The organism is Kitasatospora cystarginea (assembly GCF_039533515.1).
Classification (GTDB): domain Bacteria; phylum Actinomycetota; class Actinomycetes; order Streptomycetales; family Streptomycetaceae; genus Kitasatospora; species Kitasatospora cystarginea.
Genome location: NZ_BAAATR010000013.1, coordinates 28062 through 141676 on the forward strand (window position 1 = coordinate 28062; position 113615 = coordinate 141676).

Below are 113615 nucleotides of genomic sequence, written 5' to 3' on the forward strand. Positions count from 1 at the left end.
CAGACCCCGAGGGATCCGAGTGCGCGATACTGGGATTGAACCAGTGACCCCCACCGTGTCAAGGTGGTGCTCTCCCGCTGAGCTAATCGCGCCCGGTAAGGCGATGCTACGCCAGGCCCCAAAAAGGGAAGCCGAAGGTGCGCGATACTGGGATTGAACCAGTGACCCCCACCGTGTCAAGGTGGTGCTCTCCCGCTGAGCTAATCGCGCGGGGAGGTCCCCTGGCGAACCAGGGGGACCTCTTGGAGGTGGAGACGGGATTTGAACCCGTGTACACGGCTTTGCAGGCCGTTGCCTCGCCTCTCGGCCACTCCACCAGGCAACTGAGGAGAACGATCCTACCTGTTCTCCATCGAGCGGACGACGAGATTCGAACTCGCGACCCTCACCTTGGCAAGGTGATGCTCTACCAACTGAGCCACGTCCGCCTGTCTCCCGGGCCCTTCACCGCTTTCCTGCGGCTCCGTGTCCCGGCGACGTGTTGAACTTTAGCGGAAACCTCGGCCAGCTCAAATTCCGCCTCCGGAAGCGTGCCGTCGGGGCGGAGGCAGATGGTGTTCCGTCAGCCCGGCGAGGCCCCGCCAGGGCGGAGCGTGCCGCGCTCGCCGACCACCTCCGGGATGACCTGCGGCGGAACGGAGGCCGGCGGTCGGCCGGACCTCCCGCGGACCGCGCCGACCGCCCCCGCCGACCTACACTTCAGCCACCGACCCAAAACCCGCCCCCGTGCCCGCACCCGGGCAGCACAGCATCCGATCCGCGCAGGAGAACCGTGTCCGGCCGCACCAGCTCCCTCGATCCCGCCGCCCCGATGGCCCGCTTCGGCGGCCGCCTGGCGACGGGACTGCGCGAGGTCACCTCGGACCCGGCCGCGCTCGACTCCAGCGGGTTCTGGGCCGTCGCGTACGACTTCGAGGGCCGGCTGACCTGCGCCCGCTTCGACGACGTCCGCCCCGACCCGGCTCCACCGCGCACCGAGGGCTGGCTCGGCCCGGGGGCCGACGGCTGGCACAGCTCCCTCGATCGGGACGCCTACACGGCCGGGGTGCGCCGCATCCGCGAACACATCGCGGCGGGCGAGGTGTACCAGGCCAACCTCTGCCGCGTGCTGTCCGCGCCGCTGCCCGACCCGGCCCGCAGCGACATCGACGCCCTCACCGGCCTGCTCGCCCACGGCAACCCCGCCCCGTACGCGGGGACGATCCGGCTCCCCGAACACGGCGTCGAGATCGCCACCGCCTCGCCGGAGCTCTATCTGCGCCGCACCGGCCACACGGTCTCCTCCGGGCCGATCAAGGGCACCGGCCGCACCGAGCACGATCTGCTGGAAAAGGACCACGCCGAGAACGTGATGATCGTGGACCTGGTCCGCAACGACCTCGGCCGGGTCTGCGCCACGGGCACCGTCACCGTCCCCGACCTCTGCGTGGTCGAGAAGCACCCGGGGCTGGTGCACCTGGTCTCCACCGTGGAAGGCACCCTCCGCGAGGACGCCGGCTGGCCCGAGCTGTTCGCCGCCACCTTCCCGCCCGGCTCGGTCACCGGCGCCCCCAAGTCCAGCGCACTGCGGATCATCGACGCCCTGGAGACCGCCCCCCGCGGCCCGTACTGCGGTGCGGTCGGCTGGGTCGACGCGGACCGGGACGAAGCCGAACTCGCCGTCGGCATCCGGACGTTCTGGCTCGACCGGAGCAGCGGCCACCCCGTCCTCAGGTTCGGTACCGGCGCCGGGATCACCTGGGGCTCCGACCCCGAGCGTGAATGGGACGAGACCGAACTCAAGGCGGCCCGCCTGGTCGGGATAGCGTCGGGCACCGGTACCTGCTGACCCCGCCGGCCCCGAGGAGCTGCCGTCATGCCGAGTCCGACCAGAATCTGGGTGAACGGCTCCCTGACCGAGAGCGGCGATGCCGTGATCTCCGTCCTGGACCACGGACTCACCGTCGGCGACGGCGTGTTCGAGACCGTCAAGGCGGTGGACGGCAGCCCCTTCGCACTCACCCGCCACCTGGAACGGCTCACCCGTTCCGCCCGCGGCCTCGGCCTGCCCGACCCCGATCATGACCAGGTCCGCGAGGCCGTGGCACAGGTCCTGCACGCCGACCCCGTGCCGTTCGCCCGGATCCGGATCACCTACACCGGCGGGATCTCCCCGCTCGGCTCCGAACGCGGCACCGGCCCCACCAGCCTGGTCGTCGCCCTCGGCGGCGCCACCCGGCGGCCCGACACCACGGCGGTCCGGACCGTGCCGTGGCGCCGCAACGAACACAGCGCCGTCGCAGGCCTGAAGACCACCTCCTACGCCGAGAACGTGGTCGCCCTCGCCGCCGCACACCGGGACGACGCCTCCGAGGCGGTCTTCGCCAACACCGCCGGAAACCTCTGCGAGGGCACCGGCTCCAACATCTTCGTCGTCCTGGACGGCCGGCTGCTCACCCCCGCGCTGAGCTCCGGCTGCCTCGCCGGGATCACCCGCCGACTGGTCATCGACTGGACCGGCGCCCAAGAGGCCGACCTCCCCTTCGACGTCCTCCGGCAGGCCGAGGAGGTCTTCCTCACCTCGACCACCCGCGACGTCCAGGCCGTCACCCGCGTCGACGACCGCCACCTCGCCCCCACCCCGGGCCCGATCACCCTCAAGGCCATGACGCAGTTCGCCGAACGCAGCGCCGACGACCTCGACCCGTGACCGGGCAGCGCCCCCGCCCCCGGTCAACGACGACACGGCAGGACCGTCGGCACCGCAGAACCCGGCGAGCGACCGCGCACTCCACACCGGGCCCGCCACGCAGCTCCACACGCCCCTCGGCGATTCCACCGCACACCCGGGGCAGGCCGGGCCGGCAGACGCCCGGGTAGAGAGCCACGGCAACGGGGAAGGGAGCCCCCATGACCACCACGCTGCGCCCCGAGCGCCCCGAGGAGCCCGTACCGGGCGGCGGCCGCAGCCGCCGCTGGCAGATCTGCGTCAACGGCCGCCCCGTCGGAGGCCTTCGCACCACCGCCCTGCCCTGGGGCACCCAGTGGTGGGGCGAGATCTCCGAGCTCGAGGTGACCGACGGCCGCGGGCGCGGGCGGGGTACCGTCGGCGCGCTCGCCGCCGAGGAGGTGCTGCGCGGCTGGGACTGCAGCAGGGTGGACGTGCGGATCCCCACCGAGGCGACCGCCGCGATCCGCCTCGCCCAAGCCCTCGGCTACACCGAGCGGATGCGCAACATGGCCAAACACCTCGACCGGGCCCCGGACCTGCCGGCCGCCGGCCTGACCACCCGGCCCATCGGCGAGGCCGAGTTCGACGACTGGCTCGCCCGGGCCAAGGCCGGCTATCTGCACGACCTCGGCGCCTCGGGCCTCACCGAGCAACAGGCGCGGGCCAAGTCGGACACCGACCACCAGCACCTGCTGCCGCAGGGACCGGCCACCCCGGACGTCGCCCTGCGCCGCCTGTACGACCCGGAGGGCACCCCGCTCGGAAGCCTCTGGGTGGCCCTGCGCCAGAGCGTCCTTGCGAACGGCGCCCCGCTGGCCTGGGTGATGACCGTCGAGGTGGACAGGGAGCAGCGCGGCCGGGGTTACGGCCGGGCCCTGATGCTGCTGGCCGAGCGCGAGTGCCTCGCCGCCGGAGTCCGCGATCTGGGCCTCAACGTTTTCAGCAGCAACACTGTCGCGACCGGTCTGTACGATTCGCTCGGTTACCGGGTGACCCACCGCGTCCTCGGCAAGTCACTGCTCTGACGGCCGGAGGGCCGCGAAAGGCGGCGGGCCCGGTCACCGAAGACGTGACCGGGCCCGGGGCGACGACGAAGCGGCGGGACTCAGGCCCGGCCGCGCTGCTCCTCGATGATGGCGACGATCCGCTCGAGCAGCCCGTCCTGGCTCTTCCCGCCGTCCAGACGCTGTCCGGCGATCACGTACGTCGGCGTGCCGGTGACGCCGATCGCCTTCCCCTCCGCCTGGTCGGCGTCCACGATCAAGGTGTGCCGGCCGTCGACCAGGGCGGTGTCGACCTCCTCGGCATCCAGCCCGACCTCGGCGGCGACCTGCACCAGCAGCTTCTCCCCGCCCTTGTCCAGCTCCTTGACCCGGGCCAGCAGCGCCGTCACGTACTGCCACCCATTGCCCTGGGCGAACGCCTCCTCGGCCGCCTGGGCCGCCGCGTACGCGTGCTTGTGCTTCTCCAGCGGGAAGTGCCGCAGCTCGATGGGCAGCGCGTCGCCGTACCGGTCACGCAGTGCCTGTACGTCGTCCAGGGCGGCGCGGCAGTCCGGGCACTGGAGCTCGCACCAGAACTCGAGGCGGGGGAGAGAACCTTCGATCATGGGCCCAGTCTGTCATCCGGCCCGCCGTCCGCCCGATCCCCGGCAGGCGCCGCCCGACGGGGCTCAGCCGGTCGGTACGGTCTCCGCCGACCGCTGCCGCGCGCGGTACGCCGCCACGTGCAGCCGGTTGCCGCAAGTACGGCTGTCGCAGTAGCGGCGGGAGCGGTTGCGCGAGAGGTCCACGAAGACCCGGGCGCAGTCGGGGGCCTCGCAGCGGCGCAGCCGCTCGCGCTCCCCGGCCATCACGATGAAGGCCAGCGCCATGCCGAGTTCGGCCGCCAGGTGGTCACCGATCGCCGCGTGCGGGGCGAAGTAGTGGATGTGCCAGTCGTGCTGGTCGTGGTTGGTGAGCCGGGGCGTGGTCCCGGCGGCGGCCACCACCGCGTTCACCAGCTCGGCCGCCTCCTCGGTGGAACCGGCGGAGAACACCTCGCGCAGCCGCGACCGCAGGCGGTGCACGGCAGCCAGGTCGGCGGGCGAGAGCGAGTCGACCTCGCTGATGTCCTGGCGCACCACGAAGGCGCTGAGCGCGGCGACATCCGGGAGCTGCTCGCTGCCACACGCCTCGTGCGAGGTGTTGAGCAGCTCCACCAGAACGCTCAGCGAGCACTCGGTGTCATGGGTGATCAGCACGTGAGGACTCCTCGCGCGGCGGGCGGCCCCGGCCTCCCGCGTCGGTCATCACCCGTGACTCTACCGGGCGGGGCTGTCCGAACGGCGTAGGTCCGCGGCTGCCGGGGCGCCGCGGCCGGGTGCGGCGCGCCGCCCGCGAGGCTGCCGGATCGGATAGGGGCGGTGCCGTACGGACGGACCGGGACGGATGGTGTACGGACCGTGCTGGGTCGTGACGAAAGCGCCCGGCCTGGTGAGCGGTCATCCGCGCATGGATGACCGGCACCGGTGGCCGGGCGCCTCCGTCGTCGCCGATACAGGTCGGGCCGGCCGCTCCGTGGAGTGACCGGGACGAGCCCCGAGGCCGCTTGGTGGGCGGCGAACAGTGCGACCGTGCCCCCGAGTAGGACGGACGCTGTCGGGTAACGGCCCCACCGCCGAGGCGGTCAGCTCTCGGCGAGGATGTGGGACAGCTCTCGATCGAGATCGAAATGGCGGTGTTCGGTGCCGGGCGGCACGGCGGCGTCGGTCCGCTTGAGGAAGGACTCAAGCGCCCGGGCCGGGGCCTCCAGCAGGGCCTCTCCCTCCGGAGAACTCAGGGCGATGCAGACCACACCCTGTCCATGGCTGCGCGAGGGCCACACCCGGACGTCGCCGGTCCCGGTGGGTCGATGGAGCCCCTCCGCAAGAAGATCACGGGCGAACACCCACTCCACGGTCTCGTCGGCACCGGTGTGGAAGGTCGCATGCACGGCATAGGGGTCGGCAGTGTCGTAGCGCAGGCCCGCGGGGACGGGCAGTGACGACTCGCTCGACACGATGAGGCGCAGGTGCAGCTCACAGCTGACCGTGGTGTTCATAAGCGCCAGGGCCTTTCGCTCAGTGTGCGCTCGGGGAATCGCACGTCGGCGAACGGACCATCCCACCTGAAAGCCCGGTGTAAACCCGTCTGTCCCGATTCAGCTGCGAGTCGTACCCCTTCCGGCGCATTGCGGAAACGTGGTGGCTCTCCCGGCGGGCCCGGGCGCTTGGCAACGCCTGGTGGTTTTCGCCGGATGGCCGCCGCATGGTTGTGCGAAGCGACAATCCGGTCCGGCCGACGGCTCGGCCCGGCGGGCGGGACGGGGCTGAGTGCGGGGGCGGATCCGGAGGGTCGGGGGAGGGGGCAGAGGGGGCGCCCGGTCGGCTTGCCGCGGTGACCTGCTGATGACCGGGCCCCGGGGGTGACCCGGGCCGGGGCCGCCTCGGTCGGCCGGTCCGGCAGGGGCGGTGCGAGGGGGGTGGTTCGGAGCACCCGTCCGGATGCGGTAATGTTCTTTCTGTGCCCGGGCGATTAGCTCAGCGGGAGAGCACTTCGTTCACACCGAAGGGGTCACTGGTTCGATCCCAGTATCGCCCACCGGAATGCACCACAGATGTCGGGCCCCGACCAGGAAATGGTCGGGGCCCGACATCTTTTTGCATTCCCGCTGGCCTGCTTCTTGTTGAAGGGTGAGCTGATTCACTATCAGCATCCTTGTGGCCGGAGGGAACTGGGGGGCTGTCGGCGCGGGCCGTACGGAGCCGGATTGTGCAGCCGAAGCCAAGTGGTGCTAGAGTTCTTCTCGTTGCCACGGGCGATTAGCTCAGCGGGAGAGCACTTCGTTCACACCGAAGGGGTCACTGGTTCGATCCCAGTATCGCCCACCGTCAACACTCAGGCCCTGACCGGGAGTCCGGTCGGGGCCTGAGTCGTCTCCGGCGAATTCAGGCCGCGGCCTCGCAACGGTGGTTCGACGAGAGGCGGCGGCCGCAGCCGCAGCGGGCCGGGCGCAGCGGCCAGTGGAAGTCCACGCGTTCGGTGCTGCCCGAGCGGTCGAACCAGTTCTGCAGTCCCCGGGCCTGGGCCGCGTACCAGCTCCGTTGGCGCAGATGCAGTTCGGCGGCGGAGAGCGTGCCCAGCGGGCTGGCGTAGCGGGAGCCGAGGGCGCGGACGAGGTCGAGGGCGGCGGCCGCGTCGGCGGCGGCGTCGTGGGCGCCGGTCAGGGTGACGCCGTAGTGGGCGCAGAGATCGCTGAGGGTGCGGCGGCCCTTGCGGTAGCGGTCCACGTAGCGGTCCAGCACCCGGGGGTCGAGCACCAGCAGCTCGGCGTCGCCCAGGGAGTCGGGCAGTGAGATCTCGCGGTGGCGGCGCAGTTCGCGGTCGAGCAGCGTCAGGTCGTACGGGGCGTTCATCACCACCAGGGGGACGCCGGCCCTGGCCTGTTCGCCGAGCGCGCGGGCGATCTCGGCGACGACCGTGCGCGGAGGCCGGCCGTGGGCGCGGACCTGCGCGTCGGTTATCCCGTGTACCGCGCGGGCGCCGTCGGGGATCGGTATGCCCGGATCGGCGAGCCAGGACACCGTCCGGGCGGCTGTGCCGGGGGAGGGCTGGAGCACCAGGGCGGCCGAGACGATGCGGTCGGTCTCGACGTCCACGCCGGTGGTCTCGGTGTCGAAAGAGGCCAGCGGCCCCTCGTACCAGCGCTGAGAATGCTGCATGACTGCCCCTCAGGTGCCACTGGGCGTGGCCCGGCGCGCCACCGAGGACCGGTGGCGCGCCGGGCGCGGCGGCGTTTCTGTCCTGGTGATACCGCAGTTGACGCACCCTCAACCGCCCGGCGGCAAGCCCGCGGGAAGGTTTCTTGGGATCCGTGGCCGAACGGACACGGAACGTGGTCGACCATCGGCGGGTGGACGGGTACGCGGTCGGGTGGCCGGGCTCGGTACCATCGACACGCGCAGCAGAGTGCTGCGGCACAGGGATGTCAGGAGAGACCGGTGACGGAAGTCCGGGTAATCATCAACCGCGAACCCGATCGGGAAGAGCGCGTGGTGACCACGGGCACTACGGCCGCCGATCTGTTCGCCGACGACCGCTCGATCATCGCCGCCCGGGTCGCGGGCCAGCTCAAGGACCTCGCGTACGTCGTCCAGGACGGCGAGGAGGTGGAGCCGGTCGCGATCTCCAGCAAGGACGGCCTCGACATCCTGCGGCACTCCACCGCACACGTGATGGCGCAGGCCGTGCAGGAGATCTTCCCCGAGGCCAAGCTGGGCATCGGCCCGCCGATCAAGGACGGCTTCTACTACGACTTCGACGTCGAGAAGCCCTTCCACCCCGATGACCTCAAGGTCATCGAGAAGAAGATGCAGGAGATCATCAAGCGCGGGCAGAGGTTCTCCCGCCGTGTGGTCACCGACGAGGCCGCCCGCGAGGAGCTGGCCGGTGAGCCGTACAAGCTGGAGCTGATCGGCCTCAAGGGCTCCGCCGCCACCGCCGGCGAGGGTGCCAGCGTCGAGGTCGGCGCCGGCGAGCTGAGCATCTACGACAACCTGGACGCCAAGACCGGAGATCGGTGCTGGGGCGACCTCTGCCGTGGCCCGCACCTGCCCACCACCCGGAACATCCCGGCGTTCAAGCTGATGCGCTCGGCCGCCGCGTACTGGCGCGGCAGCGAGAAGAACAACCAGTTGCAGCGCATCTACGGCACCGCGTGGCCGACGAAGGACGAGCTGAAGGCGCACCTCGACTTCCTCGAGGAGGCCGCCAAGCGCGACCACCGCAAGCTCGGCACCGAGCTCGATCTCTTCTCCATCCCGGAGGAGATCGGTTCGGGCCTGGCCGTCTTCCACCCCAAGGGCGGCATCATGCGCCGGGTCATGGAGGACTACTCGCGCAAGCGGCACGAGGAGGCGGGCTACGAGTTCGTCTACACCCCGCACGCCACCAAGGGCACCCTGTTCGAGCTCTCCGGCCACCTGGACTGGTACGCCGACGGCATGTACCCGCCCATGCAGCTCGACGGCGAGCACGACTACTACCTCAAGCCGATGAACTGCCCGATGCACAACCTGATCTACCGCTCGCGCGGTCGGTCGTACCGCGAACTGCCGCTGCGGCTCTTCGAGTTCGGTACGGTCTACCGGTACGAGAAGTCGGGTGTGGTGCACGGTCTGACCCGCGCCCGGGGCTTCACCCAGGACGACGCGCACATCTACTGCACCCACGAGCAGATGCACGACGAGCTGGACTCGCTGCTCACCTTCGTGCTGGACCTGCTGCGCGACTACGGTCTGACCGACTTCTACCTGGAGCTGTCGACTCGCGACCCGGAGAAGTACATCGGCGCCCTCGAGGACTGGGAGATCGCCACCGAGACCCTGCGGGCCGCGGCCGAGAAGCAGGGCCTCGAGCTGGTGCTCGACCCGGCCGGTGCGGCCTTCTACGGACCGAAGATCTCGGTCCAGGCCCGCGACGCCATCGGCCGCACCTGGCAGATGTCGACCATCCAGGTCGACTTCCAGCTGCCGAACCGCTTCGACCTCGAGTTCCAGGGCGCGGACGGCAACCGCCAGCGTCCGGTCATGATCCACCGTGCGCTGTTCGGCTCGATCGAGCGGTTCTTCGCGGTGCTGCTGGAGCACTACGCGGGTGCCATGCCGCCGTGGCTGGCCCCGGTCACCGTGGTCGGCATCCCGATCACCGACGAGCACGTGCCGTACCTGCGGGAGGTCGCGGCCGAGCTGAAGAAGCACGGCATCCGGGTCGAGGTGGACGCCTCGGACGACCGCATGCAGAAGAAGATCCGCAACGCTCAGAAGGCCAAGATCCCGTTCATGCTGATCGCGGGCAACGACGACGTCGAGGCCGGTGCCGTCTCCTTCCGCTACCGCAACGGTGAGCAGAAGAACGGGGTGCCGGTTGCCGAGGCCGTCGCCGAGATCGTCGACGCGGTGGAGCGCCGTATCCAGGTGTGACGTGGTCCCCGCGTGAGCGGGGGTTAGTACGGGGCAGGCTCTGATGAGTCTGCCCCGTACGGCTTTGCGGGGTTGCCCGGGAGAATATGCTGATCAGCATGACGAGTGAGCCGGAACTGCAGCAGGGCGTGGGTGAGCCGGACGGCTTCCGGCGCCTTTGGACCCCCCATCGGATGGCGTACATCCAGGGTGAGAACAAGCCCACCGGACCGGCTCCCGATGACGGTTGCCCGTTCTGCTCGATCCCGTCGCTGAGCGACGAGGACGGGCTGATCATCGCCCGGGGCAGCGCCGTGTTCGCGGTGCTCAACCTCTACCCGTACAACGGCGGGCACTTGATGGTCGTCCCGTACCGGCACGTGGCCGACTACACGGACCTGGACGAGGCGGAGACGGTCGAGCTCGCCGAGTTCACCAAGCGGGCGATGACGGCGCTGCGCGCGGCCTCCGGGGCGCACGGCTTCAACATCGGGATGAACCAGGGCGCCGCTGCCGGTGCCGGGATCGCCGCGCACCTGCACCAGCACGTGGTGCCGCGCTGGGGCGGGGACACCAACTTCATGCCCGTGGTGGGGCACACCAAGGTGCTGCCGCAGCTGCTGGCGGACACCCGCAAGATGCTCGCCGAGGTCTGGCCGCAGGGCTGAGCGGACCTGACGGGGCAAGGCCGAAGGGCTCGTACCGGGAGGTTCCGGTACGAGCCCTTCGGCGTGCGGCCGTGGTCAGCCGGCGTCGTAGACGTCGGCCTTGAAGGGGCGCACGCCCTGCATCTCGGACTTGAGGATGCCCGTCCGGTTGGTGAAGCGGGCGACGTTGACGTCGTGCTCCTCCAGGAAGTCGACGGTGGCGGCGAGTACCGCGTTGACCACCGGGGTGGCACTGTAGATCACGTCGTCGGACTTGAAGCGGCTGGTCCAGGTGCGGTCGGCCCAGGCGGCCCGGAGCGAGAACGGCTCCGGCAGGGCGATCTTGCCACCCAGCCAGGTGAGCAGGGTGGGCAGCTTCATGAACGGCGCCCGGACGGCCTGCCGGACCACCTCGTCGTTGTCCACCAGGGGCAGGACGACCGTCTTCTCCTCCCAGAACTTGCCGGTCTTGGCGACCGAGATCTCCTTGGGCTTGGGCTTGGCGCCGAAGAGCCCGTTGAGCGGGCCGAGGGCGTAGCCGGCCACCGAGACCCGCAGGGTGTTGCTGAGCACGGTGACGCCGATCACCGTGGTGGTCACCAACTGGCCGTTGTGCAGCACGAGCTGGGTGGCCAGCCGGTGCCGGGTGTCGGTGCCGAGGGTCTGCCGGTTGGCGATGGACTGGATGCCGAAGTCGCGCATCCGGTAGCCGTCCATCTCGGGGCCGCCCGGGCGGCCGATCTCGTCGGCGCCCTCCGGAATGTCCACCACGACCCACTGCTGGATGGCGACGTGCCTCATCCCGCCGTCGGAGATCTCGCTGCGGCCGAGGCCGCCGAGGCGGTCGGCGATGCGGCGGGTGAGATCCCACGGGTGGAAGGTCCGGAAGTCGACCTGGCCCTCGGCCGGACGCAGGTCCTCGACCATCTCCCAGACGCCCCAGCGCATTCCGGCGCCGAGGATGCCCCTGGAGCCGGCGTAGTGCTGGATGTTGGTGTCCTGCTCGGCGGTCAGCCGCTCCAGCTGGGCGCGGAGCGTGCTGGCCTTCTTGTCCAGGTCGTCGCGCGGGACGGCCTTGGGGACGGTCGCGGCTATCGCGCTGCCCTCGACCAGGGCTCCCCAGCGGGAGCGCAGGTCCTCGGTGCTGCGCAGGACGATCCGCTTGGCGACGAACCAGCCGACGACGGGCGCCACCATCATGAGCCGGAAGTACTGGGCGAGCAGCCCGCTCATCGGCGGCCGCAGCACGAAGAGCAGGGCCAGTCCACCGGCGACCAGCAGCGCGACGGTGCCGTAGAAGCCCTCACGGGCCGGGTTCCGCTTCTTCAGCCAGGCCCGGCTCTGGAAGGCGAGCAGCCAGATCAGCGCGCCCGGCAGGAAGAGCAGTCCGCTGACCAGGGTGACCAGGGTGAGCTTGCGGTCCCTGGCGCCTCGGAGATCCTCGGCGGCGAGGCAGTGCTCGACCACCATCCGGGTGTCGGTACCGAAGGACGGGACCAGCGGGTTGCGCTTGGCGGCCAGGGTCCGGTCGATCAGGGCGCGGCTGTAGGCCTCGCCGAGACTTGGCCGGAAAAGGGCGAACTTGCCCTCCTTGATCTTGGCGCCGAGCTTCTCCCCTAGGTCGCGGAAGTCGCTGTCGCGGTAGGCCGCCGAGGAGAGCAGCTGGGTGACTGCGGTCTGTGGTCCGACGTCCGTGCGGGGTATCTGCGCGCCCGGTGTCATGTCCAGCTTGGTCACGGTGGTGCCCCCTCCTCCCCTTGTCAGCCGCAGGGTACCGTGCCGCCGCCGTGCTGCGCGGATCATCGTCTGAACCGCTGTCACATCTCGCCAGGCGTGGCTCCTCTCGCTATGGTGCCCACTTCAGGCCCGCTTTGACCCCGCGGGTCCCGCTGGTCCCGGTGGTGGGAGGATCGGGGCATGGCCGATGCTGAGGTGGTTGCGGTGGATCCGGTGCTCGTCTTCGACGGGGACTGCGCGTTCTGCACGACCTGCAAGAACGCCGCCGAGCGTTATCTGCGGGCGAGCCTGGCGGCCGGGGGGTGGGAGGCGGTGCCGTTCCAGTTCGCGGATCTGGCGGCGTTGGACGAGCGGGCCGGTGGGCGGGGGCTGGTGACCTGGGAGCGGGCCGAGCGGGAGATCCTCTGGGTGACGCCCGGCGGGGAGGTCTACGGCGGGGCCCAGGCGGCCGCGCGGCTGCTGATGCGGTCGGGCGGGGTGTGGGCGTACCTGGGCGGGGCGCTGGCTCTGCCGCCGGTCCGTCCGCTGGCGGGGGTGGTCTATCGGCTGGTCGCGCGGAACCGGCACCGGATGCCCGGTGGGACGCCGGCCTGCGCGCTTCCGCAGCGCGGGTGAGCCTTTCGGGGCGGGAGGTTGACGGATGGGGGCGCGAGGGCGGAAGCGGATGCCGTTCGGCGGGGCCTGCTGCGCCCCGGTGCTTCTGCGGATCAGTGGGGTGCTGTGCCATCCGGTCCGCACGCCGTTGTGCGCCCCCGTCCGTTGATCCCCGCCGCCCCTTTACGCTGACCGCCGCCGGGTTTCACGAGCCGTTCTCGTACCGGGCGGCAAGGGCGGCGGGCATCGGGGCGTGCCGGACGTAGCTGCGCGAGAACTGGCCGGTGCCGTGCGAGATGGACCTCAACTCGACTGGATAGCGGGCGAGTTCGAGTTCGGGGACTTCGGCGCGGACCAGGCTGAGGCCGGGGCCGCCGGGTTCGGTGCCGAGCACGTGGCCGCGGCGGGCGGAGAGGTCGGTGAGGACGGCGCCCTGGTACTCGTCGGGCAGCAGGACCTGGATCTCGTCCACGGGTTCCAGCAGTCGGACGGTGGCGTGGGCGGCGGCCTCGCGCAGTGCGAGGGCGCCGGCGGTCTGGAAGGCGGCGTCAGAGGAGTCGACCGAGTGCGCCTTGCCGTCGGTGAGGGTCACCCGGACGTCGACCATGGGGTAGCCGGCCTTGACGCCGTGGGCGAGTTGGGCGCGTACGCCCTTCTCCACCGAGGGGATGAAGTTGCGCGGCACGGCGCCGCCGACGACCTTGTCGACGAACTCGAAGCCGCTGCCGGGCGCCAGGGGTTCGACGGTGAGGTCGCAGATGGCGAACTGGCCGTGGCCGCCGGACTGTTTGACGTGCCGTCCGTGGCCGCTGGCGGTGGTGGCGAAGGTCTCGCGCAGGGCGACCTGGTACCCGACGGTGTCGAGGTTGACGCCGTAGCGGGTGCGCAGGCGGTCCAGGACGACGGCCTGGTGGGCCTCGCCGGTGCACCAGAGCACGAGTTGGTGGGTTTCGGCGTTCTGCTCCACCCGCAGGGCCGGGTCCTGGGCGGTGAGCCGGGCGAGGCTCTGGGCGAGCCGGTCCTCGTCGCCCTTGCTGTGGGCCCGGATCGCGACAGGGAGCAGCGGTTCGGGCAACGGCCAGCGCTCGAGGACGAGTTGGCCGGCGGAGAGGGTGTCCCCGGTGCGCGCGGTGGCGAGTTTGGCGAGGCAGACCAGGTCGCCGGGGAGGGCGTAGGGGACCGGTCGCTGCTGCTTGCCGAAGGGGGAGGTGAGGGCGGTGACGCGTTCGTCGGGGTGGTCGGCCAGGTGCAGGGTGGTGTCGGGGCGCAGGGTGCCGGAGTAGACCCGGACCAGGCTGAGGCGGCCGACGTACGGGTCCTCGCCGGTGTGGACGACCTGGACGGTGACGGGGGCGTCGGGATCGGAGGACGGCAGGTCGTCCCGGCGTTCCTCGGGGGTGGGGAGGATCTCGGTGATCAGGTCGAGGAGTTCGGCGGCGCCGACGGCGGGGCCGGCCGGGTCGAGCGGGGGTGCGGCGGCGAGTACGGGGTGCACGGTGCCCTGGAGGACTTCGCGGCGCAGCGCCTCGGTGAGCGAGGCGGGGTCGAGGTCCTCGCCGGCCACGTAGCGCTCCAGCAGGGTGTCGTCCTCGCCGGCGATGGCCTCGACCAGGCGGCCGCGGGCCTCGTCGGCGCCGGGTACCTCGCCGCTCTCGCCGTAGCGGCGCCCGGTGAGGAGTTCGAGTGAGCCGTACGGGTGGCCGTCGCGCAGGATCGGCAGGTGGATGGGCAGGACGGTGTCGGGGTGGCCCTCGCCGAAGGCCTCCTGGCAGGCGACCAGGGCCTCCTCGAAGCTGCCCCGGCCCGCGGTGAGGTGGGTGAGGACGATCACGGTGGGCAGCCCGGTGGCGCGGCACTCGCGCCAGAGGGTGAGGGCGGGCAGCGGGATCGGGTCGGCGGCGGAGAGGACCAGGACGGCGGACTCGGCGGCGCGCAGTCCGGCCCGCAGGTCGCCGGCGAAGTCGGCGTAGCCGGGGGTGTCCAGCAGGTTGATCTTGGTGTCGCGCCAGCTGAGCGGGAGCAGCGCGAGCTGGACCGAGCGCTGCTGCTGGTGCTCGATCTCCTCGTAGTCGGCGGCGGTGGTGCCGTCGGGGACGGTGCCCGCCCGGGTGAGGGCGCCCGCGGTGAGGGCGAGGGATTCGGCGAGGGTGGTCTTCCCTGCGCCGCTGGGGCCGATCAGGGCCACGTTGCGCAGTTGCGCGGGCCGCTCGACGGTGGGTGCGGGCGCGTGAGGGGTTCCTCGGTCGGCCATGGCGTGCCTCCTTCGCGGGGGCGGCAGTTACGTCCCGTATGCGGGGAAGTGCCCTGAGTGGCGGCCGGTTTGGGCCGGGACCGGCTCGCGGGGTATGGGGCGGCCAAGCGGTACGAGCGGCCTGGATACCATTGTCGGGCCGGGTGGGTCGTTCCGCTCGGCCGCCGGTCGACCACTGGGGCCGAGGGCGGATAGGTGAGACCAGGGCGGTTTGGAAGGCCATGCTCAACAAGTACGCACGTGCCTTCTTCACACGTGTCCTGACGCCGTTCGCGGCGCTGCTGCTGCGCTGGGGGGTGAGCCCGGACGCGGTGACGCTGATCGGTACGGCCGGCTCGGTCGCCGGTGCGCTGGTGTTCTTCCCCCGGGGCGAGTTCTTCTGGGGCACCATCACGATCACGCTCTTCATCTTCTCCGACCTGGTGGACGGCAACATGGCCCGCCAGGCGGGCAGGTCGAGCAAGTGGGGCGCGTTCCTGGACTCGACGCTGGACCGGGTCGCCGATGCGGCGATCTTCGGCGGGCTGGCGCTCTGGTACGCGGGCAAGGGAGACAACGACCTGCTCTGCGCGATCTCGGTGCTCTGCCTGGCGAGCGGCCAGGTGGTCTCGTACACCAAGGCCCGGGCGGAGAGCCTGGGGCTGCCGTGCAACGTGTCGGGGCTGGTCGAGCGGGCCGAGCGGTTGGTGATAAGCCTGGTCGCGGCGGGTGTGGCCGGCCTGCACACCTTCGGGGTGCCGTATGTGGAGCCGCTGCTGCCGCTGGCGCTGTGGCTGGTCGCGCTGGGCAGCCTGGTGACGGTGCTGCAGCGGATGCTGACCGTGCGCCGGGAGGCGCTGGAGGCCGTCGAGTCGCGGGAGGTGCTGTGAGCGCCCCGGTGCCGAGCGCTCCGGCGCTCAGGGAACGGCTGGTGGACGGTGCCTACGCGCTGGGCTGGTCGGTGCTGAAGCACCTGCCGGAGCCGGTCGCGCGCGGCCTGTTCGACCAGCTGGCGGACTTCACCTGGCGCAAGCGCGGCAAGGGCGTGCGCCAGCTGGAACGCAACCTCTCCCGGGTGCACCCGGGGGCGGGCGAGGAGCGGCTGCGCGAGCTGTCCCGGGCGGGGATGCGCTCCTATCTGCGGTACTGGCTGGAGGCGTTCCGGCTGCCCACCTGGAGCCGGGCGCGGATCTCGGAAGTCGTGCAGGCCAAGGGGCTGGAGAACCTGACCGGTCCGATGGAGGCCGGGCGCGGTGTGGTGGCGGCGCTGCCGCACATGGCCAACTGGGACCTGGCCGGGGCGTGGATCGTCGGCCAGGGGCACCCGTTCACCACGGTCGCCGAGCGGCTCAAGCCGGAGTCGCTGTTCGACCGCTTCGTCGCGTACCGCGAGAGCCTGGGCATGGAGGTGCTGCCGCTGACCGGCGGCGGGGGTTCGGTGATCGGCACGCTGGCCCGCCGGCTGCGGGCGGGAAGGCTGGTCTGCCTGGTCGGCGACCGCGACCTGTCGGACGCCGGCATCCCGGTGGAGTTCTTCGGCGAGCAGACCAAGGTCCCGGCGGGCCCGGCCGCGCTGGCCGTGCGGACGGGGGCGGCGCTGGTCCCGGCCACGCTCTGGTACGACGGTCCGGTGATGCGGGTCGAGATCCACCCCGAGCTGCCGGTGCCCGAGGAGGGCGACCAGCAGTCCAAGGTCCTGGCGATGACCCAGGCACTCGCCGACGTGTGGGCGGACGGGATCCGCGAGCACTCGGAGGACTGGCACATGCTGCAGAAGTTCTGGCTGGCCGACCTGGGCCCACGCCGTACCGCCTGAGGGGGCCGCGATGAAGATCGGAATCGTCTGCCCGTACGACTGGGACGTCCCCGGCGGGGTGCAGTTCCACATCCGCGACCTCGCGGAGCACCTGATCGGCCTCGGCCACCAGGTCTCCGTACTCGCGCCGGCCGAGGACGAGTCGGCGCTGCCGCCGTACGTGGTCTCGGCCGGTCGGGCCGTCGCGGTGCCCTACAACGGCTCGGTGGCCCGGCTCAGCTTCGGCATCCTCTCCGCCGCCCGGGTGAGGCGCTGGCTGAACGAGGGCCGGTTCGACATCCTGCACGTCCACGAGCCCTCCTCGCCCAGCCTGTCGATGCTGGCAGCCTGGTCCGCCTCGGGGCCGATGGTGGGCACCTTCCACACCTCCAACCCGCGGTCCCGCGCGATGATCGCGGCCTCGCCGATCCTCCAGCCGGGCCTGGAGAAGATGAGCGCCCGGATCGCGGTCAGCGAGTACGCCCGGCGCACTCTGGTGGAACACCTCGGTGGCGACGCGGTGGTGATCCCCAACGGCGTGGACGTGCGGTTCTTCGCCGAGGCCGAGCCCGACCCGCGTTGGCAGGGCGGGGCGGCCGACGGCAAGCCCGGCACGATCGGCTTCATCGGCCGGATCAACGAGCCCCGCAAGGGCCTGCCGAGCCTGCTCGCCGCACTGCCCAAGATCCTCGCCGAGCGCCCGGGCGTCCGGCTGCTGGTGGCCGGCAAGGGCGACGAGGAGGAGGCGGTGGCCGGCCTGGCGCCCGAGGTGCGGCGGCAGGTGGAGTTGCTCGGCATGGTCAGCGACCGGGAGAAGGCCCGGTTGCTGCGCAGCGTCGACCTGTACGTGGCGCCGAACACCGGCGGCGAGAGCTTCGGCATCATCCTGGTCGAGGCGATGTCGGCGGGCGCCCCGGTGCTGGCCAGCGACCTGGACGCGTTCCGGCAGGTGCTGGACGGCGGTGACGCCGGCGAGCTGTTCCCGGTCGAGGACCCGGCGGCCCTCGCCGACGCCGCGCTGCGGCTGCTGGGCGACCCGGACCGGCTGGCCCGACTGCGCCGGGCGGCCTCCCGACATGTGCGGCGGTTCGACTGGTCGACCGTCGGCGCGGAGATCCTCTCGGTGTACGAGACGGTCACCGACGGCATGCCGCCGGTGGCCGAGGACGAGCGGACCGGGTGGCGCGGCCGGCTGAAGCTGACCAGGGACTGACCGGCCGGCCGGGGGAACCTGGATTGACGGGCCAACTAGGGTTGGCCTGACGGTGCGTCGACCAACCCCGGGGGCCCGAGATGCCGCAGATATCCATCGACTACTCCGAGGGCGTCGCCTTCGACCGGCCGGCGTTCGTCCGCGATCTGCACTCGCGGGTCGCCGCGCTGATCTCCTCGCCCGTGGACGACTGCAAGACGGTCTTCCGCAAGGCCGAGGACTTCCACGTCGGCCACGGCGGGCTGCCGCGGGCCGCGACGGTGTACCTGGAGATCAAGCTCCTCTCGGGTCGCAGTCGTGAGCTGAGGACCGAGTTGGCCGAGGAACTGCTGAGCCTGCTGGAGCGTTCGGTGCGGCCGGCCTCCGGGGTGCGGGCGCACCTCGCGGTGAACGTGCTGGAGATGGACCGGGACTTCTACCGGAAGAGTGCCCTGTAGCGTTCTGCTCCGTGACTACGTGGATCTGGGCCGCCGCGGCTCTCGTGCTGTTCGCCGTCTACCTGAGCTGGACGGCGGGCCGGCTCGACCGCCTCCACGCCCGGATCGACGCGGCCCGGGCCTCGCTGGACGCGCAGCTCGTCCGGCGGGCCTCCGTCGCGCTTGAGCTGGCCACCTCCTCGCTGCTCGACCCGGCCGCCTCGATCCTGCTGTACGAGGCCTCGCACGCCGCCCGGCAGGCCGAGGACGAGCACCGGGAGGTGGCGGAGAGCGAGCTGAGCCTGGCGCTGCGCGCGGTGTTCGCCGACCCGGAACAGGTGGCGGCGCTACTGGCGGTTCCGGGTGGTGAAGAAGTTGTGAGGGACCTCACAGCGGCGGTGCGCCGGGTGCCGATGGCGCGGCGGTTCCACAACGACGCGGTCCGGGCTGCGCGGGCGGTGCGCGAGCACCGTCTGGTGCGCTATTTCCGGCTGGCCGGTCGGGCGCCCTTCCCGCTCGCCTTCGAGATGGACGACGAACCCCCCGCGGCGCTCACGCCCCAGGGTGCTCCCGCGTGAGCGCGTTACAGCCTGTTTGTCGTATCCCGACTTGCAGGCTTGGACTAGGTGGCGCATGGGCAAGCGGTGGTTCGGGCCTACGATAGGGCGATAGCACTGGTTCATCTTCGAGTGAGGTCTCACGTGTCCACCACCCCCATCACCGCAGACCAGCCGCAGATCGGCACCGCCCGCGTGAAGCGCGGCATGGCCGAGCAGCTCAAGGGCGGTGTGATCATGGATGTGGTCAACGCCGAGCAGGCGAAGATCGCCGAGGACGCCGGTGCGGTCGCCGTCATGGCGCTGGAGCGCGTTCCCGCCGACATCCGCAAGGACGGCGGCGTGGCCCGGATGTCCGACCCGAACATGATCGAGGAGATCATCAACGCGGTCTCCATCCCGGTCATGGCCAAGTCCCGGATCGGCCACTTCGTCGAGGCCCAGGTCCTGCAGTCGCTCGGTGTCGACTACATCGACGAGTCCGAGGTACTGACCCCGGCCGACGAGGTCAACCACTCCGACAAGTGGGCCTTCACCACCCCCTTCGTCTGCGGCGCCACCAACCTGGGCGAGGCTCTGCGCCGCATCGCCGAGGGTGCGGCCATGATCCGCTCCAAGGGTGAGGCCGGCACCGGCAACGTGGTCGAGGCCGTCCGCCACCTGCGCCAGATCAAGAACGAGATCGGCCACCTGCGTGCCCTGGACCACAACGAGCTGTACGCCGCCGCCAAGGAGCTGCGCGCCCCGTACGAGCTGGTCAAGGAGGTCGCCGAGCTCGGCAAGCTCCCGGTCGTGCTGTTCTCCGCCGGCGGCGTGGCCACCCCGGCCGACGCCGCGCTGATGCGCCAGCTGGGCGCCGAGGGCGTCTTCGTCGGCTCGGGCATCTTCAAGTCGGGTGACCCGGCCAAGCGTGCCGCCGCCATCGTCAAGGCCACCACCTTCTTCGACGACCCGAAGATCATCGCCGACGCCTCCCGCAACCTGGGCGAGGCCATGGTCGGCATCAACTGCGACACCCTGCCGGAGACCGAGCGCTACGCCAACCGCGGCTGGTGATTCGGTAGCGCTTCCGGGCCCGCCGCGCAGCAGTGGGGCGCGGCGGGCCGCCGAGCGCGCCCGCAGCACAGACTCCAGCGAACACGATCCAAGAGGTAGCAACCGTGTCCAGCACTCCCGTCATCGGCGTTCTCGCGCTGCAGGGCGACGTCCGTGAGCACCTGGTGGCACTGGCCGCCGCCGACGCGATAGCCCGCCCGGTGCGGCGCGCCGAGGAACTGGCCGAGGTGGACGCGCTGGTGATCCCCGGCGGCGAGTCCACCACCATGTCCAAGCTGGCCCTGCAGTTCGACGTGATGGGCCCGCTGCGCGAGCGGGTGGCCGCCGGGATGCCGGTCTACGGCACCTGCGCGGGCATGATCATGCTCGCCGACAAGATCCTCGACGGCCGGGAGGACCAGGAGACCGTCGGCGGCATCGACATGACCGTCCGCCGCAACGCCTTCGGCCGGCAGAACGAGTCCTTCGAGTCCGGGATCGACTTCAAGGGGCTGGACGGCGGACCGGTGCACGGCGTGTTCATCCGCGCCCCCTGGGTCGAGGCGGTCGGCACGGCCGTCGAGGTGCTGGCGGAGCTGCCGGCTGCCGACGGTCCCGAGAGCCGCATCGTGGCGGTCCGCCAGGGCAACCTGCTCGCCACCTCGTTCCACCCCGAGCTGACCGGCGACCACCGGGTGCACGAGTACTTCGTACGCATGGTCGAGGCCGTCTGAGCGGGCCGCGGCGTAATTCGTCGCTTGATTCCTCGCTCGTCTCCGGGCGCTCTGGTCCGGTGTCGACACTCCTCCCTCCGGCGCTCCTCCGTCGCTTGTCGCTCGTCGCTTTCGACACCGGCGCGCCCTTTGGCTCGCGCGGTGTGCTCCTCGCTCGCCTCCGGGCGCTCTGGTCCGGTGTCGACACTCCTCCCTCCGGCGCTCCTCCGTCGCTTGTCGCCCGTCGCTCCCGATACGGGCGCGCACTTCGGCTCGCGAGGGAGACTGATGCGATGCCAGGTGTCGGTTCGGACACCGGTAAGATCTCCTGTGTTCATTTCCCTTTGGCGACGTAAAGGAGCTGGCGATGTCCGGCCACTCTAAGTGGGCTACCACCAAGCACAAGAAGGCCGTGATCGACGCCAAGCGCGGCAAGCTCTTCGCCAAGATGATCAAGAACATCGAGGTGGCGGCGCGCACCGGCGGTTCCGACCTGGGCGGTAACCCGACGCTGTACGACGCCGTGCAGAAGGCCAAGAAGGCGTCGGTCCCGAACGACAACATCGACCGCGCGATCAAGCGCGGTGGCGGTCTGGAGGCCGGCGGCGCCGACTACCAGACGATCATGTACGAGGGCTACGGCCCGAACGGTGTCGCGGTGCTCATCGAGTGCCTCACCGACAACCGCAACCGCGCCGCCTCGGACGTGCGCGTGGCCATGACGCGCAACGGCGGCTCGATGGCCGACCCGGGCTCGGTCTCGTACATGTTCTCCCGCAAGGGCGTCGTGATCGTCCCCAAGGCCGACGGCGTGGACGAGGACAAGCTCTTCGAGGTCGTCCTCGACCAGGACCCGGAAGAGATCAACGACCTCGGTGAGTCCTTCGAGATCATCTCCGAGGCCTCCAACATGGTTGCCGTCCGCACCGCGCTGGTCGACGCGGGCATCGACTACGACTCGGCCGAGGCCAACTTCGTCCCCAGCGTGCAGGTCCAGCTGGACGCCGACGGCGCCCGCAAGATCTTCAAGCTGATCGACGCCCTCGAGGACAGCGACGACGTGCAGAACGTCTTCGCCAACTTCGACGTCTCCGACGAGGTCATGGCCGAGGTCGACGCCTGATCCCGGATCCGTCCGCTCCGCCCGGCAGCCCGCACGGCTGCCGGGCGGAGGTGTGTTCGGGGCCGGGGTTGTCACAGCCGACCGGTAGCCTTCGCAGGTCGGAACGGAAGGCGGGGCTCGGCGGTGAAGGTACTGGGTGTGGACCCTGGGCTGACCAGGTGCGGTGTCGGCGTGGTCGACGGCGCGCCCGGTCGCCCGCTGCGGATGCTCGGGGTCGGCGTGGTGCGGACCCCGGCCGAGGCGGAGATCGGGCAGCGGCTGCTGCTGATAGAGCAGGGCCTGGAGCGGTGGCTGGACGAGCACCGCCCCGACCTGGTCGCCGTCGAGCGGGTCTTCGCCCAGCACAACGTCCGCACCGTGATGGGCACCGCCCAGGCCAGCGCCGTCGCGATGCTCTGCGCCACCCGGCGCGGCATACCCGTCACCCTGCACACCCCCAGCGAGGTCAAGGCCGCCGTCACCGGCTCGGGCCGGGCCGACAAGGCCCAGGTCACCACCATGGTCACCCGCCTGCTTCGGCTCGACGCCCCGCCCAAGCCCGCCGACGCCGCCGACGCGCTGGCCCTCGCCATCTGCCACATCTGGCGCGGCGGCGCCACCGACCGGATCGCCGCCGCCCTCGCCAAAGCACCGACCGCCCGTAGGGAGCACCTCCGATGATCGCCTTCGTCCAGGGTCCGGTCGCCGCCATCGCGGCCGGCACCGCCGTTGTCGAAGTGGGCGGCGTCGGCATGGCCGTCCAGTGCACCCCCGGCACCCTGGCCGGCCTGCGGCCGGGGGAGCACACCAGGCTCGCCACCTCGCTGGTCGTCCGGGAGGACTCGCTCACCCTCTACGGCTTCGCGGACGACGACGAGCGCGCCACCTTCGAGATCCTGCAGGCCGCCCCGGGCGTCGGGCCGCGCCTGGCCCAGGCCATGCTCGGGGTGCACACCCCCGACGCGCTTCGCCTGGCGGTCGCGAACGGCGACGAGAAGGCCCTGATCGCCGTCCCCGGTATCGGCAAGGCCAAGGCCGCCAAGCTGCTGCTTGAGTACAAGGACAAGCTGGGTGCCCCGCACGGCAGCGTCCCGGCGCAGAAGCCGATCGCCGCCGGTCCCGCTCCGTGGGGCGAGCAGCTGCACGCCGCCCTGGTCGGCCTCGGCTACGCCCCGCGCGAGGCGGACGACGCGGTCGCGGCCGTCACCCCCGAGGCCGAGGCGCAGGCCACCACCGATGTGGGCGCCCTGCTCAAGGCCGCCCTGCGCACCCTCAACCGCGCCCGATGAACGACCGCCCGACCAACCGTCACCAGGCGAACCACCACCCGACGAGCCGGCAGGAGCCCGCCGCGATGAGTCCGTACGACTTCGACCACGCCGACCGCATCGTCACAGCGGCCGCCGACGGCGAGGACCAGGCGGTCGAGGCGGCGCTGCGCCCCAAACTGCTGGACGAGTTCATCGGACAGGAGCGGGTGCGCGAGCAGCTCTCGCTGGTGCTGCAGGCCGCCCGCAAGCGCGGCAGCGCGCCGGACCACGTGCTGCTGAGCGGCCCGCCCGGGCTGGGCAAGACCACCCTGTCCATGATCATCGCGGCCGAGCTGAACGCCCCGATCCGGATCACCTCGGGCCCGGCCATCCAGCACGCCGGCGACCTGGCCGCCATCCTCTCCTCGCTCACCGAGGGCGAGGTGCTCTTCCTCGACGAGATCCACCGGATGTCCCGGCCCGCCGAGGAGATGCTCTACATGGCGATGGAGGACTTCCGGGTCGACGTCATCGTCGGCAAGGGCCCCGGCGCCACCGCCATCCCGCTGGAGCTGCCCCCCTTCACCCTGGTCGGCGCCACCACCCGGGCCGGACTGCTGCCGCCGCCGCTGCGCGACCGCTTCGGCTTCACCGGCCACATGGAGTTCTACGCCCCCGCCGAACTGCAGCGCGTGGTGCACCGCTCCGCGACCCTGCTCGACGTGGAGATAGACCCGGCCGGTGCGGCCGAGATCGCCGGCCGTTCCCGGGGCACCCCGCGCATCGCCAACCGGCTGCTGCGCCGGGTCCGCGACTACGCCCAGGTCAGGCATGACGGCGTGATCACCCAGGAGATCGCCGCGCAGGCCCTCCAGGTGTACGAGGTCGACGCCCGTGGTCTGGACCGGCTCGACCGCGCGGTGCTGGACGCCCTGCTGCGCCTGTTCGGCGGCGGCCCGGTCGGCCTGTCCACCCTGGCGGTCGCGGTGGGGGAGGAGGCCGAGACGGTCGAGGAGGTCGCCGAGCCGTTCCTGGTCCGCGAGGGCCTGCTGGCCCGTACCCCGCGCGGCCGGATCGCCACCGCCGCCGCCTGGACCCACCTCGGGCTCACCCCGCCGCAGACGCAGCCGCGCGGCCCGGTGCCCGCGCAGGGCGAGCTGTTCGACGGGGCGAGGGACGCGGGGTGAGTGACGGCCGCGAGGGGTGCCGACGGTGACAGGGGCCGGGTACCGCTCAGGCAACGGGCCCGGTGGCCGCCCGGCGCGGTGCCCGCGCGAGGCGAACCGTTCGGGGACACGAACGACGCGTGATGAGAACGGCCGGTCGGAGGGTCGCCACTTTCGGCGGCACTCTGCGATGCTTGGCGTTGTCCGATCAGTGCGGGTCGCCTAGACTCCGCCGGACCGCCCCTCTCACCTGACGGGCCGACGACCACCACTGGCCGCCCAGGCGGGCGGCCCGTAAGGATTCTGGCTGCTGTGTCTACACTCCTTCTTCCCCTCGTCATGATCGCCGTGCTGTTCATGCTCTTCCGCTCGAACAAGAAGCGGCAGGAGCAGGCCACGCAGATGCGTTCGGCGATGGAGCCCGGCTCGGGAGTCCGCACCATCGGTGGCATGTACGCCCTGGTGAAGTCGGTCAACGAGGAGACCGTCGAGCTGGAGATCGCGCCCGGTGTGGTGACCCACTTCATCAAGAGCGCCATCGCCGCCGTCCTCGATCCGCAGGAGTACGACGCGATCATCAACGGTCGCCCCGCCGAGGACGAGCCGGCCGACGAGGTGGCCGACGAGGAGGAGGCCGCCGACGCGAAGCCGCTCAGCCTCGAGAAGGACGCGCCCGAGGACGTCAAGGACAAGGGCAGCGCCGACGGCGAGGCTCCCGCAGCCAAGTAACACGACCGGGCGACACCCCCGGCCGTAGCGGCACGAGCCGCGAGCCCACACCAGGACCTCAGGGCCGCCGCCTCCCCGTCCCGGTCCCGCCGCAATCCGGACCGGGCCGGTGGGGGCGGCGGCATGGACAGGGAGAAACGAGCAAGGTGGCAACACCAAAGTCGCGCCCGCGCGACGGCTATCCGGGACGGGCGCTGGCCCTGATCCTGGCGATTGCCGTCGGACTGGTCGCCGTCATGTTCTGGAAGGGTCACACGACCCCGCGACTGGGGATCGACCTCGCCGGTGGCACGAGCATCACGCTGACCGCCAAGTCCGACGACAAGGCCGCGATCAACAAGGCCAACATGGACACCGCGGTCACGATCATCAACAAGCGTGTCAACGGGATGGGCGTCTCCGAGACGGAGGTGCAGACCCAGGGCAATGACACGATCATCGTCAACATCCCCAACGGCGGTGACCGGCAGGCCGCGATCGACCAGGTCGGCACCACGGCCAAGCTCTACTTCCGCCCGGTGCTGGCCTACGCCCCCACCGGTGTGAAGGCCCCGGCCCCCTCGTCCACCCCGAGCGCGAGCGGCAGCCCGTCGCCGTCCGCCAAGCCGTCCGCCGGCGCCTCGGCCGGCACCGGTTCCGCCTCGCCGTCAGCGAGTGCCAGCAAGGCCGGCCGGGCCCTCACCGACGCCCTGAAGGCCGACCCGTCGGCCTCGGCGGGCGCCACCCCGTCGGGTTCCGCGAGCGCCGGTGCGACGGCGAGCCAGAGTGCCGCGCCGTCCGCCGCCCCGAACCCCCCGTCCCCGGCGGACATGACCGCGGCCCTCACCCAGGGCACCGTGCCGCCCGAGCTGCAGCAGCAGTTCACCGCGCTGGACTGCTCGGACCCGACCCAGCAGAAGGACTACCAGACCGACCCGACCAAGTCCGCGGTCGCCTGCAGCTTCGACAAGGAGCAGGGCGTCTGGAACAAGTTCGCGCTCGGCCCGGTGGCGGTGAACGGCCAGGACGTCTCCAAGGCGCAGGCCACCTTCGACACCCAGCAGGGTGCCGGCTGGCAGGTCCAGCTCTCCTTCAACGACAAGGGCTCCAGCGCCTTCGCCGGCACCACCGGCAAGCTGGCCACCCAGCCCTCCCCGGCCAACCAGTTCGCCATCGTGCTGGACGGCAAGGTCGTCTCCCACCCGTACGTCAGCCAGTCGATCACCGGCGGCAACGCGGTGATCTCCGGCAGCTTCACCCAGGACCAGGCCAAGAGCCTGGCCAACGTGCTGAGCTACGGCGCGCTGCCGCTCACCTTCGACAAGAGCGACGTCACCACCGTCTCGCCGCAGCTCGGCGGTGACCAGCTGCAGGCCGGTCTGATCGCCGGTGCGATCGGTATGGCACTGGTGGTCCTCTACTCGCTGGTCTACTACCGGGGCCTGGGCCTGGTCTCGATCGCCGGTCTGGTGGTCTCGGCGGCGCTCACCTACTCGATCATGTCGCTGCTCGGCGCCGGCATCGGCTTCGCGCTGAACCTGCCCGCCGTCTGCGGTGCCATCGTCGCGATCGGTATCACCGCGGACTCGTTCATCGTGTACTTCGAGCGCATCCGCGACGAGGTCCGCGAGGGCGCCCTGCTGCGTCCGGCCGTCCAGCGCGCCTGGCCGCGCGCCCGCCGCACCATCCTGGTCTCGGACTTCGTGTCCTTCCTGTGTGCCGCGGTGCTGTACATCGTCTCGGTCGGCAAGGTGCGGGGCTTCGCCTTCACCCTCGGTCTGACCACCCTGCTCGACGTCGTGGTGATCTTCCTCTTCACCAAGCCGCTGATCACCATCCTGGCCCGCCGCAAGTTCTTCGCGGACGGCCACCCGTGGTCCGGTCTGGACCCGAAGCGCCTGGGTGCCCGCTCGCCGATCCGGGGCAGCCGCCGCCGCTCCGCCGCCACCGCTGCCGTGAAGGAGGCCTGACGCGATGCCACGCTTCGGCAATCTCGGCCACCGTCTCTACCAGGGCGAGGTCAGCTTCGACTTCGTCGGCCGGCGCAAGCTCTGGTACAGCCTCTCCGGCGTGATCGTGGTGCTCGCGGCGATCGGCCTGGCGATGGGTCTGCACCTGGGCATCGAGTTCAAGGGCGGGTCCGTCTACACGGTCACCAAGCCGGGACTGACGGTCGCCCAGGCGCAGGACGCCGCCAACGGGATCACCCATGACTCGACCGCGGTGGTTCAGCACACCGGCACCGGTGAGGTCAGGATCCAGGTGAGCTCCGCGGAGAAGGTGCCCGCGAGCACCTTCATCGAGGGCCTCTCCAAGGACCTGAACGTCCAGACCAAGGACATCAACGCCCAGGTGATCGGCCCGAGTTGGGGCCATGAGATCTCCCAGAAGGCCCTGCTGGGCCTGGTGATCTTCATGGTGCTGGTGACGGTCTACCTGGCCGTCGCCTTCGAGTGGCGGATGGCCGTGGCCGCGCTGGTCGCGCTGATCCACGACCTCCTGATCACCATCGGTGTCTACGCCCTGGTGGGCTTCGAGGTCACCCCGGGCACCGTGATCGGCTTCCTGACCATCCTCGGTTACTCGCTCTACGACACGGTCGTCGTCTTCGACACCGTGAAGGAGAACACCCGGGGCATCACCAAGCAGAACAAGCAGACCTTCAGCGAGGCCGCCAACCACGGCCTCAACCAGACCCTGGTGCGCTCCATCAACACCACCGTGGTCGCCCTGCTGCCGGTCTCCGCACTGCTGTTCATCGGTGGCGGCCTGCTCGGTGCCGGCACCCTGAACGACATCTCGCTCGCCCTGTTCATCGGTCTCGCGGCCGGTGCCTACTCCTCCATCTGCGTGGCCACCCCGCTGTACGCGCAGCTCAAGGAGCAGACCCCCCAGATGCGGGCGCTGGCCAAGAAGGTCCTCGGTCGCCGCGCCGCCGACGCCAAGCTGGCCGCCGAGGCCCCCGTGGACGCTGCGGGGGAGGCTGTCGAGGACGAGATCCCGGCAGGTATGGTCGGACAGCGCAGCGAGCCGGTGAGCCGGTCCCGAAGCAAGGGCCGTCCGTCCGGCAACCGCTGAATCCACGCCGTACCCGCAGTAGAGGAACCCCCGTGACCGTTTCCGATCCCGCCCTCGCCGAGCTGTTGAACAGCAGGATCCGGGACGTCCCCGACTACCCGAAGCCGGGTGTGCTGTTCAAGGACATCGCTCCGCTGCTCGCCGACGCGGAGGCCTTCGCGGCCCTCGTCGACGCGCTGGCGAGCCGGGCGAAGGCACACGGCGCCACCAAGGTGGTCGGTCTGGAGGCACGGGGGTTCGTCCTGGCGGCCCCGGCGGCGTACGCGGCCGGGCTCGGCTTCGTGCCGATCCGCAAGAAGGGCAAGCTGCCCGGCGAGGTGTACGGCCGCTCCTACGAGCTGGAGTACGGCTCGGCGACCCTGGAGGTCCAGTGCGACGCCTTCGAGCCGGGCGAGAAGGTGCTGGTGGTGGACGACGTGCTGGCCACCGGCGGCACGCTGAGCGCCTCGCTGGACCTGGTCCGGCAGGCCGGTGCCGAGCCGGCCGGTGTGGTCGTGCTGATGGAGCTGGGCTTCCTGCCCGGCCGTGACCGGCTCACCGAGCACCTGGGCGGCGCTCCGCTGGAGACGCTGGTCCTGGTCTGAGCAAGACCGCGCGGGGCGGCGACCACACACGTGGTCGCCGCCCCGCGCGTGTTCGCTCGGGCCGCTCGCACGCCGGGCGGTCGAACGCCGCAGTTCCGGGCTGGGTACCATGAAGATTCACCCCTTCCCGGTCGCGCGAAGGGGAAGGCAACGCGCCCCGAGGAGTGCCCTTGCCCGACGAGGCCCAGCCCACGGCCGAGGCCGCCGCCCCCGAGAACCGGCCCGCGCCTTCGGGGGCCACCCCGGTGCGTCCGGCGCCGCCCGCCATCTCGCGGCTCTCGTCCTCCGGTGGCATGCGAGCGCGCCTGGCCCGCCTCGGCGGCCAGCGCGGCACGATGCTGAACCCGGTGCTGGAGCCGCTGTTCCGCACCATCAGGGACAACGACCCGAAGGCCGACCCGGCCCTGCTGCGCGACATCGAGCGCGCCTACGTGGTCGCGGAGAAGTGGCACCGCGGACAGAAGCGCAAGAGCGGCGACCCGTACATCACCCACCCGCTCGCCGTCGCCACCATCCTGGCCGAGCTGGGCATGGACGCCCCCACCCTGATGGCCGGGCTGCTGCACGACACCGTCGAGGACACCGACTACGGCCTGGAGACGCTGCGCCGCGACTTCGGCGACTCGGTCGCACTGCTGGTGGACGGCGTCACCAAGCTGGACCGGGTCAAGTTCGGCGAGGCCGCGCAGGCCGAGACCGTGCGCAAGATGGTCGTGGCGATGGCCAAGGACCCGCGGGTCCTGGTGATCAAGCTGGCCGACCGCCTGCACAACATGCGCACCATGCGCTACCTCAAGCGGGAGAAGCAGGAGAAGAAGGCCCGCGAGACCCTGGAGATCTACGCCCCGCTGGCGCACCGGCTGGGCATGAACACCATCAAGTGGGAGCTGGAGGACCTCGCCTTCGCGATCCTCTACCCCAAGATGTACGACGAGATCGTGCGTCTGGTGGCCGAGCGCGCGCCCAAGCGGGACGAGTACCTGGCCACCGTGATCGACCAGGTCCAGGGCGACCTGAAGGGCGCCCGGATCACCGCTCAGGTGACCGGCCGGCCGAAGCACTACTACTCGGTCTACCAGAAGATGATCGTGCGGGGCCGCGACTTCGCCGAGATCTACGACCTGGTGGGCATCCGGGTCCTGGTCGACACCGTCCGCGACTGCTACGCGGCGCTGGGCACCATCCACGCGCGGTGGAACCCGGTGCCGGGGCGGTTCAAGGACTACATCGCCATGCCGAAGTTCAACATGTACCAGTCGCTGCACACCACGGTGATCGGTCCCGGCGGCAAGCCGGTCGAGCTTCAGATCCGCACCTTCGACATGCACCGCCGCGCCGAGTACGGCATCGCCGCGCACTGGAAGTACAAGCAGCGCGCGGTGGCCGGCGCCTCCAAGATCCGTACCGACACGCCGACCCAGGTCCGCAAGGAGGACAAGGCCGGGGCGGTCAACGAGATGGCCTGGCTGCGGCAGCTGCTGGACTGGCAGAAGGAGACGGAGGACCCGGGCGAGTTCCTGGAGTCGCTGCGCTTCGACCTCTCCAACAACGAGGTCTTCGTCTTCACCCCGAAGGGCGACGTCATAGCGCTGCCCGCGGGCGCCACCCCGGTGGACTTCGCCTTCGCGGTGCACACCGAGGTCGGCTGCCGCTGCATAGGGGCGAGGGTCAACGGCCGGCTGGTGCCGCTCGAGTCGACACTGGAGAACGGCGACACCGTCGAGGTGTTCACCTCCAAGGCGGAGAACGCGGGCCCGTCCCGGGACTGGCTGAGCTTCGTCAAGTCCCCGCGCGCCCGGAACAAGATCAAGGCGTGGTTCTCAAAGGAACGCCGCGAGGAGGCGATCGAGCAGGGCAAGGACGCCATCGCCCGGGCGATGCGCAAGCAGGGCCTGCCGATCCAGCGCATCCTCACCGGCGACTCGCTGGTCACCCTGGCACACGAGATGCGCTACCCCGACATCTCCTCGCTCTACGCGGCGATCGGCGAGGGCCATGTCGCGGCGCAGAACATCGTGCAGAAGCTGGTGCAGGCGCTCGGCGGCGAGGAGGAAGCCACCGACGACCTGGCCGAGACCGCCACCCCGACCCGTCAGGGCCGTGCGGCGCGGCGCCGGGCCAAGGGCGACCCGGGCGTGATCGTCAAGGGTGTCGACGACGTCTGGGTCAAGCTCTCCCGCTGCTGCACCCCGGTGCCGGGCGACCCGATCGTCGGCTTCGTCACCCGCGGCAACGGCGTCTCGGTGCACCGCTCGGACTGCGTCAACGTGGAGTCGCTGGCCCAGCAGCCGGAGCGGATGATCGAGGTCGAGTGGGCCGCCACCCAGTCCTCGGTGTTCCTGGTGGCGATCCAGGTCGAGGCGCTGGACCGCTCCCGGCTGCTCTCGGACGTCACCCGGGTCCTCTCGGACCAGCACGTCAACATCCTCTCGGCGGCGGTGCAGACCTCCCGGGACCGGGTGGCGATGAGCCGCTTCACCTTCGAGATGGGCGACCCCAAGCACCTCGGGCACGTGCTCAAGGCGGTCCGCGGGGTCGAGGGCGTGTACGACGTGTACCGGGTCACCTCCGGACGGAAGTGATCCGGCCGCCGAAGCCGCTCTGATGTGCGCGGGGCCTCCTGCCGGTACAGGCTGGGAAGAGTCAACCCAGTGGTGGGAGGCCCCATGAACCTCAAGCTGACGACTGTGACCGCACTTGCCTGTGCGGCGTTGACGGCAGGCGCGCTGGGAGGCGGTGGCACGGCCCTGGCGGCCGACTCGCCCTCGCCCTCGGCCTCACCGTCCGCCGCCTTAGCGTCCAACGGTGTCGCGAAGCTGTCCGGGCCGAACGTCGTGCTGTCGGCGATCAAGGCGCTCAAGGACGGCCACTCGTCCCACGTCAACGGCCGGATCGACGACGGCGTCAACCTGGTCACCTTCGACCTGTCGATGGACGTCGGCGGCAACTGCAACGGTTCCGTGAGCGAGAGCTTCCTCGGCAACTTCCAGGTCACCAGGGTGGGCAACGACCTCTGGGTCAAGCCCGACCAGGCGTTCTGGCAGAACCACGGCGGACAGGCGGTGGCCAAGCTGGTGGGCGACCGCTACCTGAAGACCACCGCCGACAACGTGCAGTTCCTGGAACTCGCCTCGATCTGCGACCTGTCCCAGCTGGCCGACTCGCTGTCGCCCACCGGGGTCGACCTGACCACGGGCCCCCAGGGCTCCAGCAACGGCGTCCCGGCGGTGTCCGTACTGGGCACCAAGGGCGAGGAGCACGGCACCCTCTGGGTGGCCACCCAGGGCCGGCCCTACCCGCTCCACTTCCAGCGGACCGGCGGCATCGGCAGCGAGATGCTCAACTTCAAGGAGTTCTCCGTGCCGGTGAAGAAGACCACCCCGGCGCCTTCGCAGAGCATCGACCTCAACCGGCTCACCCAGATCTTCGGGTCGACTCCCTCCGGGACGGCGACCACTTGATCCGGCCGGCGCCTACCCGGCCCGGCCCATCTCCCTGAGCAGCCCGACCTGCCTGGCGGCGAGTTCGGTGGTGCGGCGCATGTGACGGGCGAGGAAGGCGAGTTCGGCGTCGCTGTACCCGACCAGCAGCGTCTGCCAACCCTCGCCCAGGCGGGCCCAGAGCTCGCCGAGCCGCCGGGTCGCCTCGGGCACCGGCTCGACCAGTACCCGCCGCCGGTCGGAGCTGTCGCGGCGGCGGGTCACGTACCCCGCCTTCTCCAGGCGGTCGACCAGACGGGTCGCCGAGCCACTGGTGAGTCCGGTGAGCTCGGCGATCCGCCCGGTGGTGAGCGGACCGCTCTCCAGGGTCAGCAGATTGAGGCACTGCACATCGGTGGGGTGCAGGCCGAGATGGTCCGCGATCGCCTGGTTGAACAGGGCGTACGCGGCCATGTAGCGGCGGGACTCCTGCTCCAGTTCGGTCGGCCGCACCGGTCACCTCCGAAAAATATCTGCGCGACGCAGAGATTGCGTCATACAGTTCCTGCATGACGAATGAATCCTATGTCGCCGTCGCGGGTGCGACCGGCGCCCAGGGCGGAGCGGCCGCCCTCGCCCTGTTGGAACGGGGCTTTCGCGTGCGGGCGTTCACCCGTCTGCCGCAGTCGTCCGTCGCCGCGCGGCTGCGCGCCGCCGGGGCGGAGGTGGTGTTCGCCGACTTCGACCGGCGGGAGTCGCTGGACGCGGCGCTGAGCGGGGTGGACGCGCTCTTCGCGATGTCCACGCCCTTCGGCACCGACACCGGGACGGAGGTGCGGCAGGGAACGGCACTGCTGGACGCCGCCGCGGCGGCGGGGGTCGGCCGGATCGTGTTCAGCTCGGCCGCCCACGCGGACCGGGGGACCGGCATCCCGCACTTCGACAGCAAGTACCGGATCGAGCGGCACCTGGCCGGGCTCGGCGTGCCATGGACGGTGCTCGGGCCGGCGGCCTTCATGGAGAACTACACCGGGGAGTGGACGCTGAGCGGCCTGCGGGAGGGGAGGTTCGTGCTGCCGCTGCCCGCGGACCGTCCGCTGGCGCTGATCTCCGCGCGGGACATCGGGGTCTTCGCGGCCGAGGTCCTCGCCAGGCCCGAGGAGTTCGCCGGGCGGCGGGTCGACATCGCCTCCGACCGGCTCACCTGTCCCGGGATCGCAGAGGTGCTCAGCGGGGTGTGTGGGCGGCCGATCGGCTTCGAGACCAAGCCGCTCGCCGAGATCGAGGCGTACTCGGCCGATCTGGCCGCGATGTTCCGCTACTTCACCGAGGTCGGCCTGGACGTCGACGTGGAAGGGCTGCGCCGGGACCATCCCGAGGTGGGCTGGCAGCGCTTCGCGGACTGGGCCGCCGAACAGCAGTGGCGCCTGTAGGCGGGGCGGGGACAGGGGCGCCGGGGGCCGCGTGGACGGCCGCGCGGGCTGCCGGACGAGGACCGGCGCCCCTGTCGCAGCGGTACTCAGCCGCTGAACTCCTGCAGGCTCTTCTGGGCCTGGTCCAGCAGGGCCCGACGGCCGGCCAGCTCGGACTCCAGCTTGGCGACCTTGCTCGCGTTGCCGGCGGCACGGGCCTTGTCCAGGTCGGCCTGGAGCTTGTCCACGGCGGCCTGGAGGAGACCGGTCATACCGGCGGCGCGGGCCTTGGCCTCCGGGTTGGAGCGCTTCCACTCGGCGTCCTCGGCCTCGCGGATGGCCCGCTCGACCGCGTTCAGGCGGCCGTCCAGCTTCGGCCGGGCGTCGCGCGGCACGTGGCCGATAGCCTCCCAGCGCTCGCTGATGTCGCGCAGCGCGGCCTTGGCGGCCTTGAGGTCGGTGACCGGCAGGATCGCCTCGGCCTCGACCAGCAGGGCCTCCTTCAACTTCTGGTTCTCGCCCTGCTCGGCGTCCCGCTCACTGAAGGCGGCGGCACGGGCCTGGAAGAAGACGTCCTGCGCGCCCCGGAACCGGGCCCACAGCTCTTCCTCGGCGTCCCGCTGGGCCCGCCCGGCGGCCTTCCAGCGCGCCATCAGGTCGCGGTAGGCGGCGGCCGTGTCGCCCCAGTCGGTGGAGTCGGACAGCGCCTCGGCCTCGGCGACCAGCCGCTCCTTGGCCGCGCGGGCGCTCTCGCGCTCCGCGTCCAGGGTCGCGAAGTGTGCCTTGCGGTGCTTGGAGAACACCGAGCGGGCGTGCGAGAAGCGGTGCCACAGCTCGTCGTCGCTCTTGCGGTCCAGACGGGGCAGGCTCTTCCAGGTGTCCACCAGGGCGCGCAGCCGGTCGCCGGCCTCCCGCCACTGGGTGGACTCGGCGAGCCGCTCGGCCTCGGCGACCAGGTTCTCCTTGGCCGTACGGGCGTCCTCCTGGGCCTTGGTGCGAGCCGCCTTGCGCTCCGCCTGCCGGGACTCGATCTCGCCGCTGAGCGTGTCGAGCCGCTGGGCGAGCGAGGCCAGGTCGCCGACCGCGTGCGCCTCGACGACCTGCTGGCGCAGGTGCTCCAGCGCGGTCTGGGCGTCCTTGGCGGCCAGGTCGGTCTTGCGGACGCGGTGCTCCAGCAGGCCGATCTCGGCTTCCAGGCCCTGGTACTTGCGCTCGAAGTAGGCGAGGGCCTCCTCGGGGGAGCCCGCCTGCCAGGAGCCGACGAGGTGTTCACCCTCGGCCGTCCTGACGTAGACGTTCCCCTGCTCGTCGACACGGCCCCACGGGTCGCTGCTCACAGCGCCTCCTCCACATGACGTCGCGCCCACCCGAGTGTGGTGCGCGTACGTCGTCCACAGTTGATGTGCGGCGGACCGATGGAGTCCGCCGTCCGAGCCGTCGAGTTGTTCGCGCCGAGGGTGACGGCTGACGGTCAGGGCACCCTATACAACAGCAACATAGGCGACCAGCGCCGGTGCTGTCCGCATCCGGGCCGGGCGATTTCTGGCGGCGCTGCCTCCCGAGCCGCCCGCGCGGGAGCGGGAGGCAGCGCCGCAGAGTATCAACTCTTGGTGGCGGTAACCGAGTTCAGCACCACGTTGGCGTTCGGGGCGCCGTCGCCAGGGCCGTTGGCGTCGTTCTCGCCGCCGCCGGCGATGTTGTTCAGTACGTCCAGGCCGCCGGTGATCTTGCCGAACGGGGTGTAGTTGGGCGGCAGCTGGGTGTCCTTGTAGACCAGGAAGAACTGGCTGCCGTTGGTGCCCGGTCCGGCGTTGGCCATCGCCACGGTGCCCGCCGGGTAGGTCGCGCCGGTCAGGTTCTCGTCCGCGAACTGGTAGCCGGGGCCGCCGGATCCGGTGCCCGTCGGGTCGCCGCACTGCAGCACGTAGATGCCCGAGGTGGTGAGCCGGTGGCACTTGGTGTGGTCGAAGTACTGCTCGCCGGCGAGGAAGACGAAGGAGTTGACCGTGTGCGGCGCCTTCGCGGCGTCCAACTCCAAGGTCACCTTGCCGCAGCTGGTGTCCAGCGTGGCGGTGTACTTGGCGCCGGAGTCGACGGACATGGCCGGCTCGGCCTTCCACTGCTTGCCGTTCGGCTTGCCGGGCGCCGGGGCGGTGCAGCCCTTGACCGGGGTGGGGGCCGCGGTCGGGGTCGGTGCGGCGTGCGGTGCGGCGTTCTTGGACGCGCTCTTGTCGAACATGCCGCCCGCCCAGGCGCCGGCGCCGGCGATCACCACGACGGCCGCGACGGCTGCGCTCACGACGGCGTTGCGGCGCTTGGCCTTGCGCCGGGCCTCGACCCGGCGCTCCATCTGCCGCTCGTACTTCTCGCGGGCGAGCTGCCGCCGCCGCTGTTCGCTGCTGACCACCGGCCGTGTCTCCTGATGTCGTGCCTGCTTGTTGTGCGGGATCATCCCACCCGCTGGCGGCCAAGTGTAAAGACCTCGTGCGTAAGTGCGGGATCAACCGGAGGTTCCGGCGGCCGCGAGTCAGCGGGGCCCGGGGCGGACTCACCGCCATCTGGTTCGCAACCGGTGCCGTACCGCCGGTAGGCTGCGGTGAGACCAGCGGTGACGAATCAGGGAAGGCACCGCCACCCGAGAGCATGAGGACGTCACGTGTTCGTCGCCGGATTTCCAGCCGGAGCCTGGGGTACCAACTGCTACCTGGTCGCCCCGGCCGCCGGTGAGGAGTGCGTGATCGTCGATCCCGGCCACGAGGCGGCCCGGGGCGTCGAGGACCTGATCCGCGAGCACCGGCTGAAGCCGGTGGCCGTGCTGCTCACCCACGGGCACATCGACCACATCGCGTCGGTGGTGCCGGTCTGCGGTGCCCGGAACGTGCCGGCCTGGATCCACCCCGAGGACCGCTACATGATGGCCGACCCGGAACGGGCGCTCGGCCGCTCGCTCGGGCAGCAGCTGATGGGCTCGATCACGGTCGGCGAGCCGGACGACGTACGGGAGTTGAAGGACGGCAGTGTCCTGGAACTGGCGGGCCTGGAGCTCACCGTCGACCACGCGCCCGGCCATACCGGGGGGTCGGTGACCTTCAGGACGCCCGCGGCCGGAGAGGTTCCTCCGGTGCTGTTCTCGGGCGATCTGCTCTTCGCCGGCTCCATCGGGCGCACGGACCTCCCGGGTGGTGACAGCAAGGCGATCATGGAATCGCTGGCCCGGGTGTGCCTGCCCCTCGACGACGCCACCGTGGTCCTCTCCGGCCACGGCTCCCAGACGACCATCGGCCGTGAGCGCGCCACCAACCCCTACCTCAGGCAGGTAGCCGGAGCGGCGGACGCTCCAGCTTTCCCGCGACGAGGAATGTGACGGAAGAGAAGTTGAGTACCTTCACCGCCCCCAAGGGCACCTACGACCTGCTGCCGCCCAGCTCCGCGACCTTCCTGGCGATCCGCGAGCGCCTCTCCGCGCCGCTGCGCCGGGCCGGGTACGGCTACATCGAGACGCCGGTCTTCGAGGACGTCAAGCTCTTCTCGCGCGGTGTCGGCGAGTCCACCGACATCGTCACCAAGGAGATGTTCTCCCTCACCAAGCGCGGCAGCGAGGACCTCGCGCTGCGCCCCGAGGGCACCGCCTCCGTGCTGCGCGCCGCGCTCCAGGCCAACCTGCACAAGCTCGGCAACCTGCCGGTGAAGCTCTGGTACTCGGGCTCGTTCTACCGCTACGAGCGCCCGCAGAAGGGCCGCTACCGCCAGTTCGCCCAGGTCGGCGCAGAGGCGCTCGGGGCCGAGGACCCGGCGCTGGACGCCGAGCTGATCATCCTGGCCGACGACGCCTTCCGCTCGCTGGGCCTGCGCAACTACAAGCTGCTGATCAACAGCCTGGGCGACAAGCAGTGCCGCCCGGTCTACCGCGCCGCGCTGCAGGAGTTCCTGCGCACCCTCGTCCTGGACGAGGAGACCCGCCGCCGCTGCGAGATCAACCCGCTGCGCGTGCTGGACGACAAGCGCGAGAACATCCAGGTGCAGCTGGCCGACGCCCCGCGCCTGCGCGACTACCTGTGCGAGGACTGCAAGGCGTACGACGAGAAGGTCCGCGAGTTGCTGACCGCCGCGGGTGTCGCCTTCGAGGACGCCCCGAGGCTGGTCCGCGGCCTGGACTACTACACCCGGACCACCTTCGAGTTCGTGCACAACGGTCTCGGCGCCCAGTCCGCGATCGGCGGCGGCGGCCGCTACGACGGCCTGTCCGAGATGCTCGGCGGCCCCGCGCTGCCGTCGGTCGGCTGGGGCCTCGGGGTGGACCGCACCTACCTCGCGTTGGAGGCCGAGGGCATCACCCTCGACCTGCCCGGCGCCACCTCGGTCTACGCCGTGGCGCTCGGCGAGGAGGCCAAGAACGTGCTCTTCGCCAAGGTGATCGAGCTGCGCCGGGCCGGCGTCGCCACCGACCTCGCCTTCGGCGTCAAGGGGATCAAGAACGCCATGAAGTCCGCCGACCGTTCCGGCGCCCGCTTCGCCCTGGTCGCCGGGGACCGAGATCTCGCCGAAGGGGTCGTCCAGCTCAAGGACATGACCACCGGCGAGCAGACCCCCGTCGCCCTCGAAGCACTCGTATCCACCCTGAAGGAGAAGCAGCTGTGATCCGCACGCACGACGCGGGCACGCTCCGCGCGGAGCACGCCGGAGAGTCCGTCACCCTGGCCGGCTGGGTCGCCCGCCGCCGGGACCACGGCGGTGTCGCGTTCATCGACCTGCGCGACGCCTCCGGCACCGTGCAGATCGTGGTCCGCGACCTGGAGTCGGTGCACGGCCTGCGCGCCGAGTACTGCGTCAAGGTGGTCGGCGAGGTGCGCGTCCGCCCGGAGGGCAACGAGAACCCGGAGATCCCGACCGGCAAGGTCGAGGTCGTGGTCAGCGAGATCGAGGTGCTCTCCGAGGCGGCCCCGCTGCCGTTCCCGGTCGCCGAGTACGAGCCGGGCACGGTCAACGAGGAGGTCCGGCTGCGCTACCGCTACCTGGACCTGCGCCGGGAGGGTCCGGCCAAGGGCCTGCGACTGCGCTCCAAGGTCAACAACATCATCCGCCGGGTGATGGAGGAGAACGACTTCCTCGACATCGAGACGCCGTACCTCACCCGCTCCACCCCCGAGGGCGCCCGCGACTTCCTGGTCCCGGTCCGCCTGCAGCCCGGTTCCTGGTACGCGCTGCCGCAGTCGCCCCAGCTGTTCAAGCAGCTGCTGATGGTGGCCGGCATGGAGCGCTACTACCAGATCGCCCGCTGCTTCCGCGACGAGGACTTCCGCGCCGACCGGCAGCCGGAGTTCACCCAGCTGGACATCGAGGCCTCCTTCGTCGACCAGGAGGACATCCTGGCCCTCGGCGAGAAGATCATCGGTGCCATCTGGCGCGAGGTGCACGGCTACGAGATCCCGAACCCGCTGCCCCGGATGAGCTACGCGGACGCCATGTCCCGCTACGGCTCCGACAAGCCGGACGTCCGCTTCGGCCAGGAACTCACCGACCTCACCGAGTACTTCAAGGGCACCGGGTTCCGGGTGTTCCAGGCGCCCTACGTCGGTGCGGTGGTCATGCCCGGCGGTGCCTCGCAGCCGCGCAAGCAGCTGGACGCCTGGCAGGACTGGGCCAAGGCGCGCGGCGCCCGGGGCCTGGCGTACGTCCTGGTCGACGCCGAGACCGGTGAGCTGCGCGGCCCGGTCGCCAAGAACCTCTCCGAGGAGCACCTGGCAGGCCTCGCCGCCGCCGCGGGTGCCAAGCCGGGCGACGCGGTCTTCTTCGCGGCCGGCCGGAAGACCGCCTCGCAGGAGCTGCTCGGCGCCGCCCGACTGGAGATCGGCCGCCGCTGCAACCTGATCGACGAGTCGAAGTGGGCCTTCCTCTGGGTGGTCGACTTCCCGATGTTCGAGCCGATCGAGGACGACAAGGGCGAGTTCCAGGGCTGGCACGCGGTGCACCACCCGTTCACCGCACCGACCGCCGAGTCGCTGGCCACCTTCGACACCGACCCGGGCAGTGCGCTCTCCAACGCCTACGACCTGGTGCTCAACGGCTCGGAGCTGGGCGGCGGTTCGATCCGCATCCACCAGCGCGACGTGCAGAAGCGGGCGTTCGACGCGATCGGGCTCTCCGAGGAGGAGGCCACCTCGCAGTTCGGCTTCCTGCTGGACGCCTTCAACTACGGCCCGCCGCCGCACGGTGGCGTCGCCTTCGGCCTGGACCGGATCGTCACCCTGCTCGGCGGGTACGACACCATCCGGGACGTGATCGCCTTCCCGAAGACCTCCACCGGTGGTGACCCGCTGACCGGCGCGCCGACCCCGATCACCGCGGCCCAGCGCCGGGAGGCCGGTGTCGACGCGCAGCCCAAGGCCGCGGCCGAGGCCAAGGCCAAGGCCGAGGTCTCGAACGAGGGCTGACGAACGGTCCGGTCGGATCAGTAGCATCACCTTCACGGCCCCGGTCCGGTGTCCCCGACACCTGGCCGGGGCCGGTCCACAACGTCCCACAACGGGGTGTGACTAGCGGAGGACTAGGCATGACCGTACGTATCAGAGTTGAGCGCCCCTCGGACGCTCCGGCGACCAGACGCGTGCACATGGCCGCCTTCCCCGGGCCGGACGAGGCCGATCTGGTGGACGCGCTGCGCCGGGACCCGTCCTGGCTTGACCAGCTCTCCGTGGTCGCCGTGACCGACCTGGCGGAGCGCGAACTGGTCGTCGCGCACGCGCTGTTGACCCGGCTCCGGATCGGCCAGGACGAGGGGCTGGCGCTCGCCCCGGTGGCGGTCGCGCCCGAGTGGCAGGGCAAGGGCGTGGGCCGGCTGGTGGTGCAGGCCGCCCTGGACGCGGCGGACGCGGCCGGGGAGCGGTTGGTGGTGGTACTCGGCGACCCCAACTACTACCGGCACTTCGGCTTCACCCCGGCCTCCCGGCACGAGGTCACCGGGCCGTTCCCGGTCCGCGACGAGTACTTCCAGGCACTGCCGCTCAGTTCCTACGACGGGCGCCCGCGCGGCCTGTGCCGCTACCCGACGCCGTTCGAGGCGAGCTGAACCACCGCCTCGCGGGCGGGAGGTGCGCCCTCCTGCCGGGCGCGAGCTTCCCGCGTCCTACCGGTTCGCCCCCACCGCGATGGTCTCCCGGCAGCTGCGGATGAAGGCGTCCATCGCGGGGGTCGCCGGCCGGTCGCGCAGCCAGTACAGGCCGACCTGGCTGGGGCTCAGGCCTCGCACCGGGCGGAACGCCACATCCGGGCGCTGGGCGAGGCGCCGCATCGACTCGGGGGTGAAACCGAGGCCCTGCCCGCAGGCTATCGCCGCCAGCCACTCGTCGGCGTTGTGCGCCACGGCGCCGATCGTGACCGGTCTGCCGCCGCGCTCCTCCACGCCGAGCCAGTAGTCCCGCCAGGCACCCGACTCCTGCGGTATCGCCACGAAGGGCTCGTCCAGCAGATCGGCGAGGTCCACCGACTCGCGGGCGGTCAGCGGGTGTTCGACCGAGAGCGCCACCCAGCGCTCCTCGGTGCCCAGCACGGCGGTCGCGAACTCCCGTGCCAGCGACGCCGGACCGTGCCAGAGCACCAGATCCGTCTCGCCGGAGGCCAGCCCCGAGGTGGGGTCCACCCAGTTGTTCTGGCGCATCCGGACCTGCCAACCTGGCATCCGGCGGCCGAACTCCGCGATGGTGGGCAGGCCGACCAGGTTGATGGTGCTGCCCGAGAAGCCCACCCGTAGCGTGCCGCCGGCCGTGTCCGCTGCCTGCCGGGTGGCCCGCAGCGCGTCCTCCCAGCTCTCCAGCATCTGCGCCGCGTGGGTGGCCAGCGCGTGCCCGGCCGCGGTGGGCGTCACCCCCTCCCGGGAGCGCCGCAGCAGGGTGACCCCGAGCTCGCTCTCCAGCCTGCGGATCTGCTTGGTCAGGGTGGGCTGGGAGACGAACAACCGGCCTGCCGCGGCGGTGAGCTGGCCCTCCTCGCAGACCGTGGTGAAGTAGCGCAGCAGCCGGGTGTCTATGTCCATTCCCCAAGGTTATGGAAGGGGCTATTGGACCCGGGCGCCGGGGCAGGGCAGAGTTGATCAGCCGCGAGGCGGACCGGTACCGGCAGTGCAGGGGGCTGCCGGTGCCGTCGCCGATCGCGGCCTCGTACCGACGGAGCGTCGACCGGCCCGGGAACCCGGCGGCCGAGGCCGCCCGGACGCCTGGCGGGGGCACCGTCCGATCCGGCGCCGTCACCTGCGGCGGCGGGGGATCGCCCGTAGCGTGGATGCTCATCGGCATCCGGCGAGCGGAGGGCACAGTGGCGGCGGCACCCGATCGGCTTCCCCAGAAGGTGTACGAGCAGGAACTCCTGCGGCTGCAGGGTGAGTTGGTGAAGCTCCAGGAGTGGGTCCGGGCCGAGAGCGCCCGGCTGGTGGTGGTCTTCGAGGGTCGGGACGCGGCGGGCAAGGGCGGCGCGATCAAGCGGGTGACGGAGTACCTGAACCCGCGCGTGGCCCGGATCGCGGCCCTCCCGGTGCCGACCGAGCGCCAGCGCGGCCAGTGGTACTTCCAGCGGTACGTCGAACAGCTGCCCGCGGCGGGCGAGATCGTGCTGTTCGACCGCAGCTGGTACAACCGGGCAGGCGTGGAGCGGGTGATGGGCTTCTGCACCGACGAGGAGTACCAGCAGTTCCTGCACCAGTGCCCGACCTTCGAGCGGATGCTGATCGAGGCGGGCATCCTGCTCCGCAAGTACTGGTTCTCGGTCAGCCTGGAGGAGCAGGAGCGGCGCTTCCGCTCCCGCCTGGAGGACCCGATGCGGCGGTGGAAGCTCTCACCGATGGACACCGAGTCGATCACCCGCTGGGAGGACTACTCGCGGGCCAAGGACGAGATGTTCGCCCACACCGACCTGCCCGGCTCGCCGTGGAACGTGGTGGAGAGCGACGACAAGCGGCGGTCCAGGATCAACATGATCGCCCACCTGCTCTCCAGCATCCCGTACCGGGAGATCGAGAAGCCGCCGGTCGAGCTGCCGCCCAGGCCGCCGTCCAAGGGCTACCGGCGCCCGCCGCGTGATCTGCAGAGGTACGTGCCGGACCACGCGGCGCGGCTGGAGCAGGCCGACGGGGCGGACGGGCGGACGGCGCGGTAGCCGTCAGGTCGGCTGGCCGGCCGCGGCGCCGGTGGCCAGGTCCGGGCCCCAGCGCTCCAGTGCCTTGGCCAGGTCGAGCGGGCCCGAACGCAGCCCGGAGTCCTCGCTCGGCCAGTCCTCGCGCGGGACGCGCCACATCAGCTCGAACTCGTTGCCGTCCGGGTCCTTGGCGTAGAAGGACTTGGACACCAGGTGGTCGGTCGCGCCGACCAGCGCGCCGAGTCCGCCCAGTCTGGCGCCGAGCTCGGCCAGCTCGCCGAGCGTGCCGACCTCCCAGGCCAGGTGGTAGAGCCCGACCCGACCCTGTTCGGGGCCGGGGGCGTTCGCACCGATCGCGAACAGGCCCAGGTCGTGGTCGTTGAGGCTGCCGGGGGCGCTGAGGAAGGCGGCCCGGCCGGGGATCAGGTGATCGAGCCGGAACCCGAAGACGTCGGTGTAGAACGCGACCGAGCGGTCGACGTCGCGGATCCAGAGCACCGCGTGGTTGAGGCGGCGGACGGGCATGGTGGGCTCCCGGGGGTACTGAGGTCTGGCGCAGCCAGCGTACGCCGATCAGGTTCAAATTCGAACCAAATGCTTCGGTCTGAACTGTCACCCCGCTCGCATAGGCTTCACGCGTGGAAGAACCGGACCTCTTCACCGCAGCCGCCGAGGAACGCCAGGCCAAGGAGCCCGGCCGGGCCCCGCTCGCCGTTCGGATGCGCCCGCGCACCCTCGACGAGGTCGCGGGTCAGCGCCAGCTGCTCAAGCCCGGATCGCCACTGCGCCGCCTGGTCTCCGGCGCCAAGGGCCCTGCTACCACCAGCTCGGTGATCCTCTGGGGCCCGCCCGGCACCGGCAAGACCACCCTCGCCCATGTCATCAGCCAGGCAGTCGAGGGCCGCTTCGTCGAGCTCTCCGCGATCACCGCCGGGGTCAAGGAGGTCCGCGCGGTCATCGACGGTGCCCGCCGGGCCGTCGGTATGACCGGCCGGGAGACCGTGCTCTTCCTGGACGAGATCCACCGGTTCTCCAAGGCCCAGCAGGACTCCCTGCTGCCCGCCGTGGAGAACCGCTGGGTCACCCTGATCGCCGCCACCACCGAGAATCCGTACTTCTCGGTGATCTCCCCACTGCTCTCCCGTTCCCTGCTGCTCACCCTGGAGTCGCTCACGGACGAGGACGTCCGGGCCCTGCTGCGCCGCGCGGTGGCGGACGAGCGCGGGCTGGCGGGCAGCGTGGAGCTGAGCGCCGAGGCCGAGGACCACCTGGTCCGGCTGGCCCAGGGAGACGCCCGCCGGGCGCTGACCACGCTGGAGGCGGCGGCCGGTGCGGCACTGGAGAAGGGCGAGGCCACGCTCACCCTCGCCACCACCGAGACCGCGGTCAACCAGGCCGCAGTCCGCTACGACCGGGACGGCGACCAGCACTACGACGTCGCCAGCGCCCTGATCAAGTCGATCCGGGGCAGCGACGTGGACGCCACCCTGCACTACCTGGCGCGGATGATCGAGGCCGGTGAGGACCCGCGCTTCATCGCCCGCCGCCTGATGATCTCCGCCAGCGAGGACATCGGCCTGGCCGACCCGACCGCACTGCCCACCGCCGTGGCGGCCGCCCAGGCGGTCGCGCTGATCGGCTTCCCTGAGGCGCGGATCATCCTCTCCCAGGCCGCCATCGCACTCGCCCTGGCGCCCAAGTCCAACGCCGCGTACCTGGCGATCGACGCCGCGCTGGCCGACGTGCGGCAGGGGCTGGCCGGTGCCGTGCCGCCGCACCTGCGGGACGCGCACTACGGCGGCGCCAGCAAGCTCGGCCACGGCCAGGGCTACCAGTACCCGCACGACCTGCCCGGCGGGATCGCGGCGCAGCAGTACGCGCCGGACTCCGTCCACGGCAAGGAGTACTACCACCCGACCAGGCACGGCGGGGAGGCCCGCTACGCGGACACCGTCGAGTGGACGAGGGCCAGGCTGAAGGGCGAGTGACGCCGCCCGGCCGCCTCCCGCGGCTCCCCTCCGGGGGCGCCGTGGTCCGGCGGGCCGGCCCTGCCCTCCCGGCGGCGCCGAGGGTGGTCAGTGGGCGTGAGTGATCGACGGTATACTCGCCCTGAGTGCCATGTCCCGGGCCTGGCGGTGGGGTGCAGACCCGACCGACCGGCCGCACCAGCGGGACAACGGCCGATTACCCCTTCGGGGGTAGTGCAAGGAGCGTTGCGCACCGGTTTCGGTGTCGCGGGCAGCCCACCACCCCATGGGCGGTGGGCCGTACGTGTGCAAGCACAGATGTGCCCGGCCTCGGAGAGCGGCTGACCATCCCCGGATGGTTTTCTCCGGGTCGCGAGGAGCAACCTCCGTCAACACCTGGTGAAGCCGTATTCGAAAAGCAAGAGAGGTAATGGTTCATGGCGAACCAGAAGCGCCCCAAGGTCAAGATTGCCCGTGCGCTGGGCGTTCCGCTGACCCCGAAGTCCGTCAAGTACTTCGAGGCCCGCCCGTACCCGCCCGGCCAGCACGGCCGTGGCCGCAAGCAGAACTCTGACTACAAGGTCCGTCTGACCGAGAAGCAGCGTCTGCGCGCGCAGTACGACCTCAGCGAGAAGCAGCTGGCCCGCGCCTTCGAGCGTGCCAAGAAGGTCCAGGGCAAGACCGGTGAGGCGCTCATCGCCGAGCTGGAGACCCGTCTGGACGCCCTGGTCCTGCGTTCGGGCATCGCCCGCACCATCTACCAGGCCCGCCAGATGGTCGTGCACGGCCACATCGAGGTCAACGGCAGCAAGGTCAACAAGCCGTCGTTCCAGATGAAGCCGGGCTACGTCGTCACCGTCCGCGAGCGCAGCAAGGCCAAGACCCCGTTCGAGATCGCCCGTGAGGGTGGCAACGCGGGCGAGGGCCAGACCCCGAAGTACCTCGAGGTCAACCTGAAGGCCCTGGCCTTCCGCCTGGACCGTCTCCCGCAGCGTCGTGAGGTCCCGGTCGTCTGCGACGAGCAGCTGGTCGTCGAGTACTACTCGCGCTGACCCGCGAGCAGTGCCCCTGCGGCACCGAACCCCCGCAGCCTTCGGGCTGCGGGGGTTCACCCCTTTCCGGGGCCTCTCTGCTACTCGCCCGCTCGCCTCCGGGCGCTCCCCGCGGCGGAGCCGCTGATCGACGGAGCCGGTGCCGACACCCGCCCGCCTTGCCCGCCTTCGGCCGGGGGCGCCTCCTCCGCTCGCTTGTCGTTCGTCGCTTTCGGCACCGGCGCGCCCTTCGGCTCGGGCTGCTCTCGCCGGCGTCAGCGGATGGGGACCGGGGACGGGCGCACCGGCGGCCTGGGGCCGGGCATGCCTCCTTCGCCGGCCGGGCCGGGCAGCTCGCCGCCGGGTGCGCGGAGCACCGCTGAGTCCAGGTCGAGCGCGGTGCCCAGGTCGAACGCCTCGGTGAACTCCTGCTCGGTGAGCCCCGCTCTGGCCCGCGCCTCGCACTCCCGGTGCGGGCCGTCGCGGTCGGCCGGTTCGGTGTTCTCGGATGGTTCTCCATGCGCTGCCCCCGGTTCTGGACGATCGTCGAAGGCGACAACGACGCGGCCGACACCCGGCTCACGGCGAACTCACCGGTAGGGCGGGCGGCGCTTTCGGGTGGAAGCCGCGCGCGTGCCGGCCCCGGCCGTGAGGGGCGGGGCGCGCGGCTGCCGTGCCCGCGAAGCGGCACCCCTGTGCGCAAGATCGGTTGCGGAGGGGAATCCGGTCGGGAAACCGCACGTGGTCACGGTAGGGTTCCCCTCTGAGGAAGTTGCAAGGCGAGGGAGCGCGCAAGGTGTCCGTGGGAGAGCTGGCCGGCCTGCTGGTGGCCGTGTTCTGGGCGGTCCTGGTCACCCTGCTCGCGGTGGTGCTGGTCCGGCTCTCCCGGGTGCTGAAGGAGGCCACCGTCCTGGTCTCCGCGGTGACCGAGCAGGCCGTACCGCTGCTGGTGGACGCGGGCGCGGCCGTCCGCAGCGCCAACGAGCAGTTGGAGCGGGTGGACGAGATCACCGCCAACGTGCAGGACGCCGCCGCCAACGCGAACGCGCTCTCCTCCACCGTCGCCGCCACCATCGGGGGCCCGCTGGTCAAGGTCGCCGCGTTCAGCTACGGCGTCCGCAAGGCGGTGAACCGCCGGCAGGCCGGACTGACGGTCCCGCAGCAGCCGGGTGAGCGCGAGGAACTGGCCCGGCTGATCCGGGCGGAGGTCCGGGCGGCCACCGCGCCGCGAGGCGGCCTGCTCTCCCGTGTCCGGCGAGCCGTGAGGGGCTGACGATGGTCCGACGAATCTTCTGGATGGCCGTCGGCGCCGGTGCCACCGTGTGGGCCATGAAGAAGGCCGACGAGGCCACCCGTAGGCTCACCCCCGACAGCCTGTCGGGCACCGCGGTCCGCGGTGCCCTGCACCTGGGCGACCTGGCCAAGGGTTTCGCCGCCGAGGTCCGCAGCGGGATGACCGAGCGCGAGGAGCAGCTCAGGGCCGACCTGGGCCTGGACGGCACCGCCGTGGTCGAGCCGCAGCGCCGTCGCCTCGCGGGCGGCCGGGCACTGCGGGCCGAGCCCCAGTACCGAGCTATCTCGGCGGCGCCGGGTTCCCCGGCCGCCGCCCTGCCCCCGTCCCGCGGTCTTCGTACCACCGCCCAAGGCACCACCCCCCAAGCCATAGCTGCAACGCCCCGTCGGCTCGACGAGCTGCCGGGCGGAACACCCAACCGGAAGGACCACTGATGGAGTCGGCAGAGATCCGCCGCCGCTGGCTGCGATTCTTCGAGGAGCGCGGGCACACTGTCGTTCCGTCGGCGTCCCTGGTCGCCGACGACCCCACCCTGCTGCTGGTCAACGCCGGCATGGTGCCCTTCAAGCCGTACTTCCTGGGCGAGGTCAAGCCCAGCTTCACCCGTGCCACCAGCGTGCAGAAGTGCGTCCGCACCCTGGACATCGAGGAGGTCGGCAAGACCACCCGGCACGGCTCCTTCTTCCAGATGTGCGGCAACTTCTCCTTCGGTGACTACTTCAAGGAAGGAGCCATCAAGTTCGCCTGGGAGCTGCTCACCACTCCCGTCGCGGACGGCGGCTACGGCCTGGAGAAGGAGAAGCTCTGGATCACCGTCTACCAGGACGACGACGAGGCCGAGCAGATCTGGCGCGAGGTGATCGGTGTCCCGGCCGAGCGCATCCAGCGCCTGGGCATGAAGGACAACTTCTGGTCGATGGGCGTCCCCGGCCCGTGCGGCCCGTGCTCGGAGATCAACTACGACCGCGGCCCCGCCTACGGCGAGGAGGGCGGCCCGGCCGTCAACGGCGAGCGCTACCTGGAGATCTGGAACCTGGTCTTCATGCAGTACGAGCGCGGCCACGGTGACGGCAAGGACGGCTTCGAGATCCTCGGCGACCTGCCGAGCAAGAACATCGACACCGGTCTCGGTCTGGAGCGCCTGGCCGCGATCCTGCAGGGCGTCGACAACCTCTTCGAGATCGACACCAGCCGGATGATCCTGGACCGGGCCGCCGAGCTCACCGGCCACACCTACGGCGCCGACCACAAGTCGGACGTCTCGCTGCGCGTGGTCACCGACCACATCCGCACCGCGCTGATGCTGGTCGGCGACGGCGTCACCCCCGGCAACGAGGGCCGCGGCTACGTGCTGCGCCGCATCCTGCGCCGCGCCATCCGCAACATGCGCCTGCTGGGCGCCACCGATCCGGTGGCCAAGGAGCTCACCGACATCGCGATCAAGGCGATGGCCCCGCAGTACCCGGAACTGGAGACCGACCGCAAGCGCATCGAGACGGTCGTCACCGGCGAGGAGGCCGCCTTCCTGCAGACCCTGCGCGCCGGCACCAACCTGCTGGACGCCGCCGTCACCGAGACCAGGCAGGCCGGTGGCGCGGTGCTCTCCGGCGAGCAGGCGTTCAAGCTGCACGACACCTACGGCTTCCCGATCGACCTCACCCTGGAGATGGCCGAGGAGCAGGGCCTCCAGGTGGACGAGGCCGGCTTCCGCCGGCTGATGCAGGAGCAGCGGGACCGCGCCAAGGCCGACGCCAAGGCCAAGAAGATGGGCCACGCCGACGTCGCCGCGTACCGCGAGGTCGCCGACCGGGCCGGCGCGTCCGTGTTCACCGGCTACGCCGCCACCGAGGGCGAGGCCACCGTGGTCGGCCTGCTGGTGGACGGCGTTCCCTCGCCGGCCGCCACCGAGGGCGACGAGGTGGAGATCATCCTCGACCGCACCCCGTTCTACGCCGAGGGCGGCGGCCAGCTGGCCGACCACGGCCGGCTCCGCCTGGAGTCGGGCGCGGTGGTCGAGATCCGCGACGTCCAGCAGCCGGTGCCCGGCGTGATCGTGCACTCCGGCGGGGTGCTGTTCGGCGAGGTGGTGCTCGGTGCCTCCGCGTACGCCACCATCGACGTGGAGCGCCGCCGGGCCGTCTCCCGCGCGCACTCGGCCACCCACCTGACCCACCAGGCGCTGCGCGACGCGCTCGGCCCGACGGCCGCCCAGGCCGGTTCGGAGAACGCCCCGGGCCGCTTCCGCTTCGACTTCGGCTCGCCCGCCGCCGTCCCCGGCAGCGTGCTGACCGACGTCGAGCAGCGGATCAACGAGGTGCTGAGCCGCGAACTGGACGTCACCGCCGAGGTCATGACGATGGACCAGGCCCGCAGGGCCGGCGCCATCGCCATGTTCGGCGAGAAGTACGGCGACGAGGTCCGCGTGGTCACCATCGGCGACTTCTCCAAGGAGCTGTGCGGTGGCACCCACGTCGGCAACACCGCCCAGCTGGGCCTGGTGAAGCTGCTCGGCGAGTCCTCGATCGGCTCCGGCGTGCGCCGCGTCGAGGCGCTGGTCGGCGTGGACGCGTACCGCTTCCTGGCCCGCGAGCACACCGTGGTCTCCCAGCTGACCGAGCTGGTCAAGGGCCGCCCGGAGGAGCTGCCGGAGAAGATCTCGGGCATGCTCGCCAAGCTCAAGGACGCCGAGAAGGAGATCGAGCGCTTCCGCGCCGAGAAGGTCCTCGCGGCAGCCGCCGGTCTCGCCGACTCGGCCGAGGACGTCCGGGGCATCGCCCTGGTCGCGGCCAGGGTCGCCGACGGCACCGGCGCGGACGAGCTGCGCAAGCTGGTCCTGGACGTCCGGGGCCGGCTGGGCTCCCGCCCGGCCGTGGTCGCCGCCTTCACCGTGGCGAACGACCGCCCGCTCACCGTGATCGCCACCAACGAGGACGCCCGCTCGCGCGGCATCAAGGCCGGCGAGCTGGTCCGCACCGCCGCCAAGACCCTCGGCGGCGGCGGTGGCGGCAAGGACGACGTCGCCCAGGGCGGTGGCAGCAACCCGGCCGCCGTGGACGAGGCGATCGCCGCCGTCCGCGCCCTGGTCGCGGAGCGCGCGAGCTGATGTTCGGCGAGGAGAAGGTCTTCCGTCGGGGCCGCCGGATCGCCGTGGACGTCGGCGACGCCCGGATCGGGGTCGCGTCCTGCGATCCCGACGGGCTGCTCGCCACGCCCGTGGAGACGGTCCCCGCCGGGGGCCGCTCCCAGGCGCGGCTCAAGGAGATCGTCGAGGAGTACGACGCGATCGAGGTCGTGGTCGGCCTGCCCCGCTCATTGAGCGGCAAGGAAGGCCCGGCCGCGGCCAAGGTCCGGGCGTACGCCGGACGGCTGGCCGCGCTGATCGCCCCGGTGACGGTCCGTCTGGTGGACGAGCGGATGACCACGGTCACCGCCGCCCAGGGCCTGCGGGCCTCCGGGCGGAGCTCCAAGAAGGGCCGCTCGGTGATCGACCAGGCAGCGGCCGTGGTGATCCTGCAGAGCGCCCTGGAGACCGAACGGGTGAGTGGCCGCGCGCCCGGCGAGTGCGTCGAGCCGATGAACTGACCGGTCTGGTCTAGCTTCCCTGAGGGGGCCCGTGCGGACGCGTCCGCACGGGCCCCCTCGTGGTGTCGTCCACCGACCACGACCAGGAAGCCGCCATGACCGACCCGTACGCCACCCCAGGCCTGACCCCCGGACACCTCGGCGCACCCGTGACCGAGCCGGAGGGCCTGCCGCCGGGTGAGCCGTACGGGTACAGACCGCCGGACCCCCGGCGGCGGCGCACCGCCGCGGCCTGCTGCCTGAGCGTCCTGGCGTTGCTGGCGGTGGCGGGCGTGGTGGTGGTCGCCGGGCTGCTGCTCTGGCCGAAGGGGCAGCCCAAGGCGGCCGACTACGTGGGGAACGGCACGGGGGCGGTGACGGTGTCGGTGCCCAAGGGCGCCAGCCTCACCCAGATCGGTAAGAGTCTTGTGAAAGCTGATGTGGTGGCCAGTGTCGAAGCCTTCACGGATGTGGCGGCCAACAGCCCGGCAGGGACCCGGATCCAGCCCGGCACGTACGCGCTGAAGCGGAAGATGTCCGCGGCCGCCGCGTTGGGTGTGCTGCTCGACCCGGCCAACGCCAACGCGCTCACCATCCCCGAGGGCTGGCGGGCCACCCGGGTCTACGCCGCGATCGACCAGCGGCTGAAGCTGCTGCCCGGCACCACCCAGAAGACCGCCCAGCAGCAGCTCGGGAACCTGGAACTGCCGCAGTTCACCAACGGGAGGATCGAGGGCTTCCTGTTCCCCGCCACCTACCCCGTCACCGACGGCACCACCGCGACCGACCTGCTCAAGCAGATGGTGGAGCAGAGCCTGCGGGTGTACCAGGAGGAGAACGTCGAGGCGGCGGCGACGGTCAACCGCCAGTCCCCGTACCAGCTGGTGACCGTCGCCAGTCTGCTGGAGGGCGAGGCGGACAACCCCGAGGACATGGCGAAGGTCGCCAGGGTCATCTACAACCGCCTGGCGAAGAACATGCCGCTGCAGCTCGACTCGACCATCAACTACGCGCTGGGCCGCTCCACGATCACCACGACCGGTGCCGACACCAGGCTGGAATCCCCGTTCAACACCTATCTGCACGCCGGTCTGCCGCCCACCCCGATCGCCAACCCCGGGCAGGACGCACTGCGCGCGGCCGCCCACCCGGCAGACGGCGACTGGCTCTACTTCGTGACCGTGAAACCCGGCGACACCCGCTTCACCGACAGCCTTGACCAGCAGCAGAAGAACGTCGCCGAATTCAACGCCAACCAGGCCGGGAGAGGTTCCTCGCCGAGCGCCGCTGCTCACTGACGCCGCCTCGCCCCGGATGGACGGTTTGCTGCGGTACGGTAACGTCTTCCCCCGGGCGTTGCGCTAGCACGCCGGTTCGAGGAGTCACCGGGACCAACTCCCGGGCGGCCGGCCAGTGGGCGCGGTCGGCTCTGTCCTGTCGGTTGGCATAAGGGGTTCGATGACTGATCTGGGCGGGGGCTACCAGCCCCAGGGCGCGCAGCCGTGGCACCCAGGCGACCCTGGATACGGCGGCCAGGAGCAGCAGCAGATGCCGCAGCAGCACCAGCAGACCGGGGCCTGGCAGCAGGTGCCCCAACAGCAGCAGGGCCAGCAGTTCGACCAGGCCCAGTTCGTCCAGCAGGGTTTCCCGCAGCAGCAGGGCTGGCAGCAGGACCAGTACGGGCAGCAGGTCCCGCAGGCGCAGCAGCAGGGCGGCCAGACGCTCGGCGGCCAGCAGTTCAACGTCCAGCAGCAGATGATGCAACAGGCACAGCAGCAGGGCCAGTTCGTGCAGGGCGGCGGGCAGTACGACCAGTTCGGCTACCCGCAGCAGCAGATGCCGCAGCAGATGGCCCAGCAGGTCCAGCAGCAGGCGGTACCGCAGCAGTTCATGCCGCAGGGGCAGCCCGGGCAGCCGGGGCAAATGGGGCAGACCGGGCAACTCGGGCAGCCAGGGCAGCAGTTCCCGCAGCAGCAGATGCCGCAGCCGGGACAGCCCGTCCGCCAGCCGCAGGCTCCCCAGGCCCCGCAGTCTCCGCGCGTACCGCGGCCCGCGGGCCCGGGTCCGGACGGGATCGACTGGGAGGCCGAGGCCGCCGCGCTCGACGCCCCGGCGGCCGAGCCGGCCGTCGAGGAGTGGGTGGACGACGAGCTCCACGACGGGCATCCCGAGGACGCCGATGCGGTCGAGGAGGACCGTCCGTCCCTCTTCGGCGGTGACGAGGAGCCGGAGACCCGGGAGTCCGATCGCAAGCGCAAGGAGAAGGGCAAGAAGGAGGGCCGCCGCAACCGCGGTGCCTGCCTGATCGTCGCGGTCTGCCTGCTCGGTGCCACCGCCGGTGCGGGCTGGTGGGGTTACGGCTTCTACCAGACGCACTTCGGTCCGCCGCCGGACTACAGCGGCGACGGCAGCGGCTCGGTGAACGTGGAGATCAAGACCGGCGACTCCGGTCAGGCGATGGGCCAGGCACTCAAGGACGCCGACGTGGTCAAGAGCATCGGGGCGTTCGTCAACGCGGTCGGCAAGAACCCCAAGGGTGCCTCGATCCAGCCCGGTACCTACACCCTCGCCCACCAGATGTCGGCTGCGGCCGCGGTGGCCAAGATGGTCGATTCCAACGGCGGCAACGCGCTCACCATCCCCGAGGGCAAGAAGGCCGTCGACATCTACGCGAAGATCGACGCCAAGCTGAAGCTCCCCAACGGCACCACGGCAGGCGTCGCCAAGGACAAGGTCAACGAGCTCGGCCTGCCGGACTACGCCCACGGCAACATCGAGGGCTTCCTCTACCCGACCAAGTACTCGGTCACCGACGGCATGAAGCCCGAGGACCTGCTCAAGCAGATGGTCTCGACGGCTGTCGACCACTTCAAGCAGCTCAACCTGGACGCCGGAGCGCAGCAGGCCGGTGTGAAGGACGGCTACCAGGTGCTCATCGAGGCCAGCATCGTGCAGGCCGAGGGCAACAACTCGGCGGACTTCGGCAAGATGGCCCGAGTCGTCGCCAACCGGCTGAAGAGCAACACCTACCTGGGCATGGACACCACGCTCCAGTACCAGCTCGGCCGTACGACGATGTCGGACAAGGAGATCGGCGACAAGTCGCTGGCGTACAACACCTACGTCAACCACGGCCTGCCGCCCGGTCCGATCAGCAACCCGGGCGACGACGCCATCAAGGCGGCGCTGAACCCGACCCCGGGCGACTGGGCGTACTGGATCGCGATGTCCCCGACCGAGACCCGCTTCGCGACCACCTTCGACGAGCACAAGAAGAACGTCCAGGAGTACTGCACGGCCCGTGGCAAGGGCTTCGACCCCGTGCGCGGTATGTGCAAGAGCTGACACGGACGGCCCCGAGGGCGAGGTCGGCACCCGCGAGGCGCTGATGCCGTACCCGCCGACCTGACATGACGGTCGGCGGGTACGGATATTCGCCGGTGGCAGCGCGGCATGGAGTCGGTCTTGTTCAAGAAGCCCGAGTCGGCGCTCAGTTGCAGGGCCTCCAGGGCCTCTCCCTGGTTGCTGGTCGCGAGCCGACGGGCGAGGCTGCCATCGGCGGCCGCCGGCGTAGAGAACGACGGGTCGTCGCGGCCGCGGCGGTCGCGCGGACGAAGCGTGACATAGTTGCTCCTTGCGAGGTTGTCGGTACTGGCCTGGCGGAAGTGCCGCCCGGAGCCTGGCTCCCTCTCCACCTGCTGTCTTTGCCGAAACCTGGGGATTGTCCGGTTCTCCGTTCGGAGTTGGCCGGATCAGGCACGGAATGGGGAACCCACGTGAGGACCTACCACCGGGCCGCCGTGCTCGGTTCGCCGATCGCGCACTCGCTGTCGCCCGTGCTGCATCGGGCCGGGTACGCGGCGCTCGGGCTGGACGACTGGCGGTACGACCGGTTCGAGGTGGGTGAGGACGGGCTGGCCGCCTTCGTGGGGGAGTTGGGGCCGGAGTGGGCCGGGCTGTCGCTGACCATGCCGTTGAAGCGGGCGGTCATCCCGCTGCTGGACGAGGTGAGCGCGACGGCGCTGTCCGTGGACGCGGTGAACACCGTGGTGTTCCACCCGGAGGGGCGGCGCAGCGGGGACAACACCGATGTGCCGGGCCTGGTGAACGCGCTGCGCGAGCGGGGGATCGAGCGGGTGGAGAGCGCCGCCGTGCTCGGCGCGGGCGCCACCGCGTCCTCCGCGCTGGCGGCGCTGGCCCAGGTGTGCGACGGCGAGGTGACGGCGTACGTGCGCAGCGCCGAGCGGGCCGCCGAGATGCGCTCGCTCGGCGAGCGGCTCGGGTTGAGCGTGCGGACCGCCGACTGGGAGCACGGGGCACAGGCGCTGGCGGCGCCGCTGACCGTCTCCACGACCCCGGCCGGGGCGACCGACCACTTCGCCGATGCGATCCCCGAGCGGCCCGGAGCGCTGTTCGACGTGCTGTACCACCCGTGGCCGACCAGGCTGGTCGCGGCCTGTGCGGAGCGGGGTTCGACGGTGCTGGGCGGTCTTGACCTGCTGGTACACCAGGCGGTGCTCCAGTTCGAGCAGTTCACCGGTGTCTCCGAGGGCCCGCTGGCCGCGATGCGTGCGGCCGGGGAGGCGGCGCTCGCCGGGAACTGAGCCGGATGACGGTGGGCGGCCGACGCCGGCGGCGGGGTGTCCGCAGCGGTGTCCGCTCTCCGGACTGTGGCCCTTTGTGCGGGGACGACGTGAAAGGATCAGTCCTGTAGGACGGGCCCACTTCGGCCCGTCGGATGGAACACCCGGCCGGGCCGTAGCCGCGAACTGCGGACCGGGCCGCTGACGAAGGAGGTCCGTTGGGTACGTTGCGCTGGCTGACGGCGGGGGAGTCGCACGGCCCCGCACTGGTCGCGACGCTGGAGGGCCTGCCGGCCGGTGTGCCGGTGACCACCGGGATGGTGGCCGACGCGTTGGCCCGTCGGCGGCTCGGCTATGGCCGTGGGGCCCGGATGAAGTTCGAGCAGGACGAGGTCACCTTCCTCGGCGGCGTCCGGCACGGGCTGACCATGGGCAGCCCGGTTGCGATCATGGTGGGCAACACCGAGTGGCCCAAGTGGGAGCAGGTGATGTCGGCCGACCCGGTCGACCCCGAGGTGCTGGCGGGTCTGGCCCGCAACGAGGCGCTCACCCGTCCCCGTCCGGGCCACGCCGACCTGGCCGGGATGCAGAAGTACTCGATCGACGAGGCCCGCCCGATCCTGGAGCGCGCCTCCGCCCGGGAGACGGCCGCCCGGGTCGCGCTCGGCACCGTCGCCCGCTCCTACCTCAAGGAGACCTGCGGCATCGAGATCGTCTCGCACGTGGTCGAGCTGGCCTCGGCCAAGGCCCCGGCCGGGGTGCTGCCGAAGCCCTCCGACGAGGCGAAGCTGGACGCCGACCCGGTGCGCTGCCTGGACCCGGAGGCCTCCGCCGCGATGGTCGCCGAGATCGACCAGGCGCACAAGGACGGCGACACCCTGGGCGGTGTGGTCGAGGTGCTGGCGTACGGCGTGCCGGTGGGGCTCGGCTCGCACGTGCACTGGGACCGCCGGCTGGACGCCCGGCTGGCGGCCGCGCTGATGGGCATCCAGGCGATCAAGGGCGTCGAGGTCGGGGACGGTTTCGAGCTGGCCCGGATCCCCGGTTCCGAGGCGCACGACGAGATCGTCCCGACCCCCGAGGGCGTCCGGCGTACCTCCGGCCGCTCCGGTGGTACCGAGGGCGGTCTGTCCACTGGCGAGCTGCTGCGGGTGCGCGCCGCGATGAAGCCGATCGCCACCGTCCCGCGCGCGCTGCGGACCCTGGACGTCCGTACCGGCGAGCCGGCCAAGGCGCACCACCAGCGTTCGGACGTCTGCGCCGTCCCGGCCGCCGGGATCGTCGCGGAGGCGATGGTCGCGCTGGTGCTCGCCGACGCGGTGAACGAGAAGTTCGGCGGGGACAACGTCACCGAGACCCGCCGCAACGTGCAGGGCTACCTCGACCACCTGATCGTCCGATGACCGGTCCGGTAGTCGTGCTGGTCGGCCCGCCCGGGTCCGGCAAGAGCACGGTCGGCCGCCTGCTCGCCGAGCGGCTCGGTGTCGCCTTCCGCGACACCGACGCCGACATCGAGCAGCTGGCGGGCAAGCCGATCCCGGAGATCTTCATCGACGAGGGCGAGCCGCACTTCCGCGAGCTGGAGGTGCGGGCCGTCCGCGCGGCGGCCGAGACCCACGACGGTGTGCTCGCCCTCGGTGGCGGCGCGGTCATGGCCGAGTCCACCCGTGAGCTGCTGGCGCCGCTCCCGGTGGTCCTCCTGGAGGTCGCCCTCGGTGACGCCGTGAAGCGGGTCGGCCTGGACGCGCCGCGCCCGCTGCTCGCCGTCAACCCGCGCGCCCGCTGGCGCGAGCTGATGGAAGCCCGCCGTCCGCTGTACCTGGAGGTGGCCACCGCCGTGGTGGACACCGAGGGGCGCACACCGGAGCAGGTCGCCGACGCCGTACTCGAAGCACTGGAGCTGAAGAACCCATGACGGACACCGTCACCATCCACGTCGGTGGCAGCGCCGGCCACGACCCGTACGACGTGCTGATCGGCCGCCAACTGCTCGGTGAGCTCGGCAAGTCGATCGGAACCAAGGCGAAGCGGGTGGCGGTCATCCACCCGGAGGCGCTGACCGCGACCGCCGACGTGATCCGTGAGGACCTGCTGGGCGAGGGCTACGAGGCGATCGTCCTCCAGGTGCCCAACGCCGAGGACGCCAAGAGCGTCGAGGTCGCCGCGTACTGCTGGTCGGTGCTCGGCCAGACGGGGTTCACCCGCAGCGATGTGATCGTCGGACTGGGCGGTGGTGCCACCACCGACCTGGCGGGCTTCGTCGCGGCCACCTGGCTGCGCGGGGTGCGCTGGATCTCCATGCCCACCACGCTGCTCGGCATGGTGGACGCGGCGGTCGGCGGCAAGACCGGCATCAACATCGCCGAGGGCAAGAACATGGTCGGGGCCTTCCACCCGCCCATCGGCGTGCTGGCCGACCTGGCGACCCTGGAGACCGTCCCCAAGCACGACTACGTCTCCGGCCTGGCCGAGGTGATCAAGGCCGGCTTCATCGCGGACCCGGTCATCCTGGACCTGATCGAGGCCGACCCCGAGGGCGCCACCACCCCGGCCGGGCCGCACACCCTGGAGCTGATCCGGCGGGCCATCCAGGTCAAGGCCGACGTCGTCTCCGGCGACCTCAAGGAGGCCGGCCGCAGGGAGATCCTCAACTACGGCCACACGCTGGGCCACGCCATCGAGCGCAATGAGCGCTACAAGTGGCGGCACGGTGCGGCGATCTCCATCGGCATGGTCTTCGCCGCCGAACTCGGCCGCCTGGCCGGGCGGTTGGACGACGCCACGGCCGACCGCCACCGCACGGTGCTGGCCTCGGTCGGCCTGCCGTTGACCTACCGCGCGGACGCCTGGCCGAAGCTGCTGGACGCCATGAGGATCGACAAGAAGTCGCGCGGTGACCTGCTGCGCTTCGTCGTCCTGGACGGCCTCGGCAAGACCTCCATCCTGGAGGGTCCTGACCCGTCCCTGCTGGTCGCCGCCTACACGGAGGTGTCGCGATGACCCGCGTCATCGTGCTCAACGGCCCCAACCTCGGCCGCCTCGGCAGCAGGGAGCCGGACGTGTACGGCGCGACCTCGTACTCCGGGCTGGTCGAGCGCTGCACGGCGCTCGGCAAGGAGTTCGGCTTCGAGGTCGAGGTGCGGGAGACCAACTCCGAGCAGGTGATGGTCGAATGGCTGCACCAGGCCGCGGACGAGGGCACGCCCGTCGTGATCAACCCGGGTGCGTTCACGCACTATTCGTACGCGATGCGCGACGCCGCCGCCCAACGGACCGCACCGATGATCGAGGTGCACATCTCCAACCCGTACGCGCGCGAGGAGTTCCGGCACACCTCGGTGATCGCCGCGGTCGCCTCCGGTACCATCGCGGGCTTCGGCCTGGGCTCGTACGAGCTGGCGCTGCGCGCCATCGCCGAGCAGCTCACCACCCGCTGACACCTGGTCAACGGTGGCCCACCGGCCGCTGATCCGCGGCTGACCTGCGGTTGATCAGCAGCTCACCGGCCCGGCGGCGGACTGTGCCCGCCGCCGGGCCGACGTGTAGTGTCGCCGCTTGGGAGGTGCCAGTGACGCAGTACGCAGGGGGAGGACAGGTGCCGCCGCGACCGGTGGCACCGCCGAACGTCCGCCCGGAGGGGCCGACGGGCGGGCATCGGTCGTACCCGCAGGCCGGAGCTCCGCAGCAGCCTTCCGCGTACCCGCAGCCCTACCTGCCGCCGCACCCGCAGCCGCAGCCCGCGGCACAGCCGTACGCCTCGCGGTCGACGGTGCCGCTGACCGTGGTGCCGTCGGGCGGGGCGACCGGGCACTTCACGCTGCCGCACGGCGCCCCCGTGCAGCTTCCCCCGCCACCGCCGCTGCACGCCGCCACCGGGCCGATCGCCGTGCTGCTGATCGGGCCCGCCGGTGCGGGCAAGACCACCGTGGCCCGGCAGTGGGCGGAGCGCCGGCCGACCCCGACCGCGCACATCAGCCTGGACGACGTGCGGGAGTGGGTGCAGTCCGGCTTCGCCAACCCGCAGTCCGGCTGGAACAACGCCTCCGAGGCCCAGTACCGGCTGGCCCGCCGCACCTGCGGGTTCGCCTGCCGCAACTACCTGGCCAACGGCATCTCCTGCATCATCGACGACGCCGTCTTCCCGGACCGGCCGGCCATCGGCCTGGGCGGCTGGCGGCGGCACATCGGGCCGGGGATGATCCCGGTCGTGCTGCTGCCCGGACTGGACTCGGTGCTGGCGCGCAACGCCCGGCGCAGCGGCAACCGGCGGCTGAGCGACGACGAGGTGGCCCGGATCCACGGTCGGATGGCCGGCTGGTACAACTCCGGCCTGCCGATCATCGACAACTCGCAGCTCGACGTCAGCGAGACGGCGGCCGCACTGGACCGGGTGATCGTCAACCATCTCAACCCGCGCTGACCGGCCGCTTCCGGGGCCGGCCGTTCCGGGGCCGGCGGGGCGTTCCCGCTGTCGGTGGGGGCTGCGATGATTGGAAGGTCGCAACGGACCTATCGGGGGAGCCGCGCCCGTGCCGGAAGGCCACATCATCCACCGTCTCGCCATCGAGAACACCAGGGTCTTCGGGCAGCGCCCGGCCCGGGTGTCCAGCCCGCAGGGCCGGTTCGCCGACGGTGCGAAGCTGATCGACGGGCAGGTCCTGACGGAGGCCCAGGCGCACGGGAAGCACCTGTTCCTCGGCTTCGAGGAGGGCGCCTGGCTGCACATCCACCTCGGTCTGTACGGCGGTTTCACCTTCGGCACCGGCCCGGCCCCCGACCCCGTCGACCTGGTCCGGCTGCGGATGGAGAACGACGACGCGTACGCGGACCTGCGCGGCCCCAACACCTGCGAGCTGCGCACCCCTGCCGAGAAGGCGGCCGTCCACCGGCGGCTCGGCCCCGATCCGCTGCGGCCGGACGCCGATCCGGACGCCGCCTGGCGGCGGATCTCCGGCAGCGGTACGACGATAGCCGCGCTGCTGATGGACCAGAAGGTGCTGGCCGGGGTCGGCAACGTCTACCGCGCCGAGGTGCTGTTCCGGCTCGGGATCGCCCCGCACCGGCCCGGGCGCGAGCTGTCGCGCGCCGAGTGGGACGCGATCTGGGCGGATCTGGTCGCCCTGATGCGGGAGGGCGTCGGCGCGGGCCGGATCGACACCGTCCGGCCGGAGCACACGCCCGAGGCGATGGGGCGCCCGCCCCGGGTGGACGACCACGGCGGGGAGGTCTACGTCTACCGCCGGGCCGCGATGCCCTGCCTGGTCTGCGGCACTGAGGTGCGCACCGAGACGCACGCCGCGCGCAACCTCTTCTGGTGTCCCACCTGCCAGCAGCGCTAGCCCGGCAGGGGCTGGCCTCCGGCGCGCCTGGTCCCGCGTGCCCCCGAAGGCCAGCCCCCGAAGGGCCGCCCGCAGGGCTTCTCAGCGGTCGCTGATGACGCGCTGGAGCAGGACGCCCAGCTGCTCGCGCTCGGCCGGGCCGAGCGGGGCGACGAGTTCGGCGTTGGCCTGCTCGCCGAGGGTCTCCGTGCGGCGCAGCAGTTCGCGTCCGGCGGCGGAGAGGGTGATCAGGTTCCGCCGGGCGTCCTTCGGGTCCCGGGTGCGGGTGACGAGTTCGCGGGCCTGCAGTTCGTTGAGGACGGTGACCACGTCCTTGGGGTCGATCTTCACCGTCCGCGCCAACTCGGCCTGGGCGACCGGCTCGTACTCGGCGACCGCACACAGCACGGCGTGGTGCGGCAGCCGCAGCTCGGCCTCGGCGAGGTGCTCGGCCACCAGGCGGTGACCGAGGGCGGCGGCGCGGCCGAGCAGCCAGCTCGGCAGGGTCTGCAGGCGGCTGAGTGCGGGGTCGTTCATGTCAGGAATCCTATCGCCAAAACGTTGGACATCCCCATGGATTTACCCCTATCGTTGGTCTCGCCAATGAAGCGTTGGTGGCCCCAATGAAAGGTGCGTCCATGCGCAAGGTCAACATGCACGGTTACGACGGCCCCTCGGCGCTCCGCCCGGGCGAGGCGCCCGAGCCGGTGGCAGGCCCCGGCGAGCTGCTGCTGCGCGCCGAGGCGGCCGGTCTCACCCTGCCGGTCCTCAAGGTGCTGAACGGCTTCGGCGAAGTCCCGCTGCCGCACTGCCCGGGCGGAGACGTGGTCGGCCGGGTGGTGGCCGTCGGCGAGGGGGTTGCGGAGTACCGGGTGGGCGACCGGGTCGGCGGGCTGGCCTTCCAGGACGTGTACGCCGAGCTGGTCACGGTCCAGCCGGCCCTGGTCACACCGGTTCCCGAGGAGGTCGGCGCGGCCGACGCCCTCGCGGTCGTCCGCAGCGGCCTGGTCGCGCTCGCCGCGCTGCGCGCCGGACGGCTGGAGCGGGGCGAGTCGGTGCTGATCACCGCCGCCGCGGGCGGGGTCGGCCACCTCGCCGTCCAGCTGGCCCGGGCGCTCGGCGCGGGGCGGGTGGTCGCGGCGGTCGGTTCGGCGGCGAAGGCGGACTTCGTCCGCTCGCTGGGCGCCGACGAGGTGGTCCGCTACCAGGACGCCGACTGGGGTGCGCCGGTCGACCTGGTGGTCGAGAGCGTCGGCGGCGAGGTGCTCCGGCGGACGGCCGAGGCCCTGGTGCCGTTCGGCCGGTTGGTCGTCAACAGCGGTGCGGGCGGCACGCTGGACGCAGGCGCACTGCTGCGCGGTATGCACACCGCCGTTGGACTGTCGATGCGTGAACTCTCCCGATTGCGGCCCGAGTTGATCGAGGACTACCGCAAGGAGCTGTGGACGCTTCTCGCGGACGGGGCGCTGCGGCCGGTCTCGGTCTCCTTCCCGCTGGAGCGGGCGGCTGAGGCGGCCCGGGCGCTGGCCGATCGGGCCAACCTGGGCAAGGTGCTGCTGGACCTGTCCTGATGCGCGCCGCGTCCTCCGCCGGGGGCCGGGCAGGACCCCACGGACCCTTGACAGGTCCAACTCACCGCCTGAAGGATGCCCGATGGCTCGCTCGCGGTGACGGGCCGTCAGCGTCCGTCGGCGGCCCCGGCGGTGAGAATCGAGGTCGAGGGCATTGTCAGCGCACTCCGCACTCCGAATACCCCGCCGAGCCGCCCGGCTGCTGCTCGCCGCGCTGCTCGCCCTGGTCGGCATCCTGACGGCCGGTGTTCCGGCCCGCGCCGACTTCGGCACCGACTACCACGACCCGTTCAGCGTCACCCAGCCGCTGAAGCGGCCCACCACCAAGTCCTGCGCGGTCGAGGTGATGCACGACCGGCAGTTCCGCAACGGGTACGGCAACCCGCCGGACACCCCGTACGTCGGACAGCTCACCCCGCCCGCCGACTGCGCGGGCCCCTGGTCGAAGGTGGTGCTCGACCTGCACGGGCAGGTCGCCGGGCGGCAGTTCGACCGGCTCTTCACCGTCCGGGTCGGCGGTGTCGAGGTGATGATGTCCTCCACCCCCGAGCCCTCCCAGGACGGCATCGAGTGGCGGGTCGAGCACGATCTCACCCGTTACGCACCGCTGCTGACCACCCCGCAGCCCTTCGAGTTCGACCTGGCCAACGTCACCGACTCCACCTACACCGGGGTCTTCACCCTCTCGGCCACCGTCACCTACTACACCGCGAACGCCGCCTGGCCGGCCAGCGAGCAGGCCGACCGGCTGCTCACCACCGGCGGTTTCAGCCTCACCCAGGCCGCGCCGACCGCTGCCGGGGACCTGGTCTTCCCGGCCAACCTGGAGCGCTTGACCGCCGAGGTGTACGCCAGGGGCGGCGGCGCCTGCGAGGAGTTCGCGTACGCCGCCGCGCCGGACGACTTCGTGGCCAGGAACCCGGGTCTCGGCTACTGCGGCAAGGGACCGTTCCGTGAGCTGCGGATCGCGGTGGACGGCCGGGTCGCCGGGACGGTCTGGCCGTACCCGGTGATCTACACCGGCGGATGGGAGCCGCTGCTCTGGCGGCCGATCCCGGGCATCTTCGCCTTCGACCTGCCCGCCTACCAGGTGGACCTCACCCCGTACGTCGGGCTGCTGCTGGACGGCCGCCCGCACTCGGTCTCGATCACGGTCAACCAGGCCGAGAAGCAGAGCAACGACGCCTGGACCGGTCAGGTCAACCTGTTCGCCACGGTGGACCATGGCAGCACCCGTACCAGCGGCGCACTGACCGACTACCGGGTCGCCCCCGAGGCCGCCGTCGCCACCTCGCTGGACGACCAGGGCGGCGGCAGCGGCGCCTGGCAGGTCACCGCGACCCGCCACGACCTCGCCCGGGGCTGGGTGCAGACCTCACACGGCCGGGTCACCACCGAGGTCCGCGACGACCTGAGCTTCCGGTCCGGGCAGCGGCTGGCCGACCAGGGCAACGATCTGGTGCTGCACAACAACGCGGACCTGACCCGCACCACGTCCAACTGGGGCGGCGGCCCGCACCGGGTCCGCACCGCGTACGAGGCCGAGCCGCTGGACGTGACCTACCGCAGCACCTCGGACTCCGTAGGGAACTCCGACCAGCGCGCCGCCATGCAACTCGGCTACCACCGGGTCGACACCACGGCCACCGGCGCCCACACCACCTCCCGCGCGAGCGTCGACCACACCCTGAGCCCGAGCGCCCACCGGCACAGCGGCGACTCCACCGTCCGGACCGCCGAATCCACCGAGAGCTACCGGGCGAGCGGCCCCGACGGCCCGTACGAGCGCACCGTCACCACCCGTGACGGCTGGCCGGTGAACGGCGGCTGAGCGGCCGCCACCCGGCACCGAGCCGCGGCCCCGGAAGACCTGCGACGGTCGACCGGGGCCGCCGTGCCGGTCGGCCCGTCACCGCCGTGCCGGTCGGGCAGCGACGCCGTGCCGGTCGGGCCGTCACCGCCGTGCCGGTCGGGCAGCGACGCCGTGCCGGTCGGGCCGTCACGGCTGCAGGGCTGCCAGGCAGAACCGCACCAGGCCGGCGTCGACCTCCTTGATGATCTCCGACATCTCCGACCAGGGCGGCTGGAACTCGGTGCCCCACTCGATGGTGTAAGCGAAGACCTTGCCCTTGGACGGGTCGACGAGGTGCCGGGAGTAGGCGTAGTCGTCGCTGGTCCCGCTGGTCGGGTAGAGGTCGTAGCCGGCCTTCGGCGTGTACGCGGTGCCGCGGACGCCCTGCAACCCCTGGCAGAACCGCTGGGCGAGCAGCACCGAGGTGTCGAAGTCGTCCTTGGCGATGAACTCCCCGTACCTGTCGGCCGCGAGCCCGCGCTGCCCGTCGAAGGCGGGGTTCCGGAAGGTCATGGTCTGGTCGGTGGACTGGTCCTGGTCGTCGCCCCAGACGTAGAGCATGTCCTCGGAGTAGCTGTGCACATCGACGAACCACCGGGTGCGGGGGTAGGAGTCCAGCAGGCGGCGGACGTTGCGGGTCTCGGGTTCGGAGAAGGCGGCCGGCCCGTGGAACACCTGGTAGTCGCACGCGTCTTCGGAGACCTGGACCCCCGAGTGCGGGGCGAAGGCGGTGGTGAAGTCGAACAGGAAGTCGTAGTTGCGGTTGATGTCGACGCCGACGCAGGAAGGGCCGTGCGAGTAGGCGGGGTTGCGGTTCTTTCGCCACATCGGGTCCACGGTCTGGCTGTAGTGCCGCCCGTCCGGGTTGACCAGCGGGAAGACGACCAGGTCCATGCCCTCCAGCACGGTCCGCACCTGTGCCGAGCTGAAGCTCGTGGCGCCGTACCCCAGGCCGGTACCGGTGTGGTACGCCTCCAGCAGGTCGGCGGCGAGGTGGACCAGGATCTCGCAGCTGCCCCATTCTCGGGCGTGCACGCCGCCGATCAGCACGGCGCAGTCCCTGGTGCCGGTCGGGGCGGCGCCGATCCGCAGGGCGTGGCAGGTGTTCCCCTCGACCGACGGTTCCAGGAGGGTGACCAGCTGGCAGAGCGAGGGATAGGCGGTGGACAGGCTGACCACCGCGGAGTCGACCTCGGTGGTGTTCAGGTACGACATCTGGGCCTCCTCGGGTCAGTCGTGCACCTTGAGGCCCAGCCCGCGCGGGATCTGCTCGCCGACCGCGTACCGGTTGCCCCGGCCGACCTCCGCCTGGCGGGCGCGTCCGGTGGCGGTGGCGTCCTCGATCACCTGGACCGTGACACCCTCGCGTTCGAGGTCCTCGGCCTCGGCGGGGGAGACGTACGCCTCGATGCTGATGCTCCGGTCGGCACCGCGGTGGGGACGTCCGCCGACGTCGGGCCGCTTCTCGCGGAGGAGGGTGTGCAGGACGGTCGGATCCGTCGCGGTCACGCGGACCCGGAGAATTCTGTCGCGATCGGACATGGCGACCTCTTCCGGGCGCCGTCGCGGAGTCCGGCTCCGCTGCCGACGACGCCGCGTGTGGGTGACTCCGTATGTTTACGCTGTATCTTCAGCGTGCTCTTCCGTCGTAGAACGAGTCAAGGGGCGCGTCGGGCATCCGACTCAGCAGGCTGTCCAGCCCGGCCAGCAGCTCCTCCTGGTCGTCGTAGTCCGCCAGCAGCGGGACCAGCGCCCGCAGCCTCGGGTACCGGTCGGCGGGCAGGCGGTGCAGGCCCAGGCGCAGCATCGGGTCCGGCTCGTCGGGGTCGTCGATCACCTGGCGCTTGTCGACCAGCAGGCAGCCCAGGTTCCAGGCCACGAACCTCCGGTAGATCATCAGCGAGGTGGCGTGGTCGAAACCGGCCCGGCCGAGCACGGCGAGGAGATGCTCGGTGAGCTGCAGCACCGGGGCGGGGCGGCGGGCCATCGGGACGCTCAGCGGGCGGGTGGCCACCAGCGGCAGGATCTCGGGGTGGACGTGCGCCACCGAGGCGAAGGCGCCGGCGATCCGGCGTAGCTCCGCCCGCCAGGCCCGACCGCCTCCGGCCGCCGCGGTGGCCTCGGCCGAGCTCCGCAGTTGGGTGATCACCTCGGCGAAGTAGGCCTCCACCAGGCCGTCCAGCAGGGCTTCCTTGCCCGGCGTGTAGCGGTAGATGGCCATCGACTCCACGCCCAGATCGGCGGCCAGCCGGCGCATGGTGAGCGCGCCCAGCCCCTCCCGGTCGACCAGCGAGACGGCCGCGGCGAGCACCAGGGGCCGGCTCAGCCGTCCGCGCTTCTCGGGAGTGCCCCGGTCGGGCTCCGCTGCTGCCATCTCCGCCTCCCTCGCCGTGCCCGCGGGGATCGGTCGTCAGCTGACAACAGAAGGATACAAGCTACGCACGGGCCGTCGGGAGGATCGGGCACACCGCAGCTCAGTCCCGGTGGCCCAGCACCCCGTGTGCCAGCACCTCGGCGACGGCGGGGTCGACCAGCCGGTAGCGGATGATCCGCCCGTCGCGCTCGCCGCTGACCAGCCCGGCGGCGCGCAGCAGGCGCAGCGCCTGGGAGACCGCCGGGTCGCGCATGCCGGTGGCGACGGCGAGGTCGGTGACGGCGAGCGGTCCCGTCTCGTGGAGGGCGAGCAGCAGCGAGAGCCGTCCGGGGTCGGCGAGCAGGGCGAAGCGTTCGGCCCAGGACCGGACGTGCTCGGTGTCGCCGATCGCGGCGATCGCCTCGCAGACCCGGTGCCCGTCGATGGTCCTGCGGTCGGCACGGTCGGCGGGGACGAGATGCATGCCAGGCATTCTCGCAGCAGCGGTACCTGTGATACCCGACACCTGCACAGCTGTGCAGGCTTGCAGTGGTGCCGTACGGCCCCCTACCGTTGTGCCCGCCGTGGTGCTCGGGAAGACCGGTGACGGACTCTCAGGAGTCCCAGACCGGAGCGGCCCTCGCCACTGTGATCGGGAAGTACCGGCATCATCCCCGCCCCCGCCAGGGACGGGCGGCCACTGGACGAGAACGCGTCCGGGAAGGCCGGGTGCGGGTGCGTTCGACCCGTCAGCCAGGAGACCGGCCACGGCATCTCACGAACGGATCCACGAGGTGCTGGAGCGTGACCCGCAGATGACCCTGCCCAGAACCGAAGCCGCTCCGGCGGCGGCCCCCGCCCTGCCCGCCTTCCGCTGGAAGCGCGAGGACACCGTGCGGACCGCCGGCCTGATGGCGGTGATCCTGGCCATGCACGTGCTGGCCTTCGGAGTCCTGATCCTCCTGGTGGCGCCGGAGAAGTACCAGGTCGGAACCCAGGTCTACGGGATCGGCCTCGGCGTGACCGCGTACACCCTGGGGATGCGGCACGCCTTCGACGCCGACCACATCGCCGTCATCGACAACACCACCCGCAAGCTGATGGCCGACGGCAAGCGCCCGGTCTCGGTGGGCTTCTGGTTCGCGCTCGGCCACTCCTCGATGGTGGTCATCATGGCGGCGCTGGTGGCCGGCGGTGCCGCGTTGGCCGGGACACTGATGGACGACCAGTCCACGACCCACCAGGTGCTCGGCATGATAGGCACCACCGCCTCAGGGGTGTTCCTCTACCTGATCGCCGCGCTCAACCTGGCCGCGCTGGTGGGGATCGCGAAGGTGTTCCGGGCGATGCGCGCGGGCCAGTACGACGAGCGCGAGCTGGAGGCGCACCTCAACTCGCGCGGTCTGATGAACCGGATCCTCTCCCGGGCCACCCGCTCGATCACCCGGCCCGGCCAGATGTTCCCCGTCGGCATGGTGCTCGGTCTCGGCTTCGACACCGCGACCGAGGTCACCCTGATGGTGATGGCGGGTTCGGGCGCGGCGGCCGGTCTGCCCTGGTACGCCATCGTCTGCCTGCCCCTGCTGTTCGCGGCCGGAATGAGCCTGTTCGACACCCTCGACGGCACCTTCATGAACTTCGCGTACCAGTGGGCGTTCTCCAACCCGGTCCGCAAGGTGTACTACAACTTGACCATCACCGGTCTCTCCATTGCGGTCGCCTTCATCATCGGGACCATCGAACTGGTCGGTGTCCTGCACGAGAAGCTGGACCTCACCGACCCGGTGACCGGCTGGATCGCCGGACTGAGTCTGGACAACGTCGGGTTCGTGATCGTCGGCCTGTTCTTCGTGGTCTGGGTCGCGGCGATCGGCTACTGGCGCTTCGCCAAGGTCGAGCAGCGCTGGTCGTGAACCTGGCCCGGGTCGACCCGCGCCGCGCCGATCCCCGGTCAACGTACAACTCGCCCGGTTTCCAGGTAGGTTGGAGGTCTGCCGTGACCGGGGATCGGGGGATTCGTGCTGCCGGAGACCGAGGCGAAGCCGCACGACTGGCGGATCGAGGGCCGGGAGTACGCCCGGCACGAGGAGCGCCGCGGCCGCCGCTTCGCGTACCAGTCGCTGGTGCCGGCCCGCACCGCGCTGGTGGTGGTCGACATGGTGCCGTTCTTCGTGGCCGGGAACCCGTACTGCCGTGGCATCGTGCCCAACATCGCGCGCCTCGCCGAGGGACTCCGGACAGCCGGCGGCACGGTCGCCTGGGTCGTGCCCGCGGCGGACGGGCGGCTGCCGGCGGTTGAGGAGTTCTACGGCCTGCGGGCGGCCGGACTCCTCCGCGGTGCCGCCGGTGGCGGGCCGCTCGCCGGGCGCCTGTGGCCGGAGTTCACCGTCCACCCGGCCGACCTGCTGGTGGAGAAGTCCGCCGCAGGCGCGTTCTTCCCGGGCCGCTGCGATCTCCCCGGGCTGCTGGAGCGGCGCGGGATCGACACCGTCCTGATCACGGGCACCGTCACCAACGTCTGCTGCGAGTCCTCGGCCCGTGAGGCGGCCACCCTCGGCTACCGGGTCGTCATGGTCGCCGACGCGAACGCGGCCCGCTGCGACCAGGACCACAACGCCACGCTGCACACCGTCTACCGCTCGTTCGGTGACGTCAGGTCCACGTCGGAAGCGCTCGACATGATCGAGAGCGCGGGTCCGCTCGCGCTGGTGCCGAACGAGCAATCAGACAACGCTATTTGACGTGCAGTCAGAGTTGAGTGCTCCTTGCGGGCCCCGCCGGCGGCTAGTCCCGCTCACCCTCGGCGGCCGCGAGCACCTCGCCCCGCGACGCCCGGTCCGCGTCCGCCGGACTCGCCGGGCGCGCAACCTCCGTCGAACCGAGCCCGGAGCGCAGGCGGGCGGCGGCGAACACGGCCAGCCCGGCCAGCGCGGCCAGGCAGGCGCACAGCGGCCAGAGCAGGCCGGGCGCCGACTGGTAGAGCGCTCCGCCGAGCGGGGGCGCCAGCACGGTGCCGCTGGTGGAGGCCCCGGCGTACAGGCTCTGGAAGCGGCCCTGGAACTCCGGCGGCGCACTGTCCGCGACGAAGGCGGTCGCCGGGGTCTTGTAGAGGATCTCGCCCGCCGTGACCAGCAGCATCATCACCACCGCGGTGCCGGTCGACGCCCCCGCGGCCAGCGCCGCGAAGCCCGTGCCCACCAGCAGCAGGCCGGTGCCGACGATCCGCAGCGGCGCCCGGTCGCGCAGCGCAACGGTGACCACCAGCTCCAGCAGCAGGATCACGCCGCCGTTGATCGCCAGCAGCGCGCCGTACACGCCGGTACCGATCCCGTGGTCGGCGAGGAACACCGGCAGGGTCGAGTACTGCTGCCGGTAGACGGTGTCCACCACCACGATCGCGGGCAGCAGTACCAGCACCGCCGGCCGCTGCCGCAGTGCCGCCCACATCCCACCCCCGGTGGCGGCCCGCCGGATCCCCGGCCGGTCGACGGCCACCACCCGTGCGACGTACCCGGCGAAAAGCAGTGTCCCGAGGCCATCCGCGCGGAACAGCCACTCGTACGACCAGTGCGCCGCCACCAGCGCGCCGAGCGGCGGCCCGACGGTGAACCCGGCGTTGGCCGCGAACCGCATCACCGCGAAGCCCTGCCGCCGCATCCCCGCCGGTACGGCCACCGCCACCAGCGCCGAGTTGGCCGCGCGCACCGTCCCGGCCGCGTACTGGCAGACCGGCAGCACCAGCAGCAACGCGGCCGTCGGCAGTACCGGCAGGGCCACCAGTCCGGCCCCGGAGACCGCGGACCCGGCCAGCAGCGTACGGCGGTGGCCGAAGCGGTCCCCGAACCAGCCACCGGTGAAGTTGCCCGACACCAGGCCGATGCCGCCGACCCCCGCGATGGTCCCGGCCGCGGCCGTGCTGAGACCGCGCGGCCCGGTCAGGTAGACGAAGAGGTAGACGAAGGTGAAGGCCATCACCATGTTGACGAAGGCCCCCGCCGCCAGCAGCCAGACCACCTTCGGCACCGCCCGCAGCACCCCGCCGTTCCGCCCGCTGTCCCCGGTGCCGCCGCGCACGGTCGCCCCCCATAGTCAGTTCCTTCTGGAAACTGACTATGGCAGCCTGGTGGAGCTAAGGTCAACGGTGTTCCCGACCGCACCCGAGGAGGCCAGATGGTCCGGCGCGGCGGCCCGGACGACGCCAACTGCGCGATCGCCCAGGCCCTCGACGTGCTGGGGGACAGCTGGACGCTGCTGATCGTCCGCGACGCGGCCCGTGGACTGGCCCGCTTCGAGCAGTTCCAGCAGGAACTCGGGCTCTCCCGGAAGGTGCTCGCCGAACGCCTGCGCCTGCTGGTCGACTCCGGTGTGCTCTCCCGTGAGCCGTACCAGGAACGGCCGCTGCGCCACGAGTACCGGCTGACCGCGCGCGGGCGGGCACTGCTGCCGGTACTGGTCGCCCTCCAGGACTGGGGCGACGGCTGGCTGCTGGGCGACGGCACGCCCACGGCCACCACCAACGACGCCTCCCGGGAGGCGGAGCGCGTACACGGCCTGCTCGGCACCCGGATCCCCGAGCTGCTGCTCCCGGGCGCCGACGGCGAGCCGCACGACCCCGTCGCCGCCGCCCCCGCCACCGTCATCTACTGCTTCCCCGGAGCCTTCGCCCGGCCCGAGTCCTACCCGCCCGGCTGGTCCGCGGTACCCGGCGCGCCCGGCTGCACCCTGGAGTCGGTGACCTACCGGGACCGGCTCGCCGAGTTCACCGCAGCGGGCGCCGCCGTGCACGGCGTCTCCACGCAGCGACCGGACGAGCAGCGCGCATTCGCCGCGGCCGAACGCCTCGGCTTCCCGCTGCTCTCCGACCTCGCCTTCGGCTTCACCGGTGCACTGCGCCTGCCCACGGTCCGGGCCGCCGGGACCACCCGGCTGAAGCGGCTCACCCTGGTGGCCGACCGGGACCGCGTCATCCGCGAGGTGCTCTACCCGATCACCGACATCACCGCCAGCGTGACGGCGGCGCTCGCCGCGGTCCGGGCGCTGCGACGCGCCGGGACCACTCGATCCGGTCATGCCGTCCGCCCGTCGGCCCGCTGAACGGGCGGGGTCCGGTCCGGCTCCGTAGGCTCGGTCCATGTCTGATGCGTACGCGGTCCGACGGGAGCGGCTGAGGGAGCACTGCAGCGCCTCGGGGTTCGACGCGGCGCTGATCACCCGCTCGGCGAACGTCCGTTACCTCACCGGGTGCCCGCCCTGCGGTGCGAGCCTGCTGCTCACGCGCGAGCGGGTGCTGCTCGCGCTGCCCGACGACCTGCCGCCGGACGACACCGGCCAGCACGCGCTCGGCGAGGACATCCCACGGCTGGCGGTCCCGAGGGAGACCGACACCGCCCTGGCCGCCGCCGAGGCGGCGGGCCGTCTGCGGGTGCGGGACGTGGGGGTGGAGGAGCACGACCTCACGGTCAGCCGCCACCGCTGCGTCACCGAACTGCTGTCGGACGCCCGGCTGACCGACCTCTCCCGGGCCGTCGAGCGGCTGCGGGTGGTCAAGGACGAGCACGAGCTCGCCGATCTGCGGATCGCCGCCGAGATCGCCGACCAGGCGCTGGGCGAACTGCTGGAGTCCATCCTGGTCGGCCGCACCGAGCGGCACCTGGCGATGGAACTGGAACGCCGCATGATCGACCACGGTGCCGACCGCGCCGCCTTCCCGGTCTCCGTCGGCACCGGCACCCACTCCGGCATGGAGGGCCACCAGCCCACCGACCGCCGGGTCGAGGAGGGCGACTTCCTCACCGTGGTCCTCGGCGCGCAGTACCGGGGGTACGGGGTCTCCACCGCCCGCACCTTCGTGATCGGCGCCGCTCCCGCGCCCTGGCAGGTGGAACTCCACCGGCTGGTCTTCCGCGCCCAGCGGGCCGGCCGGGAGGCGCTCGGTCCGGGGGTGCCGCAGAACGCACCCGACCAGGCGGCCCGCGAGATCCTGCAGGGGGCCGGCCACACCGAGCACTCGCCCCGCCCGGTCGGACACGGCATCGGCCTGGAGATCCGGGAGGCGCCGCGCCTCGGCCCCACCGACATGGGTAAACTGGACAACCGCGTACCGGTAACCGTCGGCCCAGGAGTTCACATCCCGGGCAAGGGCGGGGTCCGGATCGAGGACACGCTCGTCGTACGCCCCCTCGAAGAGGGCGGGCCCGAGCTGCTCACCATCACAACCAAGGAGCTCCTCGCCCTGTAGGCCACGGCTTCGCCGCGGTGGCCGCGGGACGCGCGCCCACCTTGGTTCCTTGACAGCTATATCAGGAGTAAGTGCGCCCGTGGCTTCCACGAACGATCTCAAGAACGGCATGGTCCTCAACCTGGACGGCAAGCTGTGGTCCGTCGTCGAGTTCCAGCACGTGAAGCCCGGCAAGGGCCCGGCCTTCGTGCGTACCAAGCTCAAGGAGGTCCTGAGCGGCAAGGTCGTCGACAAGACCTTCAACGCCGGCGTCAAGGTCGAGACCGCCAACGTCGACAAGCGCACCATGCAGTTCTCGTACAAGGACGGCGAGAACTTCGTGTTCATGGACATGGACACCTACGACCAGCTCCCGATCGAGCCGGACGTGGTCGGCGACGCCGCCAAGTACCTGCTCGAGGGCTTCGACGCCCTGGTCGCGCAGCACGAGGGCAAGCCGCTGTACGTCGAGCTCCCGGCCGCGGTCGAGCTGGTCATCGCCGAGACCGAGCCGGGCGTCCAGGGCGACCGCTCCACCGGTGGCACCAAGCCGGCGACCCTGGAGACCGGTGCCGAGATCCAGGTCCCGCTCTTCGTCACCACCGGCGAGAAGGTCAAGGTCGACACCCGCGACGGCAGCTACCTCGGTCGGGTCAAGTAATCGTGTCATCTGCCCGTACCAAGGCCCGGACGAGGGCCTTTCAGATCCTCTTCGAGGCAGACCACCGCGGTGTCGACCCGCAGCAGGTGCTCGCCGACTGGGTCGGCCGCGCCCGCGAGCCGAAGCCGGACGAGGGTACCCCGCAGGTCGGTGAGTACACCATGGAGCTCATCGAGGGGTACGTCCGGCACGCCCGCCGGATCGACGAGCTGATCTCCCAGTACGCGGTGGGCTGGACGCTCGACCGCATGCCGATCGTGGACCGCAACGTGCTTCGGCTCGGCACGTACGAGCTGATCTGGGAGGACGGCGTCCCGGACGCGGTCGTCCTGGACGAGGCGGTCGAGATCGCCAAGGAGTTCTCCACGGACGACTCCCCGGCGTTCGTCAACGGTCTGCTCGCACGGTTCATGGAGCTCAAGCCGACGATCCGTCGCGACTGACCTCCGCCGCCCGCGCGAGCGGGAGTGCTGCGCCGGTGATCCGCTGCAGCCGGCCATCGTTTCTCCGCTCTGCCGAAGGCCCGCCGGATTCCGTGTCCGGCGGGCCTTCGCATGCCCCCGGATGGTGGCGTATGTTGGCTACCGACCGGTAACTTTGCAATGGCGAAGGGCGAATCACGCATGACCACCGCGATCCGAAGCGAGTTCGACCGGGGCATCGCCCTGACCCAGCGCCCGGGCGAGCCGGGCCACTACGACGGCGAGCTCGACGCGGGCTGGCAGATCGGCGGCGGCATCAACGGCGGCCTGCAGCTCGCCCTCGCCGGACACGCGCTCTCGCTCCGGCACGGCGCGGACGGCTCGCACGCCGATCCGATCTCGATCAGCGGCTACTACCTCTCCGCCGCCACGCCCGGCCCGGTCGACGTCCGGACCGAACTGGTCCGCCGCGGCCGCAGCCTCTCCACCGGCACCGCCTCGCTCAGCCAGGACGGCAGAGAACGGCTCAGAGTCCTCGCCAGCTACGGCGACCTGTCGGACGCGGAGGGCGCGGTGCACACCAGCGCCACCCCGCCGCAGCTGCCGCCGCCCGAGCGGTGCGTCAGCGTCGCCGACGCCCCCAGGGAAATGATCTCGCAGGCCGCGTTGCTGGAGCGGTTCGACCTGCGGCTCGACCCGGCGACGGTCGGCTGGGCGGTGGGGCAGCCCTCCGGGAACGGCCGGATCCAGGGCTGGTTCAAGCTGGCCGACGGCCGGGAGCCCGATCCGCTGATGCTGCTGCTGGTCGCCGACGCGCTGCCGCCGGTCACCTTCGACCTCGGCATGCCGGGCTGGGCGCCGACCGTCGAGCTGACGGTCCACCTGCGGGCCAGGCCGGTGCCGGGCTGGCTGCGGGTCGTCCACTCCAGCCGCAACCTGGCCGGCGGCTACTTCGAGGAGGACGCCGAGGTCTGGGACGAGTCCGGCCGCCTGGTCGCCCAGTCCCGCCAGCTCGCCCGCGCGCCGCGGCCGCAGTAGCGCCGGGGGCGCCGCGCCGCGCCCCCCATCACAGCGACTCACGGGTGGTTACTGAGCTGTGACACGCCGTACGTGTGCGACTCGCGGGGATGGGGAGAAAGAGGAGCAAACGGCAGACCGCTGCCACTCCCCGGCCAAGGAGCACCAGATGTCGCGGAACAGCCACACTCCCCGGATCTTCCGCTGCACGGTCGGTGTGCCCGGCCAAGGTCGGATCCAGCAGCAGTCCCGCCGCCGCGCCGAGCAGGCCTTCGTCACCGGCATCCTCACCAGCCACGTCGACTTCGAGCACGCCCGCCCCTGGGGGCTGACCGACGCCGCGGACTTCGACAGCTATCTGCTGGACACCGCCGTGCTGCTGGGTGAGGCGCAGCAGGCTTACGGCAGCGTCCGGGCCAGGATGTTCCACCCCGGCGACTTCGCCGACTTCTGCCTGCTGCACCACCTCGACCCGGCCGCGCCCGCTGCCCGCGAGCGGTATCTGCTCAACCCCGCGCTCCGTACCCAGCTGCTGCCGTACCAGGGCGAGGAGCTCTCCGGCGACTTCATCCCGCGACTGGTCCGGGCCCGGGAGAGCGGGCTGACCATGTGCCACGTCGACCTGCTGCTCGGCGGAGGGCTGCTCGCCGGTGCGGGTGGTGGCCAGGGGGCCGCGAGGGAGGTGCCGGACGCCAGGGTCCGGTCGGCCTTCCAACGGGGCGGCGAGCTTTTCCGGCGGATGCTGGTCGGCGCGGGCTGCGGTGCGTACGAGTTCCGCTGCGCCGTCGAGGCGCCCGGCGGGCGGCTCACGGCGGACGCCCGGATCCTGCACTGGGAGGACGGCGCGGTCCGGCTCAACGACGAGGATCTCGATCTGGTCTGCGCGGTGTTCTGCGCCGGCCTGGCGCTCGAACTGCCGGGGGTGGCGGTGCTGCGCGGTTCGCAGGGCGGGGCGGGCAGCTGCGGCGAGTACCGGCAGGTGGCGTGGGCCTGGCAGAGCACGGGGTTCGACTGGGCCCCGGCGAGCCTGAACCTGGGGGAGATCGCGGCCCGGCCGGGATTCGGCCTCGGCTCGGTCTGCTGAGCCACGCGCGGGCCCGGGGTCGGGCCGGTCGGGCGGTTCCGACGCGGGCGGTGCCGGTTGTGCGTGCGGTTCGGTTGTGCGTGCCTCTCCGCGCGCCCCCGGCCGAAGAGGCGCAACGGCGGTGCCACCCCGATCGGTTGACCGGGGCAACACCGCCGTGACGTTTCTGCAGGGCCGGCTCAGCCGGCGTCCTCCTCGCGGACCGCGCGGCGCGCGTCCGGGTTGAGGACACCCCAGCTGATCAGCTGCTCGGTGAGGATCGACGGCGACTGGTCGTAGATCACGGCCAGGGTGCGCAGGTCGTCCTGGCGGATCGAGAGCACCTTGCCGTTGTAGTCACCGCGCTGGCTCTGGATGGTGGCGGCATAGCGCTGCAGCGGGCCGGCCTTCTCGGACGGCACCTGGGTCAGTCTCTCCAGGTCGAGCACCAGGCGCGGCGGCGGCTCGGCCGCGCCGCCCGGGGTGCCGCCGGGGAGCAGCTCCTGCACCGGGACGCCGTAGAACTCGGCCAGCTCGGCGAGGCGCTGCACCGTCACCGCACGGTCGCCGCGCTCGTAGGAGCCGACCACGACCGCCTTCCAGCGCCCCTGGGACTTCTCCTCGACGCCGTGCAGGGAGAGCCCCTGCTGTGTGCGGATCGCCCGGAGCTTGGCTCCGAGCTGCTTCGCGTAGTCGCTGGACATTGGTCTCCCCGGACGAGATTTCGCGTTGAGTGGTGAGCCACGAGGATCGCGGGTGGGTGACCGCTCACCCGACCACTCCACCGATGGGTGTGGACCGTCTCGTAACTCACTGTGAGGTTACGTAGAGTGAGGTAGTTGCGTCAAGCCGAATGGGGCAGTCGTGCGAATAGCCAGGAAGGCCGATGTCAACCGTATGCGTCCGACCGTGTCGGCCTGCGGTGACGGGCGCCGGGTGGCGGTGAGTCGGGCGCGGGAGAACGGACTGTTAGGATGGCTGGAAGCCCTGGGCGGGACCCGGGGCATCCCCAGACGTCCTTTAAAGCCCGTCCCGTGAGGCGGGGAAGGAGGTCGGCTTCGGCATGACCACACGCATTGACGCATCGCGTCCACCGCACCAGGTGCTGGACGCCAATGACATCGCCCGGGTGATCACCCGGATCGCCCACGAGATCGTGGAGCGCGCCAAGGGCGCGGAGGACGTCGTCCTGCTCGGCATCCACACCCGAGGGGTCCACCTGGCCCGGCGCCTGGCCGCCAAGCTGGCCCAGATCACCGGCCGTGAGATCCCGCTCGGCACCCTCGACATCACCATGTACCGGGACGACCTCCGGCTGAAGCCGGCCCGCGCCGCCGAGCACACCGAGGTCCCGGCCGACGGCATCGAGGGCAGGCTGGTCGTCCTGGTCGACGACGTGCTCTTCTCCGGCCGCACCATCCGCGCCGCCCTCGACGCGCTGAACGACCTCGGCCGCCCGCGCGCGGTGCAGCTCGCCGTCCTGGTCGACCGAGGCCACCGCGAACTGCCGATCCGCGCCGACTACGTGGGCAAGAACCTGCCGACCTCGCTGCGTGAAGCCGTCCAGGTGCGGCTGGCCGAGGTGGACGGCCGGGACGCCGTACTGGTCGGCGACCGCGACTACTCCGCACGCTCCACCCAGGCCCTCGCCGGGGAGTGAACGGGTGATGCGCGACACCCGCAGCCCCGTTCCCCGCGCCGCCGTACCGCCCATGCACCAACTCCCCGGAGGCCGCTCAGTGAGCAGCTATCTCATTCGCAACGCCAAGATCCTCGGGGGCGCCCCGCAGGACGTCCTGATCGCGGACGGCGTCATCCGGCAGATCGGCACCGACCTGGCCGCCGAGGCCGACATCGACATCGACGCGCACGGCCTGGTCCTGCTGCCCGGTCTGGTGGACCTGCACACGCACCTGCGCCAGCCCGGCAAGGAGGAGGCCGAGACCGTCCTCACCGGCACCCGGGCCGCCGCGATGGGCGGCTACACCGCCGTGCACGCGATGGCCAACACCAGCCCGGTCGCCGACAGCGCCGCCGTGGTCGAGCAGGTCCGGGAGCTGGGCCGGGCCAGCGGCTACTGCGACGTGCAGCCGGTCGGCGCCGTCACCGTCGGGCTGGAGGGCAAGGAACTGGCCGAGCTGGCGGGCATGCACGCCTCCGCCGCCGGGGTGCGGGTCTTCTCCGACGACGGCAAGTGCGTGGACGACGCCGCGCTGATGCGCAAGGCCCTGGAGTACGTCAGGACCATCGACGGCGTGGTCGCCCAGCACGCCCAGGAGCCCAAGCTCACCGAGGGCGCCCAGATGAACGAGGGCACCGTCTCCGCCGAGCTCGGGCTGCCCGGCTGGCCGGCCGTCGCCGAGGAGGCGATCATCGCCCGCGACGTGCTGCTCGCCGCGCACACCGGCGCCCGGCTGCACGTCTGCCACCTGTCCACCGCCGGCTCGGTGGAGATCGTCCGCTGGGCCAAGGCCCAGGGCTGGGACGTCACCGCCGAGGTGACGCCGCACCACCTGCTGCTCACCGACGAGCTGGTCCGCTCCGGCGACCCGGTGTACAAGGTCAACCCGCCGCTGCGCACCGAGGCCGATGTGCACGCGCTGCGCGCCGCGCTCGCCGACGGCACCATCGACGCGGTGGCCACCGACCACGCGCCGCACCCCTCGGCCGACAAGGACTGCGCCTGGGCGGTGGCCGCGATGGGCATGGTGGGCCTGGAGACCGCGCTGTCGGTGGTGCAGCAGACCATGGTCGACACCGGCCTGCTGAACTGGGAGGGCGTCGCGGACCGGATGTCGCACCGCCCGGCCCGGATCGGCCGCCTGGCCGGCCACGGCCGCCCGATCTCGGTCGGCGAGCCGGCCAACCTGGTGCTCTTCGATCCCGCGTACCGTGGGACCGTGAACGCGGAGAGCTTCGCCACGCGCAGCCGCAACACCCCCTACCGGGGCCTCGAGCTGCCGGGACGGGTGCACGCGACCTTCCTGCGGGGCGTCGCCACGGTGCTGGCCGGCGAGCTGGCCGAACAGGCCGACCTGATCGAGCAGGGTGACCCGGCATGATCGCTCTGGCCACCGAGCAGGCCAAGGTCACCAACTGGCCCGGCTACATCGGCTGGACGGTCGGTCTGCTGATCCTGATCGCGCTGGTCTACTGGCTGATGCGGCAGGGCTGGAACTGGCGCCGTACCCTCCAGTCCGACCTGCCGCCGCTGCCTGCCGTCCCGGCGGATCCCGGCCCGGCGGTCCTGGAGACCGAGGGCCGCTACCACGGCACCACCACCGCCGGGAACTGGCTGGACCGGGTGGTCGCGCACGGTCTCGGCACCCGAAGCCTGGCCCGACTCACCCTGACCGAACAGGGGTTGCTGGTCCGCCGCCCCGGCGACGCGGACCTGTGGATCCCGGCCGGGCAGCTGACCGGAGCCCGCACCGACTCCGGGATCGCGGGCAAGGTCGTCCCGGCCGGCCTGCTGGTGGTCACCTGGAAGCTCCAGGACACCGCGCTGGACTCCGGCTTCCGGGCCGACCGAAGCGACGAGCACGCCTCCTGGACCGAGGCGATCGACGCTCTTGTGACACGTACGAAGACGAAGAAGACGGAAGAGGCCGCCCAATGACCGCAGCTGCCCCCACCACCATGCGCCAACGGCGGGAGCGCGTGCCTGCCCTCCTCGTCCTGGAGGACGGCCGGACCTTCCACGGCCAGGCCTACGGCGCGGTCGGCGAGACCTTCGGCGAGGCGGTCTTCAACACCGGCATGTCCGGCTACCAGGAGACCCTGACCGACCCGTCGTACCACCGCCAGGTGGTCGTGATGACCGCCCCGCAGATCGGCAACACCGGCTGGAACGACGAGGACGACGAGTCCAAGCGGATCTGGGTCGCCGGCTACGTGGTCCGCGACCCCGCCCGGATCCCCTCCAACTGGCGCTCGCGGCGCTCGCTGGACGAGGAGCTCGCCGCCCAGGGCGTCGTCGGCATCAGCGGCATCGACACCCGGGCGCTCACCCGCCACCTGCGCGAGCGCGGCGCGATGCGGGTCGGCATCTTCTCCGGCGCCGCACTGGCCGACCACGCCGAGCTGCTGGCCAAGGTGCAGGCCTCGCCCGAGATGAAGGGCGCCGACCTGTGCGCCGAGGTCGCCACCACCGAGAAGTACGTGGTCCCGGCGATCGGCGAGAAGAAGTTCACCGTCGCCGCCCTGGACCTGGGCATCAAGGCGATGACCCCGCACCGGATGGCCGAGCGCGGCATCGAGGTGCACGTCTTCCCGGCCAACTCCACCCTGGAGGAGCTGTACTCCGTCGACCCGGACGGCGTGTTCTTCTCCAACGGCCCGGGCGACCCGGCCACCGCCGACCATCAGGTCGCCGTGGCGCAGGGCGTGCTGGAGCGCAGGACCCCGTTCTTCGGGATCTGCTTCGGCAACCAGATCCTCGGCCGCGCGCTGGGCTTCGGCACCTACAAGCTCAAGTACGGCCACCGGGGCATCAACCAGCCCGTCCAGGACCGCACCACCGGCAAGGTCGAGGTCACCGCGCACAACCACGGCTTCGCCGTGCAGGCACCGCTGGACCGGGTGAGCGAGACCCCGTACGGCCGGGCCGAGGTCTCCCACGTCTGCCTGAACGACGACGTGGTCGAGGGCCTGCAGTGCCTGGACGTGCCCGCCTTCAGCGTCCAGTACCACCCCGAAGCGGCCGCCGGCCCGCACGACGCCGCGTACCTGTTCGACCGCTTCACAAGCCTGATGGCCGGTGCCCCGGCCCGCACCACCGCAGGGAGCTGACCGTGCCGAAGCGCACTGACATCAAGTCCGTCCTGGTCATCGGGTCCGGCCCGATCGTCATCGGCCAGGCGGCGGAGTTCGACTACTCCGGCACCCAGGCCTGCCGGGTGCTCAAGGCCGAGGGCCTTCGGGTCGTGCTGGTGAACTCCAACCCGGCCACGATCATGACCGACCCGGAGATCGCCGACGCCACCTACGTCGAGCCGATCACCCCCGAGTTCGTCGAGAAGATCATCGCCAAGGAGCGCCCCGACGCGCTGCTGCCGACCCTGGGCGGGCAGACCGCGCTCAACACCGCGATCTCGCTGCACAAGGCGGGCACGCTGGAGAAGTACGGCGTCGAGCTGATCGGTGCCGACGTCGAGGCGATCAACAAGGGCGAGGACCGCGACCTGTTCAAGGGCGTGGTGGACGCCGTCAACGCCAAGATCGGCTACGGCGAGTCCGCCCGCTCGGTGATCTGCCACTCCATGGAGGACGTCCTGGGGGGCGTCGAGACGCTCGGCGGCTACCCCGTCGTCGTCCGTCCCTCCTTCACCATGGGCGGCGCCGGCTCCGGCTTCGCCCACGACGAGGAGGACCTGCGCCGGATCGCCGGCCAGGGCCTGGCCCTGTCGCCGACCACCGAGGTGCTCCTGGAGGAGTCCATCCTCGGCTGGAAGGAGTACGAGCTGGAGCTGATGCGCGACAAGAACGACAACGTCGTGGTCGTCTGCTCCATCGAGAACTTCGACCCGATGGGCGTGCACACCGGTGACTCGATCACCGTCGCCCCGGCGATGACGCTGACCGACCGCGAGTACCAGATCCTGCGCGACATCGGCATCGCCGTCATCCGCGAGGTCGGTGTGGACACCGGCGGCTGCAACATCCAGTTCGCGGTCAACCCGACCGACGGCCGGGTCATCGTCATCGAGATGAACCCGCGCGTCTCGCGCTCGTCCGCGCTCGCCTCCAAGGCCACCGGCTTCCCGATCGCCAAGATCGCCGCCAAGCTGGCCGTCGGCTACACCCTGGACGAGATCCCCAACGACATCACCGAGGAGACCCCGGCCTCCTTCGAGCCGACCCTCGACTACGTCGTGGTCAAGGTCCCGCGCTTCGCCTTCGAGAAGTTCCCGAGTGCGGACGCCACCCTGACCACCACCATGAAGTCGGTCGGCGAGGCCATGGCGCTGGGCCGCAACTTCCCCGAGGCGCTCAACAAGGCGCTGCGCTCGCTGGAGAAGAAGGGCAGCCAGTTCTCCTGGGTCGGCCCGGTCGGCGACAAGAACGCCCTGCTGACGAAGGCGGTCGTCCCCACTGACGGCCGGATCAACACCGTCATGGAGGCCATCCGGGCCGGCGCCACCCCCGAGGAGGTCTTCGAGGCCACGAAGATCGACCCGTGGTTCGTCGACCAGTTGTTCCTCCTGGACGAGATCGCCGGCGAGCTCGCCGAGGCCGAGAAGCTCACCCCCGAGCTGCTCCGCCACGCCAAGCGGCACGGCTTCTCCGACCAGCAGATCGGTGAGATCCGCGGCCTGAAGACCGACGTGGTCCGCGAGCTGCGGCACGCGCTCGGCATCCGCCCGGTCTTCAAGACCGTGGACACCTGCGCCGCCGAGTTCGCCGCGAAGACCCCGTACTTCTACTCGTCCTACGACGAGGAGACCGAGGTCGCCCCGCGCAGCAAGCCCGCCGTCATCATCCTCGGCTCCGGTCCGAACCGGATCGGCCAGGGCATCGAGTTCGACTACTCCTGCGTGCACGCCTCCTTCGCGCTCGCCGAGGCCGGGTACGAGACCGTCATGGTCAACTGCAACCCGGAGACCGTCTCCACCGATTACGACACCTCCGACCGGCTCTACTTCGAGCCGCTCACCCTGGAGGACGTGCTGGAGATCGTCCACGCCGAGCAGCAGGCCGGCCCGGTGGCCGGTGTGATCGTCCAGCTCGGCGGCCAGACCCCGCTGGGCCTGGCCCAGGCGCTCAAGGACAACGGCGTCCCGATCGTCGGCACCCAGCCCGAGGCCATCGACCTGGCCGAGGAGCGCGGCGCCTTCGGCCGGGTGCTGAAGGAGGCCGGCCTGCCGGCCCCCAAGCACGGCACCGCCTTCTCCTTCGACGAGGCCAAGGCGATCGCCGACGAGATCGGCTACCCGGTGCTGGCCCGCCCCTCCTACGTGCTCGGCGGGCGCGGCATGGAGATCGTCTACGACGAGGCGTCGCTGGCCTCCTACCTGGAGCGGCACGCCGGTCTGATCTCCGAGCACCCGGTGCTGATCGACCGCTTCCTGGACGACGCGGTCGAGATCGACGTGGACGCCCTCTACGACGGCACCGAGCTGTACCTCGGCGGCGTCATGGAGCACATCGAGGAGGCCGGCATCCACTCCGGCGACTCGGCCTGCGCGCTGCCGCCGATCACCCTCGGCGGCTGGGACATCAAGCGGCTGCGCACCTCCACCGAGGCCATCGCGCGCGGTGTCGGGGTCCGCGGTCTGATCAACATCCAGTTCGCGATGGCCGGGGACATCCTGTACGTCCTGGAGGCCAACCCGCGCGCCTCCCGGACCGTGCCGTTCACCTCCAAGGCCACCGCCGTCCCGCTGGCCAAGGCCGCCGCCCGGGTCTCGCTGGGCGCGACCATCGCCGAGCTGCGCGCCGAGGGCCTGCTCCCGGCCGAAGGCGACGGTGGCACGCTGCCCGCCGACTGCCCGATCGCGGTCAAGGAGGCCGTGATGCCGTGGAGCCGCTTCCGCGACATCCACGGGCGCGGCGTGGACACCGTGCTCGGCCCGGAGATGCGCTCCACCGGCGAGGTCATGGGCGTGGACAAGGTCTTCGGCACCGCCTACGCCAAGGCCCAGTCCGGCGCGTACGGCGCGCTGCCGACCAAGGGCAAGGTCTTCGTCTCGGTCGCCAACCGCGACAAGCGCAACCTGGTCTTCCCGGCCCGCGCGCTGGTCGACCAGGGCTTCGAGGTGCTGGCCACCACCGGCACCGCCGAGGTGCTGCAGCGCGCCGGCATCCCCTCCACCCTGGTGCGCAAGCACAGCGAGGGCGAGGGCCCGGACGGCGAGAAGACCATCGTCCAGCTGATCCACGAGGGCCAGGTCGACCTGATCATCAACACCCCGTACGGCACCGGCGGCCGGATGGACGGGTACGAGATCCGCACCGCCGCCGTCTCGCGCGGTGTGCCGTGCCTGACCACCGTCCAGGCGATGGGCGCGGCCGTGCAGGGCATCGACATGCTGCTGCGCGGTGAGGTCGGAGTGATGTCGCTGCAGGAGCACGCGGCGCTGATCAACTCCGGCCGCAAGTAGTCCGATCCACTGTGGGGGGCGCCCGTCGGGCGGCGCCCCCCACACCCATGCTCGCCCGCCGCCACCCCCGACCGCCGGGCTCCGCCCGGCCCTTGGACCCGAAGGGCTCAACTCGCCGTGTACAAGCTCCTGTTCAACCTTCTCTTCAAGAAGATGGACCCGGAGAAGGCCCACCACCTGGCCTTCTTCTGGATCCGGCTGGCCGCCTCGGTGCCCGGGCTGCGCTCGCTGATCCGGCTGGTGCTCGCCCCGCGGGACCCGCGGCTGCGGACCGCCGCGCTCGGGCTCGACCTGCCGGGACCGTTCGGGCTCGGGGCCGGGTTCGACAAGAACGGCATCGGCATCGACGGACTGTCCATGCTGGGCTTCGACTTCGTCGAGATCGGCACCGTCACCGGTGAGCCGCAGCCAGGCAACCCGGAGCCGCGCCTGTTCCGCCTGGTCGAGGACCGCGCGCTGATCAACCGGATGGGCTTCAACAACCAGGGCTCCGCCCGGGTCGCCGCCCGCCTCGCGGCCCGCCCGCACACCAGCTCCACCCCGGTCATCGGCGTCAACATCGGCAAGACCAAGGTGGTCGACGAGGCCGATGCCACCGCGGACTACCTCAAGAGCACCGAGCGGCTCGCCAAGTACGCCGACTACCTGGTGGTCAACGTCAGCTCGCCGAACACCCCGGGACTGCGCAACCTGCAGGCCGTCAAGGTGCTCGGGCCGCTGCTGTGGGACGTGCGGAAGAAGGCGGACGAGGTCACCACGCGCCATGTGCCGCTGCTGGTGAAGATCGCCCCCGACCTGGCCGACGAGGATATCGACGAGATCGCCGACATGGCCATGCACCTGGAGCTGGACGGGATCATCTGCACCAACACCACCATCGGCCGGGACGGGCTGCAGGAGCCGGCCTCGCGGATCGAGGAGATCGGCGCCGGCGGGCTGTCCGGGGCCCCGCTCAAGGAGCGCTCGCTGGAGGTGCTGCAGCGGCTCCGGGCGCGCACCGAGGGGCGGCTGGCGCTGATCTCCGTGGGCGGGATCGAGACGGCCGAGGACGCCTGGCAGCGGATCGTCCACGGGGCCGACCTGGTCCAGGGGTACAGCGCGTTCATCTACGAGGGACCGTTCTGGATGCGGCGGATGCACAAGGGCCTGTCGGCCCGGCTGCGGGCGAGCGGGTACCGGACCATCGCCGACGCCGTGGGTACCGCGAAGGCGAGCTGACGGCCCCGCCGGAGCACCCCGGGGCGGCGGCGGGGCGGCTCCCCGACGGCGCGCGGCTCCGCGCGCCGTCGGTGCACCCCGCCGCACGGTGCCCGAATGCACGGGTGTTCGGACGAAGTGACAGGTTGCGGGGTGGTTTGGGAGAGTTCAGAGCGTCAACGTGCGCACAGGCCAGCCGAAAGGTGAACCACAGATGGCCAACCCCGTTCAGACACGAGCCGAGGTGCTCTCCCGGAGCGTCGAGGGCGGCTACCACCGCCTGTTGCTGAGTGCTCCCGAGGCGGCGCCACGGGTGAGACCCGGCCACTTCGCGACGCTGGCCTGCGCCGACTCCGGAAGGCTGCTGCGGCGGGCCCTCGCCATCCACCGGGCCGATCCCGAGGCCGGCACGATCGAGCTGGTCATCGCCGAACGCGGCGATGGCACGCGGGAGTTGGCCGCCACCCCGGTCGGCGGACGGCTGGACCTGATCGCCCCGCTCGGGACGCCCTTCCCGCTCCCGGACGGTCCCGTCTCCGCGCTGCTGGTGGCCGGCGGCTACGGCAGCGTGCCGCTGCTCCCGCTCGGCGAGGAGATCCGGCGCCGCGGCGGCCAGGTCGGCTTCATCCTGGGCGCGGCCGGCGCCGACCGGCTCTACGGGGTCGAACAGGCCCGGGCGATCACCCGGGACGTCCTGGTGGTCACCGAGGACGGTTCGGCCGGACTGACCGGCCGGGTCACCGACCCGCTGGCCCAGGCGATCAGGGCGATCGGCGCCACCGAAGTGCACGCCTGCGGCCCGATGCCCATGCTGCGTGCCGTCACCACCATCGCCCTCGGCCTCGGCGCCCGCTGCCACACCGCCGTGGAGGAGGCGATGGCCTGCGGCGTCGGCATCTGCATGACCTGCGTGCTGCCCGTGCTCGGCGCGGACGGGGTGAGCCGCTTCGTCCGCTCCTGCACCGAGGGGCCGGTCTTCGACGGCGCCAAGGTCCGCTGGGACGACATCGGAACCGTACCGCCGGACCTGGAGGGCGCCGCCGCGATGGGAGCCGCACGGTGAGCCGGGGCACGCAGCCGGTGGACCCGGGGGACGTCGACCTGACCGCGCGGTTCGGCCCGCTGACGCTGCCCAACCCGCTCACCGCCGCCGCCGGCTGCGCCGGATACGGGCGCGAGGTGGCCAGGTTCTTCCCGCTGGACGCGCTGGGCTCGGTCACCACCAAGACCATCATGGCCGCCCCGCGGTCCGGGCTGGCCACCCCGAGGATGGCCGAGACCCCGTCCGGGATGCTCAACTCGATCGGACTGCCGGGTGCGGGCGTCGACGCCTTCGTCCGGCACGAGCTGCCCTGGCTCGCCGAGCGCGGCGCCCGGGTGCTGGTCTCGATCGCGGGGCAGCGGCTGGAGGAGTTCGCCGAGGTCGCCGAGAAGCTGGGCGGCCGGCCCGGGGTGATCGGCCTGGAGCTCAACATCTCCTGCCCCAACACCGCCGACCGCGGCCTGCTGTTCGCCGCCAACCCGGCCACCAGCTACGACGTCGTCCGCGCGGTGCGCGAGGTGGCCGCGGCCGAACTGCCGGTCTACGCCAAGCTCTCGCCGGACGTCGCCTCGATCACCGAGGTCGCCGCCGCCTGTGTCCAGGCCGGTGCGGACGGCCTGTCGATGATCAACACGGTCCTCGGCATGACCATCGACCTGGACACCCTGCGGCCCGCCCTGGCGGCCGGCGCCGGGGGCCTGTCCGGACCGGCCGTCCGCCCGATCGCCGTGCGCTGCGTCCACCAGGTGCACGCCGCGATGCTGGCCGGCCGGATCCCGCCCGTCCCGATCATCGGCATGGGTGGGATCCGCACCGGCCGGGACGCCCTGGAGTTCGCCCTCGCCGGGGCGAGCCACCTGGCCGTCGGCACGGCCCTGTTCAACGACCCAACCGCCCCCGTGCGGATCCTCGACGAGCTCCGCCGCGAGCTGGCCCGACGAGGCTTCGCCAAGTTCACCGACGCGGTGGGATACGCCCACCGCCCCGTCCCCACTGAAAGGCTCCCATGACCCTCGCCCCCTTCGGCGCTCGCCTGCGCCACGCCCTCGACACCCGCGGTCAGCTCTGCGTCGGCATCGACCCGCACGCCTCCCTGCTGACCGCCTGGGGGCTCGACGACGACATCGCCGGGCTGGAGAGCTTCAGCCGCACCGTGGTCGAGGCGCTGGCCGGACAGGTGGCCGTGCTCAAGCCGCAGGCCGCCTTCTTCGAGCGCTTCGGCAGCCGCGGCATCGCCGTGCTGGAGCGCACTGTGGCCGAGGCCCGCGAGGCGGGTGCGCTGGTGCTCATGGACGCCAAGCGCGGCGACATCGGCTCCACCATGGCCGCCTACGCCGAGACCTTCCTCTCGCCCGCCAGCCCGCTGTTCTCGGACGCCGTGACGGTCAGCCCGTACCTGGGCTTCGGCTCGCTGCAGCCCGCGCTCGACCTGGCCCGGGCCAACGGCGCCGGCGTCTTCGCGCTGGCGCTCACCTCCAACCCCGAGGGCCACGAGGTGCAGCGCGCGGTCGCCGCCGACGGCGAGAGCGTCGCCCAGGGCGTGCTGCGCCGCCTGGCGGCCGAGAACGCGGGTGCCGAGCCGATGGGCTCCTTCGGTGCCGTGGTCGGTGCCACCCTGGCCGAGGCCGGGGTCGACCTGGACATCAACGGCCCGCTGCTCGCCCCCGGGGTCGGCGCCCAGGGTGCGACCGCCGCCGACCTGCCCCGGGTGTTCGGCGGCGCGGTGCGCCACGTGGTGCCCAGCGTGAGCCGCGACATCCTCAAGCACGGGCCCTCGGTGACCGCTCTGCGCGACGCTTCCGCGCGCTTTGTCGAGGAAATCAGTGCCGTACTGGAAAAGTGAGCAGCATCACATCTGTTCGCAAAACCTGCTTTCTGGCGGTTGATTTGTCCGAAAAAGTCCTGGTCGGCCTCGGCTGACCAGGACTTTTCGTGTTCTTTTCCTGACGCGCGGGCTCAAGTTGGGTAGTGTCCGGCGATAGGTCACCAAAGGGCTTCGCCAAGCGTTGCTCTTGCAGGTCAGAGCCATTAGGTTCCACTGCAACCGGTGTCCTTGGCACCAACAGTCATAGCTCATCCCTTCCTTACACATCCCGAGGTGAACGGCGTGGCTCTTCCGCCCCTTACCCCCGAACAGCGCGCCGCCGCGCTCGCCAAGGCCGCCGAAGCTCGCCGGCAGCGTGCCGAGGTCAAGAACAAGCTGAAGCACTCCAATGCCTCGCTGCGTGACGTGATCAAGGCGGGCAAGTCCGACGACGAGGTCATCGGCAAGATGAAGGTCTCCGCCCTGCTCGAAAGCCTCCCGGGCGTCGGCAAGGTGCGGGCCAAGCAGATCATGGAGCGTCTCGGGATCAGCGAGAGTCGCCGGGTGCGCGGTCTCGGCTCGAACCAGATCGCCTCGCTGGAGCGGGAGTTCGGTAACACCGCCTCCTGAGTCCGGCTGCCGGTTCGCAGCGTCCGGGCCCCCGTGGTCCCCGGAACGTCCGCGATCCGGGATAATCGGTGCATGAGTGAACGTCCGCGGCTGACCGTGCTCTCCGGCCCTTCGGGGGTCGGCAAGAGCACGGTCGTCGCTCATATGAGGCAGCAGCACCCCGAGGTCTGGCTCTCGGTGTCGGCGACCACCCGGCACCCGAGGCCCGGCGAGCAGGACGGGGTCCAGTACCACTTCGTCGACAACGACGAGTTCGACAAGCTGGTCGCCAACGGCGAGCTGCTGGAGTGGGCCGTCTTCGCCGGCAACCGCTACGGCACGCCCCGCCAGGCCGTCCAGGAGCGGCTCGACCGCGGTGAGCCGGTGCTGCTGGAGATCGACCTGCAGGGCGCCCGCCAGGTGCGCGAGTCGATGCCCGAGGCGCAGCTGGTCTTCCTGGCCCCGCCGAGCTGGGAGGAGCTGGTGCGCCGGCTCACCGGCCGGGGCACCGAGCCGCAGCACGTGATCGACGAGCGGCTGGCCGCGGCCAAGGTGGAACTGGCCGCCGAGACCGAGTTCGACGTCACGCTGGTCAACACGTCCGTCGAGCAGGTGGCGACCGAGCTGCTAGCCTTGCTCGGTGTAGTCTGACCAGATCGCTGCCGTAGTGGCAGCAATGCTGATCTGATCGGCGTTTTCGTTTCTTAGCCACCGTTTCGGAAGGTTTTCGCGTGTCCTCTTCCATGACCGCGCCCGAGGGCATCATCAACCCGCCGATCGACGAGCTGCTTGAGGCCACCGACTCCAAGTACAGCCTGGTGATCTACGCGGCCAAGCGTGCCCGTCAGATCAACGCCTACTACTCGCAGCTGGGCGAGGGCCTGCTGGAGTACGTCGGCCCGCTGGTGGACACCCACGTGCACGAGAAGCCGCTGTCGATCGCGCTGCGCGAGATCAACGCGGGCATGCTGACTGCCGAGGCCATCGAGGCTGCCTGAGCCCGTCGTCGAAGGGGCCCGTCGGACTTCACCGTCCGGCGGGCCCCTTCGCTGTGCGACAGACCACGGTGCCGGTGGGAACTGATGCGCCGTAGGGTGGGCGTAACCCGTCCGGAGGAGAGAGACCCCATCATGAACGCTCGCCCGGAGCAGCCCGACGCCCGCCGCGTCGTCCTCGGTGTCAGCGGCGGCATCGCCGCGTACAAGGCCTGTGAGCTGCTGCGGCGGTTCACCGAGTCCGGGCACCAGGTGACCGTGGTGCCGACCGCGGCCGCGCTGCACTTCGTCGGCGAGGCCACCTGGGCCGCGCTCTCCGGCCGCCCGGCCGCCACCGAGACCTGGGAGCGGGTGCACGAGGTCCCGCACGTGCGGATCGGTCAGCAGGCGGACCTGGTCGTGGTCGCCCCGGCCACCGCCGACCTGCTCGCCAAGGCCGCCCACGGCCTGGCCGACGACCTGCTCACCAACACCCTGCTCACCGCGCGCTGCCCGGTGGTGCTGGCCCCCGCCATGCACACCGAGATGTGGGAGAACCAGGCCACCCAGGAGAACGTCGCCACGCTGCGCCGCCGGGGCGTGATCGTGCTGGAGCCCGCCGTCGGGCGGCTCACCGGCGTGGACACCGGCAAGGGCCGGCTGCCGGAGCCCGAGCAGCTCTTCGAGGCCTGCCGCCGCCTTCTCGCCCGTGGCGGCCTGGAGCGGGACCTGGCCGGCCGCCATGTGGTGATCTCGGCGGGCGGTACCCGGGAGCCGCTCGACCCGGTCCGCTTCCTCGGCAACCACTCCTCCGGCAAGCAGGGCTACGCGCTGGCCGCCACGGCCGCTGCCCGGGGTGCCCGGGTCACCCTGCTGTCGGCCAACGCCACCCTTCCCGACCCGGCCGGGGTGGACGTGGTGCACGTCTCCACCGCGCTCCAGCTGCGCGAGGCCGCGCTGAAGGCGGTCCTGGACGCGGACGCGGTGGTGATGGCCGCCGCGGTGGCCGATTTCCGCCCGGCGGAGTACGCCACCGGCAAGATCAAGAAGGTGGACGGGGTGGACCAGCCGCCGATCACCCTGGTCCGCAATCCGGACATCCTCGCCGAGCTGTCCGCCGACCGCGCCAGGCCCGGCCAGCTGGTGGTCGGCTTCGCCGCGGAGACCGACGACGTCCTGGCCAACGGCCGCGCCAAGCTGGCCCGCAAGGGCTGCGACCTGCTGGTGGTCAACGAGGTGGGCGGCGGCAAGGCGTTCGGGCAGGACACCAACGCCGCGGTGCTGCTCGGCGCGGACGGCGCGGAGGTGGCCGTTCCCGACGGGCCCAAGGAGGCGCTCGCGGACCGGATCTGGGACGAGGTCGTGGCCCGGCTCGGGTGAACTTCCGCCGGATTCCGGGCGGAGCCAGGCGGGTTGTGAGCGGAGTTTGGTCGAGTGGCCGAAGATGAGTGATGAGTCTCAAGATTCCGATGTGACTGACGCCGACCGGTAGCTGACCGTTACACTCCAGGAATCAAGTCTTTCCGGATGCCTCCGGATCCCCGGAGGCGTTCAGTCAGCAGCCGCTGCAACCCCAGGGAGCGCTGTGTCTCGCCGCCTGTTCACCTCGGAGTCCGTGACCGAGGGACACCCCGACAAGATCGCTGACCAGATCAGCGACACCATCCTGGACGCTCTCCTCAAGGAAGACCCGACTTCCCGGGTCGCCGTGGAGACGCTGATCACCACCGGCCTGGTCCACGTCGCCGGTGAGGTCACCACCAAGGCGTACGCGCCGATCGCTCAGCTGGTCCGGGAGAAGATCCTGGAGATCGGATACGACAGCTCCAAGAAGGGCTTCGACGGCGCCTCCTGCGGTGTCTCGGTCTCGATCGGCGCGCAGTCCCCGGACATCGCCCAGGGTGTCGACACCGCGCACGAGCACCGCGTGGAGGGCGAGGACGACGAGCTGGACCGCCAGGGTGCCGGCGACCAGGGCCTGATGTTCGGCTACGCGTGCGACGACACGCCCGAGCTGATGCCGCTGCCGATCACCCTCGCGCACCGCCTCTCGCGCCGCCTGACCGAGGTCCGCAAGAACGGCACCATCCCGTACCTGCGTCCGGACGGCAAGACCCAGGTCACCATCGAGTACGACGGCGACAAGGCCGTGCGCCTCGACACCGTGGTGGTCTCCACCCAGCACGCGTCCGACATCGACCTGGACTCGCTGCTCACCCCGGACATCCGCGAGTTCGTCGTGGAGCCGGAGCTGAAGGCGCTCGCCGACCAGGGCATCAAGCTGACCACCGACGGCTACCGCCTGCTGGTCAACCCGACCGGCCGCTTCGAGATCGGCGGCCCGATGGGTGACGCCGGCCTGACCGGCCGCAAGATCATCATCGACACGTACGGCGGCATGGCCCGCCACGGCGGCGGCGCCTTCTCCGGCAAGGACCCGTCCAAGGTGGACCGCTCGGCCGCGTACGCGATGCGCTGGGTCGCCAAGAACATCGTCGCGGCCGGGCTGGCCCGCCGCGCCGAGGTGCAGGTCGCGTACGCGATCGGCAAGGCCGAGCCGGTGGGTCTGTTCGTGGAGACCTTCGGCACCGAGACCGTTCCGGTGCTGAAGATCCAGGAGGCCGTCACCAAGGTCTTCGACCTCCGCCCGGCGGCGATCATCCGCGACCTGGACCTGCTGCGGCCGATCTACTCGCTCACCGCGGCCTACGGCCACTTCGGCCGGGAGCTTCCGGAGTTCACCTGGGAGCGCACCGACCGCGCCGAGGCGCTGAAGAAGGCCGTCAGCGCCTGATCCGTCACCACCGCGTGCCCCGGGCGGCGGTCACCCCTCTCGCGGGGTGGCCGCCGCCCTGGTCTTTCCGGCGGAGCTTCCCCGGGCAGCGGACAAGGCCCGTCGGGGCCCCGGATCCACCGTCGGAAGGTGCCGTCGCCATGGCAGCGGCCCGGGCGTTTTGCCACGTTGTCGGTGGTGGGGGCTATGTTGGGCAGGCCCGGGGTGGTGGGTGTGTGGAGGGCGGATGAGCAGGACAGACGGTGCCGGTGAGCAGCTGGCGTTCATCCGGGAGACGGTCCGCAGGGCCAAACCCCGGACGTGGCGCGGCGCCCAGCTGGCGGATGACCTGCCGGTGGCGCGCGTACTGGTCGACAAGGGCCTGCTCCACCTCGACCAGTACTTCGACTACGCCGTCCCCGCCACCATGGCCGAGGAGGCGCAGCCCGGCGTACGCGTCCGGGTCCGCTTCGGCGCCCGGATCGTCGCGCCTGGCCGGCGCGAGGGCGGCGAGCTGCACAGCGGCTTCATCGTCGAGCGCCGGGCCGACTCCGACTACGCGGGCCCGCTCGCCCCGCTCGCCCAGGTGCTCTCCCCGGAGCAGGTGCTCACGCCCGCCCTGCTGCGGCTGTGCCGCACCGTCGCCGACCGGTACGCGGGCTCGCTCGCCGATGTGCTCCAGCTGGCGATCCCGCCCCGGCACGCGGGCGCCGAGTCCGAGCCCTCGCCGAAGCTGCTCCCGCCGCCGACCCGTCCCGAACCCGGCAGCTGGTCCCGCTATCCGCAGGGCGCGGACTACCTCGCGGCGCTGGCCCAGGGGCGTTCGCCGCGCGCGGTGTGGACGGCGCTGCCCGGTCCGAGCTGGCCGGAGGAGATCGCCCGGGCCGTCGCCGCGACCCTGGCCGGCGGCCGGGGAGCGCTGGTGGTCCTGCCGGACGGCCGGGCGGTGGCCCGGGTCGACCGCGTCCTGTCCGAGTTGCTCGGCGAGGGCCGGCACGCGGTGCTGGCCGCCGACCTCGGGCCGAAGGAGCGCTACCGGCGCTGGCTCGCGGTCAGCCGGGGCGCGGTGCGGGCCGCGATCGGGACACGGGCCGCGGTCTTCGCCCCGGTCCGGGACTTGGGCCTGGTGGTGGTCTGGTCGGACGGCGACAGCAGCCACAGCGATCCGCGCTCCCCGCACCCGCACGTCCGCGAGGTCGCGCTGCTGCGGGCCACCGAGGAGAACGCGGGCGTCCTGCTCGGCGGGCTGTCGATGACGGTCGAGGCGGCGCAGCTGCTGCGGACGGGCTGGGCGCGCCCGCTGGCCGCCGGACGGGAGACGGTCCGCGCCGTCGCCCCCCGGGTCCGGACGGTCACCGACCAGGACCAGGCGCGGGACGCGGCCGCGCAGGCCGCCCGGCTGCCCTGGCTGGCCTGGGAGGTCGCCCACGAGGCGCTGAAGCACGGCCCGGTGCTGATCCAGGTGCCCCGGCGCGGCTATGTGCCGAGGCTGACTTGCGGCCGGTGCCGTACGCCCGCGCGGTGCCGGCACTGCGGCGGACCGCTGGAGGCGGGGTCCGCGGGGGCGCCGCTGGACTGCGGCTGGTGCGGGCAGCCGGAGGCGGAGTGGCACTGCGCCGAGTGCGGTTCGTTCCGGCTGCGGGCGCAGGTGGTCGGGGCACGGCGGACGGCCGAGGAGCTGGGCAAGGCCTTCCCCCGGGTGCCGGTGCGCACCTCGGGACGCGACGCGGTGCTGGCCACGGTGTCCGGGGAGCCGGCGCTGGTGATCTCCACACCGGGCGCCGAGCCGGTCGCCGAGGGCGCCGGGTACGCGGCCGCGCTGCTGCTGGACGGCTGGACACTCCTGAACCGCCCCGACCTGCGGGCCGGGGAGGAGGCACTGCGGATGTGGACCGCCGCTGCCTCGCTGGTCAGGCCCGCCGAGCAGGGCGGCACGGTGGTGGTGGTCGCCGAGGCCACCGCGCGTCCGGTGCAGGCGCTGGTGCGGTGGGACCCGGCCGGTCACGCCGGGCTGGAGCTGGATGAACGGGCGCAGCTGCACTTCCCCCCGGTCTCCCGGATGGCCTCGGTGACGGGCGCGCCGAACGCGGTCGCGGACCTGCTGGCACTGGTCCGGCTCCCCGAGGGCACGGATGTGCTCGGGCCGATCGAGGTACCCGGCGGGCGGGGGGAGGAGCTGGAGCGCGCGCTGCTGCGGGTCGCACCCGGGCAGGGGGCGGCGCTGGCGAGCGCACTGAAGGCGGCGCAGATCGCCCGGGTGGCCCTGCGGACGTCGGATCCGGTCAAGGTGCGGATCGACCCGCTCGACATCGGCTGAGTCGGCCAGGGGGAGGAACGGGTGCTCGGGGGTGCGGGGAGGCGCGCGAGGCGACCGGCGCCGCGTTGTGCCGAGCCGCCGGTCGGTGGGCTGCACCGTCTCCGGGCCGGGAGGGGCGAGATGCCCCCCGGGGGAGAGGGGCGGCGCAGCGTTCCTCCGATTCGCGCGGTTCCCCGCACCCCCATGTGCTTGCCCGACTGCCCGGGCGAAGCCCGCCCGGGTTTCAGCCGGGTCCGGTCGGGTCCGGCCAGGTGCGGCCGGGTTTCAGCCGCGGATGGGGATGCTCGGGCGCTCCAGGCCGCCCTGGCGGGCGGCGGGGACGGTGCGGGTGAGCGGCTGGCCGCCCGCGGTTAGCTCCTCGCCGCGGTCCGGGCGGGCGGCCCCGGGCACGCCCGGGGCCGGTACGGCGGCTGCGAGCAGCTCGCTGCTCGGGCGCCGCATGCCGTACCGCCGGTGCACAGCCTGCTTGGTGACGCCCAGCGCGGAGCCGACCGAGTCCCAGGAGAAGCCCAGCGCCCGGTCGAACTCGACGGCGGCCGCGACCAGCGTCTCGACGCTCTCCCGCAGTTCCTGGGCGAGCCGCACGGTGGGGGCGGGCGCCCGCCCGTACACCACGAATCCGGCCGAGGTGCTGGGCCGGCGCGGCCGGTAGACGTTGCCCAGCTGGGCGGTGAGGGTGCGCAGCGCGTCCACCTGCCGCCGCACCCGCTCGATGTCCCGCACCAGCAGGTGCAGGCTGGCCCGCGCCCGCGCGTCGTGGTTGATCTGCTCGGCCATGGCCTTGGTGCCACCTCTCCGTACGGTGAATCCGGTCGGGACGCGTTCGCGTCCCGGTCAATCCCACTTGACCAACGCAGGACAGGCGCCGGGGTCACGCGCGCCGGCGAGACGGGATATGCCAGAAGCTGGGCCGAACGGGCGTCCCGGATTGCATAGACTGCCCTGTGGCCTTCGCCGGCCGCCCGAACCAGCCCCCGCCGAACCGCGCCGAACCCGTACCGACAGGAGCCCCCAGCCATGGCGATCCAGCCGATCCGGATCTTCGGCGACCCCGTGCTGCGCACCGTCGCGCGACCGGTGACCACCTTCGACAAGGAGCTGCGCGGGCTGGTCAGGGATCTCACCGACACCATGCTGGACGCCCCCGGCGCCGGCCTGGCGGCGCCTCAACTCGGCGTCTCGCTGCGGGTGTTCGCCTACAACGTGGACGGTGTGGTGGGCCATCTGATCAACCCCGACCTCAGCCTCAGCGACGAGGAGCAGGACGGCCCCGAGGGCTGCCTGTCGCTGCCGGGGCTGCGCTACGACACCAAGCGCGCGTACGGGGTGGTCGCCAAGGGCTTCAACATGCACGGCGACCCGGTGACCATCGAGGGTACCCAGCTGCTGGCCCGCTGCATCCAGCACGAGACCGACCACCTGGACGGGATCGTCTTCATCGACCGCCTGGACCGCGAGCAGCGCAAGGCCGCGCTCAAGGCGATCCGCGAGGCGGACTGGGGCGACGGGCCGGCGCCGACCGTCAAGATCTCCCCGCACAGCACCTTCGGTTCCGCCCGCTGATCCCCGTACGTCCCCAGAAAGGCACCCATGCGCCTCGTCTTCGCCGGCACCCCCGAGGTCGCCGTTCCCGCCCTGGACGCACTGCTGGCCTCCGACCGGCACGAGGTCGTCGCGGTGGTCACCCGCCCCGACGCCCCTGCCGGGCGCGGCCGCCGACTGGTCGCCAGCCCGGTCGCCCAGCGTGCCGAGGAGGCCGGGATCGAGGTCCTCAAGCCGGCCAAGCCGAGCGACCCGGACTTCCAGGCCAGGCTCACCGAGATCGCCCCGGACTGCTGCCCGGTGGTCGCCTACGGCGCGCTGCTGCGCCCCGGCACGCTGGAGATCCCCCGGCACGGCTGGGTCAACCTGCACTTCTCACTGCTCCCCGCCTGGCGCGGTGCCGCTCCGGTGCAGCACGCGCTGCTGGCGGGCGACGAGGTGACCGGCGCCTCCACCTTCCGGATCGAGCAGGGCCTGGACTCCGGCCCGGTGTTCGGCGTGCTCACCGAGGAGGTCCGCCCGACCGACACCAGCGGGGTGCTGCTGGACCGGCTGGCACACGCGGGCGCCCGGCTGCTGGTCGCCACCATGGACGGCATCGAGGACGGCACCCTGCAGGCCGTGCCGCAGCCCGCCGAGGGGGTCACCCTCGCGCCCAAGATCACTGTTGAGGACGCCAGGATCGACTGGTCGCTCCCCGCCCTGCGGGTCGACCGGGTGGTGCGCGGCTGCGCCCCCGCGCCCGGCGCCTGGACCACCTTCCGGGGCGAGCGGCTCAAGCTCTCCGGCCCGGTCAGGCTGCTCCCGGCGGCCACGGAGCTGGCGCCCGGCGAGTTGGCGGTCGCGAAGAACAGCGTCCGGGTCGGCACCGGCAGCCATGAGATCGAGCTGGGCGAGGTCCAGCCGCAGGGCAAGAAGCCGATGCGCGCGGCAGACTGGGCCCGAGGGGTCCGGATCGAGTCCGGCGAGCGGCTCGACGGCTGACCGCCGGCGGTACGGTCGCGCGGTCCGACCATCAGCCGAGTGGAGAGCCGATGATCTGCGTTCTGATGATCCGGCAGTCTGTCGGATGACAGTCAGCAGGTCCGATGAGTGGTAATCGAATAGCCGGTTTTCCGGTGGTCCGATTGTCCGCCCTGTGGTCGTCCGGTCGCCCGTCCAATGAAAGTCGGTCAAGCGGACAACCTACTTCGCGGTCAACTCCGCAGCCGATTCGGCAACCGACTCCGTAACCGACTCCGCAGCAGACGAACTCACACGAGTTCAGACCGACCCAGCAGATAACCAACGCAGCACTTTCGAGGCACAAAGTGAGCACCCCCAGCGCCAAGCGCGCCCCCCGCCCGCACCGCCGTCCCAAGAAGGACCCGGCCAGGATCGTCGCGTTCCGCGCCCTGCGCGCCGTGGACGAGCGCGACGCGTACGCCAACCTGATCCTCCCCTCCCTGCTGCGCGAGGCCGAGCAGAAGGGCATGGACCGCCGGGACGCCGCACTCGCCACCGAACTGGTCTACGGCACCCTGCGCCTCCAGGGCACCTATGACGCGATCATCGCGGCCTGCATCGACCGCCCGCTGCGCGAGGTGGACCCGCCGGTACTGGACGTGCTCTCGCTCGGTGCCCACCAGCTGCTCACCACCCGGATCCCCACCCACGCGGCGGTCTCCGCCACCGTCGAGCTGGCCCGGGCGGTGCTCGGCGAGGGACGCGCCAAGTTCGTCAACGCCGTGCTGCGCAGGATCAGCGCGCACGACCTGGACACCTGGGTGGAACAGGTCGCCCCGCCGTACGAGGAGGACGCCGAGGACCACCTCGCGGTGGTCCACTCGCACCCGCGCTGGGTGGTCTCCGCGCTCTGGGATTCGCTCGGGCGCTGGCAGCCCGGGGCCTGCGGCCGGACCGCGATCGAGGAGCTGTTGCACGCCGACAACGAGCGCCCCGAGGTGACCCTGGTCGCTCGCCCGGGCCGGGTGACGGTGGCCGAACTGCGCGAGACGCTGCCGCAGGCACAGGCCGGACGGTGGTCGCCGTACGCCGTCACGCTCGCCGAGGGCGGCGAGCCCGGGGGCATCGACGCGATCCGGGAGAACCGGGCCGGAGTCCAGGACGAGGGCAGCCAACTGGTCGCGCTCGCGTTGGCCAACGCCCCGGTGGAGGGCGCCGACCGGCTCTGGCTCGACGGCTGTGCGGGGCCCGGCGGCAAGGCCGCGCTGCTCGGCGCCCTCGCCGCCGAGCGCGGCGCGGCGCTGGTCGCCTCGGAGCGGCAGCCGCACCGGGCCCGGCTGGTCGCCCGTGCGCTGGACGGCAACCCCGGCCCGTACACGGTGATCACCGCTGACGGCACCCGCCCGGCCTGGCGGGAGGGTTCCTTCGACCGGGTGCTGGTGGATGTGCCGTGCTCCGGGCTCGGTGCGCTGCGGCGCCGGCCGGAGGCGCGGTGGCGCCGGCGGCAGGACGACATCCCGGGCTTCGGGCCGCTCCAGCGCGAGCTGCTGCGTTCGGCGATCCGGGCCGCCAGGGTCGGGGGAGTGATCGGGTACGCGACCTGCTCGCCGCACCTCGCCGAGACCCGGGCGGTGGTCGACGACGTACTGCGGTCGGAGACCGGGGTGGAGTGGATCGACGCCCGTCCGCTGCTGGCCGGGGTGCCGGCGCTGGGGGAGGGGCCGGACGTTCAGCTCTGGCCGCATCTGCACGGGACCGACGCGATGTACCTGGCGCTGCTGCGGCGCACCGCGTAGGACCCTTCGGCGAAGGGGTACCCGCTCGGGGTCGCTCCCTGCCGGCCCGGCGGCCGCGACCGTCGAGGGGTCGCGAACTGCCGGGCGGTCGTGGGCGGTTGGAGAGTCGAACGGCCGAGCGTACGGGCAGCCGTCGACCCGTGGCACCTCGGGTCGCGGTGGCTCGGTCCCTTCCGACGAACGGCATCGTGGTCGGGAGCACGGTCAGGGACTGCACGTTGGCGTCGAGCGGCATCGACGCCATCCTCTGCGGCGCGGAGTGCCGCAGACCGGGTGGACCGCGCCGTCGAGGTCACGCCCGTTGCTTCCGGGGCGGTGCGGGCGGTGCCGTGGTGTCCGCTCCGCGAACGGTGGCGGGGCGGGCGTGTTCGTCACGTCCGGTCCGGCGGCCCGCGTCCGATCCGCTTCCGGTGGCGGGACGGATCGGGAGGTCGCTCGCGATGAATGCGTCCAGCCGCTCCTCGGCGGGCAGCCGCTCGGCCAGTTCCCAGGCGAGCATGCGGTGCAGGCCGTCGAGGTGGATGAGGCCCTCCCTGATCCGCAGGTCCGAGTAGTCGGAGTGCGGCACCGGGCGGGTGCTGAGGTAGACCGGGGTGAACGGTGCGTGCCGCAGCAGCCGGAGCTTGGCCGCGCACACCGGGTTGGCCTCGGCCCACTCCGCCCCGCCCGACCGGATGCGCTCCGCGGCCTGCGCCACCGTCAGCCCGGACCGGGGGACGAGTTCGAGCCTGCCGCCCTCGCTGAGGTGCCAGGGCAGGATGACGCCGAGCACCTCCGCCCGCGAGAGCCGTACCCGCCACCAGGTGCCGAGCAGTTGTTCGGCACGCTCGAGGTTCTGCTCCCCGTCCTGATTGCTGTTCGCCTCGTGCGCCCCTTCGAGCGGGTGGTCCTGGAGGAAGGTCTCCCGCACTTCGGCGAACGGGGCCGGGCCGGCGATGTCCACGGTGGTGCCTTTCAGGCGGTGCTGGCGTACTTGGTGAAGTATCGCTCAGCGAACAGCTCCGGCCACCAACGGCCGTCCAGGTGGAGCTCCCGGGCCCGGGCGAGCACCCGACGCCAGAAGGGGCTTGACCGGGCGCCAGCGCGCAGCCACCTGGCAGGGCGCGCGCAACAGCGGGCGGTGGGTGAGGCGTTCACCGTGGCCGCCGGCAGCTCCAGCTGCAGGACCGGTGGCGTGCCGTGGGTGACCGGATCGGTGCGGGCGGCTATCGAGTGCGCGCGGACCCTCGTCGTTCACGCCTCGCAGAGCGCGGTGAGGATGCGCTGCAGCAGGCGGTCGAAGACGGCGTCCGGAGCGGTGGGCGCGGGGCCTTCGGCGAGGACCTGGGTGAGCCGGGGGTACTGGCCGGTCGCGGCGACGCCTTGGAGGTAGCTCACCATGTCGGTGATCCAGCGGGGGGAGCGGCCGGTCGTCGAGTGTTCCCAGTCGGCGAACTGGCAGAGGAAGCCGTTGAGTTGGGCCATCGCCTCCATCTTGCCGGAGCCGGTCAGCTCGGTCGCGGCCATGACGCCGAGGAAGTACTCGGTGTAGCGCAGGCCGTTCGGTCCCAGCGAGGGGCGGGCGGCGATCAGCCGGGGCGCCCAGCTGTGGCGGCGCAGGACGGCGAGCTGCATGGTGGCCAGCGCCGTGAGATCGGCCCGCCAGTCACCGGAGGGTTCGGCGGGGAGCTCGTACTCGCCGGCGATCTGGTCGACCATCAGGTCGAACAGGTGCTCCTTCTTCGGGACGTAGTTGTAGAGCGACATCGTCCCGGCGCCGAGTTCGGCGGCGACCTTGCGCATGGAGACCGCGTCCAGTCCCTCGGAGTCCGCGATTCGGACCGCGGCTTCCGCGATCGAGGACCGGCTGTGTGCGGGACGCGGTCCCCGGCCGCTGTGCTCCGGTTGGAGCCAGATCAACTCGGGGGCTTCGGACTGGCGGGACGGCATTGCGAATGATCACCTCGCAGCCAGTTTACTTAAGTACACCGTACGTAGTAACGTCCTGGGCATGTTCTACGTACGCTGTACCTAGAAAGGCGACAGTATGACCGAGACAGCCATCGCCGTCGCAGGTCTGCGCAAGCGCTTCGGCAAGTCCGAAGCCCTGCGCGGCCTCGACCTGACCGTCCCGGCCGGCACCGTGTGCGGCCTGCTCGGCCCCAATGGTGCGGGGAAGACCACCGCCGTACGGGTGCTCGCCACCCTCGCGGCACCCGACGCGGGCACCGCCCGGGTCAACGGCTATGACGTGGTGCGCCAGAGCGCCCAGGTCCGCCGCTCGATCGGGCTGGCCGGGCAGTACGCGGCCGTCGACGAAGGCATCACCGGGCGGGACAACCTCCACCTGGTCGGGCGCTTCCACGGCCTCGGCGGCCGGGGCGCCCGCCGCCGCGCCGGCGAACTGCTCGAACGCTTCGGCCTCAGCGAGGTCGCCGACCGCCTGGTCCGCACCTACTCCGGCGGCCAGCGCCGCCGCCTCGACCTGGTCGCCAGCCTGGTCACCGCCCCGCCCGTGCTCTTCCTGGACGAGCCCAGCACCGGCCTCGACCCGCGCAGCCGGCAGGAGATCTGGGAAACGGTGCGGGGGTTGGCGGACAGCGGCACCACCGTGCTGCTCACCACGCAGTACCTGGAGGAGGCGGACCGGCTGGCCGACGCCGTCGCCGTGATCGATCGCGGGGTGGTCATCGAGTCCGGTACGCCTGCCCGGCTCAAGGCCGCGATCGGCACCCGGATCGAGGTCACCGTTGCCGATGCCGCCCAACTCGACCGTGCGAAAACGGTGTTGACCGTCCTTGCGGCCGGGGAGCCGGTGGCCGACCCGGCCGAACTGCGGGTCGCGGTCACCTCCGCGGCCGGCCGTGACATCGCGCTGCCGCAACTGGTCCGCGAGCTCGACGCCGCTGGAGTGGCCACCCGGGACGTGGCCCTGCGCACGCCCTCGCTGGACGACGTCTTCCTCGCACTCACCGCCGCACCCCGGAAGGCCGCCCGATGACGATCACCGCCCTCGCCCCGGTGTCCGCCGCCTCGCCGCGCCGGTCCCGGCCGGTCGCCGACACCCTGACCTCCGCCGCCCGGGTCCTGCTGGCCTACCGCCACTCGCCGGGCCTGATCCTCGCCTCGCTCGCGGTTCCCGTCGTGATGGTGCTGGTCTTCGGGTACGTCTTCGGCAGTGCGATGACCGTGCCCGGTAGCGGGAACTACCGCGAGTTCCTGATCCCCGGCCTGTTCGTGATGGTCGCCGTCAACGGGCTGATGCCGACCATGGTCGGCGCTGCCCGGGACGTCGGCCGGGGCATCGCCGACCGGCTGCGCTCGATGCCGGTCTCCCGCGGCGCGCTGCTGCTCGGTCAGGCGCTCGCCGACCTGCTGGTGGGCCTCGTCGTCCTGGTCCCGCTCACCCTGGTCGGCCTCGCCGTCGGCTGGCGGATCCGCGACGGCATCACGTCGGCGCTCGGCGCGTACGGGTTGCTGGTGCTGTTCCGGTTCGTGATGACCTGGGTCGGCATGTACCTGGGGCTGGCCGTCGGGAAGGAGGAGGTCGCCGGCCAACTCTCGGTGCTCACCTTCCCGTTGGCGATGGTGACCAACGCCTTCGTACCCACCGGAGGGATGCCGGGCTGGCTGCGCGCCGTCGCCGAGTGGAACCCGGTCAGCGCCGTCGTGGCTGCCTGCCGCGAGCTGTTCCACAACCCGGGAGCGGCCGGCGAGGCCTGGCCTATGCAGCATCCGGTCACCGCGACGCTGCTCTGGTCGGGGCTGCTGCTGGCGGTGTTCGCTCCGCTGGCTGTGCGCAAATTCGCTTCACACGGGCGGTAGTTGGTCCGTTCGGGTCGGGTGCTGGACAAGCGGGCCGGTGCGGGCCGAAGGTGACGGAATGGAGTTCACCCACCTCGGCCGCACCGGCCTCACCGTCTCCCGCCTCTGCCTGGGCACCATGAACTTCGGCCCGCACACCGAGGAGGGCGAGGCGCACACCATCATGGACACCGCCCACGACCTGGGCATCAACCTCTTCGACACGTCCAACACCTACGGCGGGCGCGAGCACAGGGGCCGTACCGAGACCATCATCGGCAACTGGTTCGCCAAGGGCGGCGGCCGCCGGGAGCGGACCGTGCTCGCCACCAAGCTCTACGGCGAGACGGGGAAGTGGCCCAACGAGGGCAAGCTCTCCGCCCTCAACATCCGCCGCGCGGTGGACGCCAGCCTCCGGCGGCTGCAGACCGACCACATCGACCTCTACCAGATGCACCACATCGACCGGGCCACGCCCTGGGACGAGATCTGGCAGGCAATGGAGGTCCTGGTCAGCCAGGGTAAGATCATCTACGTAGGCTCCAGCAACTTCGCCGGCTGGCACATCGCCCAGGCCCAGGAGACCGCCAGGACACGCCACTTCCTCGGCCTGAGCAGCGAGCAGTCCATCTACAACCTGATGGAGCGCAACGTCGAGCTGGAGGTCGTCCCGGCCGTCGAGCACTACGGTCTCGGCCTGATCCCCTGGTCGCCGCTGCACGGCGGACTGCTCGGCGGGATCCTGCGCAAGGAGCGCGAGGGCGTCCGGCGGCTGGACGAGGTCGCCGAGGGCCGACTGGTGGGCCGGCGCGAACAGCTCGCCGCGTACGAGGACCTCGCCGCCGAACTCGGTCACGAACCGGGCGACATCGCGCTCGCCTGGCTGCTCTCCCGCCCCGCCGTCACCGCTCCCATCGTCGGTCCGCGCACCCTGGAGCAGCTGTACGCCGCCGTCCGGGCGCTGGGGCTGACGCTGGACCAGAAGACGCTGGACCGCCTGGACGAGATCTTCCCCGGCCGCCGCACCGCCCCCGAGGACTACGCCTGGTAGGCGGTGGGACCGGAGCATCCGGCGTGCGCCTGCCGTCCGGCAGCGGGGCGGCGGGCGCACGTCCTTGCCGCAGGGCGGTTGGCCGATGCCCGCGTCCGTGTCTGCGAGGGCGCTGGTCAGGTCCGTGCCTACGGGGCGGCGGGCAGTTCGTGCGCCACAATCTGATCCGTGAAGTCGATCATCCACCAGGTGCCGTACCACTCCCAGTGGGAGTCCGCCGACCTCGTCCCCGACATCCTCGACGGGACGGTGCTCGCCGCCGACGACCCGCTTTGGGCACGTTCGGGCGCGGCGAGCCCGGAGGAGTACGAGTACTGGTCCTGGCGGCTGTGCGGGATGGCCTGTCTGAGGATGGCGCTCGAGTTCTGGTGGGGTGTCAGCCCCGCGCCGGTCGCCCTGGCCGAGGAGTGCCTGGCGGCGGGCGCGTACGTCCGGCACCCGGACGGCAGGCTCGACGGGCTGATCCACGTCCCCTTCGCGGCGTACGTGCACGAGCGGTGGGGCCTGGCGGCTGAGGCCCGGTCGCCGCTGCCCGCCGAGGAGTTGCCGGCTCTGCTGGAGGCCGGCCGGCTGGCCATGCTCTCCGTGCATCCATCCATTCGCACCCTCGATCCGCAACCACCGCACACCGGTGGGCACTTGGTGCTGGCGGTCGGCGCCGGCCCGGAGGAGCTCCTCATCCACAACCCCTCCGGCTTCCCCGACGGTTCGCAGAGTTTCGCCCGGGTGCCGTGGGGCGACCTCGGACGCTTCTATGCGGGGCGGGGGATTGTGCTCGGCCCGTACCCGGCTTGATTTTTCGGTGCGGCCGGAGGCTGGGCGGTGGTGGCGGCGACGGACTCAGCGGTCGGCTGGGCGTGTCCGTGGGACATGCGCCGCCGCGGAGTCGGATGGAGGACGGCGGAGGACAGGGAGCCGGGAACGGCCCCGCCCGTCCCTGCCGCAGCGGCGGGGACGGGCGGGGCTACCAGTGCCGGGACGCGTCAGGACGTGCGCCGGAACTTGGACTCAGGCCGCATCAGTTCGGGCTTCAGCAGTGCCTTCTCCGGCTGCGCCAGCGTCAGCACCGGAAGTGCCGTCAGCGGGGACCACGGGTTGTTGTCGCAGTCCAGCGTCGGTGAAGGACCGCCCGTGTCACAGGAGGTCTCGAAGACTCTGCCGTCCGTGGTGAACGTCTTGATGAAGACGTCGTTGCCCATGTTCGCTACCGCGACGCCACAGGCGAGGCCTGTGGGGAAGCCCGGATGGCCGGTCAGATCGACCCAGTTGACCGGGTTGAAGCCGACCGGCGGGAGCGGCTCGATGGTCTGGCGACCGATGAGAACGTGGCCGTCAAAGAGCACGGTGGTGTACTGCGAGTTGCCCATGATGTTGGCGTCGATGTTGATGCAGGGGCCGACCGGACCGGTCGCGCCCGTTGCTCCGGTTGCTCCGGTTGCTCCGGTTGCTCCGGTCGCGCCCGTGGGGCCGGTGGGGCCGGTGGCGCCGGTGGCGCCCGTCGCACCCGTCTCACCCGTCGCTCCGGTGGCGCCGGTTGCTCCGGTGGCGCCCGTGGGGCCGGTCGGTCCGGTGGGGCCGGTTGCTCCGGTCGCGCCCGTGGCGCCGGTTGCTCCGGTCGCGCCCGTGGCGCCGGTTGCTCCGGTTGCTCCGGTTGCTCCGGTGGCGCCGGTTGCTCCGGTCGCGCCCGTCTCACCCGTCTCACCCTGGGGGCCGGTGGGGCCGGTCGGTCCGGTGGGGCCGGTTGCGCCCGTCGCGCCGGTGGCCCCGGTCGCGCCCTTGGGGCCGGTGGGGCCGGTGGGCCCGGTCGGGCCGGTGCGGCCCTCCTTCCTGCAGTCGTGATCGTGATCCTTGCCGCCACCACCACCGAGGGTCTGGCCGTCGCGCAGGCGAGGTCGCTCCTCGTCGTCGCAGCACTTGTTGCCGTCATCGCCCTTGGCGTGGTCGTCGTCGCAGCACTCGTCGTCGCCACGGCCCATGACCTGCTGGCCGTTGGCCGACACGTTCCGCTCGTGACAGTGCCGATCAGGCTTTCCGTCGTGCAGGGCGAGCGCCGAGGCGGTGCCGCCGGTGGCGGTGATGGCGGCGAGGAGGAGGGCGGCGCTTCCGACCAGGGCTCTGCGGCGGTTGGACGCGATCCCGAGCGGACCGAGCGGTCTGCGTGAAGTCATTCGGTGATTCCTCATCTATGGGGAGCCGGGGCAGCTGGCACCGGACCTCTGGTATGACTAGCCATAGTCAAGCCGCGCGGGACCCGTACGCTCCGCAGCTTCCCGTCGAGCCGCGCGGGAACCATGCGTTTGGACCTCATCGCCCCGCCAAACGGGCCATTCCAAGACGGAATCAGTTGGATAATTCGACATCCGACAAACGGAATTGATTGTTCGTCGGACTATTTATCCGAGCCTGGAACGGTCCGTGTTGAGCAACGGGTGCCGAATTCCGTCGAACTACGATCGGGAGCCTCCCCCGTGCCCGATTCCGGAGACCGCAGATCGAGAGGCGCCCCGTGGTAAAGCACAATTCTTCCAAGTCGAGGCGGTCCATCTGCCTCTGCATGATCGTCAAGGACGAGGCGAAGGTCATCGAGCGCTGCCTCGCCTCCGTACGCGGCCTGATCGACACCTGGGTGATCTCGGACACCGGGTCGACCGACGGCACCCAGGAGCTGATCCGCCGGGCGCTCGACGGGATCCCCGGCGAGCTGCTCCAGGAGCCCTGGGTGAACTTCGGGCGGAACCGCACGCTGAACATCGAGCACGCCCGGGGCAAGGCCGACTACCTGCTGCTCATCGACGCCGACATGGTGGTACGGCAGGACGGCCCGATGCCCGCGTTGACCGCCGACTCGTACATGCTGCGGCACGCCTCCGACATGGAGTACCGGATCAAGCGACTGGTCAGGGGTGACATGACCTGGCGCTACGAGGGCGCGACGCACGAGTACCTGACCACCGACCAGCAGGACCGGGTGCTCAACCTCGACGCACTGGTGATCGAGCACTTCGCCGACGGCGGCTCCCGCTCGGACAAGTTCGAGCGCGACGCCAGGCTGCTGAGCGAGGACCTGCGGCGCGACCCGGACAACCCGCGTACGGTCTTCTACCTCGCCCAGACCATGCGGGACATGGGCCGGACCAAGGAGGCCGTCGAGCTCTACCAGCGGCGGGCCGGCATGGGCGGCTGGGTCGAGGAGATCTACTACGCGCTGCTCCAGGTCGGGGTGCTGAAGGCCGACGCGGGCGACTGGCCCGGGGCGATGGACGCCCTGCTGCACTCCTGGGAGACCCGGCCCGAACGCATGGAAGCCTGCTACGAACTGTCGTCGCGGCTACGCCAGATGGGCCGCTACCAGGCCGCACACGCCTTCGCCAGGGCCGGCGTCGACCGCCGGATGCCCGACGACTGGCTGTTCACCCAGCCCTGGGTGTACGGCTGGGGCATGCTGTTCGAGTACTCCATCACCGCGTACTGGGTCGGTGACCGGCGGGCATCGATGGAGGCGTGCGACCGGCTGCTCGCGATGCCCGAGCTGCCGAGGCAGTACCGCGAACAGACCGTCCGCAACCGGGAGTTCGCGGTCGCCAGGTGAGCGCATCGGCCGCATAGTGGGTAGGCCCCGACAGTCGCCACCGGTGCCCCGGAGGGTCCGCCGTGCTGCTCCAACGCCTCGCCGCCACCTCGCGCGCCACCGCCGCCGAAACCGGCCGCAACGCCAAGATCACGCTGCTCGCCGACTGCCTGCGCGACCTCGGCCCGGAGGACATCCCGGCCGCGGCCGCGCTGCTCTCCGGCGAGTCCCGGCGGATGCGGATCGGCGTCGGGTACGCCGCACTGCGGGAACTCCCGCCCCCGGCCCGGGCCGCCACGCTCGGCGTCCGCGAGACGGAGGAGGCGCTCACCGCCGTGGCGGCCGTCCACGGCAAAGGGGCCCGGACCGAGCGGGCCCGGCTCCTCGCGGAGCTCTTCGGGCGGGCCACCGCGGAGGAGCAGGAGTTCCTGCGGGCGGTGCTGGTGGGGGAGTTGCGGCAGGGCGCGCTGGACGCGGTGCTCGGCGACGCCGTGGCCAAGGCCGCCGCCGTGCCCGCGACCGCCGTACGCCGCGCGCTGATGTTCCGGGGCTCCGCCCGCGCGGTCGCCGCGGCCGCGCTCTCCGGTGGCGCCCCCGCACTGCGCGCCTTCGGCCTGCGGGTCGGCCGTCCGGTACGGCCGATGCTGGCCGCCTCCGCGCCCGACGTCGCCGAGGCGCTGCAGCGGATCAGCCCCGCAGCGCTGGAGTGGAAGCTGGACGGGATCAGGGTCCAGGTGCACCGCGATGGCGACCGGATCTCGGTCTTCACCCGAAGCCTCGACGACATCACCGCACGGGTACCCGAAGTGGTCGAGGCCGCAGGCTCGTTGGCGGTCGGCTCGGCCGTCCTGGACGGCGAGGCCATCGCGCTCGACCCCGACGAGCGCCCCCGCCCGTTCCAGGTGACCGCCGCCCGTACCGCCTCCCGGCAGGACCCGGCCAGGCTGCGCACCGAAGTCCCGCTCCGGGTCTTCTTCTTCGACCTGCTCCACCTGGACGGCCAGGACCTGATCGACCTCCCGGCCGAGCGGCGCTGGGCCGAACTCGTGCGTGTGGTACCCGAACACCTGCGGGTCCCGCGCACGGTGACCGGGGAGAGCGGGCCGGCGGCCGCGTTCTTCCGCGACGCGCTGGCGCACGGCCACGAGGGCGTGGTGGTCAAGGACCCCGCCGCGCCGTACGCGGCCGGACGGCGCGGTGCCGGCTGGATCAAGGTCAAGCCCCGGTACACGCTGGACCTGGTCGTGACGGCCGCCGAGTGGGGCAGCGGCCGACGCCGGGGCTTCCTCAGCAACCTCCACCTCGCCGCCCGCAACGACGGCGAGGCCGGCCTCGGACCGTGGGTCATGCTGGGCAAGACCTTCAAGGGTCTCACCGACGAGCTGCTCGCCTGGCAGACCGAGCAGTTCCTGGCCCGCGAGGTCTCCCGGGACTCGTACACCGTGTACGTCCGCCCCGAACTCGTCGTGGAGATCGCCTTCGACGGCCTGCAGCGCAGCCCCCGCTACCCGGCAGGTCTCGCGCTGCGCTTCGCCAGGGTGCTGGGCTACCGTGCGGACAAGCCGGCTGCGGAGGCGGACACCATCGGCACCGTCCGCGGCCTTGCGACGGACGGGCCGTAGCTCCTCGCGCGGTCCCCGCGCCCGAGCGGGTGAGGGCGGTCAGCTGCTGTTGGGCAGCCCGATCGGGTTGAGCTGGGGGAGTTCGGCGCGGCAGGCGGTGGAGATGGGCTTGAGGGCGGCGGCCAGTTCGTCCAGCTCGGCGCGGTGGAAGCCGGACCAGACGCGGGCGGCGGCCAGATCGGTGGCGGCCTCGAGCGCCTGGTGGCGGTGGCGGCCGTCGGGGGAGATGGTGCCGTCCGGGTTGAGCCAGCCTCGTTCGACCAGGCGGGCGGTGGCGGCGTCCCACTCCTCGTCGGTCCAGCCCCGGAACGGCTGCATGACCTCACGGCGGACGTCCAGCGCACAGCGCACCACCAGCGCCTCGCAGCCGTCGAGTCCCTCGGTGACCAGGGCCGCGACGTGACCGTCGCCCCGGTGCTCGCGCAGCACGGTGGTGGCGTGCCAGAGCCGGGCCAGCCGGCCCTCGGGTCGGGGCAGCGCGGCGTTCGCGGCGGCCAGCACGCGCCCGCAACAGTCCAGGCCGCCCACCGCGCGCTCCAGCAGTTCCACCGAACGATCGATCAGATCCGGCTTCACGGTGGCCAGGACCCGCTCGAGTGCGGCCGATGCCCCCGCCACCCGGGCCTCCAGCGCGGCCTCGGGGGTCGCACGCTGCCAGACGTCCGGGAGTGCCCGCTCGACCATCCCCGGAGCGAAGTTGAAGAAGGCGGCGATCACCGGGGCGGCCTCCACCGGCCCCAGCGGCGCGGACCGCCCGGCGAAGTAGCCGCGCCAACCGCCGTGCAGCCCCGCCGTCTCGTAGGCCGCGCGCCCCTCGGGCGAGAAGTAGGTGAGAGCGTGGACGGGTTCGAACAGCCACCACAGGGCGCGTGCGGGATGCACCGGCTCGGCCATCGGGACACCTTTCTCGGAGCGGGCCGCGGTGGGGAGTTGCCGCCGGCGGCCCACGGGCAGGTCTTGCGGACGGGCTACCGTGAAAGCGGCCACAGCGTACGAGACACCGGCGCTGAACCGGTGTGATGCGGGTCACGCGCCGATCTCCCGGTACGTCCTGTACAGGCCACAGGAGGGATGATGGACCTCAAGGTGGCCTCCCGCCGCCCGCACCGAATCGTGAAGGTACCCGGAAATGGCGCAGATCAACCCCAGCATCCTGTCCGCCGACTTCGCCCGTCTCGCCCAGGAGGCAGAGGCGGTCCGAGGCGCGGACTGGCTCCATGTGGACGTCATGGACAACCACTTCGTCCCCAACCTCACGCTCGGCGTGCCGGTGGTGGAGGCGCTGGCCCGGGCCACCGACATCCCGCTCGACTGCCACCTGATGATCGAGCAGGCCGACCGCTGGGCCCCCCAGTACGTGGAGGCGGGCGCCGGTTCGGTGACCTTCCACGCCGAAGCCGCCGCCGCCCCCGTCCGCCTCGCCCGCGAGATCCGGGCCAAGGGCGCCCGGGCCTCGATGGCCCTCAAGCCGGCCACCCCGATCGAGCCCTACGAGGACCTGCTGCCCGAGCTCGACATGGTGCTGATCATGACGGTCGAGCCGGGCTTCGGCGGCCAGGCGTTCCTGGACATCATGCTCCCCAAGATCCGCCGCACCCGTGAGCTGATCGACAAGCACGGCTTGGACCTCTGGCTGCAGGTCGACGGCGGCGTCTCCGCCACCACCATCGAGCGCTGCGCCGAGGCCGGCGCCGACGTCTTCGTGGCCGGCTCGGCGGTGTACGGCGCGGCCGACCCGGCCGAGGCCGTCCGCGCCCTGCGCACCCAGGCGGAGGCAGCCACCGCCACCGCACCGTGGGCCTGCGCGCACTGATGCCGACCGCTCGTACGGGCCCCGCCGGCCGCGCGCCGGCGGGGTCTTGCGCGTCGGGCGAGCCGGCGGAGCCGGAACGGGACGGGGCGTACGGAGTCGGGACGGTCTGTGCGCACGGAGTTGGGACGGTCTGGGTCGGGTGGCACCCAAACCGCAGCCGCACGCGCGAGCGCGGCATCGCCGGGGTCACCCGGCGCCGCAGGCGGGGCTGACCCGGCAGGCGAAGCGGGCCCCTTGCACGGCCGACCTGATCGGCGGTGACTTCACCGCCCCAGGCCTGGGATGCGGCTGGTTGGTGACATGACCGAACTGGTCACCGGGGAAGGGAAGTTGTATCTGGCGACGTACATCGACCTGGCCACCAAGGTGGTCGGCCGGGCCCTGGCCGACCATCACCGGGCCGAGTTGCCCATCGTCGCGCTGCGGCTGGCCGCCGGACGTGAGGGCCTCAGGCGGGCTGCATCATACACACCGATCGCGGCAGCGAGGGTGGACCTCCACTGAATTCCGCTCTGTGGTAAAGGAGTTGGGTGTGCGGCGGCCGATGGCCGCGTCGGGTCCCGTTACGACGACGCCGCAGGGAAAGCTGGTTCGCCCTGTTCAAAGCCTAGATCGGCACGGCGATGTGACCCACTCGGGCCCAGGCCCGAGCCGACGTCTTCCGCTTCATCGAAATCACGTACAACCGCACCCGCCTCCGCAGGCACCCCGAGCTCGGGTGCCTCGCACCGCTCGAAACCCGGGCCCGGCTGCAGCGCGACCTCACCCCCGCAGTATGGAAACCCGCTGTCCAAGATCAGGGGGAACTTCAGATGTCCTTTGACGGGTGATCTCGGCCGATTGCCAGGCGAATCTGACCGCCTGGACCCTCAGTGCGGACAGTGGTCACGTCCGGCCCCGGCCCAGGGCGGCGTCGTGCTGGCGAAGTGTCCGATTTGATGCCGGTTCAGGTATCACGCTCGCAGTGGGCGCCCGGATACCGGCGTAGCGGGCTCTGGTGCGGATCAAGCCCGGCGGGTGGCTGCGGCCGGTGTTGTGGGTCCTCGGAATTGCCTGGGAGGGGTTACTGCTTTCGTTGGGCGTAGTGGCGGGCAGCCTTGGCGCGGTTGCCGCAGCTGGCCATGTCGCACCAGCGGCGGCGGCCGTTCTGGGAGGTGTCGAAGAAGGTCAGGATGCAGGAGTCGTGGACGCATTCGCGGATGCGGGAGGGGCCGCGGGCCAGCAGACGCAGGTAGTCGTCGGCGGCGAGCCAGGCCGGGAGCCAGACCGGGTCGGTGACCTCGGGTTCCTCCTGTGGCTGGCCGTCGGCGTCGAGGGTGCGGCAGATCCTGCCGTGAGCGAGGACCGCGTTGAGTGCAGTGGTGTCCTGCGGGTCGGCGCGCAGCGCGAGCAGCGCGGCGCGGGCCTGGAGCAGCGCGTCGAGAGTCTCGGGGGTGTCGGGGGCGCGGCCGGTGAGGTTGTTGGATGCCAGCCAGACGGCGAGGCCGTGCGGCTGGCGGAAGAGCTGCTCGTCGTGCCAGCGGGTGTTGAGGAGGTCGAGGGAGAGGGGTTCGCCGCGCAGCGGGCGGGGGTCCTGGTCCTGGTCCTGCTCCTGGTCTGCGAGCGCGTCCATGCGGCGAGTCTAACTGTTCAGGGGTCTGGTAGCGGTTGTGACGCTCTGGCTCTAACCGTTATGGTCATGTTGAACGGTTAGAGCTTGCCTGTCTCTCGGAACGGAGTCCGCCCATGCCCGCCTCGCTGCGCACCGGCCACATCGGGATCAACGTCACCGACCTGGACCGCTCGGTCGCCTTCTACCGAGACGTCCTCGGGCTGGAGGTGATGGGCGGCAGCGAGCCCGGTACGCCCCCGGAGCGCCGCCGGGCCCGGCTCGGCAAGAAGGGCGAGTTGGTGCTCACGATCTGGCAGCAGGCATCCGGGGCCCACCCGGTCGACCGGGCCGGACTGCACCACCTCTCCTTCGAGGTGGACTCCGTCGAGGAGATCCGGGAGGCGGAGTGGGCACTCAAGGAGCGCGGCTCGACCTTCCACCACGACGGGATCGTGCTGCACGGACCCGGCCAGGACTCCGGCGGCATCTTCTTCACCGACCCGGACGGCACCCGGCTGGAGATCTACACCGCGAGTGGCGTCGCCGCAGAAGGGGAGGCTCCCTTCGTCGACGCGCCCACCTGCGGATTCTTCTAAACGGCGGCAGGGGTGACGATGACCGGCTACCACGCGGGCGAGCTCGCCGCCCAGGCCCGGGTCGGGGAGACCGAGCGGGCGGAGCACCTCGGGCGCAGCATCCGAAGTACCGTCCCGGCCGTGGCCGCGTCGTTCCTGGCGGAGCGGCAGCTGCTGGTCGTCGGTGCCGCCGACGAGGCCGGGCGGATGTGGGCGACGGTGCTGACGGGCGAGCCCGGCTTCGTCTCCGTCCCCGACGAGCGCACGGTCGCCGTGGACGCGTCCCCGAGACCGGACGACCCGCTGGCCGGTGTACTGCGGGGGAGTGCGCCGGCCCGCGTCGGCACCATCGCGCTGGAGCCCGCGACGCGACGCCGCATGCGGGTCAACGGCGTGGCGGAGGCCGGGCCGTCGGGTCTCCTGCTCCACACCGAGCAGGTCTTCTCCAACTGTCCCAAGTACATCCAGAAGCGGCGGCCGGTCCGGCGTATCCAGAGCACGGAGGCCGGACCGGCGCGCTGGAGCTCCGCGCTGTCGGCGGCGCAGCAGGTGCTCGTCGCGACCGCCGACACCTTCTTCCTCGCCACGGCCGATGCGGAGGGTCATGTGGACGCCTCGCACCGAGGCGGCCTGTGCGGCTTCGTCGAGGTCCTCTCGGAGACCCGGTTGCGGTGGCGCGAGTACGCGGGCAACGGCGCCTACATGACGCTGGGCAACCTGGAACTGAACCCGCGTGCGGGTATCGTCCTGCCGGACTGGGAGAACGGTGACACGCTCCTCCTCACGGGCGAGGCCGGGACGAACTGGCAGGAGCGGTCGGTGGAGTTCGAGTTGACGGCCGCGGTCCAGCTGCCGGGTGCCCTGTCCATGCGCTGGACCGAGCCGGAGTTCTCGCCAGCCAATCCCCCTCTCGGATGAGTGGCCGGAAACGACGACCAACACGAACGGCAGTGCGCGCGCGGCGCAGGAGGCCTTCGGCCCCGACCACTCCGCCGCGGAGGCCGCCCGGGAGCGCATCGTCCACCGGCTCCCGGAGGTGGGCTGCCTGACCGGCGGGGCCGCGGCGATAGGAGCCGTGACCGCCGGTCCCCGCGCGGAATGGGTGGTTCGGGGGCAGTGGCTGGTGGGTTGTG

General features: G+C 71.7%; 106 protein-coding genes, 6 tRNA genes and 1 riboswitch. Of the genes, 84 read left to right on the plus strand and 28 right to left on the minus strand.

Annotated features, from left to right (window positions below):
• Positions 1-20 precede the first annotated feature (20 nt).
• The 4 genes from ABD369_RS16415 to ABD369_RS16430 all read right to left on the minus strand — a co-directional run bounded on the left by ABD369_RS16415 (position 21) and on the right by ABD369_RS16430 (position 428).
• Positions 21-92, minus strand: a tRNA-Val gene (locus tag ABD369_RS16415).
• 46 nt (positions 93-138) lie between these two features.
• Positions 139-210, minus strand: a tRNA-Val gene (locus ABD369_RS16420).
• 33 nt (positions 211-243) lie between these two features.
• Positions 244-317: transfer RNA gene (locus tag ABD369_RS16425), tRNA-Cys, on the minus strand.
• A gap of 38 nt (positions 318-355) precedes the next feature.
• A tRNA-Gly gene (locus tag ABD369_RS16430) sits at positions 356-428 on the minus strand.
• A gap of 344 nt (positions 429-772) precedes the next feature.
• Between ABD369_RS16430 and ABD369_RS16435 the strand changes: the two genes are divergently transcribed.
• The 3 genes from ABD369_RS16435 (at position 773) to ABD369_RS16445 (ending at position 3735) form a co-directional block, all read left to right on the plus strand.
• Entirely contained in the window at positions 773-1828 is a 1056-nt protein-coding gene (locus ABD369_RS16435; RefSeq protein ID WP_344637147.1) for a chorismate-binding protein, read from the plus strand.
• A gap of 27 nt (positions 1829-1855) precedes the next feature.
• On the plus strand, positions 1856-2689 hold the full coding sequence (locus tag ABD369_RS16440) for an aminotransferase class IV (protein WP_344637148.1): 834 nt from the start codon (positions 1856-1858) through the stop codon (positions 2687-2689).
• Positions 2690-2889: 200 nt separating this feature from the next.
• Positions 2890-3735 carry a GNAT family N-acetyltransferase gene (locus ABD369_RS16445; RefSeq protein WP_344637149.1) on the plus strand — a complete coding sequence of 282 codons (846 nt, stop codon included), beginning with the start codon at positions 2890-2892 and terminating at the stop codon, positions 3733-3735.
• Positions 3736-3815: 80 nt separating this feature from the next.
• Here ABD369_RS16445 and ABD369_RS16450 read toward each other — a convergent pair whose 3' ends face one another.
• The 3 genes from ABD369_RS16450 to ABD369_RS16460 all read right to left on the minus strand — a co-directional run bounded on the left by ABD369_RS16450 (position 3816) and on the right by ABD369_RS16460 (position 5791).
• The gene (locus ABD369_RS16450; protein WP_344637150.1) at positions 3816-4319 is read right to left on the minus strand and encodes a DsbA family protein; all 504 of its coding nucleotides are present in this window, start codon (positions 4317-4319) and stop codon (positions 3816-3818) included.
• 63 nt (positions 4320-4382) lie between these two features.
• Positions 4383-4952 (minus strand): CGNR zinc finger domain-containing protein, encoded by a 570-nt coding sequence (locus ABD369_RS16455; RefSeq protein ID WP_344637151.1) that lies wholly within the window; start codon positions 4950-4952, stop codon positions 4383-4385.
• Between the two features lie 425 nt (positions 4953-5377).
• Entirely contained in the window at positions 5378-5791 is a 414-nt protein-coding gene (locus ABD369_RS16460) for an SsgA family sporulation/cell division regulator (protein WP_030056266.1), read from the minus strand.
• A 467-nt stretch (positions 5792-6258) separates the two neighbouring features.
• On the opposite strand from ABD369_RS16460, the gene ABD369_RS16465 reads away from it, so the two are divergent.
• Positions 6259-6330: transfer RNA gene (locus ABD369_RS16465), tRNA-Val, on the plus strand.
• Between the two features lie 215 nt (positions 6331-6545).
• Positions 6546-6617 (plus strand) — tRNA-Val (locus ABD369_RS16470).
• 60 nt (positions 6618-6677) lie between these two features.
• On the opposite strand, the gene ABD369_RS16475 is transcribed toward ABD369_RS16470, so the two are convergent.
• Entirely contained in the window at positions 6678-7451 is a 774-nt protein-coding gene (locus ABD369_RS16475; protein ID WP_344637152.1) for an exonuclease domain-containing protein, read from the minus strand.
• 279 nt (positions 7452-7730) lie between these two features.
• On the opposite strand from ABD369_RS16475, the gene thrS reads away from it, so the two are divergent.
• Both thrS and ABD369_RS16485 read left to right on the plus strand, forming a co-directional pair.
• Complete coding sequence (gene thrS / locus ABD369_RS16480; protein ID WP_344637153.1) at positions 7731-9710, plus strand: threonine--tRNA ligase; 1980 nt, start codon at positions 7731-7733, stop codon at positions 9708-9710.
• Between the two features lie 86 nt (positions 9711-9796).
• Positions 9797-10357, plus strand: a complete 561-nt coding sequence (locus ABD369_RS16485) for an HIT family protein (protein WP_344637154.1) — start codon at positions 9797-9799, stop codon at positions 10355-10357.
• A 75-nt stretch (positions 10358-10432) separates the two neighbouring features.
• On the opposite strand, the gene ABD369_RS16490 is transcribed toward ABD369_RS16485, so the two are convergent.
• Entirely contained in the window at positions 10433-12073 is a 1641-nt protein-coding gene (locus tag ABD369_RS16490) for a hypothetical protein (RefSeq protein WP_344637155.1), read from the minus strand.
• 180 nt (positions 12074-12253) lie between these two features.
• Between ABD369_RS16490 and ABD369_RS16495 the strand changes: the two genes are divergently transcribed.
• Positions 12254-12688 (plus strand): thiol-disulfide oxidoreductase DCC family protein, encoded by a 435-nt coding sequence (locus tag ABD369_RS16495; protein ID WP_344637156.1) that lies wholly within the window; start codon positions 12254-12256, stop codon positions 12686-12688.
• A 184-nt stretch (positions 12689-12872) separates the two neighbouring features.
• Here the strand turns inward: ABD369_RS16495 and ABD369_RS16500 are convergent, their stop codons facing one another.
• On the minus strand, positions 12873-14918 hold the full coding sequence (locus tag ABD369_RS16500) for an elongation factor G-like protein EF-G2 (protein ID WP_344637157.1): 2046 nt from the start codon (positions 14916-14918) through the stop codon (positions 12873-12875).
• A 221-nt stretch (positions 14919-15139) separates the two neighbouring features.
• On the opposite strand from ABD369_RS16500, the gene pgsA reads away from it, so the two are divergent.
• The 17 genes from pgsA to ABD369_RS16585 all read left to right on the plus strand — a co-directional run bounded on the left by pgsA (position 15140) and on the right by ABD369_RS16585 (position 31975).
• Entirely contained in the window at positions 15140-15787 is a 648-nt protein-coding gene (pgsA, locus tag ABD369_RS16505) for a phosphatidylinositol phosphate synthase (protein WP_344637158.1), read from the plus strand.
• Positions 15784-16713 (plus strand): phosphatidylinositol mannoside acyltransferase, encoded by a 930-nt coding sequence (locus tag ABD369_RS16510; protein ID WP_344637159.1) that lies wholly within the window; start codon positions 15784-15786, stop codon positions 16711-16713. Before pgsA ends, ABD369_RS16510 begins: the two co-directional genes overlap by 4 nt.
• 10 nt (positions 16714-16723) lie before the next feature.
• Positions 16724-17905 carry a glycosyltransferase family 4 protein gene (locus ABD369_RS16515; RefSeq protein WP_344637160.1) on the plus strand — a complete coding sequence of 394 codons (1182 nt, stop codon included), beginning with the start codon at positions 16724-16726 and terminating at the stop codon, positions 17903-17905.
• Between the two features lie 80 nt (positions 17906-17985).
• Entirely contained in the window at positions 17986-18342 is a 357-nt protein-coding gene (locus tag ABD369_RS16520; RefSeq protein WP_344637161.1) for an isomerase, read from the plus strand.
• 11 nt (positions 18343-18353) lie between these two features.
• Positions 18354-18899, plus strand: a complete 546-nt coding sequence (locus ABD369_RS16525) for a hypothetical protein (RefSeq protein ID WP_344637162.1) — start codon at positions 18354-18356, stop codon at positions 18897-18899.
• 123 nt (positions 18900-19022) lie between these two features.
• A complete protein-coding gene (pdxS, locus tag ABD369_RS16530; protein ID WP_344637163.1) occupies positions 19023-19934 on the plus strand; it encodes a pyridoxal 5'-phosphate synthase lyase subunit PdxS in 912 nt (303 codons plus the stop codon).
• 104 nt (positions 19935-20038) lie between these two features.
• Positions 20039-20647, plus strand: coding sequence for a pyridoxal 5'-phosphate synthase glutaminase subunit PdxT (gene pdxT / locus ABD369_RS16535; RefSeq protein ID WP_344637164.1), 609 nt, complete (start codon positions 20039-20041; stop codon positions 20645-20647).
• A gap of 346 nt (positions 20648-20993) precedes the next feature.
• Positions 20994-21749 (plus strand): YebC/PmpR family DNA-binding transcriptional regulator, encoded by a 756-nt coding sequence (locus ABD369_RS16540; RefSeq protein ID WP_344637165.1) that lies wholly within the window; start codon positions 20994-20996, stop codon positions 21747-21749.
• 123 nt (positions 21750-21872) lie between these two features.
• Entirely contained in the window at positions 21873-22409 is a 537-nt protein-coding gene (gene ruvC, locus ABD369_RS16545; protein WP_344637166.1) for a crossover junction endodeoxyribonuclease RuvC, read from the plus strand.
• On the plus strand, positions 22406-23017 hold the full coding sequence (gene ruvA, locus ABD369_RS16550; RefSeq protein ID WP_344637167.1) for a Holliday junction branch migration protein RuvA: 612 nt from the start codon (positions 22406-22408) through the stop codon (positions 23015-23017). The genes ruvC and ruvA overlap by 4 nt, the downstream gene beginning before the upstream one ends.
• A 65-nt stretch (positions 23018-23082) precedes the next feature.
• Entirely contained in the window at positions 23083-24165 is a 1083-nt protein-coding gene (gene ruvB, locus ABD369_RS16555; RefSeq protein WP_344637168.1) for a Holliday junction branch migration DNA helicase RuvB, read from the plus strand.
• A gap of 291 nt (positions 24166-24456) precedes the next feature.
• Positions 24457-24873 carry a preprotein translocase subunit YajC gene (gene yajC / locus ABD369_RS16560; RefSeq protein WP_344637169.1) on the plus strand — a complete coding sequence of 139 codons (417 nt, stop codon included), beginning with the start codon at positions 24457-24459 and terminating at the stop codon, positions 24871-24873.
• Between the two features lie 146 nt (positions 24874-25019).
• Positions 25020-26822: a protein translocase subunit SecD gene (gene secD / locus ABD369_RS16565; RefSeq protein WP_425557635.1), complete on the plus strand. Its 1803-nt coding sequence runs from the start codon at positions 25020-25022 to the stop codon at positions 26820-26822.
• Positions 26823-26826: 4 nt separating this feature from the next.
• Entirely contained in the window at positions 26827-27930 is a 1104-nt protein-coding gene (gene secF, locus ABD369_RS16570; protein WP_344637170.1) for a protein translocase subunit SecF, read from the plus strand.
• A 32-nt stretch (positions 27931-27962) separates the two neighbouring features.
• A complete protein-coding gene (locus ABD369_RS16575) occupies positions 27963-28514 on the plus strand; it encodes an adenine phosphoribosyltransferase (RefSeq protein WP_344637171.1) in 552 nt (183 codons plus the stop codon).
• A 170-nt stretch (positions 28515-28684) separates the two neighbouring features.
• A complete protein-coding gene (locus ABD369_RS16580; protein WP_344637172.1) occupies positions 28685-31096 on the plus strand; it encodes a RelA/SpoT family protein in 2412 nt (803 codons plus the stop codon).
• Between the two features lie 84 nt (positions 31097-31180).
• Positions 31181-31975 carry a hypothetical protein gene (locus tag ABD369_RS16585; protein WP_344637173.1) on the plus strand — a complete coding sequence of 265 codons (795 nt, stop codon included), beginning with the start codon at positions 31181-31183 and terminating at the stop codon, positions 31973-31975.
• A 12-nt stretch (positions 31976-31987) separates the two neighbouring features.
• Here the strand turns inward: ABD369_RS16585 and ABD369_RS16590 are convergent, their stop codons facing one another.
• Entirely contained in the window at positions 31988-32407 is a 420-nt protein-coding gene (locus ABD369_RS16590) for a MarR family winged helix-turn-helix transcriptional regulator (protein WP_344637287.1), read from the minus strand.
• Positions 32408-32502: 95 nt separating this feature from the next.
• On the opposite strand from ABD369_RS16590, the gene ABD369_RS16595 reads away from it, so the two are divergent.
• Positions 32503-33366 (plus strand): NmrA/HSCARG family protein, encoded by an 864-nt coding sequence (locus ABD369_RS16595; protein ID WP_344637174.1) that lies wholly within the window; start codon positions 32503-32505, stop codon positions 33364-33366.
• 86 nt (positions 33367-33452) lie between these two features.
• On the opposite strand, the gene ABD369_RS16600 is transcribed toward ABD369_RS16595, so the two are convergent.
• Both ABD369_RS16600 and ABD369_RS16605 read right to left on the minus strand, forming a co-directional pair.
• Complete coding sequence (locus tag ABD369_RS16600) at positions 33453-34682, minus strand: DUF349 domain-containing protein (RefSeq protein WP_344637175.1); 1230 nt, start codon at positions 34680-34682, stop codon at positions 33453-33455.
• Positions 34683-34945: 263 nt separating this feature from the next.
• Positions 34946-35752 (minus strand): peptidylprolyl isomerase, encoded by an 807-nt coding sequence (locus ABD369_RS16605; protein WP_344637176.1) that lies wholly within the window; start codon positions 35750-35752, stop codon positions 34946-34948.
• Positions 35753-36001: 249 nt separating this feature from the next.
• Between ABD369_RS16605 and ABD369_RS16610 the strand changes: the two genes are divergently transcribed.
• From ABD369_RS16610 to ABD369_RS16625, 4 genes are all read left to right on the plus strand, one after another.
• Positions 36002-36709: an MBL fold metallo-hydrolase gene (locus tag ABD369_RS16610; RefSeq protein ID WP_344637177.1), complete on the plus strand. Its 708-nt coding sequence runs from the start codon at positions 36002-36004 to the stop codon at positions 36707-36709.
• 11 nt (positions 36710-36720) lie between these two features.
• Complete coding sequence (gene hisS, locus ABD369_RS16615) at positions 36721-37983, plus strand: histidine--tRNA ligase (protein ID WP_344637178.1); 1263 nt, start codon at positions 36721-36723, stop codon at positions 37981-37983.
• On the plus strand, positions 37980-39776 hold the full coding sequence (gene aspS, locus ABD369_RS16620) for an aspartate--tRNA ligase (protein WP_344637179.1): 1797 nt from the start codon (positions 37980-37982) through the stop codon (positions 39774-39776). The genes hisS and aspS overlap by 4 nt, the downstream gene beginning before the upstream one ends.
• A gap of 119 nt (positions 39777-39895) precedes the next feature.
• Positions 39896-40411, plus strand: a complete 516-nt coding sequence (locus tag ABD369_RS16625; RefSeq protein WP_344637180.1) for a GNAT family N-acetyltransferase — start codon at positions 39896-39898, stop codon at positions 40409-40411.
• A 57-nt stretch (positions 40412-40468) separates the two neighbouring features.
• Here ABD369_RS16625 and ABD369_RS16630 read toward each other — a convergent pair whose 3' ends face one another.
• The gene (locus ABD369_RS16630) at positions 40469-41374 is read right to left on the minus strand and encodes a LysR family transcriptional regulator (protein WP_344637181.1); all 906 of its coding nucleotides are present in this window, start codon (positions 41372-41374) and stop codon (positions 40469-40471) included.
• Between the two features lie 245 nt (positions 41375-41619).
• Between ABD369_RS16630 and ppk2 the strand changes: the two genes are divergently transcribed.
• Complete coding sequence (ppk2, locus tag ABD369_RS16635) at positions 41620-42489, plus strand: polyphosphate kinase 2 (RefSeq protein ID WP_344637182.1); 870 nt, start codon at positions 41620-41622, stop codon at positions 42487-42489.
• Between the two features lie 3 nt (positions 42490-42492).
• Here the strand turns inward: ppk2 and ABD369_RS16640 are convergent, their stop codons facing one another.
• Positions 42493-42993 (minus strand): VOC family protein, encoded by a 501-nt coding sequence (locus tag ABD369_RS16640; RefSeq protein WP_344637183.1) that lies wholly within the window; start codon positions 42991-42993, stop codon positions 42493-42495.
• Positions 42994-43106: 113 nt separating this feature from the next.
• Here ABD369_RS16640 and ABD369_RS16645 point away from each other — a divergent pair, with 113 nt between their 5' ends.
• From ABD369_RS16645 to ABD369_RS16715, 15 genes are all read left to right on the plus strand, one after another.
• On the plus strand, positions 43107-44456 hold the full coding sequence (locus ABD369_RS16645; protein ID WP_344637184.1) for a replication-associated recombination protein A: 1350 nt from the start codon (positions 43107-43109) through the stop codon (positions 44454-44456).
• A gap of 416 nt (positions 44457-44872) precedes the next feature.
• Positions 44873-45487 carry a 30S ribosomal protein S4 gene (rpsD, locus tag ABD369_RS16650; protein WP_344637185.1) on the plus strand — a complete coding sequence of 205 codons (615 nt, stop codon included), beginning with the start codon at positions 44873-44875 and terminating at the stop codon, positions 45485-45487.
• A 775-nt stretch (positions 45488-46262) separates the two neighbouring features.
• Complete coding sequence (locus tag ABD369_RS16655; RefSeq protein ID WP_344637186.1) at positions 46263-46739, plus strand: DUF948 domain-containing protein; 477 nt, start codon at positions 46263-46265, stop codon at positions 46737-46739.
• Between the two features lie 2 nt (positions 46740-46741).
• Entirely contained in the window at positions 46742-47194 is a 453-nt protein-coding gene (locus ABD369_RS16660; RefSeq protein WP_344637187.1) for a DUF6167 family protein, read from the plus strand.
• Positions 47194-49863, plus strand: a complete 2670-nt coding sequence (alaS, locus tag ABD369_RS16665) for an alanine--tRNA ligase (RefSeq protein WP_344637188.1) — start codon at positions 47194-47196, stop codon at positions 49861-49863. The genes ABD369_RS16660 and alaS overlap by 1 nt, the downstream gene beginning before the upstream one ends.
• Positions 49863-50342: a Holliday junction resolvase RuvX gene (gene ruvX, locus ABD369_RS16670; RefSeq protein ID WP_344637189.1), complete on the plus strand. Its 480-nt coding sequence runs from the start codon at positions 49863-49865 to the stop codon at positions 50340-50342. Before alaS ends, ruvX begins: the two co-directional genes overlap by 1 nt.
• Positions 50343-50437: 95 nt before the next feature.
• On the plus strand, positions 50438-51619 hold the full coding sequence (gene mltG, locus ABD369_RS16675) for an endolytic transglycosylase MltG (RefSeq protein ID WP_344637190.1): 1182 nt from the start codon (positions 50438-50440) through the stop codon (positions 51617-51619).
• Positions 51620-51779: 160 nt separating this feature from the next.
• Positions 51780-53666: an endolytic transglycosylase MltG gene (gene mltG, locus ABD369_RS16680; RefSeq protein WP_344637191.1), complete on the plus strand. Its 1887-nt coding sequence runs from the start codon at positions 51780-51782 to the stop codon at positions 53664-53666.
• Between the two features lie 431 nt (positions 53667-54097).
• Positions 54098-54925 carry a shikimate dehydrogenase gene (locus ABD369_RS16685; protein WP_344637192.1) on the plus strand — a complete coding sequence of 276 codons (828 nt, stop codon included), beginning with the start codon at positions 54098-54100 and terminating at the stop codon, positions 54923-54925.
• Between the two features lie 197 nt (positions 54926-55122).
• The gene (aroC, locus tag ABD369_RS16690; RefSeq protein WP_344637193.1) at positions 55123-56307 is read left to right on the plus strand and encodes a chorismate synthase; all 1185 of its coding nucleotides are present in this window, start codon (positions 55123-55125) and stop codon (positions 56305-56307) included.
• The gene (locus tag ABD369_RS16695; RefSeq protein ID WP_344637194.1) at positions 56304-56819 is read left to right on the plus strand and encodes a shikimate kinase; all 516 of its coding nucleotides are present in this window, start codon (positions 56304-56306) and stop codon (positions 56817-56819) included. The genes aroC and ABD369_RS16695 overlap by 4 nt, the downstream gene beginning before the upstream one ends.
• Complete coding sequence (gene aroB / locus ABD369_RS16700) at positions 56816-57904, plus strand: 3-dehydroquinate synthase (RefSeq protein ID WP_344637195.1); 1089 nt, start codon at positions 56816-56818, stop codon at positions 57902-57904. Before ABD369_RS16695 ends, aroB begins: the two co-directional genes overlap by 4 nt.
• Entirely contained in the window at positions 57901-58341 is a 441-nt protein-coding gene (aroQ, locus tag ABD369_RS16705) for a type II 3-dehydroquinate dehydratase (RefSeq protein ID WP_344637196.1), read from the plus strand. The genes aroB and aroQ overlap by 4 nt, the downstream gene beginning before the upstream one ends.
• A 158-nt stretch (positions 58342-58499) precedes the next feature.
• Positions 58500-59324 (plus strand): AAA family ATPase, encoded by an 825-nt coding sequence (locus tag ABD369_RS16710; RefSeq protein ID WP_344637197.1) that lies wholly within the window; start codon positions 58500-58502, stop codon positions 59322-59324.
• 109 nt (positions 59325-59433) lie between these two features.
• Positions 59434-60243, plus strand: a complete 810-nt coding sequence (locus ABD369_RS16715; RefSeq protein WP_344637198.1) for an Fpg/Nei family DNA glycosylase — start codon at positions 59434-59436, stop codon at positions 60241-60243.
• Between the two features lie 81 nt (positions 60244-60324).
• Here ABD369_RS16715 and ABD369_RS16720 read toward each other — a convergent pair whose 3' ends face one another.
• The gene (locus ABD369_RS16720) at positions 60325-60759 is read right to left on the minus strand and encodes a MarR family winged helix-turn-helix transcriptional regulator (protein WP_344637199.1); all 435 of its coding nucleotides are present in this window, start codon (positions 60757-60759) and stop codon (positions 60325-60327) included.
• 101 nt (positions 60760-60860) lie between these two features.
• On the opposite strand from ABD369_RS16720, the gene ABD369_RS16725 reads away from it, so the two are divergent.
• Both ABD369_RS16725 and ABD369_RS16730 read left to right on the plus strand, forming a co-directional pair.
• Positions 60861-61793 (plus strand): quinone oxidoreductase family protein, encoded by a 933-nt coding sequence (locus tag ABD369_RS16725; protein ID WP_344637200.1) that lies wholly within the window; start codon positions 60861-60863, stop codon positions 61791-61793.
• A 154-nt stretch (positions 61794-61947) separates the two neighbouring features.
• A complete protein-coding gene (locus tag ABD369_RS16730) occupies positions 61948-63624 on the plus strand; it encodes a peptide-N4-asparagine amidase (RefSeq protein ID WP_344637201.1) in 1677 nt (558 codons plus the stop codon).
• A 168-nt stretch (positions 63625-63792) separates the two neighbouring features.
• On the opposite strand, the gene ABD369_RS16735 is transcribed toward ABD369_RS16730, so the two are convergent.
• From ABD369_RS16735 to ABD369_RS16750, 4 genes are all read right to left on the minus strand, one after another.
• Positions 63793-64860, minus strand: coding sequence for a M14 family metallopeptidase (locus ABD369_RS16735; protein ID WP_344637202.1), 1068 nt, complete (start codon positions 64858-64860; stop codon positions 63793-63795).
• Between the two features lie 15 nt (positions 64861-64875).
• Entirely contained in the window at positions 64876-65187 is a 312-nt protein-coding gene (locus ABD369_RS16740; protein ID WP_344637203.1) for a hypothetical protein, read from the minus strand.
• 88 nt (positions 65188-65275) lie between these two features.
• Entirely contained in the window at positions 65276-66019 is a 744-nt protein-coding gene (locus tag ABD369_RS16745) for a TetR/AcrR family transcriptional regulator (RefSeq protein WP_344637204.1), read from the minus strand.
• A 100-nt stretch (positions 66020-66119) separates the two neighbouring features.
• A complete protein-coding gene (locus ABD369_RS16750; RefSeq protein WP_344637205.1) occupies positions 66120-66482 on the minus strand; it encodes an ArsR/SmtB family transcription factor in 363 nt (120 codons plus the stop codon).
• Positions 66483-66566: 84 nt separating this feature from the next.
• Positions 66567-66782, plus strand: a riboswitch (cobalamin riboswitch).
• A 31-nt stretch (positions 66783-66813) separates the two neighbouring features.
• On the opposite strand from ABD369_RS16750, the gene nicT reads away from it, so the two are divergent.
• Together nicT and ABD369_RS16760 are read left to right on the plus strand one after the other, a co-directional pair.
• A complete protein-coding gene (gene nicT / locus ABD369_RS16755; protein ID WP_344637288.1) occupies positions 66814-67911 on the plus strand; it encodes a Nickel transporter NicT in 1098 nt (365 codons plus the stop codon).
• Positions 67912-68016: 105 nt separating this feature from the next.
• Positions 68017-68739, plus strand: coding sequence for an isochorismatase family protein (locus ABD369_RS16760; protein ID WP_344637206.1), 723 nt, complete (start codon positions 68017-68019; stop codon positions 68737-68739).
• 43 nt (positions 68740-68782) lie between these two features.
• Here ABD369_RS16760 and ABD369_RS16765 read toward each other — a convergent pair whose 3' ends face one another.
• Positions 68783-70072 (minus strand): MFS transporter, encoded by a 1290-nt coding sequence (locus ABD369_RS16765; protein WP_344637207.1) that lies wholly within the window; start codon positions 70070-70072, stop codon positions 68783-68785.
• Between the two features lie 96 nt (positions 70073-70168).
• Here ABD369_RS16765 and ABD369_RS16770 point away from each other — a divergent pair, with 96 nt between their 5' ends.
• The 6 genes from ABD369_RS16770 (at position 70169) to ABD369_RS16795 (ending at position 75399) form a co-directional block, all read left to right on the plus strand.
• Positions 70169-71092 carry a winged helix-turn-helix transcriptional regulator gene (locus ABD369_RS16770; protein WP_344637208.1) on the plus strand — a complete coding sequence of 308 codons (924 nt, stop codon included), beginning with the start codon at positions 70169-70171 and terminating at the stop codon, positions 71090-71092.
• Positions 71093-71129: 37 nt separating this feature from the next.
• Positions 71130-72236, plus strand: coding sequence for a M24 family metallopeptidase (locus ABD369_RS16775; protein WP_344637209.1), 1107 nt, complete (start codon positions 71130-71132; stop codon positions 72234-72236).
• Positions 72237-72315: 79 nt separating this feature from the next.
• Positions 72316-72876 (plus strand): elongation factor P, encoded by a 561-nt coding sequence (gene efp / locus ABD369_RS16780; RefSeq protein WP_344637210.1) that lies wholly within the window; start codon positions 72316-72318, stop codon positions 72874-72876.
• A 2-nt stretch (positions 72877-72878) separates the two neighbouring features.
• Positions 72879-73319, plus strand: a complete 441-nt coding sequence (nusB, locus tag ABD369_RS16785; protein WP_344637211.1) for a transcription antitermination factor NusB — start codon at positions 72879-72881, stop codon at positions 73317-73319.
• A gap of 180 nt (positions 73320-73499) precedes the next feature.
• Complete coding sequence (locus ABD369_RS16790) at positions 73500-74336, plus strand: thioesterase family protein (protein ID WP_344637212.1); 837 nt, start codon at positions 73500-73502, stop codon at positions 74334-74336.
• Between the two features lie 148 nt (positions 74337-74484).
• A complete protein-coding gene (locus ABD369_RS16795) occupies positions 74485-75399 on the plus strand; it encodes a hypothetical protein (RefSeq protein WP_344637213.1) in 915 nt (304 codons plus the stop codon).
• Between the two features lie 179 nt (positions 75400-75578).
• Here the strand turns inward: ABD369_RS16795 and bldD are convergent, their stop codons facing one another.
• Entirely contained in the window at positions 75579-76082 is a 504-nt protein-coding gene (gene bldD / locus ABD369_RS16800) for a transcriptional regulator BldD (RefSeq protein WP_014134541.1), read from the minus strand.
• A 359-nt stretch (positions 76083-76441) separates the two neighbouring features.
• Between bldD and pyrR the strand changes: the two genes are divergently transcribed.
• The 15 genes from pyrR (at position 76442) to ABD369_RS16875 (ending at position 94196) form a co-directional block, all read left to right on the plus strand.
• A complete protein-coding gene (pyrR, locus tag ABD369_RS16805; protein WP_344637214.1) occupies positions 76442-77038 on the plus strand; it encodes a bifunctional pyr operon transcriptional regulator/uracil phosphoribosyltransferase PyrR in 597 nt (198 codons plus the stop codon).
• Between the two features lie 79 nt (positions 77039-77117).
• Complete coding sequence (locus ABD369_RS16810) at positions 77118-78440, plus strand: dihydroorotase (protein ID WP_344637215.1); 1323 nt, start codon at positions 77118-77120, stop codon at positions 78438-78440.
• The gene (locus tag ABD369_RS16815) at positions 78437-78997 is read left to right on the plus strand and encodes a PH-like domain-containing protein (protein WP_344637216.1); all 561 of its coding nucleotides are present in this window, start codon (positions 78437-78439) and stop codon (positions 78995-78997) included. The genes ABD369_RS16810 and ABD369_RS16815 overlap by 4 nt, the downstream gene beginning before the upstream one ends.
• Positions 78994-80169 carry a glutamine-hydrolyzing carbamoyl-phosphate synthase small subunit gene (gene carA / locus ABD369_RS16820; protein WP_344637217.1) on the plus strand — a complete coding sequence of 392 codons (1176 nt, stop codon included), beginning with the start codon at positions 78994-78996 and terminating at the stop codon, positions 80167-80169. The genes ABD369_RS16815 and carA overlap by 4 nt, the downstream gene beginning before the upstream one ends.
• A 2-nt stretch (positions 80170-80171) precedes the next feature.
• Positions 80172-83480 (plus strand): carbamoyl-phosphate synthase large subunit, encoded by a 3309-nt coding sequence (gene carB / locus ABD369_RS16825; RefSeq protein WP_344637218.1) that lies wholly within the window; start codon positions 80172-80174, stop codon positions 83478-83480.
• 117 nt (positions 83481-83597) lie between these two features.
• Positions 83598-84698, plus strand: coding sequence for a quinone-dependent dihydroorotate dehydrogenase (locus tag ABD369_RS16830; protein WP_344637219.1), 1101 nt, complete (start codon positions 83598-83600; stop codon positions 84696-84698).
• Between the two features lie 193 nt (positions 84699-84891).
• Positions 84892-85740: a dihydroorotate dehydrogenase electron transfer subunit gene (locus tag ABD369_RS16835; RefSeq protein ID WP_344637220.1), complete on the plus strand. Its 849-nt coding sequence runs from the start codon at positions 84892-84894 to the stop codon at positions 85738-85740.
• Positions 85737-86729: a dihydroorotate dehydrogenase gene (locus ABD369_RS16840; protein ID WP_344637221.1), complete on the plus strand. Its 993-nt coding sequence runs from the start codon at positions 85737-85739 to the stop codon at positions 86727-86729. The genes ABD369_RS16835 and ABD369_RS16840 overlap by 4 nt, the downstream gene beginning before the upstream one ends.
• A complete protein-coding gene (pyrF, locus tag ABD369_RS16845) occupies positions 86726-87562 on the plus strand; it encodes an orotidine-5'-phosphate decarboxylase (RefSeq protein WP_344637222.1) in 837 nt (278 codons plus the stop codon). Before ABD369_RS16840 ends, pyrF begins: the two co-directional genes overlap by 4 nt.
• 264 nt (positions 87563-87826) lie before the next feature.
• Positions 87827-88153 (plus strand): integration host factor, actinobacterial type, encoded by a 327-nt coding sequence (gene mihF, locus ABD369_RS16850; protein WP_344637223.1) that lies wholly within the window; start codon positions 87827-87829, stop codon positions 88151-88153.
• 72 nt (positions 88154-88225) lie between these two features.
• Entirely contained in the window at positions 88226-88783 is a 558-nt protein-coding gene (gene gmk, locus ABD369_RS16855; RefSeq protein WP_344637224.1) for a guanylate kinase, read from the plus strand.
• 80 nt (positions 88784-88863) lie between these two features.
• A complete protein-coding gene (gene rpoZ, locus ABD369_RS16860; protein WP_030240625.1) occupies positions 88864-89130 on the plus strand; it encodes a DNA-directed RNA polymerase subunit omega in 267 nt (88 codons plus the stop codon).
• Positions 89131-89262: 132 nt separating this feature from the next.
• Positions 89263-90486: a bifunctional phosphopantothenoylcysteine decarboxylase/phosphopantothenate--cysteine ligase CoaBC gene (gene coaBC, locus ABD369_RS16865; protein WP_344637225.1), complete on the plus strand. Its 1224-nt coding sequence runs from the start codon at positions 89263-89265 to the stop codon at positions 90484-90486.
• A 205-nt stretch (positions 90487-90691) separates the two neighbouring features.
• Positions 90692-91900: a methionine adenosyltransferase gene (metK, locus tag ABD369_RS16870; protein ID WP_344637226.1), complete on the plus strand. Its 1209-nt coding sequence runs from the start codon at positions 90692-90694 to the stop codon at positions 91898-91900.
• 226 nt (positions 91901-92126) lie between these two features.
• Positions 92127-94196 carry a primosomal protein N' gene (locus ABD369_RS16875; protein WP_344637227.1) on the plus strand — a complete coding sequence of 690 codons (2070 nt, stop codon included), beginning with the start codon at positions 92127-92129 and terminating at the stop codon, positions 94194-94196.
• A gap of 264 nt (positions 94197-94460) precedes the next feature.
• On the opposite strand, the gene ABD369_RS16880 is transcribed toward ABD369_RS16875, so the two are convergent.
• Entirely contained in the window at positions 94461-94973 is a 513-nt protein-coding gene (locus ABD369_RS16880) for a hypothetical protein (RefSeq protein WP_344637228.1), read from the minus strand.
• Positions 94974-95213: 240 nt separating this feature from the next.
• Between ABD369_RS16880 and def the strand changes: the two genes are divergently transcribed.
• The 3 genes from def to ABD369_RS16895 all read left to right on the plus strand — a co-directional run bounded on the left by def (position 95214) and on the right by ABD369_RS16895 (position 98479).
• A complete protein-coding gene (def, locus tag ABD369_RS16885; protein WP_344637229.1) occupies positions 95214-95759 on the plus strand; it encodes a peptide deformylase in 546 nt (181 codons plus the stop codon).
• Positions 95760-95786: 27 nt separating this feature from the next.
• A complete protein-coding gene (gene fmt / locus ABD369_RS16890; protein ID WP_344637230.1) occupies positions 95787-96722 on the plus strand; it encodes a methionyl-tRNA formyltransferase in 936 nt (311 codons plus the stop codon).
• A 326-nt stretch (positions 96723-97048) separates the two neighbouring features.
• On the plus strand, positions 97049-98479 hold the full coding sequence (locus ABD369_RS16895; protein ID WP_344637231.1) for an RsmB/NOP family class I SAM-dependent RNA methyltransferase: 1431 nt from the start codon (positions 97049-97051) through the stop codon (positions 98477-98479).
• Between the two features lie 292 nt (positions 98480-98771).
• Here ABD369_RS16895 and ABD369_RS16900 read toward each other — a convergent pair whose 3' ends face one another.
• A complete protein-coding gene (locus tag ABD369_RS16900; protein WP_344637232.1) occupies positions 98772-99422 on the minus strand; it encodes a DUF6309 family protein in 651 nt (216 codons plus the stop codon).
• Between the two features lie 290 nt (positions 99423-99712).
• A complete protein-coding gene (locus ABD369_RS16905; RefSeq protein WP_344637233.1) occupies positions 99713-100408 on the minus strand; it encodes a TetR/AcrR family transcriptional regulator in 696 nt (231 codons plus the stop codon).
• 97 nt (positions 100409-100505) lie between these two features.
• Between ABD369_RS16905 and ABD369_RS16910 the strand changes: the two genes are divergently transcribed.
• The 4 genes from ABD369_RS16910 (at position 100506) to ABD369_RS16925 (ending at position 104108) form a co-directional block, all read left to right on the plus strand.
• Positions 100506-101459, plus strand: coding sequence for an ATP-binding cassette domain-containing protein (locus ABD369_RS16910; protein WP_344637234.1), 954 nt, complete (start codon positions 100506-100508; stop codon positions 101457-101459).
• Positions 101456-102283 (plus strand): ABC transporter permease, encoded by an 828-nt coding sequence (locus tag ABD369_RS16915; protein WP_344637235.1) that lies wholly within the window; start codon positions 101456-101458, stop codon positions 102281-102283. Before ABD369_RS16910 ends, ABD369_RS16915 begins: the two co-directional genes overlap by 4 nt.
• A 58-nt stretch (positions 102284-102341) precedes the next feature.
• The gene (locus ABD369_RS16920; RefSeq protein WP_344637236.1) at positions 102342-103313 is read left to right on the plus strand and encodes an aldo/keto reductase; all 972 of its coding nucleotides are present in this window, start codon (positions 102342-102344) and stop codon (positions 103311-103313) included.
• Between the two features lie 168 nt (positions 103314-103481).
• Positions 103482-104108 (plus strand): C39 family peptidase, encoded by a 627-nt coding sequence (locus ABD369_RS16925; protein WP_344637237.1) that lies wholly within the window; start codon positions 103482-103484, stop codon positions 104106-104108.
• Between the two features lie 188 nt (positions 104109-104296).
• On the opposite strand, the gene ABD369_RS16930 is transcribed toward ABD369_RS16925, so the two are convergent.
• Complete coding sequence (locus tag ABD369_RS16930; protein WP_344637238.1) at positions 104297-105481, minus strand: hypothetical protein; 1185 nt, start codon at positions 105479-105481, stop codon at positions 104297-104299.
• 386 nt (positions 105482-105867) lie between these two features.
• On the opposite strand from ABD369_RS16930, the gene ABD369_RS16935 reads away from it, so the two are divergent.
• Together ABD369_RS16935 and ABD369_RS16940 are read left to right on the plus strand one after the other, a co-directional pair.
• A complete protein-coding gene (locus ABD369_RS16935; protein ID WP_344637239.1) occupies positions 105868-106902 on the plus strand; it encodes a glycosyltransferase in 1035 nt (344 codons plus the stop codon).
• 62 nt (positions 106903-106964) lie between these two features.
• A complete protein-coding gene (locus ABD369_RS16940; RefSeq protein WP_344637240.1) occupies positions 106965-108503 on the plus strand; it encodes an ATP-dependent DNA ligase in 1539 nt (512 codons plus the stop codon).
• A gap of 39 nt (positions 108504-108542) precedes the next feature.
• On the opposite strand, the gene ABD369_RS16945 is transcribed toward ABD369_RS16940, so the two are convergent.
• Positions 108543-109397: an SCO6745 family protein gene (locus ABD369_RS16945; protein WP_344637241.1), complete on the minus strand. Its 855-nt coding sequence runs from the start codon at positions 109395-109397 to the stop codon at positions 108543-108545.
• Between the two features lie 235 nt (positions 109398-109632).
• Here ABD369_RS16945 and rpe point away from each other — a divergent pair, with 235 nt between their 5' ends.
• Complete coding sequence (gene rpe / locus ABD369_RS16950; protein ID WP_344637242.1) at positions 109633-110316, plus strand: ribulose-phosphate 3-epimerase; 684 nt, start codon at positions 109633-109635, stop codon at positions 110314-110316.
• A gap of 300 nt (positions 110317-110616) precedes the next feature.
• Positions 110617-110820 (plus strand): hypothetical protein, encoded by a 204-nt coding sequence (locus tag ABD369_RS16955; RefSeq protein ID WP_344637243.1) that lies wholly within the window; start codon positions 110617-110619, stop codon positions 110818-110820.
• 559 nt (positions 110821-111379) lie between these two features.
• On the opposite strand, the gene ABD369_RS16960 is transcribed toward ABD369_RS16955, so the two are convergent.
• Positions 111380-111928 (minus strand): CGNR zinc finger domain-containing protein, encoded by a 549-nt coding sequence (locus ABD369_RS16960; RefSeq protein ID WP_344637244.1) that lies wholly within the window; start codon positions 111926-111928, stop codon positions 111380-111382.
• A 113-nt stretch (positions 111929-112041) separates the two neighbouring features.
• On the opposite strand from ABD369_RS16960, the gene ABD369_RS16965 reads away from it, so the two are divergent.
• Positions 112042-112503 (plus strand): VOC family protein, encoded by a 462-nt coding sequence (locus ABD369_RS16965; protein WP_344637245.1) that lies wholly within the window; start codon positions 112042-112044, stop codon positions 112501-112503.
• An 18-nt stretch (positions 112504-112521) separates the two neighbouring features.
• Positions 112522-113400, plus strand: coding sequence for a pyridoxamine 5'-phosphate oxidase family protein (locus tag ABD369_RS16970; protein WP_344637246.1), 879 nt, complete (start codon positions 112522-112524; stop codon positions 113398-113400).
• Positions 113401-113615: the final 215 nt, after the last annotated feature.

Bases quoted from the DNA above. Each gene is read 5' to 3' on its own strand.
- gmk (WP_344637224.1), top strand. From the start codon at position 88,226: ATGAGTGAACGTCCGCGGCTGACCGTGCTCTCCGGCCCTTCGGGGGTC.
- ABD369_RS16880 (WP_344637228.1), bottom strand. From the start codon at position 94,973: ATGGCCGAGCAGATCAACCACGACGCGCGGGCGCGGGCCAGCCTGCAC.
- carA (WP_344637217.1), top strand. From the start codon at position 78,994: ATGACCGCAGCTGCCCCCACCACCATGCGCCAACGGCGGGAGCGCGTG.
- pgsA (WP_344637158.1), top strand. From the start codon at position 15,140: ATGCTCAACAAGTACGCACGTGCCTTCTTCACACGTGTCCTGACGCCG.
- ABD369_RS16460 (WP_030056266.1), bottom strand. From the start codon at position 5,791: ATGAACACCACGGTCAGCTGTGAGCTGCACCTGCGCCTCATCGTGTCG.
- ABD369_RS16475 (WP_344637152.1), bottom strand. From the start codon at position 7,451: ATGCAGCATTCTCAGCGCTGGTACGAGGGGCCGCTGGCCTCTTTCGAC.
- ABD369_RS16630 (WP_344637181.1), bottom strand. From the start codon at position 41,374: ATGGACATAGACACCCGGCTGCTGCGCTACTTCACCACGGTCTGCGAG.
- ABD369_RS16835 (WP_344637220.1), top strand. From the start codon at position 84,892: ATGGCCAACCCCGTTCAGACACGAGCCGAGGTGCTCTCCCGGAGCGTC.
- nicT (WP_344637288.1), top strand. From the start codon at position 66,814: ATGACCCTGCCCAGAACCGAAGCCGCTCCGGCGGCGGCCCCCGCCCTG.
- ABD369_RS16735 (WP_344637202.1), bottom strand. From the start codon at position 64,860: ATGTCGTACCTGAACACCACCGAGGTCGACTCCGCGGTGGTCAGCCTG.
- mltG (WP_344637190.1), top strand. From the start codon at position 50,438: ATGACCGACCCGTACGCCACCCCAGGCCTGACCCCCGGACACCTCGGC.
- ABD369_RS16585 (WP_344637173.1), top strand. From the start codon at position 31,181: ATGAACCTCAAGCTGACGACTGTGACCGCACTTGCCTGTGCGGCGTTG.
- ABD369_RS16795 (WP_344637213.1), top strand. From the start codon at position 74,485: ATGTCGCGGAACAGCCACACTCCCCGGATCTTCCGCTGCACGGTCGGT.
- ABD369_RS16640 (WP_344637183.1), bottom strand. From the start codon at position 42,993: ATGCCCGTCCGCCGCCTCAACCACGCGGTGCTCTGGATCCGCGACGTC.
- aroQ (WP_344637196.1), top strand. From the start codon at position 57,901: ATGACCCGCGTCATCGTGCTCAACGGCCCCAACCTCGGCCGCCTCGGC.
- ABD369_RS16875 (WP_344637227.1), top strand. From the start codon at position 92,127: ATGAGCAGGACAGACGGTGCCGGTGAGCAGCTGGCGTTCATCCGGGAG.
- mltG (WP_344637191.1), top strand. From the start codon at position 51,780: ATGACTGATCTGGGCGGGGGCTACCAGCCCCAGGGCGCGCAGCCGTGG.
- ABD369_RS16515 (WP_344637160.1), top strand. From the start codon at position 16,724: ATGAAGATCGGAATCGTCTGCCCGTACGACTGGGACGTCCCCGGCGGG.
- ABD369_RS16695 (WP_344637194.1), top strand. From the start codon at position 56,304: ATGACCGGTCCGGTAGTCGTGCTGGTCGGCCCGCCCGGGTCCGGCAAG.
- ABD369_RS16495 (WP_344637156.1), top strand. From the start codon at position 12,254: ATGGCCGATGCTGAGGTGGTTGCGGTGGATCCGGTGCTCGTCTTCGAC.
- ABD369_RS16955 (WP_344637243.1), top strand. From the start codon at position 110,617: ATGACCGAACTGGTCACCGGGGAAGGGAAGTTGTATCTGGCGACGTAC.
- ABD369_RS16790 (WP_344637212.1), top strand. From the start codon at position 73,500: ATGACCACCGCGATCCGAAGCGAGTTCGACCGGGGCATCGCCCTGACC.
- ABD369_RS16960 (WP_344637244.1), bottom strand. From the start codon at position 111,928: ATGGACGCGCTCGCAGACCAGGAGCAGGACCAGGACCAGGACCCCCGC.
- ABD369_RS16920 (WP_344637236.1), top strand. From the start codon at position 102,342: ATGGAGTTCACCCACCTCGGCCGCACCGGCCTCACCGTCTCCCGCCTC.
- coaBC (WP_344637225.1), top strand. From the start codon at position 89,263: ATGAACGCTCGCCCGGAGCAGCCCGACGCCCGCCGCGTCGTCCTCGGT.
- ABD369_RS16590 (WP_344637287.1), bottom strand. From the start codon at position 32,407: ATGGCCGCGTACGCCCTGTTCAACCAGGCGATCGCGGACCATCTCGGC.
- rpsD (WP_344637185.1), top strand. From the start codon at position 44,873: ATGGCGAACCAGAAGCGCCCCAAGGTCAAGATTGCCCGTGCGCTGGGC.
- secF (WP_344637170.1), top strand. From the start codon at position 26,827: ATGCCACGCTTCGGCAATCTCGGCCACCGTCTCTACCAGGGCGAGGTC.
- pyrR (WP_344637214.1), top strand. From the start codon at position 76,442: ATGACCACACGCATTGACGCATCGCGTCCACCGCACCAGGTGCTGGAC.
- ABD369_RS16935 (WP_344637239.1), top strand. From the start codon at position 105,868: ATGATCGTCAAGGACGAGGCGAAGGTCATCGAGCGCTGCCTCGCCTCC.
- def (WP_344637229.1), top strand. From the start codon at position 95,214: ATGGCGATCCAGCCGATCCGGATCTTCGGCGACCCCGTGCTGCGCACC.
- ruvB (WP_344637168.1), top strand. From the start codon at position 23,083: ATGAGTCCGTACGACTTCGACCACGCCGACCGCATCGTCACAGCGGCC.
- ABD369_RS16500 (WP_344637157.1), bottom strand. From the start codon at position 14,918: ATGGCCGACCGAGGAACCCCTCACGCGCCCGCACCCACCGTCGAGCGG.
- aroB (WP_344637195.1), top strand. From the start codon at position 56,816: ATGACGGACACCGTCACCATCCACGTCGGTGGCAGCGCCGGCCACGAC.
- pyrF (WP_344637222.1), top strand. From the start codon at position 86,726: ATGACCCTCGCCCCCTTCGGCGCTCGCCTGCGCCACGCCCTCGACACC.
- ABD369_RS16725 (WP_344637200.1), top strand. From the start codon at position 60,861: ATGCGCAAGGTCAACATGCACGGTTACGACGGCCCCTCGGCGCTCCGC.
- ABD369_RS16815 (WP_344637216.1), top strand. From the start codon at position 78,437: ATGATCGCTCTGGCCACCGAGCAGGCCAAGGTCACCAACTGGCCCGGC.
- ABD369_RS16745 (WP_344637204.1), bottom strand. From the start codon at position 66,019: ATGGCAGCAGCGGAGCCCGACCGGGGCACTCCCGAGAAGCGCGGACGG.
- ABD369_RS16770 (WP_344637208.1), top strand. From the start codon at position 70,169: ATGGTCCGGCGCGGCGGCCCGGACGACGCCAACTGCGCGATCGCCCAG.
- ppk2 (WP_344637182.1), top strand. From the start codon at position 41,620: ATGCTCATCGGCATCCGGCGAGCGGAGGGCACAGTGGCGGCGGCACCC.
- ABD369_RS16540 (WP_344637165.1), top strand. From the start codon at position 20,994: ATGTCCGGCCACTCTAAGTGGGCTACCACCAAGCACAAGAAGGCCGTG.
- alaS (WP_344637188.1), top strand. From the start codon at position 47,194: ATGGAGTCGGCAGAGATCCGCCGCCGCTGGCTGCGATTCTTCGAGGAG.
- ABD369_RS16970 (WP_344637246.1), top strand. From the start codon at position 112,522: ATGACCGGCTACCACGCGGGCGAGCTCGCCGCCCAGGCCCGGGTCGGG.
- ABD369_RS16775 (WP_344637209.1), top strand. From the start codon at position 71,130: ATGTCTGATGCGTACGCGGTCCGACGGGAGCGGCTGAGGGAGCACTGC.
- rpe (WP_344637242.1), top strand. From the start codon at position 109,633: ATGGCGCAGATCAACCCCAGCATCCTGTCCGCCGACTTCGCCCGTCTC.
- ABD369_RS16945 (WP_344637241.1), bottom strand. From the start codon at position 109,397: ATGGCCGAGCCGGTGCATCCCGCACGCGCCCTGTGGTGGCTGTTCGAA.
- ABD369_RS16905 (WP_344637233.1), bottom strand. From the start codon at position 100,408: ATGCCGTCCCGCCAGTCCGAAGCCCCCGAGTTGATCTGGCTCCAACCG.
- ABD369_RS16910 (WP_344637234.1), top strand. From the start codon at position 100,506: ATGACCGAGACAGCCATCGCCGTCGCAGGTCTGCGCAAGCGCTTCGGC.
- ABD369_RS16750 (WP_344637205.1), bottom strand. From the start codon at position 66,482: ATGCATCTCGTCCCCGCCGACCGTGCCGACCGCAGGACCATCGACGGG.
- bldD (WP_014134541.1), bottom strand. From the start codon at position 76,082: ATGTCCAGCGACTACGCGAAGCAGCTCGGAGCCAAGCTCCGGGCGATC.
- ABD369_RS16450 (WP_344637150.1), bottom strand. From the start codon at position 4,319: ATGATCGAAGGTTCTCTCCCCCGCCTCGAGTTCTGGTGCGAGCTCCAG.
- ABD369_RS16660 (WP_344637187.1), top strand. From the start codon at position 46,742: ATGGTCCGACGAATCTTCTGGATGGCCGTCGGCGCCGGTGCCACCGTG.
- ABD369_RS16930 (WP_344637238.1), bottom strand. From the start codon at position 105,481: ATGACTTCACGCAGACCGCTCGGTCCGCTCGGGATCGCGTCCAACCGC.
- ABD369_RS16965 (WP_344637245.1), top strand. From the start codon at position 112,042: ATGCCCGCCTCGCTGCGCACCGGCCACATCGGGATCAACGTCACCGAC.
- ABD369_RS16485 (WP_344637154.1), top strand. From the start codon at position 9,797: ATGCTGATCAGCATGACGAGTGAGCCGGAACTGCAGCAGGGCGTGGGT.
- ABD369_RS16915 (WP_344637235.1), top strand. From the start codon at position 101,456: ATGACGATCACCGCCCTCGCCCCGGTGTCCGCCGCCTCGCCGCGCCGG.
- fmt (WP_344637230.1), top strand. From the start codon at position 95,787: ATGCGCCTCGTCTTCGCCGGCACCCCCGAGGTCGCCGTTCCCGCCCTG.
- ABD369_RS16440 (WP_344637148.1), top strand. From the start codon at position 1,856: ATGCCGAGTCCGACCAGAATCTGGGTGAACGGCTCCCTGACCGAGAGC.
- ruvX (WP_344637189.1), top strand. From the start codon at position 49,863: ATGTTCGGCGAGGAGAAGGTCTTCCGTCGGGGCCGCCGGATCGCCGTG.
- ABD369_RS16595 (WP_344637174.1), top strand. From the start codon at position 32,503: ATGACGAATGAATCCTATGTCGCCGTCGCGGGTGCGACCGGCGCCCAG.
- ABD369_RS16740 (WP_344637203.1), bottom strand. From the start codon at position 65,187: ATGTCCGATCGCGACAGAATTCTCCGGGTCCGCGTGACCGCGACGGAT.
- ABD369_RS16445 (WP_344637149.1), top strand. From the start codon at position 2,890: ATGACCACCACGCTGCGCCCCGAGCGCCCCGAGGAGCCCGTACCGGGC.
- ABD369_RS16520 (WP_344637161.1), top strand. From the start codon at position 17,986: ATGCCGCAGATATCCATCGACTACTCCGAGGGCGTCGCCTTCGACCGG.
- ruvA (WP_344637167.1), top strand. From the start codon at position 22,406: ATGATCGCCTTCGTCCAGGGTCCGGTCGCCGCCATCGCGGCCGGCACC.
- ABD369_RS16625 (WP_344637180.1), top strand. From the start codon at position 39,896: ATGACCGTACGTATCAGAGTTGAGCGCCCCTCGGACGCTCCGGCGACC.
- ABD369_RS16720 (WP_344637199.1), bottom strand. From the start codon at position 60,759: ATGAACGACCCCGCACTCAGCCGCCTGCAGACCCTGCCGAGCTGGCTG.